Here is a 113,354-nt window from a genome sequence, read left to right on the forward strand (position 1 = left end):
GTCCGGGGGGCAGGGGCGACCGGCGGGGGACTATACGGACGCCGTGAACGCCGCCCATGCGGCTTCGCCGAATATGAGGGCGCCGCCCTCCGGGCATTTGGAGTCACGGACGGGGATGTGGGCGGGGAAGTCGTCGGAGACCTCGACGCAGGCGCCGCCGTCCCCGTTGCTGTAATTGCTCTTGCGCCACGTGCAACTGGTCAGGTCGATGGATCGCACGGCACTTCCTCCAGGATCTGCCGGATGTATTTCTGCGACTCGGCGGGAGACAACGCCAGGTCGCGCATCGAATCGTACCCGCGCTGCAATCGCTCAACTGAAGCGTGGTCTTCGACCAGTTGACCACGGTGGGCGTTCTCCGTGTAGGCCACGGTCCGTCCCTCGACCAACCGTAGAAACATGATGTCCGTGCTGACCAATGCATGCAGCCCCGCGTCCTGCGGAAGCACTTGGAGCGTGATGTTCGGACGCGCCATCGTCCCCTCCAGGACTGTGAGCTGCTCCCGCCAGGCTGCCTTGTCTCTGAGTTCCGTGCGCAGCACCGACTCGGCGATGATGATTCGGAAGTGTGGGGATTCCTCCTCCATCAGCAGTTCGCGGCGGCTGAGTCGCGCTTGGATCTGCTGCTCCAGTTCCTCTCCCTTGAGACCGTTCGCGACCATCAGCTCGCGCGCATAGACATCCGTCTGCAACAGTCCATGCACGACGCTCACGGAGAACTGCCACAGACTCACAGCTACCGACTCGTACTGCATGTACGTGCGGTACTGCTCCTTGAACTGCGTCTTGTCTTCGAGCGCCAGCTCCCACAGCGTCACCAGCAGTGGCGCCGTCCCATAGTGCTGATCCAGCGCCTCCACCACTTCCGGGCCGCCCAGCGTGTGCCCGTTCTCCATCTTGCCGAAGAGCGTCGAATCCCAGCCGAGTACCTCTTCCAGTTGCCGGAGGGTCTCGCCGCTCCGGGCCCGCTGTGCCTTTAACTCCTCCGCGAACCGTTGCCTCGGCTCTCGGCTGAGACCGGTGATGACTCGCCTCGCGGGCATCGCGCCTCCTTGCGGAATTTGCGGAATTTGCGATTCACGCAGCGAAGACCGCCCTCACCTGGGGTTTTTCGCAGCGCAAACGCGAGATGCTCAGCAGCATCCCGGCAACGCAAAGTAGCGCAACGATCGCGATGCGTACGGGAGAACGATCCAAGACCATCCATTCGAGGAGCCCAGCCATGCCCACCCCCCTGTCCGCTCCCAGGCCCACCCCCCATCGCCCCCAACTCCCCTGGCGCACCCGGCATTACCGTGCCGAGCGTTGGACGCCGCCCGGTGGCTGGGCTCGGCCCACCCCTGCTGTGCTGCGGGCTATCGAGGCCGCGCTGCTCGGGCGGCTCGGGTGACCCTCGTCCCGCCGGTTCCCGTGGACGGCTGCACGCTCTGTACCGAGCTGGCCGCCCGGCAGCGCAGGGCCCGTGCGGCGGGCAATCAGAGCGCGCTGGTCGACGTCAATGTCCTGCTGCGGCGGCACCTCCGGCGGGGGCACCCGGCGTGAGGCCGCGCGTGCCGCACGACGACGCCTTCTGGAGCAGCGTTCTGACGGTGTGCAGCCTCATCGCCCTGATGCTGGCGATCTGGCGTCACGGATGACGGCGGCCTCGGAGTGCGGTGCCGTGTCCGGCGTGAACCATGGCGGCCTCGTCGAGGGGGCGGGCGCCAGCCGGGTCCACGCCGGGCGCGGCAGCCGCAGCGCGTGACGACCAGCGGGCCCGCTCCACCACCGCCATGCCCGGCACGGTGGTCATCACGGCTCCCTGTTCTGACGGTTCATCAGATGGGCCGTCAAGGTACGGCCGATGCCGTGCGGAGGGAAGAGAGACCTCGTGGTGAGTTGGGGGGCGTGGGGGGCTACGCCGGGGCGCTCAGTTCTGCCCAGACCGTTTTGCCCGCCACGCCCGGTGTCCGGACGACCCCCCAGTCCAGGCAGAGGCGCTGGACGATGAACATGCCGTGCCCTCCGGGGCGGCCCGCGCGGTGCGGGGTGCGCGGGGACGGCTGGCCCGCGCCCCGGTCGGAGACCTCGATCCGGATCACCTTGCGGTCGCAGGTGAGCCACATCTCGTCCGGGCCCTCGGCGTGCAGACAGGCGTTGGTGACCAGTTCGGAGACGACGAGCAGGACATCCTCGGCGGCGGCCCGGCGGTCGGCGGTGTCGGCGGGCAGCCAGCCCCAGGCGTGCAGCGCCTGCCGGGCGAAGTCGCGGGCCATCGGGACTATGCCGACCTGGCCCTCGAAGGTCAGGCGACGCATCTGACGTCCGGGGGCGGCGGAGACACCGGGGGCACTGGGGGCGCTGGGGCTACTGGACGCGCCGGGGACACCGGGGGTACCGGGGGCACCGGACGCGCCGGGGGCGGACATTCCGGACACCCCAGAGGCTCCGGAGACGTCCGGGGCTCCGGGCACCCCGGGTGCGCCGGAAGCGCCGGTGGGCTCAGGGGAGCCCGGCGGGTAGGGCCGGGTGGTGCTCATCAGCGCTTCACCTCACCGATTCACCAGTTCATGATTCAAGCGTCATTGTCGGTGGTACCGGCGGTTTTCTCATCGTGTCGAACATCCCACCGGTGCCACGATCTCTTCTGCCCGACGATTCGGGAGGAACACCCCTCAGGTGGACTCGTCGGCGAGAGCCGCTTCCACCGAGTCGTGCAGGGTGAAGACCGCCTCCACACCCGTGATCTCGAACACCCTCGCGACCACCGGTTGCATCGCCGCCAGATGGACCCCGCCCCCGGCGGCCTCGGCCTTCAGCCGGGCGCCGAGCAGCACATTGAGGCCCGTCGAGTCGCAGAAGTCCAGCCGGGCGCAGTCGACGACCAGCCGGGCCAGTCCCTGGGCGAGGCACTCCTCCAGCGGCTCGCGCAGCAGATCGGCCGTGTGGTGATCCAGCTCACCCGCCGGAGTCACCACGGCGCTCACCCCCTGCTGCCGCACTTCCACCAGAAGCCGGCCCGACTGTGCGCTGCCGAGCATCCCGTGGTCCATGCCGTCTCTCTCCAGGGTGTTGATGGCCGCCGACCCGTCCGCCCGCCTGTCGGCGGACCCTGTGCACGCCGCGCCGAAAACGGCGGACGACGCCCTCGAACCCTACGCCCTCACTCCCCTCCGCGACACCCGAACAACCTCACATACTTGGACATTTGCCACACAAAGCCACTTGCAGTGGGCACGGACGAGCGGGTAGGGCTAGTAGGGACACGTACCCGACACGGACGGCCTCGGAGGCGCCGCACACCGCACCGCACGTACCGGCTTCGGCGGCCCCGCGCCGCCGACGGATGCCGAGAACGATGGAGGACACCCATGTCACCCCGGCTCGACGGATCGCAGCCCCTGACGGCGACGTCGACGCATGACACCGACACCTGCACCAGCACCAGCACCAGCACCAGCACTGGTACTCGCACCGGCACCGGCACCGGCACCGGCACCGACGCTTCGAGTGGCGTCTCTGCGGGCGACCCCCTGGCCGGGATCCCGGAGATCCCCCCTTTCGCGGAGATCGGGCCGGTCGACGCGCGGGCCCTGTCCAGGACCCTCTTCGAGCGGCTGGCCTCCCTTGAGGAAGGCACCCACGCCCACGCCTACGTCCGCAACACGCTGGTCGAACTGAACCTCGCCCTGGTCAAGTTCGCCGCCTCCCGCTTCCGCTCCCGCAGCGAGCCGATGGAGGACATCGTCCAGGTCGGCACCATCGGCCTGATCAAGGCGATCGACCGGTTCGAGCTGTCCCGGGGCGTGGAGTTCCCCACCTTCGCGATGCCGACCATCATCGGCGAGATCAAGCGCTTCTTCCGCGACACCTCCTGGTCGGTGCGGGTACCGCGACGGCTCCAGGAACTCCGGCTCGACCTGGCCAGGGCCGGTGACGAACTGGCCCAGCGGCTGGACCGCGCGCCCACCGCCGGTGAACTCGCCGAGCATCTCGGCATCTCCACCGACGAGGTGGTGGAGGGCATGGCCGCCGCCAACGCCTACACCGCCTCCTCGCTGGACGCCCAGCCGGAGGACGACGACCCCGAGGGCGCGCTCGCCGACCGGATCGGCTACGAGGACCACGGCATCGAGGGCATCGAGTACGTGGAGTCGCTGAAGCCGCTCATCGCCGCACTGCCCGCCAGGGACCGGCAGATCCTCGCCCTGCGGTTCGTGGCCAATATGACCCAGTCCGAGATCGGCGACGAACTCGGCATCTCCCAGATGCATGTCTCACGGCTGCTGTCCCGCACCCTGCGGCGACTGCGGCGGGGGCTCACGGTGGAGGACTGACCACCCCCCCTCCAGCCGTAGGAACCCCACAAAGACTTCGCACCCGGCGCCCGGCGGCGCCGGGTGCGGCATGTGCGCGGCGCGCCACTCCCGGGACCGGGCATGGGAGCGGGCCCATGGGGCCTTGACCTATTACCGCCGGTAGCCCCTTTTCCCGCAGGCCCCGCTGGACCACTATGGTCACCCTCCAAACTGGCCGGTACGTCAGCAGCGCGGCTCGACGCGCCACCCGCCCCGGCCGTGCTCCAGCGGGGGAACGCGAGGAGGCTGGTGAATGGCTCGGCCCGAGGGGACCGGCGACGACGGCTCGACGCATCCGGAAGGGGTGTACTCCGGCGCGTCCGACGTCCGGCTGACCGAACTGCTGCGCGGCCCCACCGCCGTCGCCTACCCGGCGCTCCAGGAACTGCGCGCCCGCCACCGCGAGTCGGTCCTCGGCTACGCCCGGCTGTGCACGACCGGCGACTCGGCGGCCCGTCAGCTCGCCGCCCAGGCGTTCACCCTGGCCGCCCGCGAGTCCGCCCGGGGCAGCGACCCCGCCGCCCCCTGGCGCCATCAACTCCTGCTGCTGGCCGGGCGGGTGGCCCGCGACTGGGCCGACGGCGACCGCTCCGCCGCGCTGGACGCGGGTCTGCTGCTGGTGCTGAACACCGGCGCCCGGGACGGTCCCGTACCGCCCCTGCTCGCCGCGTACCGGACGCTTCCGGACCGGACCCGGGGGCTGATCTGGTACGGGCCGGTGGAGGGCGAGAGCCCGGAGCGGACCGCCCGACTCCTCGGCATCAGCCGCGCGGACGTGGCCTACGGCACCGAACCGGCGCTCACCGCCCTCGGCCGCGCCCTGCTCCGCGCCCGGCTCACCGCCTCCGACGACCCCGACTGCCAGGACTTCCGGCGGCTGATCGAGGAGTCCGTACGGCCGGACTCGCCCCGGCACAGCCCGGATCTGGTCGCCCATATGACCCACTGCCCCTTCTGCTCCGGCGCCTACGAGGAACTGACCGCGCTGCGCGACACCCCGCGCACCGCGCTGGCGGAGGGGCTGCTGCCCTGGGCGGGCGCCGCGTACGCCGCCCGGCCGCGGGGCGGTGAGCCGGGGGGTGCGGGGGCGGAGGAGGAGGAGGGGAGGCGGCGGGGCTGGTTCTTCTCGTCGTGGTCGTCGTGGTCGTCGGGGTCGTCGGAGTTGTCGCGGGCGTCGGGGGCGTCGGGGCCATTGGGGTCATCGGGGGCGTCGGGGGCGTCGGGGGCGTCGCGATCCTCCCGGTCTTCCGGGGCTTTCCGGTCCTCGCGGTCTTCCCGGTCCTCGCGGCGGGTCGCGGGTGTCTCGGCGGGGCTGGTGGTGGGGCTGATCGCGCTGCTGTCCATGCTGTCGCCGGACGATCCGGTGCCGCCCGCGCAGGCCGCCAACCCGGTGACGGTGGCACCTCCGCCACCGCCCCCGGTGACCGTGACGGCCACCACCACCATCACGGCCACCGCCGCGGAGTCGGCGGCCTCCACGCCGACACCCACACCGACGTTGACCTCCGCACCCCGGCGGCCCTCGTCCTCGTCCTCGTCCTCGCCCTCGTCCTCACCCTCGTCCACTCCCGTGTCCCCGCCGGGCGCCTCGTACGCGCAGGTGGTGAACGAGGCGTCGGGGCGGTGTCTGGAGGTGCGGGACGGGCGGTTCGAGAAGGGGGTGGACGTGGTGACCGCGCCCTGTTCGTCGGCGGCGGTCCAGCGGTGGCGGGTGGACGCCGGGCGCGGGGTGGTGCAGTCGGCGGCCGATCCGGAGTACTGCCTCGACAGCCGGGGCGAGCCGGGGCGCGGGGTCGGCATCTGGACCTGCTCGTCGGTGGCGGGGTCCAACGGGCTGAATCTGCGGTTCACGGTCGACGGGTCGGGGCTGATCCGGCCCGCCATCGCCCCGGACACGGCGGTGACGGCGGAGGGCGGGGAGGGGGTCGTCCTCCGGTCGGTGGCGGGGGCGGACGGGGACGCGGGGCAGCGGTGGCGGGCGGGGCGGGATTGAGCGGGGAGGGGTGGGGGCGGGTCAGTTGGGGGTGACGGGGGTGCCTCGGCGCCAGACCCGGGAGACCAGGGGGACGCCGGGGCGGTAGGCGAGATGGACATGGCTGGGGGCGTCCAGGAGGGCGAGGTCAGCGTACGCGCCCGGGGTCAGCCGGCCGATGTCGGTGCGGCGCAGGGCCGCGGCGCCGCCCGCGGTGGCCGACCAGAGGGCCTCGTCCGGGGTCATCCGCATGTCCCGTACGGCGAGGGCGATGCAGAACGGGACGGAGGAGGTGAAGGAGGAGCCGGGGTTGCAGTCGGTGGACAGGGCGACGGTGGCGCCCGCGTCCAGGAGGCGGCGGGCGTCCGGCCACGCGGCGCGGGTGGAGAACTCGGCGCCGGGGAGCAGGGTGGCGACCGTGTCGCCCTGGGCGAGGGCGTCGATGTCGGCGTCGGTGAGGTGGGTGCAGTGGTCGGCGCTGGCGGCGCCGAGTTCCACGGCGAGCTGGACGCCGGGGCCGTGGGAGAGCTGGTTGGCGTGGACCCGGGGGGTCAGGCCCTTCGCCTTGCCCGCGGTGAGGATCGCGCGGGCTTGGTCGCCGTCGAAGGCGCCCCGCTCGCAGAAGACATCGACCCAGCGGGCGTACGGGGCGCAGGCGTCCAGCATCTCGCCGGTGACCAGGGCGACATAGGCGGCCGGGTCGTCGGCGTGGTCCGGGGGGACGATGTGGGCGCCGAGGTAGGTGACCTCGTCGGTGTGGGCGGCGGCGATGCGCAGGGCGCGGGCCTCGTCCTCGACCGTCAGGCCGTAGCCGGACTTGGTCTCGAAGGTGGTGGTGCCCTGGCGGAGGGCTTCGGACAGGTATCGGGTGAGGTTGCGCTCCAGTTCCCCGTCGGTCGCGGCCCGGGTCGCGGCGACCGTGGTGCGGATGCCCCCGGCGGTGTAGGGGCGGCCGGACATCCGGGCGTTGAACTCCTGGGTGCGGTCGCCCGCGAAGAGGAGGTGGGAGTGGGAGTCGACGAAGCCGGGGATCACGGCCCGGCCTGCGGCGTCGAGGTGATTGTCAGTGGCGGGTGCTTTGCTTGATTCACCGGTCCAGACGATCCGGTCGCCCTCGATGGCGACGGCCGCGTCCTGGATCAGACCGAGCGGGGAGTTGTCGCCGAGGGAGGGGTCGTTGGTGACCAGCGTGGCGATGTTGGTGATGACGGTGCTGCTGCTCATCGTGTTCTGGGCTCCTCTGTGTGCCCCGGGGTCACTGGGTTTCCGGTATTCCCTGGGGTCCCCGGGCTCTCGTGAGGGTCGCGGAGGGCTGCCACGGCTCGGGTCAGCGCGGCGGCGGGGTCGGGGATCCGGGTGTGCGCCCCGTCGCGCACGAGGTGGCGTCCGGCCACGATCGTGTGCCGTACGTCCGCCGCGGTCGCCGCGAAGACGGCCGTCTCGGCGCCGAGTCCGGGCGGTGGCCCCGCTGTTCTGACGGTGTCGAGGGCGAGGGTGGTGAGGTCGGCGGGCGCGCCGGGCGCGATGGTCCCGGCCCGGTCCCAGCCGAGCGCGGCATGGCCGTCGGCGGTGGCGGCGCGCAGCAGCGCGGCGGCGGTCCAGTGGCCCCGGGTGCGGGTGCGCAGCCGCTCGTTCAGCTCCATCGCGCGGGCCTCTTCGAGCAGATCGATGACGGCGTGGCTGTCGGAGCCGAGGGAGAGCGGTGAACCGGCGCGCTGGAGGGCGGCGGCGGGGCCGATGCCGTCGGCGAGGTCGCGTTCGGTGGTGGGGCACATACAGGTGCCGGTCCGCGAGTCGCCGATCAGCCGGATGTCGGCGTCGGTGAGGTGGGTGTGGTGGACGCCGGTGGTGCGGGGGCCGAGGACACCGTGGTCGGCGAGGAGCCGGGCGGGGGTGCGGCCGTGGGCGGCGAGACAGGCGTCGTTCTCGGCGGTCTGCTCGGACAGATGCACATGCAGCGGGGCCCGCCGCCGCTCCGCCCAGTCGGCGACGGTGCGCAGGTGCTCTGCGGGCACGGCCCGCACCGAGTGCACGGCGGCCCCGATCCGTACGTGATCCCGTTCCTTGAGAAGTGAAGAGCGTTCGGCCCAGGCGTCGGCGGTGCCGTCGGAGAAGCGGAGCTGATGGGCGGTGGGCGGCTCGCCGAAACCGGCAGCGAGATAGCAGGTGTCGAGGAGGGTGATCCGGATCCCGGCGTCGGCGGCGGCCTCGATCAGGGCCTCGCCCATGGCGTTGGGGTCGCTGTAGCGGGCACCACCGGGGGCGTGGTGGACGTAGTGGAACTCGCCGACCGCGGTGATCCCGGCGAGCGCCATCTCGGCGTACACCGCGCGGGCGAGGGCGTGATAGGTGTCCGGGGTCAGCCGGTCGGCGACCGCGTACATCACCTCGCGCCAGGTCCAGAAGGTGCCGGAGCCGACCTGGACGGTGGCGCGCAGGGCGCGGTGGAAGGCGTGCGAGTGGGCGTTGGCGAGGCCGGGGAGGGTGAGGCCGCGCAGCACCTCGGCGCCGGGGGGCGGGGCGGTGACGCCGGGGGTGACGGTGCGGAGGGTGCCGTCGGCGGGGGTGACGGTGACGAGGACGCCGGGCTCGACCCGGGTGCCGAGCCAGGCGTGCTCCAGCCAGTAGGCGGGGCCGGGGACGGGGGTTGGGCCAGCGTCGGTTCCGTCGGTGCCGGCGTCGCTGCCGGTGTCGCTGCTCACGGGTGGATCAGCCCTTCCAGGACATCGGCGAGGGCGAGGACGCCGGTCACGCAGTCGTCCTCGGTGGCGTACTCGGCCGGGGAGTGGGAGACGCCGGTCGGATTGCGCACGAACAGCATGGCGGTGGGCAGGACGGCGGAGAGGATCCCGGCGTCGTGTCCGGCGCCGGTGCCGAGGACGGGGACGGTGAGGCCGGTGTCCCCGGTGTGCCCGGTGTGCCCGGTGTCCCGGCCCAGGATCCGCCCGATCCGGTCCCGCAGGGCGTGGTCGAACTCCACGACGGGCGTGAAGGACTCCCGTACGACGTCGAGGTCCACTCCATGGGCGTCGGCGTGGGCGCGGGCGGCCTTCTCGACGGCGGCGACGACGGCGTCCAGGTCCCGCTGGTCGGGGGCGCGGGAGTCCAGCCAGCCACGGACCAGGGAGGGGATGGCGTTGACGCCGTTGGGTTCGACGGCGACCTTGCCGAAGGTGGCGACGGCTCGGGCGGATCCGGCCTCGCGGCGGGCGGCGAGGACGGTCTCCGCGTAGGGCAGCATCGGGTCGCGGCGGTCGGTGAGCCGGGTGGTCCCGGCGTGGTTGGCCTCGCCCCGGAAGTCGAACCGCCAGCGTCCGTGCGGCCAGATGGCACCGGCGACACCGACCGCGTCCCCGCTGAGGTCCAGCGCGCGGCCCTGCTCGACGTGGAGTTCGACGAACGCGCCGATCCGGGCGAGCCGGTCGGGGTCGGCGCCGATCGCGTCCGGGTCGTATCCGGCGGCCTCCATCGCGCGGGGCAGGGTGATGCCGTCGCCGTCGGTGAGGCGGTGCGCCCGGTCGCGGGTGAGCTGTCCGGAGCTGAGCCGGGAGCCGACGCAGGCGAGCCCGAAGCGGGCGCCCTCCTCGTCGCCGAAGTTGACGATGCCGAGGGGGCGGGTGAAGGCGGTGCCCCGGCGCCGGAGTTCGTCCAGCGCGGCGAAGGCGGAGACGACACCGAGGGGGCCGTCGAAGGCGCCGCCGTCGGGTACGGAGTCGAGGTGGGAGCCGGTGACGACGGCGTCCCCTCGGGCGGGGTCGCCGAGCCAGGCCCACTGGTTGCCGTTCCGGTCGATCTCGTGGGTGAGCCCGCGGGTCTCGGCCTGGGCGGTGAACCAGGCCCGGCACTCGGCGTCGGCCGGGGTCCAGGCGTAGCGGCGGTAGCCGCGGGTGGTGGGGTGGCGGCCGAGGGGGTGGAGGTCGTTCCACATCTGGTGGAAGGAGGGGGGTGGGGGTGGGGGTGTCGCCGGGGGTGAGTGTGGGGGCGGGGTGTCGCGGGGGGCGGGGTGGTGCTGGGTCACTGGGACTCGCCTTCGCTGCGGGACTCGCCTTGGGCCTCTTGGGCCCCCCGTGCCCCCTGGGTCTCTTGGGCCTCGCCCTCGCGCATGGGGACCCGTACCCCCCGCTCGCCCGCCACCGACTCCGCGATGTCGTAGCCCGCGTCGACATGGCGGATCACGCCCATGCCGGGGTCGTTGGTGAGGACGCGGCGGATCTTCTCGCCGGCCAGGGGGGTGCCGTCGGCGACGGTGACCTGCCCGGCGTGGATCGAGCGGCCCATGCCGACGCCGCCGCCGTGGTGGAGGGAGACCCAGGAGGCGCCGGAGGCGACGTTCACCATGGCGTTGAGCAGGGGCCAGTCGGCGATCGCGTCGGAGCCGTCGAGCATGGCCTCGGTCTCCCGGTAGGGGGAGGCGACCGAGCCGCAGTCGAGATGGTCGCGGCCGATGACCAGCGGGGCGGCGAGTTCGCCGCTGGCGACCATGTCGTTGAAGCGCTCCCCGGCGCGGTCGCGTTCGCCGTAGCCGAGCCAGCAGATACGGGCGGGCAGGCCCTGGAAGTGGACGCGTTCCCCGGCGAGCCGGATCCAGCGGGCGAGGGACTCGTTCTCGGGGAACAGTTCCAGGATCGCCTTGTCGGTCTTGGCGATGTCGGACGCCTCGCCCGAGAGGGCGGCCCAGCGGAAGGGGCCCTTGCCCTCGCAGAACAGGGGGCGGATGTAGGCGGGGACGAAGCCGGGGAAGGCGAACGCCCGTGCGTACCCGGCGAGTTGGGCCTCGCCGCGGATGGAGTTGCCGTAGTCGAAGACCTCGGCGCCGGCGTCCTGGAAGCCGACCATGGCCTCGACGTGCCGGGCCATGGACTCCCTGGCCCGGGTGGTGAACCCGGCCGGGTCCTTCGCCGCGGCGGCGGCCATCTCCTCGAAGGGGAGGCCGAGGGGGAGGTAGGCGAGGGGGTCGTGGGCGGAGGTCTGGTCGGTGACGATGTCGATGGGGGCGCCCAGGGCGAGCAGCTCGGGGACCAGTTCCGCGGCGTTGCCGAGGACGCCGATGGAGAGCGGGCGGCGGGCGTCGCGGGCCTCGACGGCGAGCCGGAGGGCGTGGTCGAGGTCGTCGGCGCGGACGTCCAGGTAGCGGTGTTCGATACGGCGCTCGATGGCGCGGGGGTCGCAGTCGATACAGAGGGCGACGCCGTCGTTCATGGTGACGGCGAGGGGCTGGGCGCCGCCCATGCCGCCGAGTCCGGCGGTGAGGGTGATGGTCCCGGCGAGGGTGGAGCCGAAGCGCTTGGCGGCGACGGCGGCGAAGGTCTCGTAGGTGCCCTGGAGGATGCCCTGGGTGCCGATGTAGATCCAGGAACCGGCGGTCATCTGGCCGTACATGGTGAGGCCGAGGGCCTCCAGGCGGCGGAACTCCTCCCAGGTGGCCCAGTCGCCGACGAGGTTGGAGTTGGCGAGCAGGACGCGCGGGGCCCACTCGTGGGTCTGCATCACGCCGACGGGGCGGCCGGACTGGACCAGCATGGTCTCGTCCTGCTTGAGGGTGCGCAGGGTGCGGACCATGGCGTCGAAGGAGCGCCAGTCGCGGGCGGCCTTGCCGGTGCCGCCGTAGACGACCAGTTTGTCGGGGTGCTCGGCGACCTCGGGGTCGAGGTTGTTCTGGAGCATCCGCAGGGCGGCCTCCTGCTGCCAGCCCAGGGCGCTCAGTTCCGTAGCGCGGGGGGCTCGGACGGGCCGGGGTCCTGACATGGTCTGCCTCCTGGCTGGTCGGGTCTGGCTGATCGGTCCGGCTGGTCGAACTGGCTGATCGGTCCCGGGACCGGGGTGGCGCGTCCATCCGGGTCGGCGTCTGTCGGGGCCGCCGTCCGACGCCTCCCCTTGCTGCGATTATTCACATCCTGAGGTGATGAATAGGGCTAGTCAAGGGTGGGGGCCCGGCGGGGCCGGGCGGCGGGCGTGTTTGGCTGGACGTATGGGTTCGTACAGCGAACGAAACAGGGCGGACGGAGCGAGGGCCGGGATGACGGATGGGACGGGGGCCGAGATGGTGGACGGGACGACCGGCGGTGTGGCGGACGGGATGGCGGGCGCCGGGGGCAGGGCGGTGCGGCGGGACGCGGCCGTGCGGGCGGCCGTGGAGCAGGGGCTGCTGGGTCCCGGCGCGCCCCTCGTCGGACTCCTTGACGTGGCCGGTATCCGGGAGTCGGCGGCGGCGCTGCGGGCGGCGTTCGCCGAGGTGACGGCGCCGGGCACGCCGGTGCTGCACGCCTTCGCGGTGAAGGCGGCCCCACTGGTCCCGGTGCTGCGGCTGCTGCACGCGGAGGGCATCGGGGCGGAGGTGGCGAGCCCGGGTGAGCTGGCGCTCGCGCGGGCGGCGGGCCTGCCGCCGGAGCACACGGTGCTGGACTCCCCGGCGAAGACCCCGGCCGAACTGCGCGAGGCGCTCGCGCTGGGCATCGCGGTGAACGCCGACAATCCGCAGGAGCTGGACCGGATCGACGCCCTGATGCGGTCGGCACCGAGCCGCTCACCGCTCGGCATCCGGGTGAACCCGCAGATCGGCGGCGGGTCGATCGGTTCGACCTCGACGGCGACGGCGACCTCGAAGTTCGGGGTGGCGCTGCGCGACGAGGGGGCTCGGGAGTGGGTGGTGCGGGCGTACGCGGAGCGGCCGTGGCTGTCCCGGCTGCACGCGCACACCGGGTCGCAGGGCATCCCGCTGGAGCTGCTGGCGCGCGGGGTGGCGGAGACGTACGCGCTGGCCGAGGAGATCAACGGGCGGCTCGGGCGGCGGCAGATCGACACCCTCGACATCGGCGGCGGGCTGCCGGTGAACTTCGGCTCGGACGAGGAGAGCCCGACCTACGCGGAGTACGCCCGGCTGCTGGCGCGGACGGTGCCGGGGCTGTTCGACGGGCGGTACGGGCTGGTGACGGAGTTCGGCCGGTCGCTGCTGGCCAAGCACGGCACGGTGGTGGCGCGAGTGGAGTACGCCAAGAGCGCGGGCGGGCGGCCGGTGGCGGTGACGCACGCGGGGGTGCAGGTGGCGACGCGGACGGTGTACGCGCCGGGGTCGTGGCCGCTGCGGATCGCCGCGTACGACGGGAAGGGGCGGCCGAAGTCCGGGCCCGGAGTGGTGCAGGACGTGGCGGGACCGGCCTGTTTCGCGGGCGACCTGCTCGCCGAGGGGCGGGAGCTGCCGCTGCTGGAGCAGGGCGACTACGCGGCGGCCCTGGACACGGGCGCGTACTACTTCGCCCACCACTACGGCTACAACTCGCTGGCCCGGCCGGGGGTGTACGGCTTCCTGACGGCGGACGGGATCGGCCTCCCGGGCTCCGGCGTCACCTTCGCGACGGTCCGCGCACCGCAGCGACTGGAGGAGATCGTCGCCGAGTCGGGCGGGGCGCACACGGAGGCACTGACCGCCCTGCGCCCGCCGGACGCCCCCTGACCTGCCACCGGGGAGGCCAACCGGCGTGAAACACACGTCAGTTGGTCGACACTAGTACCCCGGACGCATGTTCCACCGGAAAATGCCGGAACCCCCACTCCCCTTCCGCACTGTGCGTAGTTTCTACGTCACTCAGGCGCACATCAGGCGGGAGGGGAGACGGGCGTGCCCGGAATCGACGAGTGTCTGCTGGAGACGATGCGGTTGCCCGGGGCCCGGGGCGCCGCGCTGGTGGACTGGACGAGCGGGCTGGCGCTCGGGGTCGTCGGGGAGTTCCCGGGCGGTGACGCGGAGGCAGCGGCGGCCGAGACGGCCGAACTGGCCCGCCCGGCGGCCGAGCTGAAGGTCTTCGCGCCCCAGGACGACGCCTCCGGCGGGGGTGGTGTGGGCGGGGGTGGTATGGGCGCGCCCGGCGGGCCCGGTCAGGCCGCGTCGCCCGGCCAGGCCGGTTCGCCCAGGTCGCCCGGTTCGCCCGGTCCTCCCGTGGAGGATCTGATCGTCACCAGCCGGGACGGCTACCACGTCCTGCGGTTCCTGCCGACGTCGTTCGAGAGCACGGTCGTGCTGCATGTGTGGCTGAGCCGCGCGGACGGCAATCTCGCCCTGGCCCGGATCAGACTGGGCGAGATATCCGGACGGCTGGTGCTGGGATGACCATGGTCGACACCCCGCTCCCACCATCGCCCCAGCCCCGGCCCCAACCCCCGTCGTCGCCCCCGCTGCCGGTCCGCCACCGCCCCCGGCACCGCCGCCCGGACACCGCCCCCGCCGCCGGGCCCCTGTCCCCGATGCTGACCCGGCTCGCCGCCGAGCGGGCCACCGGCACCCTGCACCGCGAGCGCGGCTCGCTGCGGCTGGCCGCCGGACAGGTCGTGCACGCCGAGAGCCCCTCCGCCCCGGGCGTCGAGGCACTCCTCCCCGCCGACGCCCCCGGCCCGGCCGCGGCCCACCTCCCGCCGGGCGCCCTGGAACTGCGCCGGCTCGAAGCGCTCTACGACGCCGCGTACTTCGCCCTGGCGCCGAGCGGCACGCCGGGCCGGTTCCGGTACGGGGGTGGGGCGGGCGGCGCGGGGGCGGGACCGGTGCCGGTGGCCGTGCTGGAGCGGACGGTGCTGCGGCGGCGGGCACTGCTGGACCGGATCTGGCCCGACGCGCGGGCCGACACCGCGCCACTGGTCCGCGCCGGGGACGGGCCCGCCCGCTCGGTCACCGCGCGCCAACGGGCAGTACTGGACCGGGTGGACGGCGTCCACACCGCACCGGACATCGCCCGGGAGCTGCGGAGGCAGGGGTTCCACACCCTGGTGGACGTACGGCGGCTGGTGGCGGCGGGACTGATCCGCCCGGCACCCCCGGAACCCACGCCCACACCCACGCCCTCTCCCCCTCCCCCTCTCGACCCCGACATCACCCTGCTGAAGAGGCTCAGGGATGCGCTGGAGGCCCTTTGAACGCCGACGCCCGGACACCGACACAGCCGGTGACGCCGCCCCCGGCCCCACGGGTGACCTCATGACCGTCCCCCCGCCCTCCGGACCCCCCGGACCCGCCGTCCTGGACGAACTGCACCGCCTGCGCGCCCTGCTGCCCCAGCTCACCGGCGCCCTGGCCGCCGGGGTCGACGGCCTGGTCGTCGCCCATGACACCCCCGGCGTCGAACCGGAGGGCCTCGCCGCGCTGACCGCCGCCGCGCTCGGCGTCGCCATGCGCAGCACCGACGCCACCGGCAAGGGGGAGCTGCGCGAACTGCTGCTGCGCGGCACCCGGGGCTATGTGGCGACCTACGCGGCGGGCCGTACCGCCGTGCTGACCCTGCTCACCGAGGACCGGGTGAACGTCGGGCGGCTGCATCTGGAGGGCCGTCGCGCGGCGGCCCGGATCGGCGAGCTGGTCGACGCGGCGGCCCCACCGCGCACCCCGTCCACCGAACCCACCCCGGCACCCGCCCCCCGCCACACCCCCGGACCGCCCCACCGCACCCCGAGGCCACCCCCCGCACCCCCCGCACCCCCCACGCACCCCCCGAACCACCCACCCACCGGCTACCGAACAACCACCCACACCCCACCCGGCAACACCACCTGAGAGGACCCCCGTCATGGCCAACACCGAGACCGCCCTGAAGGAAGCACTCGCCTCGATCGAGGGCGCCACCGGAGCCGCCCTCGTCGACTACACCAGCGGCATGGCCCTGGGCACCCTGGGCGGCAGCAAGAGCTTCGATCTGAACGTGGCCGCCGCGGGCAACACGGACGTGGTGCGCGCCAAGATGCGCACGATGGAGCACCTGGGGCTGAAGAGCGAGATAGAGGACATCCTGATCACCCTCTCCGACCAGTACCACCTGATCCGGCTGCTCAAGGGCCGGGGCGGCAACGGCCTGTTCCTCTATCTGGCGCTGGACGCGAACCGGGCCAACCTGGCGATGGCGCGGCACCAGTTGAAGAAGATCGAGGAGAGCCTGGAGGTCTGACGCCCCGGCGGGCCCCGGACCGAAACCGGAACCGACACCGGAACCCGGAAACCGAATCCGCGACCTGGACCGGAACCGACACCGGAACCCGGACCGGAACCCGCCCCCTCAGACCAACTCGGCGGTCCGGCGGCGCCGGGCCCCGCCCGGGGCGGCGTCGCCGGCCGCGATGCCGGTGCTGCGATACCCCTTGACCCCCTTGCCCGCCGGGCGTCCGGCGTGCCTCCCGAGCCAGTCGACCCGCACCCACAGCAGGGCCTCCTCGGCGCGCTCCCGGCGCCCGAGCCAGGCGGCCTTCAGCCGCAGCCCCGCCCCGCACCCGGCGAGCAGCATCCCGCCGGCCGCGGGGACGGCGAACGCGCTGCCCAGCGCGGCGGCGAAGGCCAGCACCAGCCACCAGCGGTGGCCGCGCCGCCAGGTGCGGGTGGTCACCGCCCGGTCCTGGAGCACATCGTGCTTGCCCGCCCGGGAGGCGCCCCGGGCCAGCCCGTCGTACCGCTTGCGCCCGCGCAGGGCGACGACGGCGAGGGCGACGATGAACAGCGCGGCCCCCGCCATCACCCCGATCCGCCGCCCGGTGATCCCCGGCACCAGCACGCCGATCCCGGCGGCGAACACCCCGAGCCACCACATCGGCGCCGCCCCGGCCCGTACGACGACGGCCACCCGGGCCAGCCCCTGAGCCCTGCCCTGCCCTCTGCCACCCGCCTGCGCCATGTCCCTGCCGCCTCCTCGCGTACCGTCCCCGGGCGGCGGAGACTAGCGCCACAAACTGAGACCAGCCTGAGAACCCCCGATCCCCGGCCAGGATCGGCTCACTCACCCACTCACCCACTCACCCACTCACCCACTCACTCACTCACTCACTCCACGAACAACCCCCGCGCCGCCGCACGGGTGTCGAACTCCTCCAGCCGGGCCTGCGCGTCCGGCAGGTCGTCGCACATCGCCTCCAGCAGCACCCGCCCCAGCAGCATCGGCGCGCAGGCGGTGTCGAAGGCGAGGCCGGTGCCGACGGCGGCGGGCAGCAGCAGATCGGAGACCTTGGCGACCGGCGCGAACGCGGAGTCGGCGACGGTGACGACGGTGAGCCCGGACTCCTTGGCGTAGACGAGGGTGTCGAGGACCTCGCGCGGATGCCGGGGGAGGGCGAAGCAGAGCAGCGCGGAGGCCCCGGCGTGGACGGCGGCGGCGATGCGGTCCTGGAGCATGGTGCCGCCCTCGTCCAGCAGCCGTACGTCCGGATGGACCTTGGCGGCGAAGTAGGCGAAGCCGTACGCCTGGGCGGCGGCGGCGCGCAGGCCGAGGACGGGGAGGGGGCGGGAGGCGGCGAGGAGCCGTCCGGCCCGCTGGACGGGGCCCGGGTCGGCGAGGGCCTCGGCGAGCTGGCGGAGGTTCTCGATCTCGGCCTCCACGGCCTGCTGGTACTCGTTGTACGCGGCGCTGTCCTGGGCGGGTTCGGTGGCGGGGGCGGTGTCGCGCAGATGGCGGCGCAGCGCCGGATAGCCGTCGAAGCCGAGGGCGACGGCGAAGCGGGTGACGGAGGGCTGGCTGACCCCGGCGAGTTCGGCGAGTTCGACGCTGGAGAGGAACGGGACGTCGGCGGCGCGACGGACCATGCTGTGGGCGATGCGGCGCTGGGTGGGGGTGAGGCGGTGGCCCTCGAAGAGGGCTTGCAGGCGCGCGGCCGGGGTCTCGGCGGGACGGGCCGGGCGGCTCTCGGCGGCGTTCATACGGGGGTACTGCCCTTCCGGACGTGGGGGGAGTGGGTCAGAGGTCGGTGAAGCGGTCCAGGAGTGCGGCGGCGGCGGTGACGTCGTCGGTGAGGGGCCGGTCGGCGAGGTCGGCGTCGAGCACGGATTCGGCGAGTTCGAGGGCGTACCCGGCGGGCAGGCCGGGGTCGGGGCGCAGAGCGCGCATCCGCAGGGCGCGGACGGCGGCGACGAGTTCGCAGCCGACGACGAGGCGGAAGGCATCGCAGGCGCGCACGGTCTGCCGGGCGGCGAGGGAGGCGAAGCTGGCCTGTTCCTCGACGCCCCGGGAGAGCACGGCGTGGCCGAGGGAGGCGGGCGCGGAGAAGGCGCGCAGATCACCGAGGGCGGCGCCGGCCGCGTACTCCAGGATCATCACGCCGGAGGAGGCGGGTTCGTGGTCGGCGAGGAAGGGCTTGAGGCGGGTGTAGGCGGGCTCGTTGAGGGTGGAGAGGCGGGAGGTGGAGAGCCGGGCGACCTGGGTGAGGGCGAGCCGGAAGTGGTCGAGGGCGAGGGCGAGCTGGGCCTGGTAGAAGCCGCCGTGGTGGTAGGCGGCGAGGTCCTCGGCGGAGATCAGCGGGTTCTCGGCGGCGGAGTTGACCTCGACGGCGAGGACGTCGTCCAGCGCGTCGGCGGCGTCGTGCGCGGGCCCGTGTATCTGGGGCAGGCAGCGGAAGCCGTACGGGTCCTGGATGCGGCCGAGGGGCGGGGTGGGCCGGTCGGCGGCGCCGATCAGCTCGCGCATCCGCCGGGCGACCGCGAGGGACCCCTTGTGCGGGCGGGCGGCGTGCACGGGGGCGGCGTACGCCTCGTGCGACCCGTCGACGGCGATCAGCGAGAGCGCGGCGACGACCTGGGTGGCGGCGACGAGGCCGCGCAGTTCGTGCAGGGCGAGGGCGGCCTGGCCGAGGGTGAGGGCGTTGGAGCTGATGAGGGCGAGGGCGTCGTTGTTGTCGAGGGCCTGCGGGGCGGGGGCGCCCGGTCCGGCCCAGGGATGCTCCCCGGCGAGCGCCAGCCCGAGCTGGGCGAGCGCGGCGAGATCACCGGTCCCGACCGACCCGAACTCATGGACGACGGGCTGAGCCCCGTGCTGCAACGCCTCGCACAGCGCCTCCACCACACTCGGCCGCAGCCCGGCCCCGCCCGCGAGCAGTTGGTTGGCCCGTACGGCGAGCATGGCGCGGACCTGCCGGGCGGGCACCTCGGCGCCGATCGCCCCGGCGTGGCTGCGCAGCAGCCGGAGGCCGTGCCCGGCGGCGGAGTCGGTGGGCAGGTCCTCGGTGCGGTTGGCGCCGACGCCGGTGGAGCGGCCGTAGACCCGCCCGGTGGCGGCGATGCGCCGGGCGGCGTCCCAGGACTCCTCGACCCGCTTCATGGCATCGCTGCCGGGTACGGGCCGGGCGCCCCCGTCCGCGAGCCGCACGACATCCTCGACCCGCAGCCCGATCCCGTCCAGGACGACGATCCCGCCCACGGACCCGCCCACGGACCCACCCGACGAAAACGACGATGACCACGGCATCACGGCAGCGCTCCCCTCGGCCCCCTGGCCCCTGTCCGGCATCCACCAGCCATTCACACGAGCAGAACTCTGCATGAATCTATACAGCCGGGCAAGAGGGAGGAGGGGGGCAGGGGACGGGGGACGGGGGACGGGGGACGTCAGCGGAGCCGCTCCCCATACACCCGTTCCACCGCAATGGTGATCAGCACCCGCCGCTCGGCGACCATCACCGCCCGGTACTCCTCCCAGTCCTCGTGCTCCCCGGCGGCGAGCCGGTAGTAGGCGACCAGCGCCTCGACCTCCGGCCCGTACGGGTCGGTGCCGGGCCCGGTGAGGGTGGCGGTGCCCTCGGCGGTGGCCCAGGACATCCCGTCGTCGCTGGTCACCTCCAGTGCGGCCCGGGGGTCGCGGCGCAGATTGGCGTACTTGGCGGTGCGCTGCCCGGTGGAGATGTGGAGCAGGTCCGTCGCCGGGTCGTAGTGCGGCATGACGGGCGAGAGCTGGGGCCGTCCATCGGCCTTGAGGGTGGCGAGCACCCCGAGCTTGCGGACGGCGAGCAGGGCACGGGGATCGAACGATGCGGCTGACGTCATAGGCCCATCATCCGCCCGACACCGAGGCCGACGCCGAGGCAGACGCCGACACAGACACAGACACAGACACTCACGCAACGGGGGGGGATCCCTGCCGGGAAACCCGGAGGAAAACCCTGCCGGGCCTCCCGGAGGTAAACCCGGGGGCTAACCCCAGTGCACCTCCCCCTCCCCCTCCCTACCGTGGGGACCATGAGCGGAATGGACGCGCGGGACGCAGACCTGAAGAAAGAGCTGAACGCCACCCTGCACGCCCGCAGGGATCTGGGCGAGGAGTACGAGTCGGCACTGGTCGACTCGTTCCTGGAGAAGATCGACCAGCGGATCGACGGCGAGGTCGAGCGGCGGGTGCGCCGCCAGTTCGCCGAGCAGCGGATGACGGCGGCCCGTGACAGCCGCTCCCCCGCGGCCACGGACTCCTGGGGCGAGCGGTTCGGCTTCGGGATCGTCTCCCTGGTGCTGGCGATCCCGCTGTCCGCGATCGGCGGCGGGGTGGCGGATCTGCCGGGGCTGCTGGTGGCGTGGGCGGGCATCGTAGGGGTGAATGTGTTCCAGGCGGCGCGGGTGAACCCGAATCTGTTCGGAGGCCGCCGCCGTCCGGGGAAGACCTCGGACGACGACGCCTGGGAGGACTGACCGCCGTCGCCGGTCGATCGTCCGTGCTCCCGAAAATATGCGCGGGGACCGCCGCACCCCCGTCACCGGGGGGCGGGACGACGGCGGTCCCCGCGAGGGACGCGGGCCGGGTCAGGGCCGGGCCTGCGCGTCCGGGCGTCCATGGAGGTCCGGGAGCCGCTCCGGAGGTCCTTGGACGTTCGGTGTCGGCCGGGACGGGGAGCCGCTCCCGCCCTGCCGACAACGACCAATCTGCCGGACGCGTGTTAAGTCGGTGCTGCGGGTACGTGACACGCTCGTACCACTTCCGCGAAGGACAGCCTCTGCGGCGGACACGGGAAATCCGCCGGGGACACCGACTGTTCACCGCAGATTCGCCGCGATGCCCCGTCCCCGACCGGGAGGGCGGATGCGCTCCGCGCGACGCCCCGGTGACCGGCTCCGCCCCCTGCCATGCGCCGAGGCGCGCTTCCTCACCTTCGGCGGGGCCGAGAGCCGGGCAGCCCAGTCGACTACCCGCATCCGGCGGCGTCCGAGGATGACGTTGCCCGCTCACTGTCCCGACCCGATGACCACGGACAGCACATAGGCGAGGACGCAGACCCAGACGATGACCGTGGGCAACCCCCTCCGAAGGGAGGGGTCCTTCCCCTTCACCGGTCGGTCAGCCACGCCCGAGACCCCGGGGCGGGGCGGACACGAGGGCCGACGACGGTGGGTGGGTGCGGCGGTCCAGGTCAAGGCGTGCCATACGCGCCCGGATCAGCCGGTCCCGCTCCGGGCGCCGGATGTCGTCCGGGTCCGCCGCCCACGGCTCGCCGGGCCCCAGCGGGCGGAGCAGATACCCGACGACCTCGCCCATGCCGTCGGTGGCGGTGTCGAGGACGGTTTCGCCGGTGAGGGGGCGGTGGGGCCGGTCGGCGAGGATGCCGGGCGGGTTGCGCGGGTCGAGGGCGGCCCGGATCGCCCGGTTGAGCCGGAGCACGTCCGTGACGCCGAGCCGACCGACGAGGATGGGTGCCTCGGGGTCGTCGGTGGCCCAGTCGACCCGGGCGTGGCAGGCATGTGGGGGGCTCCTGATCGTCAGCCGTAAGTGCCTTCCGACATCAGGAAACTGCGGCAGAACAAGATCAGTTGACACAGAACATGCACAACGCACCAAGGATGCAATGCAACTGACGGCACGTATGTCGGCGGGCGTGCCAGAGTGAGACACATGGAGAAGACTCCCGCCCCCGGTGAGAACATCGCCGTCCTCCGCAAAGCCCGCGGCATGGGTCGGGCCAGGCTCGCTCGGCTGGGCGGCATCTCCGTGTCCCTCCTCACCAGGATCGAAGAAGGCACACGCCCCGCGACCCCGCACATCGTCGCCGCCCTCGCAAAAGCCATGCGAGTCACCCCCGCCAGAATCCACGGCCAGCCCTTCTCGGACGAGACCAGGCAGGCGGAACTCCTGGACGACCTCCGCGCGGCGGTCCGGCGCTACACCCTCCCCCGCGAGGACGTACCCCCGCCCGAGGCGCTGGCCGCCGGTGTGCAGAGGGCCATGGCGCTGCGCGCCGAGACCAGGTACCTGGAACTGCTGGACCTGCTCCCCCGGCTTCTCGGGCAGGTGACGGCGACTGCGCTCTCCACCCCCGGCGAATCCGGAGTCTGGTCACAACTGGTCGACGTGTACGGGTGTGCCTACGCCGCCGCGCACCGGCTCGCGCAACCGGATCTCGCCGACATGATCGTGTCCCGGCAGGCATGGGCGGCGCAGCAGACCTGGAATCCGGAGGCCGAGGTCGCGACGGCCTGGAACGAAGCCGGCACCTACCAGAGCGCGGGCCAGTACGGCGACGGTCTCGCGATCGTCGAGCGGGCCATCGCGAAGTACGAGCGGGCGGGCGGCGGGGAGAGTTCACCCGCAGCAGCCATGAGCCTGGGCTCGCTGCACCTTCGCGGAGTCGTCCTCGCCTCCCGGCACAAGGACAAGGGAGCCACGGCCGATCATCTGCGCCGCGCCCACCACCACGCCCGCCTCGTCCCCGCCGATGTCCTCCGGCACAACCTCACCTTCGGACCGGCCAACACCGCCCTGTACGAGCTGGCCGCACATATCGAACTCGGCAAACCGGGCATGGCCGTGGAGATGAGCGATCCCTTGCTGCGGAATCCGCCCCCGTCCCTCACCCCGAGCCGCCTCGGACGCATGTACATCGACATCAGCCGGGCACGCCTGGACGTCAGGAACTACTCCGGGGCCGAAGAAGCCCTGGACAGAGCCTTCGCCGTGGCGCCCGAGATGGCCGAGGCGCACCCCATGGCCCGCGAGGTCGTCCGGGTCCTCTTCGTGCTCCACCAACGGGCCCGGCCCACCCTCATGGGCATGGCCGAGCGGACCGGCCTCGCCACCTGATCACCCCGCCGGCAAGGGCCCCGGCCCCACCCCGGCCGGGACCCCCACCCTCAAACCCCCACACCCCTCACTTCGTCTGATTCGCCAGGAACGCCAGCAGGTCCTGCCGCCCGATCACCCCCACCGGCTTCCCCTCCACCAGCACGATCGCCGCGTCCGCCCCGCCCAGCACCTGCATCAGGTCGGACACCGGCTCCCCGGAGCCGACCTGGGGCAGCGGTGCCGACATGTGCTTCTCCAGCGGGTCGGCCAGGGACGCGCGCCGGCTGAAGAGCGCGTCCAGCAGTTCCCGTTCCACCACCGAACCGACGACCTCCGCCGCCATCACATCCGGGTGACCGGCCCCCGGCTTGACCACCGGCATCTGGGACACCCCGTACTCGCGCAGCACCTCGATGGCCTGGCCCACCGTCTCCTCGGGGTGCATGTGCACCAGGGACGGGATCGCGCCGTGCTCCTTGTCGTCCAGGACATCGGCGACCCGGGCACTGGGACCGGTGTCCTCCAGGAAGCCGTAGTCCGCCATCCACTCGTCGTTGAAGATCTTGCTGAGGTAGCCGCGGCCACTGTCCGGGAGGAGGACGACCACCACGTCGTCCGGTCCCAGCCGCTCCGCCACCTCCAGCGCCGCGACCACCGCCATTCCGCAGGACCCGCCCACCAGCAGGCCCTCCTCCTTGGCCAGGCGCCGGGTCATCTGGAAGGAGTCCTTGTCGGACACGGCGACGATCTCGTCCGCGACCGTCCGGTCGTACGCCGTCGGCCAGAAGTCCTCACCGACACCCTCGACGAGGTACGGGCGCCCGGAGCCGCCGGAGTAGACGGAGCCCTCCGGGTCCGCGCCGATCACCTGGACGCGGCCCTCGCTCGCCTCCTTGAGGTAGCGCCCGGTGCCGGAGATCGTGCCGCCGGTGCCGACGCCCGCCACGAAGTGGGTGATCCGCCCCTCCGTCTGCTCCCACAGCTCCGGGCCGGTGGAGTGGTAGTGGGAGAGGGGGTTGTTCGGGTTGGAGTACTGGTCCGGCTTCCACGCGCCCGGCGTCTCCCGGACCAGCCGGTCGGAGACGTTGTAGTACGAGTCGGGGTGCTCGGGATCCACGGCCGTCGGGCAGACGACGACCTCCGCCCCGTACGCCCGCAGGACGTTGATCTTGTCGGTGCTCACCTTGTCGGGGCACACGAAGATGCACTTGTACCCCTTCTGCTGGGCCACGATGGCCAGGCCGACACCCGTGTTGCCACTGGTCGGCTCGACGATCGTGCCGCCGGGCAGCAGCGCCCCGCTGCGCTCCGCCGCCTCGATCATGCGCAGGGCGATGCGGTCCTTCACGGAACCGCCCGGGTTGAAGTACTCCACCTTGGCCAGGACGGTCGCCCGGATGCCCTTGGTCACGCTGTTGAGCCTCACCAGCGGGGTGTTGCCGACGAGGCTGATCATCGAGTCGTGGAATTGCACCGTTGTCTCCGGTTGCTGCAAAAGGGGTGGTCGTGAGGGTTCGCCCAGCAGCCTACGGCCCCGCCCCCGCGTTCACTCCCCGTTGAGATTGGGCGACGGGCGGTACGGGGCAAGGAGTGGTTGTACGGCACGTAAGGAGGTGGCGGCGATCCATGACGAGCATGTCAAGGGCGCGAGTGGCCCGGCGTATCGCGGCAGGCGCGGCGTTCGGCGGGGGCGGTATCGGGCTGATGGGGGCGGCGGCGATCGGACTGCTCCTCGCGGAGGCCCGGCTCGCCCGGCGGCAGGTGGGCATCGGGATGGCGTCGTCCCGCGTCCCCCACGCGGACGGGCTCTACGGGCAGCTCTACGCCACCCCGGGCGAACCGCCCCTCGCGCTGACCCTCCTGGGTGACTCCACGGCCGCCGGACAGGGCGTCCACCGCGCCCAGCAGACCCCGGGCGCCCTGCTGGCCTCCGGACTGTCGGCGGTCGCGGAGCGTCCGGTACGGCTGCGGAACGTGGCCCTGCCCGGTGCCCGGTCGGACGACCTCGACCGCCAGGTGTCGCTGGTCCTGGAGGACACCTCCCTGGTCCCCGACATCTGCGTCATCATCATCGGCGCGAACGACGTCACCCACCGGATGCCCGCCACCCAGTCCGTCCGCCGGCTCTCGGCGGCGGTACGGCGGCTGCGCACCGCCGGGGCGGAGGTGGTCGTCGGCACCTGTCCCGACCTGGGCACCATCGAACCGGTCCAGCAGCCGCTGCGCTGGCTCGCCCGCCGGGCCTCCCGGCAACTGGCGGCGGCCCAGACGATCGGGGTGGTGGAGCAGGGCGGGCGGACGGTGTCGCTGGGCGATCTGCTCGGCCCCGAGTTCGCGGCGAACCCGCGCGAGCTGTTCGGGCCCGACCACTACCACCCGTCCGTCGAGGGATACGCCACCGCCGCGATGGCCGTCCTGCCGACGGTCTGCGCGGCGCTGGGCCTCTGGCCCGCCGACGAGGACCGTCCGGACGTCTCCCGCCGCGAGGGGTTCCTCCCGGTCGCCAAGGCGGCGGCGGAGGCGGCGGCGGAGGCCGGTACGGAGGTCGCGGCGGCGATGCCGAGCGGTCCCCGGGGGCCGTGGGCGCTGCTGAAGCGGCGGAGGCGGCGGCGGGTGCGGGTGGAGGAGACGGCACCGGTCGTCCCGTAGGCGTCTCCGTGTCTCCGGCTGTTCCGTGGGCGTCCCCGGCCGTTCCGTGGGCGTCCCCCGCGGAACGGCCGGGGAGCGGGCAGCGCCGGGGCACGCTCCAAGCAAGCGCTTGGAAAGTGCGGCCTGTGTCACACACCGACATCGGTGACCGATGACGTACGTACGGGTAACTTCCCAACAACCCCCGCACCGCACCCGTACCCGCACCCGTACCCCCCATCAGCACCCGCACCCGCACACCCGCACCCCGCCCCTGGAGCCGGAAATGCCCGAAGCCGTCATCGTCTCGACCGCCCGCTCCCCCATCGGCCGCGCCTTCAAGGGCTCGCTCAAGGAACTGCGCCCCGACGACCTCACCGCCACGATCATCCAGGCCGCCCTGGCGAAGGTCCCCGGGCTGGACCCGGCGGACATCGACGACCTGATGCTCGGCTGCGGCCTGCCCGGCGGTGAGCAGGGCTTCAACCTGGGCCGGATCGTCGCCGTGCAGATGGGCATGGACCATCTCCCGGGCTGCACGATCACCCGTTACTGTTCGTCGTCCCTCCAGACCTCCCGGATGGCGCTGCACGCCATCAAGGCCGGTGAGGGGGATGTCTTCATCTCGGCCGGTGTCGAGATGGTGTCGCGCTTCGCCAAGGGCTCCTCCGACTCCCTCCCCGACACCCGCAACCCCCTCTTCGCCGACGCCGAGGCCCGTACCGCCGCGACCGCCGCGTCCACCGGCTCCACCTGGCACGACCCCCGCGAGGACGGTCTCGTCCCGGACCCCTATATCGCGATGGGCCAGACCGCCGAGAACCTCGCCCGCGCCAAGGGGATCAGCCGCGAGGAGATGGACGAGTTCGGCGTCCGCTCGCAGAACCTCGCCGAGCAGGCCATCAAGGACGGCTTCTGGGAGCGCGAGATCACCCCGGTCACGCTCCCGGACGGCACGGTCGTCGCCAAGGACGACGGCCCCCGCCCCGGTGTCACCCTGGAGGGCGTCCAGGGCCTGAAGCCGGTCTTCCGCGCCGATGGACGCGTCACCGCCGGCAACTGCTGCCCGCTCAACGACGGCGCCGCCGCCGTGATCATCATGTCCGACACCAAGGCGCGGGAGCTGGGCCTGACCCCGCTCGCCCGGATCGTGTCCACCGGTGTCTCCGGGCTCTCCCCCGAGATCATGGGCCTCGGCCCGGTCGAGGCGTCCCGCCAGGCCCTGCGCCGCGCCGGGCTCACCATCGGCGACATCGACCTGGTCGAGATCAACGAGGCGTTCGCCGCCCAGGTCATCCCCTCCTACCAGGACCTCGGCATCCCCCTGGAGAAGCTGAACGTCAACGGCGGCGCCATCGCCGTCGGCCACCCCTTCGGCATGACCGGCGCCCGCATCACCGGCACCCTGATCAACTCCCTCCAGTGGCACGACAAGCAGTTCGGCCTGGAGAGCATGTGCGTCGGCGGCGGCCAGGGCATGGCGATGGTCATCGAGCGCCTGAGCTGACCCCGACGACCCTCCCCCGCCCATATACACGTCTTTCCGTAATCACAAAGCCACTTAACGTCACTCATTGGCCCAGAACCCGGCAATCTCCGGAGTTCTGGGCCGATTTGTGATCCAATCTCCCTCAGGATGTGACCTATCTCCCCCGCCTTGGGAATCACCGCAGGTCAGCGCCGCGAACAGCGACACCGCGGGTCCAAAGTCCTGTCCGTTTCGTGACGTTACGCACTGACAGCGGGTTAGTTCACCCATCAAGCTGATGTAGGAAGTCGGGGGTCGACTTTAAACCGGGAGTACGTCAGTGAGCGCCATGCCGATCGCATTGCTGGTCACCACGGCCGCCACCGGCGCCGTGGGCGTCGCCGTCCTGCGCACCCTCATTCAGTTGCGCCGCCAGGTCGCGGCCCTGCACCAGGATCTCGCCGGCGGCGGGGCCGCCCGCGGCCTGGTGCCCGCGGCCCGCCCCGCCGCCGACACCGATCAGATACGGACGGCGGTGGCCGAGGCCCTCGCCGAGGAGCGGGAGCGGGAACTCGCCGAGGCGCGGGCCTTCTGGGCCGCCCAGGAGGCCCGCGACGCCGCCGACGCGCCGTCGCTGCTGGGCCTCGGGGACAACGAGCCGTTCCTGCCCCGCCCCACCGACTTCGCGGGCCTGGAGGCGCTGGAGCCGCTGGAGCCGGTCACCGAGCCGGGCCCGGAGAGCGACGACCACTACCGCGACCACCCGGCCGACTCGCCCGAACTGGCCGCGGCCCGCCGCCGCCACCCCTCCCACCCGGACTTCACCCCCATCCCCTCACCGGTCGTGGGCGACCACGAGCGCACGGTGAGCACACTGGAGGAGCTGGCCGCCGACCGGGTCGAGCTGACCGACGTCCGCCCCGGCCCGCTGGGCACCCTGGATGTGTACGTCTTCGCCGACGGCACCACGCTCTGTATGACCCCGGGCCACCGCGAGACCGCGGAACGCCTCGCCGCCGCCCTGCGCTCCGGCGAGATCCCCCACCTCCTGGGCGGCTCGGGCATCTCCGGCGCGTACACCCTCACCTTCCAGTGCGGCGAGGAAACGGTCTACATCCTGGCGGACCGAGTCATAGCGTCCCTGTAAATCACGGGACCTCTGATACCGGGGGCACGGAGAAGGCTTTTAGGGGCGCGGGGAACTGCGCGCCCAGCCACAACGCACCCGCACCCACCCACTTCCCGGGAACACCCCACCCCCTCACACCCCAGCCCTCCCCTGCGCAGCCACCACCACCCCCACAGCCTCCTCCACCTCCCCCTCCGTGCGGAGCACCACCGCCAGGTCCCGCCCCGCCACCGTCACCTGGTCCGCGACCGCGAACATCCCCGCGTCCGGCATCTCCCGCGGCTCCGCGCCGGGCCGCTCCACCCGTTGCGCCCACCGCGCCAGCTCCCTCGCCAACCCCAGCGCCTCCGCGGCAGCGCCCCGCTGGAGACGGCTCTGCGGAGCCGCCCTCAGCCGGTCGGCGAAGTGATCCACTGCTCGGGTCAACGGCGTCGTATCCACCACGCGGCGAGCGTACGCGCCGTACCCGGACTGTTGCCAACGGGCCAACGCTCAGGCACGGTGACCTGAAGGACCGGCTTACACCCGATTGCGTCCGGAGGCGCCGATGTCCCAAGTCTTCTCCGCGGAGACCCATCGCAACCTGCTCGCCCGCATCCCCCATTGCACCGGTCGTGAAGTCGCCGACTGGTTGCGCGCCGTCGAGGACGGCCCTGCTCTCATCCGCTTCGAGGAGAAGGTGAGCTGGCTGCGCCACGAGCACAATCTGGCGTACGGCCACGCCAAGGCGATCATCCACGAGTACGACCTGAGGAGGGCGGCGCGCAGGTTCTTCTGAGACCCCTGCCTCCTTGTACCGAGCGCGCGAAAGGGCCCCGGGAAACCCGGGGCCCTTCTCATCGGTCGATCGCCGGAGGTCCGTCGCCGGAGATCAGGCGTCGGAGGTCAGCCGTCGGAGATCAGTCGTCGCCGCTGAAGATCGCGACCAGCCGCAGCATCTCGATGTAGATCCACACCAGGGTCATGGTCAGACCGAACGCGGCCAGCCAGGCTTCCTTGCGCGGGGCGCCGTACGCGATGCCGTCCTCGATCTGCTTGAAGTCGAGGGTGAGGAAGAACGCGCCGAGGACGATCGCGAAGATACCGACGATCGCGCCCAGCGGGCCCATGCTGCGCAGTCCGCCGTCATCGGCGACGCCGAACGCGACCAGCAGCAGGTTCACCGCCATGACCAGCACGAACGCGATGGCGATGGCCATGCCGATCCGGGCGTAGCGGGCCGTGACCCGGATCCAGCCGGCCTTGTAGATCAGCAGGGTGGCGCCGGAGACGGCCATCGTGCCGAGCACGGCCTGGAAGGGTGCGCCGGACCAGCGGGAGTTGAACATCTCGCTGAAGACGCCGAGGAAGACACCCTCGAACGCGGCGTAGGTCAGGATCAGCGCGGGCGACGCGTTGCGCTTGAAGGACTGGACCATCGCCAGGACGAAGGCGATCAGCGCGGCACCGATGGCCAGGCCGTAGCTGCTGGACGAGACCGGCAGCAGGGCCCACGCCAGGACGGCGCCGACGACGACCGTGCCCAGCGTCATCGCCGTGCGCATGACGACGTCGTCCATCGTCATACGGTCGGTGGTGGCCGGGGCCTGGGGCGGCGCGCCCTGTACACCCTGCTGGGCGTAAGGGTTGGTCGCGTACGGGTTGGTGCCGGCGCCAGGCTGGGCGTAGGGGTTGCCCTGCGTGCCCACTGCTGCGCCCCCGGCCTGCGGCGCGGTGTTGAAGCCCGCGGAGCCGTTGTCGCGGCTGAACCCCCGTCGCGAGAAGACCGGGTTGCTGCTCCTCATTTCACTCCTCCATGGCCACCGTGCGTGGCCTTGGCTCAAGAGTAATGGAAAGGCAAAGGAATGACCCTAGTGCCTGGGGAGGATCTTTCCCTCGCCTGTGGTGAGGAACACGCTACGCGTGTGGGTGATTCCCACCAGTGGTGGGGGGTCGACCATGACCGTTCTGGTACAGAACCGTTCTGCTACAGAGAGGTGCCCGGAACCGGACTTGAACCGGTACGCCCGCGAGGGGCAGCGAGGTTTAAGCTCGCCGTGTCTGCATTCCACCATCCGGGCAGGCCGTGGGCTCCGCATCGAGGCTCCGAGCCTATCGGGGTGCGTCCCCCGAACAGCGGACGGGACGACCGATGTTGTCTTATTTTATTGACGTCTGAGGGAGCATCAGACCGCAAAATAGGCCATCAGCACTTGCCACCAGCCTGTCGCGCGATCACGGACCGCGCATGCGGAATGACGGAATTTCACCGTGCGCGTGGATGCGTTCCAGGCCGTCGCCGTGAGCGCTCCCGGCACCGCGGGTGCCCCCGTGCCCCGCGCGGACGGCGCGCGCTCCCCGTCCCGGTGATCACAGCGCGCCCCGCGCGGACGGCGCGCGCCTCCCCCGCGGGAGGCTCCGGCGCCCCGCTCCGGGTCGGGGGCGCCCCTCATCCCGAGGTATGACACGGCGGGCCGCGGTGCGACCCGAGTCGGGCCACGGAACGAGAGCAGCGGCTGACTCCAGGCCCCTTTGTCCTCGGGACGATGGACGTGTCCTCGAACAGCGTCCCGACCTCCCGACAGGAGCACCCTCCGTGACCACGACCCCCATCGCCCGGCCCACGACCGCGGCGGCCCGCGCCACGGAGCTGTCGAAGATCTACGGACAGGGCGAGACCCAGGTGGTCGCCCTGGACCGGGTCTCCGTCGAGTTCCGGCAGGCCGAGTACACCGCGATCATGGGCCCCTCCGGCTCCGGCAAGTCGACCCTGATGCACTGCGTCGCCGGGCTGGACACCTTCTCGTCCGGGTCCGTGCGGATCGGCGAGACCGAGCTGGGCTCGCTCAAGGACAAGCAGCTCACCAAGTTGCGCCGGGACAAGATCGGCTTCATCTTCCAGGCGTTCAACCTGCTGCCGACGCTGACCGCGCTGGAGAACATCACGCTGCCGATGGACATCGCCGGCCGCAAGCCCGACAAGCAGTGGCTGGACCGGGTGATCCAGATGATCGGGCTGTCCGGGCGGCTCGGCCACCGTCCCTCCCAGCTCTCCGGCGGCCAGCAGCAGCGCGTCGCCGTGGCCCGCGCCCTGGCCTCCCGCCCCGAGATCATCTTCGGCGACGAGCCCACCGGAAACCTGGACTCCCGCTCCGGCGCCGAGGTGCTGGGCTTTCTGCGCAACTCGGTGCGCGAGCTGGGCCAGACCGTGGTGATGGTGACCCACGACCCGGTGGCCGCGGCCTACGCGGACCGGGTGATCTTCCTCGCCGACGGCCGGATCGTGGACGAACTGTACGGGCCGACGGCGGACCTGGTGCTGGACCGCATGAAGCAGTTCGACGCCAAGGGCCGCACGAGCTGACCCCCGGGGCGGCGCCGCTCCGGCGGCCGGGAGGGCGACGATCCGCCCCCGCTGTCCACCCCTCACCCCCATCGGACCGTACCGACCGTACCCACTGGACTGAGACAGCCATGTTCCGCACCGCCCTGCGCAATGTGACCGCGCACAAGGCCCGGCTCCTGATGACCGTCCTCGCCGTGATGCTCGGCGTGGCCTTCGTCTCGGGGACCCTGGTCTTCACCAACACCCTCTCCGACGCCCTCCAGAACAGCTCCTCCAAGGGCTTCGACCAGGTCGACGTCGCCGTGACCCCCGACAGCCGGGAGGCCGAGGGCGACCGGGTCGGTTCCACGCCCGAGCTGACCGAGGCCCTCCTCAAGGACAGCGAGCAGGTGCCCGGCGCCGCCTCCGTGACCGGTGTCGTCACCGGCTTCACCGCCCTCGCCGACAAGGACGGCAAGCTGATCGGCGGCGGCTTCCAGTCGCAGGGCGGGAACTACTGGGGCACCGACGACCCCCGCTATCCGCTGGTCAGCGGCAGCGTCCCGAGCGGGCCCGACGAGATACTCATCGACTCCGAGACCGCCGAGCGCGGCGGCTACCAGGTCGGCGACACCATCCGGATGTCCATCGACGGCCCGGTCCTGGAGCCGGCCATCACCGGCATCTTCACCACCGACGACGGCAATGTCGCCGCCGGCGGCAGCCTCGCCCTCTTCGACACCGCCACCGCCCAGTCGCTGTTCGGGAAGAAGGGGACGTACGACGAGATCGACGTCACCGCCGAGCCGGGGGTCAGCCAGGCCGCGCTGAAGAGCGCGCTGGACAAGGCGCTGCCCGGGGACGTGGTGGAGACCAAGACCGGTCAGCAGCTCGCGGACCAGCAGGCCAAGGACATCGAGACCTCGATGAGCGGTCTCCAGCAGGGCATGCTGGCGTTCGCCGGGATCGCGCTGTTCGTCGGCACCTTCATCATCGCCAACACCTTCACCATGCTGGTCGCCCAGCGCACCAAGGAACTGGCGCTGATGCGCGCGGTCGGTGCCTCGCGCCGCCAGGTCACCCGCTCGGTGCTGATCGAGGCGTTCGTGGTCGGCACGGTCGCCGGGGTCGCCGGACTGGTCGCGGGCATCGGGATCGGCGCCGGACTGCGCGCCCTGATGGGCTCGCTGGACGTCACCGTCCCGGACGGCCCGCTGGTGGTCTCGCCCGGCACGGTCCTGGTCGCCCTCGGCGTCGGCGTCGTGATCACCATGCTGGCCGCCTGGCTGCCCGGCCGCCGCGCCGCGAAGATCCCGCCGGTCGCCGCGATGAGCAGCGTCCACGCCCAGGCGACCACCAAGTCCCTGGTGGTGCGGAACACGATCGGCGCGCTGTTCGCCGGTGCCGGAGTGGCCGTCATCCTGGCCGCGACCGGGATGGAGGGCTCGGACGGGCAGCTCCCGATGGGGCTGGGCGCCGCCCTGCTGATCATCGGGGTGTTCATCCTGACCCCGCTGCTGTCCCGGCCGCTGATCGCGGCGGCGGCCCCGCTGCTGCGGGTCTTCGGGGTGGCGGGCAAGCTGGCCCGGCAGAACTCGGTGCGCAACCCGCGCCGCACCGCGGCCACCGCCTCCGCCCTGATGATCGGCCTCACCCTCATCACCGGTATGACGGTGATGGCGGGCAGCCTCCAGAAGTCCATCGACAAGATGGCGGGCGAGGCGATCCGCGCCGACTACGTGGTCTCCATGGCCAACGGCAACGCGCTCTCCCCCGATGTCGAGCGGACCCTGCGCGACACCGAGGGCGTCACCGCCACCAGCCCGATGCGCAACGCCCCCTCACGCGTCGACGGCGAGACCGAGTACCTCACCGGTGTCGACGGCCGCACCTTCGGCGAGCTGACCGACTTCCCGCTGGACAGCGGCACCTTCACCATCGGCGGCACGGACGCCGTCGTCGACACCGACGCCGCCGAGCGGTACGGCTGGCAGCCCGGCTCGACGTTCACCGCCCACTTCGAGGACGGCGAGAGCGAGCGGCTCACCGTCACCGGGGTGTACGAGGCGAACGAGATGTTCAGCGGCATCATGCTCGACGCCGGGACCCTCGCCCCGCACCAGAGCGAGCCGACCGACATGCTGGTCATGGTCGGTACGGACGGCGGGGTCTCGGACGCCACCAAGGACCGGCTGGAGGAGGCCCTCGGCGCCAACCCGGCCATCCAGGTCCAGGACAAGCAGGATCTGTCCAACGAGATCGCCAGCATGTTCACCCTGATGCTCAACATGCTGTACGCGCTGCTCGCCATGGCGGTGATCGTGGCCGTCCTCGGGGTGATCAACACCCTGGCCATGTCGGTCTTCGAGCGCTCGCAGGAGATCGGCATGCTCCGGGCGATCGGCCTGGACCGCCGGGGCATCAAGCGGATGGTGCGGCTGGAGTCCCTGGTGATCTCCCTGTTCGGCGGGGTCCTCGGGATCGGTCTCGGCGTCTTCTTCGGCTGGGCGGCCGGGCAGTTGGTCGGCTCCCGGATGTCGACCTACGAGCTGGTCCTGCCGTGGGACCGGATGGCGCTGTTCCTGCTGCTGGCGGCCCTGGTCGGCGTACTGGCCGCACTGTGGCCGGCCCGCCGGGCGGCGAAGCTGAACATGCTGTCCGCCATCAAGGCGGAGTAGCACGGAGGACGGCGGAGCAGAGGGCCCCGTCCCCCCGGTGACCTTGACCGGGGGGACGGGGCCTTTCTGTCGTCCGCCGTGCGGGGTCAGCCGTGCCAGGTGCGGGGGCGCAGGGGCAGGCCCGCGGTGCCGGGGGCCCGGGGCTTCACGGCGAGGATCTGGTTGACGCCGATCCGGTTGCGTTCGAAGGACAGCGCCGAGGCGGCCATGTAGAGGCGCCAGACCCGGGCCCGTCCCGGGCTGGTGAGGCCGACCGCGCGGTCCCAGCCCGCCTCCAGATTGGCGACCCAGCGGCGCAGGGTGAGCGCGTAGTGCTCGCGCAGCGACTCCACGTCCCGCACCTCGAACCCGGCCCGCTCCAACTGGGTCACGGTGGTGCCGACGGGGGCCAGCTCGCCGTCCGGGAAGACATAGGCGTCGATGAAGTCGTCCACCTCGTAGGCGGACTCGTCGCGCTGCGGGCGGCGGGCGATCTGGTGGTTGAGGAGCCGTCCGCCGGGGCGCAGCAGGGCGTACAGATCGGCGGCGTACTCCCGGTAGCGTTCGGCGCCGACGTGCTCGGCCATGCCGATGGAGGAGATGGCGTCGTAGGGGCCGTCCTGGACGTCGCGGTAGTCCTGGACGCGGATCTCGACCCGGTCGGTGAGTCCCTCGTCGGCGATGCGCTTGCGGGCGTAGGCGGCCTGCTCCTGGGAGAGGGTGACGCCGACGGCGCGGACCCCGTGCTCGCGGGCGGCGTGCAGCACCAGTGAGCCCCAGCCGCAGCCCACGTCCAGCAGCCGCTGTCCGGGGGTGAGGGCGAGCTTCTGGCAGATGAGTTCGAGCTTGTCGCGCTGGGCGTCCTCCAGGGTGCCGCCGTCCTCCCAGTAGGCGCAGGAGTAGACCATCGACGGGCCGAGGACGATCTCGTAGAAGTCGTTGCCGACGTCGTAGTGGTGGCTGATGGCGCGGCGGTCGGTGCGTCTGGTGTGCAGATGGCGGGGTCTGCGGATCTCCTCGGGGGGCGGCGGGGGCGGCAGCGCGGGTCCGGCGAGGCGGAGCAGTCCGCGCACCGCCGACCGCACCTCGGGGTCGCGCAGTGCCTGGCCGAGCGTACGGTCGTCCTCGCCCCGTTCCCAGAGCTGTCCGGCCAGCAGTTCCAGGGCCCGGTACAGATCGCCCTCGACGGTCAGATCGCCGGCGACCCAGGCGCGGGCCAGGCCCAGTTCCCCCGGCTTCCACAGCAGCCTGCGCAGCGCCCGGCGGTCGCGGACGACCAGTACCGGCGCGCCCGGCGGGCCGTCCTCCGAGCCGTCCCAGGCGCGGATCCGCACCGGGAGCGGTGCAGCGAGCACCTGTTCGAGCAGTCCCCTCAGCCGCGGCGCGGCGTGAGCCATGGCGCACCTCCGTGACAAGTGATCCCGGATGACTTCTCCCACGTAAACACCTGGCGGGCGCCCGCGCAGTCCCCAACGCGCGTTACGAGTGGGCAAAACACCTGTACTCCGCACCTTTTGCCTGCTGATCCGTCAGATCGGTCCCCGCGGCCGGGCACGCCGAAGGGGCCGTCCGCACCACGGATGGCGGACGGCCCCTTCGGGAGGCGGGACGGATGGGACGGGCGGGTCGGACGGGGCGGTCAGGACGCCTTGGCCGACTCCCCGGTCAGGACGCCTTGGCCGGCTCCTCGGTCTTGGCGACCGGGGCGGGGGCGGGCTTGGCGGCCTCGTAGAACTCCTCGCGGGGGTTCTCCATGGCGCCGAGGGAGACCACCTCGCGCTTGAGGAACATCCCGAGGGTCCAGTCGGCGAAGACCCGGATCTTCCGGTTCCAGGTCGGCATGGCCATGCCGTGGTAGCCCCGGTGCATGTACCAGGCGAGCCGGCCCTTGACCTTGATCTTCATCTTGCCGACGACGATCATCGCGACGCCCTTGTGCAGCCCGAGGCCCGCGACCGCGCCCTTGTTGGCGTGGCTGTACTCCTTCTGCGGGAAGCCCCGCATACCGGAGATCACGTTGTCGCCGAGGACCTTGGCCTGGCGCAGCGCGTGCTGGGCGTTGGGCGGGGTCCAGGCGTTCGGGTTGCCGGCCTTGCGGGCGGCGAGGTCCGGAACCTGGGCGTTGTCACCGGCGGCCCAGATGTAGTCGGTGCCCTGCACCTGGAGGGTGGGGGCGGTGTCGACATGGCCGCGCGGGCCGAGCGGCAGACCGTAGCGGGCGAGCGCCGGGTTGGGCTTGACGCCGGCCGTCCACACGATGGTGTTGGAGTCGACTTCGAGGCCGTTCTTGAGCACCACATGGCCGTCGACGCAGGAGTCCAGGGAGGTGGAGAGGTAGATCTCGACGCCCCGGCTCTCCAGGTGCTCCTTGCCGTACTGGCCGAGCTTGGGGCCGACCTCGGGCAGGATCTTGTCGGCGGCGTCGACGAGGATGAAGCGCATGTCCTCGCGGGAGACGCTGGTGTAGTACTTGGCCGCGTCGCGGGCCATGTCCTCGACCTCACCGATGGTCTCCGCGCCCGCGAAGCCGCCGCCGACGAAGACGAAGGTGAGCGCCTTGCGGCGGATCTCCTCGTCGGTGGTGGAGTCGGCCTTGTCCAACTGCTCCAGGACGTGGTTGCGCAGGCCGATGGCCTCCTCGATGCCCTTCATACCGATGCCCTGCTCGGCGAGGCCGGGGATCGGGAAGGTACGGGAGACCGCGCCGAGCGCGATCACGAGGTAGTCGAAGGGAAGCTCGTACGACTCGCCGACCAGGGGGGCGATCGTGGCGACCTTGCGGTCCTGGTCGATGGTGGTGACCCGGCCGGTGAGCACCTCCGCCTTGGGCAGCACACGTCGCAGCGGGACGACGACATGGCGCGGGGAGATGTTTCCGGCGGCGGTTTCCGGGAGGAAGGGCTGGTAGGTCATGTACGACCGGGGGTCGACGACCGTGACGGTCGCCTCGCCGTAGCGCATCTTCTTCAGGATGCGCCGAGCCGCGTACAGGCCGACGTACCCACCGCCTACTACGAGGATCCTGGGACGCTCCGTGGTGCTCATGCCATTGAGTATCCACCTGGGTCGGGGGGGTACCTCGTGCGCCCCTTCACAAGCTTCGGTGCACCCTCTGCTACACTGCGCGGCCCGCGTGATCCACATCATGGCGCGGAAAGGGAACCGGGGCCCCCTCCGACCCGTTGTCAATGCCGCGTGAGCTGCCGCTCCGCCCCTGCGGAATCCGTTGGACCACCCGCTTCCGACGGGCCCCGGAACCCACCGGTCACCCTCCCCCGGGCACCCCCGCACCCCCACCGGACCCCCGGACGGGCGCAGGGGGGCCGGTTGGTCCCCCGACAGGGCCGAATTCCTTGTGAAGAACTTCACGAACTTTTCCGCCGGGGGGTCCCGAAGGCCCCCGGAAGGGGCCCGGAACTGCGCTCATACGGCTGGTGAAGGCGCTCAGGCGAGGGACCAGGCGATGCCGTCCAGGATGTCGTGCTCGCTCACCACGACCTCCTCCGCGCCGGTCCGGTCCATGATCGAGAGCAGCACCAGCGCCCCCGCGCCGATCACATCGACCCGCCCCGGGTGCATGGAGGGGACGGCGGCCCGCTCGGCGTGCGTGGAGCGCAGCAGCCACTCGGTGATCTCGCGGACCCTGGCCCGGGAGACCCGGGAGTGGTGGATGGCGGCGGAGTCGTAGGCGGGCAGGTCCAGGGCGATGGCGGAGACCGTCGTCACCGAACCGGCCAGGCCGACCAGGGTGCGGGCCTCGCGCAGCGGGACGGTGCGCTCCGCGAGGTCGAGGGCGGCCTCGATGTCGGCCTTCATCGCGGCGATCTGCGGGGCGGTGGGCGGGTCGGTGACCGCTCCGTCCACGACCAGGTGCCGCTCGGTCATCCGGACGCAGCCGACGTCCACCGAGCGGGCGGCGCGGACGCGGTCCCCGCCGACGACGAACTCCGTGGAGCCGCCGCCGATGTCGACCACCAGGAAGGGGTGGGTGGGGGTGGGGGTGTGAGCGGGGGGCGGGTCCTCGGTGGCGCCGGTGGTCAGTTCCTTGGGGGCGCCGGTGGTCGGGTGCTCGGCGGTCAGTTCCTTGGTGGCGCCGGTGAAGGACAGTTCGGCCTCCTGGTCGCCGGAGATCACCTCGGGCTCGACGCCCAGGATGTCCCGCACCCCGCGCACGAAGTCGTCCCGGTTCTCGGCGTCGCGGGAGGCGGAGGTGGCGACGAAGCGGAGGCGCTCGGCGCCGTGCTCCTCGATCAGGGCGGCGTACTCGCGGCAGGCCGCGAAGGTCCGCTCCAGCGCCTGAGGCGCCAGCCGCCCGGTGCGGTCGACACCCTGCCCGAGCCGCACGATCGTCATACGGCGGTCCAGGTCGGTGAGTTCACCGGTGGCGGGGTCGGCGTCGGCGACGAGGAGGCGGATGGAGTTCGTACCGCAGTCGATGGCGGCGACGCGGGTCATGCGGTGGGTCCTTCGGGGGCGGTGGGGCCCTGGGGGGCGGCTTCGGGGGCGGGGGCGGCTTCGGGGGCCGGGGTGCCTTCGGCGGCCGGGGTGCCGTCGGGGGCCGGGGTGCCATCGGCGGCCAGGGTGCCATCGGGGGCCGGGGTGCCGTCGGGGTCGAGGACGACGCACGCCCCCTTGCGCCACCACTCCGGGAGCATCTCCAGCGCCTCGTCGCCGAGCGGGTTCACGCCCGGCCCGGCGGCCAGGCTGTGGGCCACCAGGACGTGCAGGCACTTCACCCGGTCCGGCATCCCGCCCGCGCTGGGGAAGCCGGTCAGCTCCTCGATCTCGTCCCGCCGCCGGATGTAGTCCTCGTGCGCGGCGCGGTACGCGGCGGCCAGCTCCGGGTCGCTCTCCAGGCGGGCCGTCATGTCCTTCATGACCCCGTTGGCCTCCAGGGTGCCGATGGCGGAGGCGGCCTTGGGGCAGGTCAGGTAGTACAGCGTCGGGAAGGGCGTGCCGTCGGGGAGCCGGGGCGCGGTCTCCACGACATCGGGCTGCCCGCACGGGCACCGGTGCGCGATGGCGCGCAGTCCGCGCGGGGGACGGCCGAGCTGCTGCCGGAAGGCGGCCACATCGGCGTCGGTGGGCTCGGTGCGCGGGGTGGGCGGCGGGGGCGTCTGCATGATGTCTTTCTGTCGGTCAGGTCGGTCAGCCCGGTCGTAGGGGCGGGAGGGCTGGGTCTTTCGGGAGGGGGCTGCGGGCCCTCTTTCGGGGTGGGGCCGGGGCGGTCAGCCCTCTGCGGCGTCGGACTTGTCGACGCCGTCCCAGACGTTCGCGTACCAGGGCCGGTCCGCGGCGCCCGTGTCGGCGCGGGACGGGCGGGCGGCGTCCGGGTCGATCACGATGTAGCCGGTCTCGCCCGGCATCACATAGTGCAGCCGCTCACGGATCTGCTGCTCGGCATAGGCGTCGTCCTGCCAACGTGCCTTCTCGTCGCGGAGTTCCTCGACCCGCTCCTGGGCCTGCTGCCGCTCCCGCTCCAGATCGGCGATCTCGGCGCGCTGGGCGACGTACTGCCTTATCGGGTAGGCGAGGGCGACGATCAGGGAGCAGAGCACCAGGGCCAGCAGGGCGGCCCGGCCGGTGAGCCGGGAGCGGCGGGCCTGGCGGCGGGTCTGCGAGCGGTAGACCCGCTCGGCGGTCTGCTCGCCGAGCAGCCGCAGCCTGGTGGCCGTGGAGAACCGGTCCCGTTCCTTCAGGGCCATGCCCCCGCCTCCCGTTCACACGCGCGTACGTCCCCGCACACGGTACGGGACCGGGTGCGGGGACGTACGGACGACGCTTGCTCTCGGGCCCGGGTTCAGCCCTTGAAGCGGGGGAAGGCGCTGCGGCCGGCGTACACCGCGGCGTCGTCCAGGATCTCCTCGATGCGCAGGAGCTGGTTGTACTTGGCGACGCGCTCGGAGCGGGCCGGGGCGCCGGTCTTGATCTGGCCGCAGTTGGTCGCGACGGCGAGGTCGGCGATGGTGACGTCCTCGGTCTCGCCGGAGCGGTGGGACATCATGCACTTGAAGCCGTTGCGCTGGGCCAGCTCGACGGCGTCCAGGGTCTCGGTGAGCGAGCCGATCTGGTTGACCTTGACGAGCAGCGCGTTGGCGGCGCCCTCCTCGATGCCCCGGGCGAGGCGCTCCGGGTTGGTGACGAAGAGGTCGTCGCCGACGATCTGGACCTTGTCGCCGAGGCGCTCGGTCAGCACCTGCCAGCCCGCCCAGTCGTCCTCGAACAGCGGGTCCTCGATGGAGACCAGCGGGTAGGCGGCGGCCAGTTCCTCGTAGTACTCCGTCATCTCGGCGGCGGAGCGCTCCTTGCCCTCGAAGAGGTACTTGCCGTCCTTGTAGAACTCGGAGGCGGCCACGTCGAGCGCGAGGGCGATCTGCTCACCGGGGACGTACCCGGCCTGCTTGACCGCTTCGAGGATGAGGTCGAGGGCCTCGCGGTTGGAGCCGAGGTTCGGGGCGAAGCCGCCCTCGTCGCCGAGGCCGGTGGACAGGCCCTTGGTCTTCAGCACCTTCTTGAGGGTGTGGTAGACCTCGGTGCCCCAGCGCAGCGCCTCGGAGAAGGACTCCGCGCCGATCGGGGCGATCATGAACTCCTGGATGTCCACGTTCGAGTCGGCGTGCGACCCGCCGTTCAGGATGTTCATCATCGGCACCGGCAGCAGGTGCGCGTTCGGACCGCCCAGGTAGCGGAAGAGGGGCAGGTCGGACGCCTCGGAGGCGGCGTGGGCGACGGCCAGGGAGACGCCGAGGATGGCGTTGGCGCCGAGCGAGCCCTTGTTGTCGGTGGCGTCCAGGTCGAACATCGCCTGGTCGATCAGGCGCTGCTCGGTGGCGTCGTAGCCGACCAGCTCGGGGCCGATCTGCTCGATGACCGCGAGGACGGCCTTCTCTACGCCCTTGCCCTGGTAGCGGTTGGGGTCGCCGTCGCGCAGCTCGATGGCTTCGAAGGCGCCGGTGGAGGCGCCGGAGGGCACGGCGGCACGACCCGTGCTGCCGTCGTCGAGGCCGACCTCGACCTCGACCGTGGGGTTGCCTCGGGAGTCCAGGATTTCCCGGGCTACGACGACGTCGATGGACGGCACGAGCATCTCCTTCGTGGATGTGACGCGGGTGGCGCAGACGCCGGACGCGACCGTGCGGGACCGCGGTGGCTCTGCGAGACGAGCCTAACCGTCCCGGGGGGATCGGCCAGCCGGTCTCCCACCCCTCGGACGGAACCGGTCGTAAAATGTTTCTGAATGGAACAAATACGGGGGTTCGGGGGGCGGGTTTTGGGGGCTTGGGGTTTCGGTGGTCCGGGGGCCCCGGGGTTCGGGGGTGCGGGGCCCGGGGGTGCGGGGCCCGGGGGTGCGGGGCCCGGGGGTGCGGGGGTGCGGGGGTGCGGGGGTGCGGGGGTGCGGGGGCGCGGGGGCCGGGGGTCCGGCGGCCCGGTGTCCGGCGGCCCGGGCGTCGGCGTCGGTCTGGCCGTCGGCGTGGAAAGGCCCCGCCCCGGTGCGTACGGGGGATTCACGCACCGGGGCGGGGCGGGCCGTGGGGACGGGGGCCCCACGGGGTCTCGCCGGGTTTCACCGGGCACCGCCGGGTCTCACCGGGCTCACTGGGGCTCATTGGGCCCTATGGCGAGGGTGGGGGATGGGGCTGTGGGGGGAGCGTGGGCCGGCTGTGGGTGGGCCGTGAGGTGGGGCGGCCCGACCCGGCTTAGCCGTGGCCGTGGCTGCGGCTGCGGCTGCGGCTGCGGCTGCGGCTGCGGCTGCGGCTGCGCGGGGCTACTCCCCCGGGGGCTACTTCAGGTGGAGCTGCTGGCCCGGGAAGATCAGGTCGGCGTCGTCGACGATGTCCTTGTTCCGCTCGAAGAGCTGCTGCCAGCCGCCCGCGACATCGTGCTCGGCAGCGATGGAGCTGAGGGTGTCGCCGGAGACGACCTCGTACTCGCCGTCGCCCTTCTCGACGGTTCCGCCGGTCGGGGTGGTGACGGTCTCGCCGGACGCGGCCGGGCGCTCCTGCGAGCGGGAGGTACTGGGCTGCTCGGTGCGCTCGGGCTGGGCGGGGGCGGGCTCGGGGGTGGTCTCCGGAGCCGGCTCGGGGGTGGTCGCGCCGCCGCCGTAGGGGGTGTTGGACAGGCCCACGCCGCAGGACGGCCAGGCGCCCTTGCCCTGGCCCGCGAGGACCTTCTCGGCGATCTCGATCTGCTGCGCCTTGGTGGCGCGGTCGGCGGTGGCGGCATACTGGGTGCCACCGAACGCGGCCCAGGTGGAGGCCGAGAACTGGAGGCCGCCGAAGTAGCCGTTGCCGGTGTTGATGGCCCAGTTGCCGCCCGACTCGCACTGGGCGACGGCGTCCCACTCGGACGCGGTGGCGGCGGAGGCGTTGCTCGCCGCGACGAGCGGGGCGGCGACGGCGGCGCCGGTGACACCGGCGAGCGCGATGACACGGGTGGCCTTGGACGGACGGCGGTGCTTGCCCTTGCCGGAGAACAGCATGTGGAGATCCCCTCACCGACGCCTACGAGGTGAGCTGTCGGGTTCGGGCCGGTTGAGTTGCCCGGCCATGTCCCGTACGGGGGTTTTCATCCCGTACGTCATGGCTTCACCCCAAGCCGGATCCGTCCGGTCGAGTCGCCTCAACCTCCGTCACCGGCACTTACCTTGGGTCCCCCGCTCCTGCCTACGGCGCTTGGCGCGACGACTGTTCCCGTACGGCCACCGGCAGGATTCGGCGTGGCGACCTCGGGGCCCGCTGCTTGCGAGCGGTCCTGACCGTAGACACGCGATTCCCGGAATTTCAAAGACGATCAGGGCTTCTGAGACTCATCCCACACTTTCGCCAAACTCGGACATTCGGTGCGAAGCATGACGTGAACTCCCGTCACTTCCGGCCCACTTCCCACCCTGGAGCGGGCATGGAAGTCACCCGGTCCGGGAACTACTGGCCGCCGACGGTGAGCGTCTGACCGGGGACGATGTGGTTCGGGTCGCCGTCGAGCACCGCTTCGTTCAGCCGGTAGACCTGGCGCCATCCGCCGTCGACCTCAAGCGAGTCGGCGATGGAGCTGAGCGTGTCCCCGGAGCGGACGGTGTAGCTCCGGTCGAGCGCGTCCCGGTCGCCGCCTGCGTCACGTGAGGCCCGCGGGTCGGAATTCCCCGCCCTTACTTCGCCCAATTCCCCCAGTTCATCCGATTCCTCCACCGCGTCCGCCTCGTCCGGCTCCGGCGTCTGCTGCGAGCCTTCGCCGGTCGCGGAGCCGCTGGATGATTCGGGCGATTCGGTTGAATCAGTTGAATTGGTTGAATCAGTTGAATTGCCCGAGAGGGTGTTCGGAGTCTCGGTGGCGCCCTTGGCGCCCTTCTCCGGGGCGCTCGCGTCCAGTCCGCTCTCGTCGGCGCTGCCGCCGCGGTGCTTGCCGGTGCCGGGGGTCGGGTCGACCTCGGGCAGGTCGCTGGTGTCGACCAGGAACGAAGAGCCGAGACCCTGCCCGAGGTTGCCCGTTTCCTCACCGTTCGACCCGGAGGGGGACTCGGTGGGCGGTTCGACCGGAGAGGCCGAGGTGGAGGAGTCGACGGAGGGGGCGTCCGGCGAGCCGGAGGGGTCGGAGGAGGGGGAGGTAGGGCTGCCGGAGGGCGAGGACTCCGGCGTACCGGTTCCATCGCCCTCGGTGGTGCCGGAGGGGCCCGAGCCCCAGGACGAGTCACTGGTGCCGTTCTCCGGCCCGGAGGTCTCCGTCTGCGGCCCGGACGCTCCGGAGGACCTGGAGGAGTCGGTCAGGCCGCCCGTGAGTCCGGGGGAACCGTCGCCGCCGTCCGTGGCCTCCGGCGTGGGATCACCGGCCACCCCCGTGTCGACCCCGGCCGGCTCCTTGTCCTCCGCGAGCCCGTGCAGCGGCCCGCAGGAGGGCCAGACCCCGACACCCTGGTCGGCGAGGATCCGCTCGGCCACCGCGATCTGCTGCGAGCGGCTCGCCTGGTCCGGGCTCGACGCGTAGTCCAGCCCGCCGTACGCCTCCCAGTCGTCCTGGGTCAACTGGAGGCCGCCGTAGCGTCCGTTGCCCGTGTCCGCGCTCCAGGCGCCGCCGCTCTCGCACCCGGCGACCTTGTCCCAGGTGGTGCCGCTCGCGGCGCTCGCGCCTCCGGCGCCGAGCAGCGGAAGGGCGATGGCAGAACCGGTCACTCCGGCAGCGACCAGGATGGCCGGGGCCTGACGGGGGCGACGGTGACGACCGTTCCCGGAGAGCATGCGGGGACCTTTCCCGAGACAGCGGTGACCCGCGCGTCGCGTGATGCTCGCGCGTCGCGCTGAGGGGTGAACGTAGCCGCAATCGTTGACTTGTCACAAGTTAATGCCGCGTAGATCACGTGAAGATCACAAAGATGAGGGAGTGTCAACTTTTGAGTGACCGTCTGTGGGTCTGAGGGGGCTGTGGGGTGACTGTCTGTCAGGCGGGCCGTCGGGTGTCTGTTGGATGGGTGGGGTCTGGTCGGTTGCCGAGCGGGTGGGGTCTGGTCTGATGTCCGGCGGGTGGGGTCTGGCCTGATGTCCGGCGGGTGGGGGCCTGTCAGAACTCCACCGGCAGGGTCCGCAGCCCCCGCATGATGAGGCCGCCGCGCCAGCGCAGTTCGGCCGGGTCGACCGCGAGACGCAGGTCCGGGAGGCGGGTGAACAGCGCCGCCAGCGCCGTCTGCCCCTCCAGCCGGGCCAGCGGGGCGCCCAGGCAGTAGTGGATGCCGTGCCCGTACCCGAGGTGCGGGTTGTCCCGGCGGCCCAGGTCGAGGGTGTCCGGGTCGGCGAACCGCGCCGGGTCCCGGTCCGCCGCCGCCAGCACCACGAGCACCGGATCGCCCGCCGCGATGCGCTCACCGCCGAGGCTCAGCGGCTCGGTGGCGAACCGCCAGGTGGCCAGCTCGACCGGCCCGTCATACCGCAGCAGTTCCTCGACCCCGGTTTCGAGGAGCCCGGTGTCCCCCTCCGCCAGGGCGCGCCGGAACCGGGTGCGCTGCTCGTCATGGGTGAGCAGGGCGTAGGTGCCGTTGCCGATGAGATTGACGGTCGTCTCGAAACCGGCGAACAGCAGGATGAACGCCATCGCCGCCGCCTCGTTCTCCGTGAGGTGCTCCCCGTGGTCCGAGGCGCGAATCAGGCCGGAGATGAGGTCCTCGCCGGGTGCGGGGGTGTCGGGGAGCGCCGCGCGCTTGCGGTGGATCAGCTCGGCGAGGTAGCCGCGCATCTTCTTCACCGAGCGCGCGACCCCGCCCCTGGGGCCGCCGCCGTGCCGGATCATCATCCCGGCCCAGTCCCGGAAGTCGTCCTGGTCCTCGCGCGGGACGCCGAGCAGGTCGCAGATCGCGTAGATGGGCAGGGGGAAGGCGAAGTCATGGATCAGGTCCGCGGTTCCCTTCTCCGCGAAGCGGTCGATCAGGTCGTCGGTCAGCTCACGCACCCGGGGTGCGAACTCGGCCACCCGGCGCGGGGTGAACGCCTTGGACACCAGCCGCCGCAGCCGGGTGTGGTCCGGCGGGTCGATGTTGAGCAGATGGGTCATGAGGTTGGCGCTGCGCTCGCCCGGGATGCCCGTTCTGTTCTTGCCTTCGGCGCCCTCGGCGTGATGGCCCGGATTCTTCGACAGTCTCGGGTCGGCCAGCGCCCGGCGGGCGTCGCCGTACCGGGTGACCAGCCAGGCGCTCACGCCGCTCGGCAGCTCGGTGCGGTGCACAGGGGAGTGCTCCCGCAGCCAGGCGTAGGCGGGGTAGGGGTCGGTGGCGAAGGGCCAGGAGAAGAGGGGTGGGGTGGGGCCGGGGAGGGGGGTGCTCTGGTCGGGCCGGTTGCGCGGGTCGTCCTGGTCGCCTTTGTGGTGCCGGTCGCTTTTGTAGTGCCGGTCGCCCTGCTCGTGCCGGTCGCCCTGGTCGTGCTGGTCGGTCACTGTTCGACCGTATCCCTGTGCTCCCCGCTCTCCCTGCTCTCTCCTCTCTCGTTCTCCCTGCTCTCCTTCTCCTCGCTCTCCCTCTGTCTGATCGCGTCCCGGTAGGCCCGTGCCGCCGCTCTGAGGGCTGATTCCGGGTCCTCGCCCCGGGCCTCCGCGCGGGCGGCGAGGGCCAGCAGGTCGTAGCCGATGCCGTCGCCCTGGGGCAGGGGGACGTCGAGCCCGGCCGTGCGGGCGCGGGAGGCCAGCTTCGCGGCCAGGGCCAGGCCCGGCTGGTGGACCGGGATGCCCTCCGTCACCGAGGTGCGCCGCTTCTCCTGGGCCTTGGTGCGCAGCCAGTGCGCCTTGACCTCCTCGGGGGTCGTCGCGGTGGCGTCGCCGAAGACATGGGGGTGGCGGTGGATGAGCTTGGCGACGATGCCGGCGGCCACGTCGTCGATGGAGAAGGGGGCGTCGGTGCCGGGGCCGTCCTCCCCGCCGTCCTCGTCGTCGTCCGGCTCCGGCGGGGCGCCCTCCTCGGCGATCCGGGCGTGGAAGACCACCTGGAGCAGGACATCGCCCAGTTCCTCGCGCAGTTCGGCGCGGTCGCCGGTCTCGATCGCCTCGACCAGTTCGTACGCCTCCTCCAGGCCGTACTTGGCGAGTCCCTCGTGGGTCTGGCGGGAGGACCAGGGGCACTCGCGGCGGATGCGGTCCATCACCTGGACCAGGTCGAGCAGCCGGGCGCCGGGGAGGTCGTAGGAGGCGGGGAGCAGCTCCAGCTCGGGCATCCGGGTGCGGCCGGATCCGGCGAGCCGGGCCAGCCCGTCCGTGAGCGCGGGCTCGCCCTCGGCGGTGGCGACCACCACCACCGTGCGCCCCCCGGCGCAGGCGGCGGTCAGCTCCTCGGCGGTGGGGGCGGTCTCCTCGACGGCTATGCCCGCGTCCCTCAGATACGGGAGCTGCGGGTGCGCCCCGTCCGCGCAGAGCACCGCGTCGGCGGCGTGCAGCGCCTGCCAGGCGGGCCAGGACAGCAGGCCGGGGGCCACCCGGTGGCTGGTGGTGAGCAGGACGATACGGCCGGGGTCGGGGATGCCTTCGGGGCTGATTGCGTTCACGATCCGAACGTAACGCACCCCGCGGACGGGACCGGAAAGTTGTCCACAGCCGCGGGGCTATCTTCGGATTATCGGTGTGCGAAGGGTCAGGCGGGCTGCTGTTCGGCCGCCGCCGTGACCTCCCGTACCCAGGGGGTCTGGGCGTCGACCCGGCCGACCTTCTCGGCGTCCCAGGCGCCGTAGCGCGGGTTGAGGTCGACGCCGAGTTCCTTGGACGCGTCGGACAGGGCCGCCCAGAAGGCGGGCTGGCTGGTGTCGGTGCCGAGCTTGGTGGCGAGTTTCTGGGCCTCGATCTGGACCCGGAGGTTGGCGTCGAGCCGCTCGGGGGCGACCCCGTACTGCTGGAGCCAGGCCGCTTCCAGGGCCTGCGCGCCGCCCGCCTGTGCCTCCAGCTCGCCGCGGAACGCCTGGACCTCCTTGCGGCTGACGGTGACGCCCGCGTCCTTGGCGGCACGATTCAGCACCTGGTCGAGGACCATGCCGTGCAGGGTGTCCCGGGTGAGGGTGCCGGTCTGGGCGATGGCCTCGGCGTACTGCGCCTCGTCGGTCACCGCCGCCCGCTGCGCCTCGCGGACCTCGTCCACCCGGTTCTCCAACTGCGACACGGTGATCCGCTGATCGCCCACGACGGCCGCCGCACCCGGGTGCGCGTCGCTTCCGCACGCGGTCAGGAGCGGGGCCGCGGCGGCGATCACGGCGGACAGGGCGAGCACGGTGCGACGACGGCGGTGCAAGGGAACCTCCCGAGGAGATTGTGCGGCGGTGCACAAAGTCTTGCGGTGATCGATGGTAGGCAGCGGGCAAGCTCTGGCCAACCCATTCGACCAACGATTCACCAGGACTTCGGGCACCGGCACGCGTCTCGGCCATCCGGGACCGGGGGCACCGGCCCGTTCGGCGCGGCGCCGGAGGTTGATGAGCGGGGCGCCGGAGGGCGTTGAGCGGGTCGGGTCCTCAGCCCCGTACCTGGCCCAGCCACTGCAAGGTGCGCCGGACCTCCAGGGCCAGGGGGTGGGCCGGGCCGCCCATGCGCTCCACGTCGTGCAGCAGGCGGATCAGGGTCTCGTGGGCCGCCGCCCGGTCGCCCAGGGCGAGCAGCAGATGGCCGATCCTGCGCCGGACCTCGTGGGCGAGCCCGGGATCGCCGGCGACGTACTGGTTCTCGTAGTAGGGCAGCAGGGCCCGGTAGGCGGCGAGGGCCGCCGCCGGCTCGCCGAGCTGTTCCAGGCACTGGGCGGCGTCGTAGCGGAACCGCAGGGCCTGGGGGTCGGCGTGGCCGGCCTCGGCGGCGCGTTCGTCGGCGAGGCGGCGCAGCTCGGGCAGCGCGCGCCGGTACTGGCCGTCGTCCATGAGGGTGGCCGCGTACTGCTTGCGCAGGCTGCGGACGACCGGGGAGTGCTCACCGTGCTGCTCGGCGGCGGCGGGCAGGATCGAGCCGAGGATGTCGACGGCCTGGGTGATCCGGCCCTCGCCGAGCAGCCGCTTGACCTCGTCGACGGCCTTGGCGACATCCGGCTTCTCGGCGGGCGCCGGGCTCACCGGGGCGGGCTGGGGGGCCGGGGTGCGCGCGCGGTCCGGCCAGGGGGCGTGCGGGCGCAGGAAGGGGCGGGTGGGGTCGAGCGGGGCCCCGGTGGGCGTCCCGCGCGGGGGGAGGAGCTGGGCGAGGTCCTCGTAGACGTCCTGGGCGGAGCCGGGCCGGTGCTGCGGGTCCTTGGAGAGGAGGCGCAGCACGAGGGTCTCCAGGGCCTCGGGGACCTCGGGGCGGATCCGGCGCACGGGCAGCGGCGGCTCGTAGAGGTGCCGGTGCAGCACCCCGAGCGCGGTGGAGCCCGCGAACGGTACGTCACCGCTGAGCAGTTCGTGCATCAGCACCCCGAGCGCGTACAGGTCGGTGTACGGGCCGACCGCGCCGCCCATGGCCTGTTCGGGGGCCATGTAGGCGGGCGAGCCTATGGGTGAGCCGGTGTGGGTGAGGCGGGTGGTGTCGGTGTCCATGACGGACGCCACGCCGAGGTCGAGGACGGTCACCGTGCCGTCCTGCTTGACCATCACATTGCGGGGCTTCAGGTCCCGGTGGACGATCGGCACCGCGTGCACGGCGCTCAGGACGGCGCACAGTTGCGCGGCGACCGCGACGGCCCACTGCCACGGGTACGGGTCGTGCTCGGCAAGGTGGTCGGAGAGGTCGGCGCCGTCCACGTACTGCATGACGAGGAAGAGTTCCTCGCCCTCGCTGCCCGCGTCGTGGACGGTGACCAGGCCCGGGTGGTCGACCTGGGCGGTGACCCGGCACTCGCGTACGAAGCGGCGGCGCAGTTCGTCCGCCTCCTGCCCGGCGACCTTGTCGGGGCGCAGCAGCTTCACCGCGACCCGCCGGTCCAGGCGGCGGTCGTAGGCCGTCCAGACCTGGCCCATGCCGCCCTGTCCGATCAGCGTGGCCAGTTCGTAGCGGGTGGCGACGACGCGTCCGGCCGCCACGGTCACCTGCCGCCCTCGGGACGGCCGTCCTGGTTGCGCAGATAGTCACTCAGCTCGTCCAGCTCCGCGCGGACCTGGTCGATGCGCGCGGGCGGCTGCTGGGGCGGCTGCGCGGGCCCCGCGGGACCGGGCCCCGCGGGACCGGGCACCCGGGGCGGGGCCGGGGGCGGGGTGTGCGGGCCGCCGCTGGGGGGCACGGGCGTGTGCGGGCCCCTCGGGGGTACGGGGGTGTGCGGGCCGCCGGTCTGCGGGGCGGGCCGGTGCGGGCCCGGGACGGGCGGCAGGTGGGAGACCGTGGTGGCCGTGTAGGGCGGCTGGGGCTGCGGCTGGGGGTAGCCGTACGCGGGCGCGGGGCCGGTGCCGGGCGGGGGCGCGTACGGGTAACGCAGTTGGTGGTAGTGGCGGGTCTCGGCGGCCAGGTAGTACGCCATGGCGGCCACCAGGGTGCCCACCAGCAGGCCCATGCCGGTCCAGCCGCCGACCGTGTTGACCTCGTCGCCGGGCTCGGTGGAGATCAGTACCACGGCGAGGATGTCGGCGGCGACGACGGCCACGAACAGGCCCCAGTCCAGGCTCTTGCGCGTGACGATCGCCAGGCGCAGCAGCATCGTCCAGGCCAGCATGCCGATGCTGCACACCGAGATCACGACGAACAGCACACGCAGGAAGACCAGCACCCCTGTGGAGGGCGGCCGGTTCACCGGCTGCGTGTAGCCGTGGCCATGCATGGCTGCTCCTGAAACCTGAGACGGGCGTGCGCGAACCGGCCCTGTGCGCCGCCGGTCGTGCGATGGTCACTTCGAGCGTATAGGCCGACACGGACAACGTGTCCCGCGTTGTACCGAACCGTTGTCGACCTGATCGCCGCAGGAGGGCTCAGTATCTCCGCAGGAGGGCCCAGCATCAGCGCGGGAGGGCTCAGTCGGGGGCGACCGTGCCGTCGGTGAGGCCGTCGTACATGCCGCGCACGAGTTGTTCGCCGACGCGGTTCGCCTGCCGCAGGGCCCGTTCGAACTCGTCGAGGGCGCGGAAGCGGGCGCCGTAGCGCCGCTGTTCGGCGAGCGGGAGCCGGGGCAACTGGAGGCGGCGCACATCGAGCCGGGTGGCGGTGGAGGCGTAGCTGCTGGCCTGGCGGTTGTTGGCGGTGCCGCGCAGGAATCCGGCCAGGAACCACGGGTCGAGGGCCGCGGGGTCGGGGCGCAGCAGCACCAGGTTGCGGCCGAGGGCGGCCCCGCCGGTCGTGCCGTCGATCACCCGCGCCATGGCGCCGCCGCCGAGGACCGGCACGACGACATCGCCGGGTTCGGTCAGCACCGTGTCGTCCTCGCCCTCGGGGAGCACGCCGGTGGGGGCGGTGCCGGACAGGACGTCGTGGTCGGTGAGCACGGGCACGCGCGCGTGGGCGGGGTTTCCGTCGCCCCCCGTGTGCCCGGTACCGGGGTAGTTCCCGGCGTGTCCCGCGCTCGGGGTGTTCGCGCCGGTGCGGGTCACCAGGGCGCCGCCCCGGGCGAGTTCGCCGATGGTGGTCACGGGCCAGCGGGTGGGGGGCGCGGGGGCGGGCGGCGGGGGCGTGAGGTCGCCGGTGAGGCGCAGGGTCTCGCCGAGGCGCTCCCGGACGGCGGTGAGCGCCTCGGCGCCGTCGGCCGCCGCGGGGGGCGGGAGATGGCGGGCGGGGGCGAGGTCGACATCGTCGTCGAGGAGTTCGATGACCGGCAGGGCGCGGGCCAGGCCCGGCCGCTCGGTGAGGGTGCCCGCGCGGTCGAACGCTCCCCACGCCTCCTCCACCGTCTCCCGGACCGCCCGCCAGTCCGGCCCGCCGCGGCCCTCACCGGCGAACTGCCCGGTGTCCATGAGCAGCACCTCCGGCACGGCGGGCGGGTTCCCGGGGCGGCGCAGCACCCACAGGTGCAGCGGGATGCTGTGCGGCGGGGCGGCGCCGAGCGGGAGGGCGATCACGGCCCGCAGCGCGCCGCGCCGCAGCAGGTCGGCCCGGATCCGGCGCCCGGAGCGGCGGGAGGCGGCGGCGGGCGGCATCAGCAGGACGGCGATGCCGCCCTCCTTGAGCCGGGCCAGCGCGTGCTGCACCCAGGCCAGCTCGGACTCGGTGCGCGCCGGGAAGCCGTACTCCCAGCGGGGGTCGTAGGCCAGTTCGTCATGGCCCCAGTTGCGCTCGTTGAACGGCGGATGGCACAGGACGGCGTCGGCGCGCAGCCCGGGATGAGCGTCCGCGCGCAGGGTGTCCCCGACGGCGGCGCGCACGGCGGCCCGCGAGTGCAGCGCGAGCCGCAGCGCGGTGAACGCGGCCAGTTCGGGCGCGCTGTCCTGGACGTGGAACTCCTGCTCCGGCCGGGCGTCCACGGCCCTCGGCAGCGCGCCGGTGCCGCAGGCGGGGTCCAGCACGGTACGGGCGGGTCCCGCGAGCCGGGCCATGAGGTCGGCGAGGTCGGCGGGGGTGAGGGTGTACTGGCGCGGGTTGGCGTCGAGATGGCGGCCGAGGAGGAACTCGTAGGTCTGCCGCGCGCCCAGCTCGGCGGCGAGTTCGGCGGCGCCGCGCAGGAGGGGGACGGAGGGAAGGAGTTCGGGGCCGGTGGGGGTGGGGATCGCGGTGGGGGTGGGACCGAGGGTGGGGGTGGGGGTGGGGCTGGGACTGGGGGTGGGGGGTGAGGTGGGCGCGGGGGGGTGGGGGGCGTGAACGGCGTGCGGCGCGTGAACCGACCGGTGAGTGTTCACAGCGGCAGACGGGTTCACGGCCGCCGACGGGTTCACGACGGCGGACGGGTTCACCCCGGCAGACGGGTTCACCACGGACCGGGTGCCGCCGGAAGCCCTCCCGCCCGCAGCCCCGAAGCGCGCCACGAGCACCCGCTCCAGCGAGGCCGGCAGCAGCGCGGCGAGACGCGCGTCGGACCCGGCGGACATGTCCAGCCACATCGTCGGACGGTCATGGATCAGCAGCAGCAGGCACCCGGCGTGGACCAGCGCGGTCGCCGGGCCCTCGGGGTGTCCGGCGAGGTGCTGCCAGACCCGCTCCCGCAGCGGGACCTCGGCGAGTTTGCCCTGGCGGCGCAGCCATCCCTCGACCTCGGTGAGGGCGAAGGAGGGGCTGGTCTCGGTGCCGCCGACGGGCTTGGGGAAGTCGGCGTGGCGGCGGCGCCAGTTGCTGACGGCGGCGCGCCCCACCCCGGCGAGCCGGGCGATTCCGGCCGCGGTCACCTCTGTCGCGTTGTCCTGCACTCGCCCCGCTCCCCTCGTCCCCTCGCCCCGTGCGTGACCTTGAGCATACCGATGCAGGAACGATCCCCCGATTCACGGACGGTACGCAAGATCTCTGCGTTCACGGCCGTGCACTGACTTGATTATGGGAACCGTGTTGACTCGATTCACAGGCAATGCTCTTATTGACCCAGCGAACGAGCGGCTGCCCGACCGAGGCAGTCAACGCTTTGGGGAGGGAACAGTCATGGGCATGAAGAGCAAGGTCGCGCTGGGCGCCGTCGTGGGGATCGTGGTCATCGGGGCGGTCTCGATGAGCGGCGGCGGGGACGACTCCGGCAGCGACAAGAACTCTTCGGCGTCCTCGCAGGACGGGTCCGGCGGCGACCAGGGCTCCGGCGGCGAGGGGGAGGCCGCGGAGGAGAAGAAGGAAGAGAAGGAAGAGAAGAAGGAGTCGGCGTTCGGCGGGGACGGGGAGTACGAGGTCGGCTCCGACATCAAGCCCGGCACCTACCGGACCAGCGGGAACACCGACGCCATGTGTTACTGGGAGCGCGCCAAGGACGCCAAGGGCGAGGTGGAGTCGATCCTCGCGAACGACAACGTCACCGGCACCAGCTATGTCACCATCACGACGGCCGACAAGATCTTCAAGTCGAGCGGCTGCTCGGACTGGGAGGCCGTCGACACCAAGGCCGCGGGCGGTACGCCGGCCACCGAGATGGCGGGCGACGGCGGCATGTTCCAGGTCGGCGTCGACATCGCCCCCGGCACCTACAAGTCCTCCGGCAACACCGATGACATGTGCTACTGGGAGCGCGACAAGGACGCCGAGCACGCCCTGGAGTCGATCATCGCCAACAACAACGTCAACGGCTCCGCGGTCGTGACGATCTCCGAGTCGGACGGCTACTTCAAGACCTCCGGCTGCCAGGACTGGAAGAAGTCCGGCTGAGGCGGCCGATGCGGCCGATGCGGCTGGAGCGGCTGAGGCGGCTGAGGCGGCTGCCGCTGGAGCGGCCGATGTGGCACAGCCGCCGCGTACGACCTCCGGCCTCACCCCGTACGACCCCGGCCCCGCCGCGTACGACCTCCGGCCCCACCACCACCCCGCACGACCCCCGGCCCCACCCCGCACAACCTCCGGCATCCTCCGCTACGACCCCCAAACCCCACCCCCGTAATACCTCCGCCACCGCCGGGAGGCCGTCCCGCTCGGTCAGTCGGCCGTGAAGCGGGGCGGTGCGGCGGTCGGGTTGCCGCTGGTGGGGAGGGGTTCGTCGGGGCAGCCGGACAGGACCCGGGTCATCGCGTCCCGCTCGGCGGCGGTGACCCACAGCCCGTACTTCCGCTTCACCGCGACCTGACCGGCGACATACGCGCACCGGTACCCCTTGTCGGGGGGCAGCCAGGTCGCGGTGTCGCCGTCGCCCTTGGCGCGATTGGTGCCCGCGTCGACGGCCAGCAGATTGAGCGGGTCGTTGGCGAAGGCGATCCGCTTGCCGGGATCCCACTGCCGGGCGCCCTTCTGCCAGGCGTCGGAGAGGGCGACGAGGTGGTCGATGTCGACCTGACTGCGACCGCGTTCGAAGGGGATGTCCCGGCCGGTGTAGGGGTCGGGGGCGAGGGTGCCGGAGACCACCTCGCAGTGGCCGTCGCCGAACTCCACGTCCGTCAGATCCCGTTCGAGGATGTCGTCGCGGGTGCCGCAGCGGTTGGAGTCGGTGTCGGCCCACGGGGTGCCGAACCGGTCGCGGTCGTAGCCGGTCCTGGGCGCGCGGCCCTTGACGGTCAGTTCCCGGACGGCGGCCAGCGCCGCGCCCTCGCCGCCCCCGCCATCTCCGCCATCTCCACCATCTCCAGCGGCTCCCCCGCTCCCGCCCGTCCCCGCCGTACACCCGGTCACGGCCAGCAGCAGCCCCGCCGCGATCACGGCCCCGCCCCGCAGACGCGTCACGGCCCCGCCCCTCCCCTTGTCCGGCTGTCCCGCTGTCCCGCCGGTCCCGCACGTGCCGGACACGGTAGCGGGCGGCCGGTTCGCACCCCGCCGGACCAAGGCGCGCATACTCCGCACGTCGGGCGTATGGTCGAAAGTGAGTCACCTGCGGAAGGAGTTGCCGGATGGGCATCTTCGACAGGTTCAAAGGCCACCATGGTCAGGACAAGGCCAAGGACATGTCCGACACGGCGGAACGGAAAGCGAACGAGAAGACGGGCAACAAGTACGAGAGCCAGGTCGACGACGCGCAGCAGAAGGCGGAAGGCGCGCTCGGCATGGACCGCGAAAGGCCCGATCAGCCGTAGGCCCCGGCAACGGAGGACACGGCCGCCCGGCCGCCCAGCCGTACCGCACGGGACGGCCCGGAACACGCCGGGACCGGCCTAATCGCCGAGGCGATGTCCGACACCCCTCAACATCCCTCAACACCCGTCGACACCCGTCGACACCCTTCGACCGAAGCCGTCCGCGGCACCTCACCTCCCGCGGACGGCTTCACCTCGTCTCCGGGCGCACGCCCCGACCCGAGGTCGGGCTACGACCCCGGCACGTCGGGCTACGACCCCAACACCGACGCCAGGAACTCCCCCACCCACCCCAGCAGCTCCCGCCCCACCAGCGGCTTCCCGCCGACCTTCGCGGTCTTCGGGCGCGGTACGAGCACCTGGTGCGCGGCCGGTTTGACGACGCTGCCGGGGTACAGCCGCTTCAGGCGCAGCTCCTGCGACTCGCGCAGTTCGACCGGCGCGAAGCGGATGTTGGTGCCCTGGAGCACCACCTCCCCGACCCCGCAGGCCCGCGCGAGCATCCGCAGCCCGGCGACCAGCAGCAGGTTCTCCACGGGTTCGGGCAGCTTGCCGTAGCGGTCGGTCAGCTCCTCGCGGACCGCCTTGATGTCGTCCTCGCTGTTGGCGGAGGCGATGGCGCGGTACGCCTGGAGGCGCAGCCGCTCGCCGGGCGCGTAGTCGTGCGGGACGTGCGCGTCGACCGGCAGCTCGATCTTCACCTCCAGCGGCGGTTCCTCCTCGATCCCGCCGGTTTCGAGCTGGCGCCGGTAGTCCGCGACGGCCTCGCCGACCATCCGGACGTACAGATCGAAGCCGACGCCCGCGATATGGCCGGACTGCTCGCCGCCGAGGAGGTTGCCCGCGCCGCGGATCTCCAGGTCCTTCATGGCGACGTACATGCCCGCGCCCATCTCGGTGTGCTGGGCGATGGTGGCGAGGCGCTCGTGGGCGGTCTCGGTCAGGGGCTTCTCCGGCGGGTAGAGGAAGTACGCGTACCCGCGCTCCCGGCCGCGCCCGACGCGCCCGCGGAGCTGGTGGAGCTGGGAGAGGCCGAAGGTGTCGCCGCGCTCCACGATCAGGGTGTTGGCGTTGGAGATGTCGATGCCGGACTCCACGATCGTGGTCGACACCAGGACGTCGTACTTCTTCTCCCAGAAGTCGACGACGACCTGTTCCAGGGCGGATTCGGACATCTGGCCGTGGGCGGTGGCGATCCGGGCCTCGGGGACGATCTCGCGCAGCCGGGCCGCCGCGCGGTCGATGGACTCGACCCGGTTGTGGATGTAGAAGACCTGGCCCTCGCGCAGCAGTTCACGGCGGACGGCGGCGCCGATCTGCTTCTCCTCGTACGGCCCGACGAAGGTGAGCACCGGGTGGCGCTCCTCGGGCGGGGTGGTGATGGTCGACATCTCGCGGATGCCGGTGACGGCCATCTCCAGGGTGCGCGGGATGGGCGTCGCGGACATCGTCAGGACGTCGACATTGGCGCGGAGCTTCTTGAGCTGCTCCTTGTGCTCGACGCCGAAGCGCTGCTCCTCGTCCACGATAACCAGGCCGAGGTCCTTGAAGCGGGTCTCCGTGGAGAACAGCCGGTGGGTGCCGATGACGACGTCCACGGCACCTTCCCGCAGCCCCTCCAGGGTGGCCCTGGCCTCGGTGTCGCTCTGGAACCGGGACAGCGCCCGCACATTCACCGGGAACTGCGCGTACCGCTCGCTGAACGTCCCGAAGTGCTGCTGCACCAGCAGCGTCGTGGGGACGAGGACGGCGACCTGCTTGCCGTCCTGTACGGCCTTGAACGCGGCCCGCACCGCGATCTCCGTCTTGCCGTACCCGACATCGCCGCAGATCAGGCGGTCCATGGGGACGGACTTCTCCATGTCCTCCTTGACCTCGGCGATGGTGGTGAGCTGGTCGGGCGTCTCCGCGTAGGGGAAGGCGTCCTCCAGCTCGCGCTGCCAGGGGGTGTCGGCGCCGAAGACATGCCCGGGGGCGGCCATCCGGGCGCTGTAGAGCTTGATCAGATCGGCGGCGATCTCCTTGACGGCCTTCTTGGCGCGCGCCTTGGTCTTGGTCCAGTCGGCGCCGCCGAGGCGGTGCAGGGTGGGGGCCTCGCCGCCGACGTACTTGGTGATCTGCTCAAGCTGATCGGTGGGGATGTACAGGCGGTCGCCGGGCTGGCCGCGCTTGGCGGGCGCGTACTCCACGACCAGGTACTCGCGGGTGGCGCCCTGGACCGTGCGCTGCACCATCTCGATGTAGCGGCCCACGCCGTGCTGCTCGTGGACGATGTAGTCGCCCGCCTCCAGGGTGAGCGGGTCGATGGTCTTGCGGCGCCGGGCGGGCATCCGGGCGCCGTCCCGGCCCGCCGCCTTCTGCCCGGAGAGGTCGGTCTCGGTGAGGACGGCGAGGCGGAGCGCCGGGTCGACGAAGCCGTAGTCGATCGAGCCGCACGCCACATGCACCAGGGACGGGCTCAGCGCCCCGAGATCCGGGTCCAGCCGGGCGGCGATGCCCTCGCCGCCGAGCACCTCCGCCGTGCGGGCGGCCGGGCCGTGGGCCTCGGTGACGAACACCGTGCGCCAGCCGTCGGCCAGCCAGCCCTTGGTATCGGCGAGCGCCCGCGCGGTGTCGCCCCGGTAGGTCTCCGGGGCGTGCATGCCGAGCTTGAGGGTGTCCGCGTCCGGCTCCTCGTCGGCGGCGAACGGCGACACCGTCCACCACATCATCGACCGCTCGCGGGCCCGCTCCCGGACGTCCGCGAGCGACCACAGGGACGCCGCGCCCACATCGATCGGCGCCTCGCCGCCGCCCGCGGTCGCCGCCCAGGACGCCTGGAGGAACTCCTGGCTGGTCGCCACCAGGTCCGACGCCCGGGTCCGCACCCGCTCCGGATCGCAGACGACGGCCATGGCGCCGGCGGGCAGCACGTCCAGCAGCAGCTCCATGTCGTCCACCAGGACCGGGGCGAGGGACTCCATGCCCTCGACCGCGATGCCCTCGGCGATCTTCCCGAGGAGTTCGCCCAGCTCGGGGTGGCGTTCGGCGAGGGCGCGGGCGCGGTCCCTGACCTCCTCGGTGAGCAGCAGCTCACGGCAGGGCGCGGCCCACAGTCCGTGCTCGGCGACCTCCAGGGAGCGCTGGTCGGCGACCTTGAAGTAGCGGATCTCCTCGACGTCGTCGCCCCAGAACTCGATCCGCAGGGGGTGCTCCTCGGTGGGCGGGAACACATCCAGGATCCCGCCGCGCACCGCGAACTCGCCGCGCTTCTCGACCAGCTCCACGCGCGCGTAGGCGGCGGCCCCGAGGGCGTCCACGACCGCGTTGAGATCGGCGGTCTGCCCGGTGCGCAGCGCCACCGGCTCCAGGTCGCCCAGGCCCTTGACCTGCGGCTGGAGCACGGACCGCACCGGGGCGACGACCACCGAGACCGGGCCGGTCTCCGGGTCGTCGGGACGCGGGTGGGCGAGGCGCCGCAGCACGGCGAGCCGACGCCCCACGGTGTCGCTGCGCGGGCTGAGCCGCTCGTGCGGCAGCGTCTCCCAGGACGGGTACTCGGCGACCGTGTCGGGCGGCAGCAGGGAGCGCAGGGCGGCGGCCAGGTCCTCGGCCTCGCGGCCGGTGGCCGTGACGGCGAGCACGGGGCGGGCGGACTCGCGCGCCAGCGCCGCCACCGCGAAGGGGCGGGCGGCGGGCGGGCCGACCAGGTCGACATGCATGCGGTTGCCGTCGGCAGCCGCCTTGATCGCTTCCGCGAGGGCGGCGTCCTTGACGACGGCGTCGAGCAGACCGTGCAGGCTCATGGAGGGGCTTTCCGTCCGGGGAGGGGAGATTCTCGGGGTGGTCGGGCAACGGGGGGCGGGCAACACGAAGGGCCCGGCACGCGTCACGGGCCGGGGGTGTCCAGCGTACGACGCGGCGCCGACAGTCGCCGGGGCGGCGGTAGAGCGCCCGGCGCGCACGCCGGGGCCCGGCGCTCCGGCGCGCACCCCGGCCCGCCGTACGCCCCCCGGTCCCCGGTCCCCGACCCCCGACCCCCGGAAACGCCTCCGGCCCCGGCGGACGCTGGACGCGTGCGCCGGGGCCGTCCCCCGCAACCCCCGTATGCGGTGGTCATGGCTCCCGCCCCTCCGATCGGCCGGAGGGGCGGGAGAGATCGTGCAGATCCCGATCGGTCAATCCATGGCGATCAACCCGTGACGATCGACCCGTGCGGTCAACCCGTGGCGGTCAATCCATGGCGATCAGCCAGTCAATGGCGGTTGATCCATGGCGATCAATCCGTGGCGATCGCGTTCAGGACGTTCATCCGGCCCGCCCGGAAAGCGGGGATCAGGGCCGCGAAGAGTCCGACGAAGGCCGATCCGATGAAGACACCGGCGATCGTGGGCCAGGGGATCTCCAGGACGTTCAGTCCCTCCAGGGCGAGCAGCCTCTGCGCCGTGGCGCCCCAGCCCATCCCCAGTCCGAGCCCGAGCAGGGCGCCGAAGAGGGCGATGACGACCGACTCCAGGCGGATCATGCGCCGGAGCTGCCTGCGGGAGAGACCGATGGCCCGCATGAGACCGATCTCCCGGGTGCGCTCCACCACCGACAGGGCGAGGGTGTTCACGACGCCGAGGACCGCGACGATGATCGCGAGGGCCAGCAGGCCGTAGATCATGTTGAGGAGCTGGCCGACCTGGTCCTGGAGGGCCTCCTTGTAGTCGGTCTGGTCCCGGACGGTGTACTGCGGGTAGTCGTCCAGGGAGGTTTGCAGCGCGGCGTAGACGGCCGCTTCCTGACCGTCCTCGGCCGAGGCGAAGAGGATCTGGTCCAGGGGCATCTTGTCGGCCGGGACATGCTGGGCGAGGGTGTCGATGCTGGTGTACATCGCGCCCGCGTCGATGACGGCCTCGCTGCTGGTGATGGCGCGGACGGTCAGCTCGGCCGCCGTGCCGTCCTTGAAGTCGACGCCGATCTTCGAGCCGAGGCTGATGCCGTGGTCGTTCGCGAAGTCCTCGTGCACGGACATCGAGCCGGGGAGGTAGGCGTCGGACAGCTCGCCCTGGACGGTCTCGACCCGGAGGTCGGTGGCGTAGGTCGGGTCGGCGGCGGTGATGGCCGTCTTCTCCACCGTCTGCCCGTCGGGGGTGCGGAAGTCGGCCTCGGTCCACTTGTACTCGGTGACATGGCCGACGCCCTCGGTGTCCCGGACCGCCTGGACGGCCTGCGGGGTGATGAGCTGGCCGGTGTCGCTCTGGATGATGAAGTCCGTGCCGACGCTCTTGTCGAGTTCCTCGGTGGCCGAGGCGACCATGGAGGAGCCGACCACCGACAGACAGGCGACCAGGGCGAGGCCGATCATCAGGGCCGCGCCGGTGGCGCCGGTGCGGCGCGGGTTGCGCAGGGCGTTGCGCTCGGCGAGCCGCCCGACGGGGCCGAAGGCCCGCAGCAGGATCGCGCTGAGCACCCTCACCACCCCTCCGGCGAGCAGGGGACCGATGGCGACGAACCCGATGAGGGACAGCACCACTCCCCCGCCCAGCCACATGGCGCCCTCGCTCGCCTTGTCGGCGCCGGCCGCGAGGAGGAGAAGGGCGATGCCGCCGCCGGTGAGGAGGGTGCCGATGATGCCGCGGATCACTCCGGCGCGGGCGTCCGGCGGGGCCCCGGCGTCGCGCAGGGCGGCCATGGGCGAGACCTTGCCCGCGCGGCGGGCCGGGAGGTAGGCGGCGAGGACGGTGACGACGACGCCGAGGACCAGGCCGACCGCGGGGGTGGTCGCGGCGATGGTGAGATCGTCGGTGGAGAGGTTCATGCCCGCGGCGCCCATGAGCTTCATCAGGCCGACGGCGAGTCCGACGCCGCCCGCGACGCCGAGCACGGAGCCGACCAGGCCCAGCAGCAGCGCCTCCAGCAGCACGGAGCGGTTGACCTGCTTGCGGGAGGAGCCGATGGCCCGCATCAGACCGATCTCGCGGGTGCGCTGGGCGACCAGCATGGAGAAGGTGTTGATGATCAGGAAGACGCCGACGAGGAAGGCGATCCCGGCGAAGCCCAGCATGGCGTACTTGATGACGCCCATGAACTCCTGGACTTCCTCGGCGTTGGCGTCGGCGACCTCCTTGGCGGTCTGCACCTTGTAGCCGCCGTCGAGGGCCGCGGTGACGTTCTTCTTCACCTGGGCGTCCGTGAAGCCCGCCGCGGCGGTGACATTGACGTTGGTGAAGACGTCGCTCTCGCCGGTCAGGATCCGCTGGGCGGTCGGGGTGTCGAGGTAGAAGATCGCCGCGCCGGGGTTGGTGACGGTGAAGTCGGCGATGCCGGAGACCTTCGCCCGGTGGGTGCCGACGGCGCTGATCACGGAGACCTCGTCGCCGAGCGCCAGATCGTGCTTGTCGGCGGTGTCGCCGTCGACCATGATCTGGTCGGCGCCGCGCGGGGCGGCCCCGGAGACGATCTCCATCGTCCGGGCGTCGTTGCCGTTCCAGTTGCCGACGATGGTCGGGGCGCCGCCGGACGCGGACAGATTGTCCTTCTCCGCGTCGATGACGGTCACCGAGGTGGAGAAGACGGTCCCCTCGGCCGACTTCACCCCCTCGGCGCCCTTCACGTCGTCGACCACGGAGGCCGGAAGCGCGGGCGGTCTGCCGTTCTCGGAGACGGTCTGCCCGGTGTCGGAGCTGTCCTTGGTGCTGACGGTGACATCGGCGGCGGTGGCCTGGAAGAGCTTGTCGAACGTCGTGTTCATGGTGTCGGTGAACACCAGGGTGCCGCAGACGAAGGCGACGGAGAGGAGCACCGCCACCGCCGAGAGGGCCATCCGGCCCTTGTGGGCCAGGAAGTTGCGCCGGGAGGTCTTCCACACGGTCATGACGTGCGCCCCCGCGCGTCGAAGTCCTTCATCCGGTCCAGCACCTGATCGGCGGTCGGGTTGTACATCTCATCGACGATCCGCCCGTCGGCGAGGTAGAGCACCCGGTCCGAGTAGGAGGCGGCGACGGGGTCGTGGGTGACGATCACGATCGTCTGGCCCAGCTCATCCACGGACTGCCGCAGAAAGCCGAGCACTTCGGCCCCCGCCCGGGAGTCCAGGTTTCCGGTGGGCTCGTCGCCGAAGATGATCTCGGGCCGGGCGGCGAGCGCACGGGCCACGGCGACGCGCTGCTGCTGCCCACCGGAGAGCTGGGTCGGCCGGTGCTTGAGCCTCCCGGCGAGCCCCACCGTCTCCACCACCCGGTCCAGCCAGGGCTTGTCCGCCTTGCGCCCCGCTATGTCCATCGGCAGGGTGATGTTCTCTATCGCGTTCAGCGTCGGCAGCAGATTGAACGCCTGGAAGATGAACCCGATGCGGTCGCGCCTGAGCTGGGTGAGCTTCTTGTCCTTCAGCCCGGTGATCTCGGTGTCGTCGAGGTAGATCTGCCCGCTGGTGACGGTGTCCAGCCCGGCCAGGCAGTGCATCAGGGTCGACTTGCCCGACCCCGAGGGCCCCATGATCGCGGTGAACTGGCCGCGGGCGATGTCCACGTCGACATGGTCGAGGGCGACGACGCGGGTCTCCCCGGCCCCGTACGCCTTGACGACCTGCCGCGCTCGCGCGGCGACGGCCGTACGCCCTCCAGTGCCCCCGTGCCTGGGAATGGTTACAGCCGATGTCACGGTATATCTCCTAAGTCGGTCAGCGGTCGGGCGTCCGGCGACCAGGTCGCGGACATCCTGAGGTGGTGCCGGTGCGGTGGCCGAGCGGTCGGCCGCCGTGGTGATGAGTCTTCCGTCCGGGAGGGCTCCGCGCCCTGGTGCACAGCGCAGTCTTCTCCTGGGGAAAACCCCACCCCCGAAGCTGCGGTGAACCGCCCGGCGGCGCCCCCCATCGACGTAAAGCCAGGTTAAGGAGGACGGACGGCCCCTCTCGTCCTCCGCCGGTACGAGCCCTCCCCCACACCTGATACGGAGATACCCCTAGGGGCTGTCCACCGCCGGATGGAGCCCGCCTCAGGGTCACCTCCACCTTCCGGTGCAGCGAGCGTCCACCCTCCGGTTGGGTGAGGGTCAAGGGGGGCGCTGCGGCGGGCGCCGCCTGGGCGTAGTGAGACCCACCCCGACGGTCAGCGCAGGGCGGGCATCACACCGTTCCGCCAGTCGTCCACGCGCTTCCGGATGCTGCCGACCATAGGGAGAGCATCGACCTCCGACGGCGGGAACCACCCCACCTCCGTGGACTCCTCGGAGACCCTCACCTGCCCGCCGGTCGGCCGGGCGAGGAAGCAGATGGAGAACTCCTGGCGCACTTCACCGTCGTCGTAGGAGAAGACATGCCGGGGATTCGTGTACGTCCCCACGATGCCGAGGATCTCGACCTCGAAACCGGTCTCCTCAAAGGTCTCCCGGATCGCGCAGTCCGGCAGCGACTCGCCGATCCTCATCACACCACCCGGAAGGGCCCACATCCCGTTGTCGACCCGCCGCTGCAACAGCACGCGGCCCCGCTCGTCCACAACGACGGCCGAGGCGGCCGGAACCAGGCTGTTCGCCTCCGGGGCATCCGGGTCGTCCTCGTAATCACGCCTGCCCATCAGGATGCTCGCTCCCTCCACACCGACCGCCTGCCTCCGCGCCCATCCGACGGCCCCACCCCCACCAGGGTCGGTCACCATGCCCCGTCATGCGGCGCGAGTACATTGCGAAGTCTCAGCATCGCAAGGGGAGTCAGCATGCCCGACACCTTCCCCGGCACCCCGGAGCACATCGGGGCCCGCATCCAGGAACTCCGCAAGATCCGCGACTACTCGCTCACCGAACTCGGCCGACGCGCCCATGTCTCACCGAGCCTCATCTCCCGCATCGAGAACGGCGAACGCTCGGCGAGCGAATCCGTCCTGGCGTCCGTGGCCCGCGCCCTCTCCGTCGGCGTCTCGGTGCTGCGCGGGCAGCCGTACATCCAGGCACTCCAACAGGAACGGATAGACGCTCTCCTCACCCCGATCAGCACCGCGTTCGACGACTGGGACCTGCCACCGGAGGATGCCCCGGCACCGCGCACCATCGAGACCCTGGAGCAGGAGGTAGGGGACTTGCACGCGCGGCGCGTCGCCGCCGAGTTCACCGAGATCGCCGGGGTGCTGCCCGGCCTCATCTCCGAACTCTCCCTACTCACGCAGATGCACGACCGTCCCGGCCGCGAGCGCGAGCGCGCCCACGCGGCGCAGGCGGAGGTGGCCCGTACGGCGGCCGTCGTCGCGTACCGCCTCGGCTACATGGACCTCGCCCGGCTCGCGCTGGCCCGCATGGCCGTGGCCGCTCCGCGGTCCGGCGATCCGCGCCAAGTGGCCATCGAACGCTACGAACGGGCGCAGATGGCGGCCGACAGCTCCCGACTCGACCGGGGCGTGTCCCTCATGCGGCACGCGCTGCGGGAACTGGACGACGACGGGACGCGCACGACCCGTGCGGTGCGCGGCACGCTCCAGCTCCGGGCGGCGACCCTCTCGGCCCGCGGCAACGACCGGAGCGGTGCAGCCGAGTGGATGGGTCAGGCCGCCGAACTGGCCGAGCGGACCGGCGAGACCCGCGACTACGCGCTCGCGTTCGGCCCGGTCAACGTCCGGCTCCACGAGATCTCCGCCGCGAGCGATCAGAACGACCACGACGAGGCGCTGTCCGTCGCCTCCGCAGTGCGGTTGCCGGACGACTATCCGCCCACCCGCGCGGCCCACTTCTGGATCGACAGGGCCCGCGCCGAGACCTGGACGGCGCGGCGCGACGAGGCCCTGACCTCGCTGCAAGCGGCACGTACCGCGTCCCCCCAGCTCACCCGCTACCACCACTCGGTGCACGAGACGGTCGCCACACTGCTGCGTGCCCGCCAACGCGCCGACGAAGAGCTGCGCGACTACGCACTGTGGTGCGGCGTATAGCGAATCACTCAACTCCCGTCAAGACCCCTGGCGTTGACACTTCTGTCAACGCCAGGGGTCTTTCCCGTCGGCACTCTGAAACCAGCGCAGCAGAAACCCCCGCGACCGTGCGACCGGTCCGGGGGCGTGGCCACCAGCCTCAGAGGAGCTGATGACAGTGAGCATTATCCATACGATCGCGGGACGGGTGCTGGGCGTCTTACTGCCGGGCAAGGGGAAGCGCCGGGCGGGTGCCCGTCCAGTCTCTGCTGCTTCCGCGCGATGCTCGTACGCGCCCCGTTCCTGCGCCGCCGCGTGGGTCGGCGCGCCCAGCTCGCGGTACGGGCTCTGCGGCCTACTGGACGGGTCCCGCCCGTACGCGCTCGCTGCCGAGGCTGGGGGCGGGGCGCGGTGAACGTCGGCACCCGCCCCGAGTCGGGCGAATCACGCATGACCATCGAGACGTACCGGGTCGGCCCGGACGGCAGGCGCAAAGGCCCCGTCGTGCGGCGCGTGTTCCAGGGCGTCCCCGGGCCGCTGATGCTGGTCCCGGACCGCTGGCCGCCGTGCCGCTGCCCGCGCTGCCGGGCCGAGCACAGCGCGCTTCCGGACGCTCCCGTGTTCGCCTGAGGGCTGGACGACGCGCGCCACGCGCCGCTGGCGCGCGTCAGTGCTCGTTGCCATGCTCCGGGGCATAGCCCTCTAGCCGCAGGGAGCCACAAGGTGCACGTGATCGAAGTCAAGAACGCTGAGCTGCTGGAGACGATTACTCAGCGCGCCAAGGAACTGGGCATCGTGAATGGCGCGATCGTCTCTCTCATCGGTGCGGCGGACGCGTTCACCGTCTCGACCATGCCCGCGTCCGACGCGACAGCCGATGTGATCACCGACTACGACCTGCCAGCCGAAATGCACGGCACCGGTGAGATCACGAACGGCAAGGTCCACCTGCACGCAACGCTGGCTGTGGAGGGCAACCGAGCGGTATCCGGCCACGTGCACAGTGCGCACATCGGTACGTGGTTCGCGAGGGCCTACGTACTGCCCGTCTGACGCGAGGGCACGGTCCCCACGTCACCGGGGACCCGTCCGCCCCCCGCACCGCTCACTCCACCGCAGCCCGACCCCCCGTAAGCGCCGCAAGGCTCCCCCGGACCTGATCCATCTGCGCCCGCAGCTCGTCCCACCGCTCCCCGTGCTCGCACAGCACCCGTTCTGTCTCGCGGGCCGTACGGTCCTCGTGGAGGCGGGCCTCGGCGAGGAGTTGGGCGGCGCGGGCCCCGGCCTCCTCCTCCACCCGGCGTGCGGACTCCTCCGCCACCGCGAACCCCTGCTTCGCGGCCGACAGCGCCGCCTCCGCGCAGGCCACCCGTTCCGCCAGGTGCGCCTCCGTGACCGCCGCGGACGCGACCGCCTCCCGCTCGGCCGCCGCCCAGCGCTCGGCGTGCTCCTCCTGCTGCCCGGTCAGCAGCCCGGCCGTCCGCTGCCGTACCTCGCGCAGCGCCGAAAGGGCCTCACCCCGGCCCTCCTTGACCGCCCGCCGGGCGCCGATCCGCACCTCGTCGGCCTCCGCGCGGGCGACGGCCAGCCGCTGCCGGGCCCGCTCCTCGGCCTCGGCGATCAGTGCGTCCGCGTCCTCGCGCGCCGTCCCGGACACCGCCTGGGCGTACGACTCCGCCCGTGCGACCTCTTCCCGGCCCTCTCGCCGGGCGCGCTCGCGCAGGTCCGCCGCCTCCTCCGCCGCGACCCGGAAGAGGTGCCGGGCACCCTCCCCGAGCGTCTCGTACGTCTGCGGGGGCAGCTCGGCCACCGTCTCGCGCAGGCGGTGCGCCTCCGCCTCCATGTCCCTGAGCAGCACGGTCAGCCGCGCCGCCCGCTCCCAGGCGGCGTCGCGCTCCTGCGAGAGTGCCTCGGTGAACGCGTCCACCCGCTCGGGGCGGTAGCCACGCCCCCGGACGGTCGCGAAGCCCTGCCGCGACACCGATGCGCTGTTCATCCCGAACCCCTCTCCGCCGGACCGCACAGGCCGTGCGCGCACACAGGTCGATGTGCGGCACAGCCTGATGGATCACAGAGAAAGGTTCATAACGCGACACTCCGCTTATACGTTACGAAGGTCGTCCGTATGACATCTATACCCCCATACGGACGATATCCCTCGGCCTCAGAGCAGCCCGTCCCACATCTGCTCCAGCAGCACCGACCACCAGCTCTCCGGCGAGCCCAGCGCCGCCGGATCGAGGGCGGCGAGCTGCGCCTGGAAGTCGACGGTCCAGCGCCCCGCCTGCTCCTGGTTCAGCCCGAACCGCAGCCGCCACATCCGCCCCAGCAGCGCCAGACAGCGCACGAACTCCGGCAGCCCGGTGTTCACGAACTGCGGCGGCACCGGCGCCCCGCCCGGCCCCGGCTCCACCGGCACCGCCACGATGTTCGCCGTGCCGTACTGCACGCACAGCGCCTTGCCGAAGTCGCTGCCCATGACCAAGTACGACCCGGCATCCGCCGCCGGCTGCACCCCGCGCTCGGCCGCCAGCTCCGCCAGCGTCGGCACCGGCCGCCCCGGCTGGGCCTGCGCCCAGAAGAACGGACCCATGTCCACCGGCAGCCCGGCCACCACCAGCGTGTGCGCCACGACCGGCGGCACCCCCTGCCGGGACACCGCCGCCTGCTCGAACCGGAACACCCCCGGCCCGAACGCCCCCGCCAGCTCCTGCGCCACGCCCTCCGGCGGAATCGGCGGCGCGGGCGGCACGGGCGGCAGGGGCGCCCGTACGGGTCCCGGGCGCGCCGGGCCGTCGGCCACCTGGTGCAACTCGCCCTGGTGCGCCAGGAGTTGCCGCATCCCCTGCTGCCGTCCGGCGTGATCGGCACCGTAGGGCGCGATGCTGGTGATCCGCGCCTGCGGCCACTGCTCCCGGATCATCCGCGCGCAGTAGGCGCCGGGCAGTTCGCAGGACTCCAGCTCGGTGTGGAGTTCCAGGACCTGGTCCGGCGGCACGTTCATCCCGCGCAGTTCGTGGAAGATCTGCCACTCAGGGTGCGGGGTACCGGGCGCGGAGCGCCGGATCACCTGCTGCTCGGACCCGTCCTGCGCGCGGTAGCGCAGCACGGCCTGATAGCCGGGCCCGACCGTCGGCTGGCCCTGCGGCGGATACCCGTACGCGGGCGGCTGCCCCGGCACCGGACGCGGGCCGCCCGGCGGCATCCCGGGCGCCTGCGGCGGCGGGGGCACCTGGGCCCCACCCCTGACCGGAGGCCCGGACAACACGGTCTCCTCATGATGGACGGCACCCCGCGCACCCCCGGCGGACCCGCCCGGCACGCCCGGCACGCCCGGCACGCCCCCTCCGGTCCCGCCCGCCAGCATCGTCGGCGCGTGATGCACACCCCCGGGCGGCGTCCCGCCCGGCGCCCCCGGACCCCCCGGCCCGACCGGCGGCACCAACTGCGTCGGCACATAGGCACCGGACCCACCACCGGTCCCGCCACCGGACGCACCACCAGGCACTCCACCGGGCACCCCCGGCGGCGGAGGCGGAGGCGGCGACGCGGACCCGGGACGTCCTCCCGGCACACCCGGCGCCCCCGGCGGAGGCGGCGGCGTCGCGCCCCGGCCCCCACCCCGGCGCGGCGGCGGAGCCGCCTTGCTGGTGGCGGCATCGGCGATGTCCCCGGCCTGCGGCCCGCCCGCCGACGGCGGTGGTGGTGGTGGCGGTGTACCGGGCGGCTGCGGATACCCGTAGGTGGGCGCGGGGGGTGGTGGCGGCGTACTGCCGGGGGGCACGGGACCCGGGGGTACGGGCCCCGGAGGTACCGACCCCAGGGGTACCGACCCCGGAGGTACGGGCCCCGGCGGCGGAACGGCCCCGGAAGGCACGGCTGCTCCAGGCACCCCAGCTCCCGACACCCCCGTTCCCGGCGGCACAGCCCCCGGCGGCACAGCCCCGCCCCCGTACGACCCCGTCGCCCCCGGCCCGCCGGGCGCCACCCCGGGCGCACCCTGCACCCCGGGCACCCCCGACCCCTCCGCATCGCCGTCGTCCAACGCCGGTGCCGTCACCGTCCGCGGCAACTGGCTGCCGCCGGACATCAGCGCGGTCTGCGCCTCCGGCGCCACCTGAGGCAGGGCGTCCTCGTCGTCCGCACCGCTCAGCGGCGGCGCGAACACCGTCTGGGGCAGCGGTACGGAACCGTCCTCGCCGCCACCGGCGTTGGTGTCGGTCCCGGCCCAGGGCGTCGCCCCGGCGGGCGCGCCCGGCGCCACCCCGGCCTGCGTCTCCGCCAGCCCGCCCCCGAACGACCCGCCACCCCCGAACGACCCACCACTCCCGGAAGAAACCCCACCGGAAGCCGCCCCCACACCGGAGGAGCCCCCGGAAACCCCGGAGCCCCCCGAAACCCCGGCCGCCGAAGACCCCCCGACCCCGGCCCCGGCAGAACCCACCGCACCGGACGCAGCAGATGCCCCGGACACACCGGACGCCCCCGCCCCCTCGGAACCCCCTCCCGCACCCTCTCCGGAGGAGCCCCCCCTCCGGTCCGGGATCCCCAGCTTGTCCGCCGCCTCCTGCAACCACTCCGGCGGAGTCAGCAGGAACGACGTCTGGTTGAGGTCCATCCGGGCCGCGGCCGGTCCCGGCGCCGGGACCGCGTCGGCGACACCCCCGTACTCCTCCTCGTACCGGCGGATGACCTCGCCGATCGGGAGGGACGGCCAGAGCGTGGCCTCGCCGCTGTCCCGGGCGAGGACGAGCCGCTGCATCCCCCCGTCGGACCGGGGACCGTCCGCGCGGTCCTCCGCCCACACCACGAACCCCAGGTCGAACTCCCGCACCCGCACCTCACGGTGCTGGTACGCCGGCACATCGCCGTTGACCCACTCCTCGGCGCGCTCCTGCGCCTGCGCGAACGTCACCATCGTCAGCTCACTCCCCCGCCCCGGACGCGACCGGCACGGTCTGCGCGAAGCCGCCGTCCACCATCAGATTCGCCACGGTCTCCAACTCCGGCGGAGAGCCCGCCAGCCGGGACAGGAACGCGTCGAAGTCGTCGCCGCAGGGCAGCAGCAGCCGCGCCACCCGCTCGGCGGGCGGTACGGACGGGTCGGTGTCGCGGGCGTCGTCGTAGGCGCAGAACCACACCGAGCCGATCCGGTCGCCCTTCACCTTCACCGCGAGCAGCCCGCCCTGGACGAAACCCACCCCGAGGTAGTCCTTGGTGAGGTGGTCGCGCAGGCATTTGTTGACATAGACCAGGTCGTTGACGGCGGCCTCGTCGCGGACCGTGAAGAACGGCTGGTCGACCAGGAGTCCCAGCTCCGCGTCCAGCGCCGTGCCGACCGGGGCGCAGCCGCCCGCCGCCTTCAGGAAGGTGCGGTACGCGCCGGGCAGGCGGTAGCCGAGGTCCTCCTCGACGCCGAGGACCTGCTCCTCGGTCACCGCGACCCCGGACCTGGGCAGCCCGAAGTGGGCGGGCCGGGTCTCCTGGAGGGGGCGGGTGCCGCGCTTGGTCTGGTCGACGGCGGACGTGGCGATCCCGCCGTGGTGCCGCAGCAGCGCCTTCACCTCGACCGGGACCAGTTCCAGGCGCCGGGTGCCCACCACGTGGTGCCAGGTCCAGCCGTGCGGGGTGGCGACGGGCGGCAGGGTGTCCCACAGGTCGTGCCCGGCGGCGGACTGCGCCGCGTTGGCCGACACGTAGTCCGTCAGACGCAGTTCGTCGACGCCGAAGCCCTCCGGCGGTTCCGCGATCTGCGCGGCGGCGCGGGCGTAGGGCGAGAAGTCGGGGTAGCCGTGCTCGTCCACCCGTACCCCCCGGGGATGACGGGCGGCCCGGACCGGGTCCGGGAAATGCACGACCTGCCCGGCATAGGCCGCGTTCGGCGGTGCGGCCTGTCCCCCGGCCTGACGGCCGGGAGGTGCCCCCAGCCCGAGCCGACCTGCTGTCATGGCGGTTGCCCCCTGCGGCGCTCTGTACGGACGGCGGCGACCGCCTCCGGTCCGCCGCCCCCCGTATCCGACTGTCACTCGCTGACCGTTGTCCGGGTCTGCGGGTCTGCGTGCGCGTACGTCTGCGTACGTCTGTGCGGGTGTGTCTGTCTGTGTGTGTCTACGTGTCTGTCTGCATGTCTGTCTGCGTGTCTGTTCGTGCCGGCCGGCGATCGGCGTTGACCGGTCGGCCGCGTCGACCGACCGCCGTCCGCTCATCGCCGACCGCGCGTCGCGTGCCGACAGCCTATGCGGAACGCGAACACCGGTCACCGGCGCCGGTCGCGGCGCCCGTCACACCGCGCGCACACCCCCGCACCCCCCGCCCGACCCCCGTGACCACCCGTCACGCCCTGGTCACAGCCTGCCCGGCCACGGGCGTGTCGCACCGCCCCAGCTTCCGCACCAGCCACGGCATTTGGCACTCTGGATCGGCCGGGGGGATGCACGGAGGGGAATAACGATCATGAACGCGACGCACACGGGGGCGCACCAGGCCCCGTCCGGCGGCGACCCACGCGTGGGCTGGAGCAGCGCCGAGCGGGCACCCGTCCCGGCCCTGCGCCACCGCCGGGACGGCATACTCCCCACCGTCGCCGCGGCGCTCTCCGTGCGCGGTGCCACGCTCACCGGCACCGCCGCCCGGGGCGACCAGCCACCCGCGCTCCACCCGCTGGTGCAGGACTTCCTGGACTCGCTGCCGAGCGCCCAGCGGGACCGCTTCACCGGCCGCTGCGCGGAGACGATCCTGATTTCCCGGCACATCGCCACCGCCGACTCCGGCCGCAGCAAGCGCGCCGCGCGCAAGCCCATGACCAACGGCGAGGCCCGCAAGGCGCTCAAGCACGCCAAGCTCACCGCCCGCCGGATCCGGGAGGACGGCGACCCGCTGCACGGCAGCTTCGCCGGCCCCTGCCGGGCCTGCGCCGCCCTCACCGCCCACTTCGGCGTCCGGGTGGTCGACCCGACGGACCAGGACTCCTGAGCCGACACCCGCCGAACCTCCACCGGGCCTCCGCCAGGCCCCCGGGCCTCCCCCGGGCGTCCGCCGGGCGCCCTGAGGCACCATGCCCCCGCCGACCGAGATCAAGGGCCAGATGCACCCCGACCGCACCTCCACCACCCGCTTCCCGGTCCCCGTCGACGCCGCGCTGCGCGCCGCCGGCTGGGTGCCGGGCCGCTGGGACATCAAGCAGGCCGAGATCTGGGCCGACACCCTGCGCGAGCACACCTCGCCCGCGGGCCACACCCACGCCGTCTTCCCGGCGGCGGTCGAGGTCTGGGCGGAGTTCGGCGGGCTGCGGATCGCGCCGACCGGGCCGGGGCGCCGGATCGCCCCCGTCGGCCTCCATGTCGACCCGCTGCACGGACTGCATCTGGCCCGCACCCTCGCCGACCTGGGCCGGGCGCTGGACACCGAGGTCAGCCCGCTGGGCGCCGAGCCGCACTCCCAGGCGCTGCTGGCCATCGACACGCAGGGCCGGGTCTACGCCCTCGACCACACCGGCGACTGGTACCTCGGCCAGGACATGGACCACGCCCTGACCACCCTGGTCTCCGGCACGGAACCCCACCGCCTGACCCCGCCGGGTCCCCCGGACCCCGCCCCCGCCCCACAGCCCCGCTGAGCCCCCGGGAGCAGTGCGGCCGGCGACCGGAGCAGCCCCAACACCGGTGACCTGACGACAGCGGCCCGAAAGATGAGCCGGGACGGCAACGCACCGGGCCCACCGGGTCAGCCCGAACCCCGGCAACCGGGCCGCTGCCGACGACCGAGAGGCCCGGTCGGGCCGCGGGAGCCGCGAACCCGGCGCGGGGGACACCCCGCCCCGCCACGGCCCAGCCCTCATCCCCCGCACCGAAACACCCCGCCCCCCGCACACCCCACCCCCGCGGAGCGCCCCTCACCCCGCCGGAATCACCGCCGAGACCCGGAACCCCCCGGCATCCGTGGGCCCCGACACGAACACCCCGCCCAGCCCCACGACCCGTTCCTTCATCCCCACCAGCCCGTTGCCGCCCGACGGCAGCCGTACCAGGGACACCGCGGGCAGCTCGGGCGGCGGTTCGTTCTCCACCTGCATGGCGATCTCGGCCGACCGGTGCGCGAGCCGTACATGGGTCTTCGCCCCGGCCGCGTGCTTGTGGACGTTGGTCAGCGCCTCCTGCACCACCCGGTACGCGGTCTGCTCGATCTCCCGGGCGTACAGCCGCACCTCGCCCTCGATGGAGAGCGCCACGACCATCCCGGCCGCCGCCGACTGCCCGACCAGCTCGTCCAGCGCGGCCAGCGCGGGCCCCTCCAGGGCGCCCTCGGCCGCGGCCCGGGTCGCGGCGGCGGCAGCGGCGGCCCCGACGGCCGCGAGCGGCGGCACCGAGGCCCCCGTACGACCCGCGGCGGAGCCCCCCGTACCGCCTGCGGCGGAACCCCCCTCGCCGCTGCGCAGCACGCCCAGCATCTCGCGCAGCTCGGTCAGCGCCTGGCGGCCCATGTCGCCGACCAGCGCCGCGTTCTTCACGGCCTTCTCGGGGTCCTTGCGGGCCACCGCCTGGAGGGCCGCCGCGTGCACCACCATCAGGCTCACCCGGTGGGCCACCACGTCGTGCATCTCGCGGGCGATCCGGGTGCGTTCCTCGCCGCGCGCCCACTCGGCGCGCTCCTCGGCCCGCTCGGCGAGGAGCTGGAGCTCCCGCTCCAGGCTGTCCGCGCGCTCCCGCAGGCTCTCCATCAGCCGCCGCCGGGCGCCGACGTACAGCCCGAGCAGCACGGGCGGCAGGGTCAGCCCGACCGCGGTGGCGATGGACGCGAAGGGCACGAACCAGTCCCCGAGGTCCACGGTGCCGCTGCGCGCGTCCTGGCGGACCTTCACGAAGGTGACGATCGCGGTGCCCATCAGGGACATGCACGCCAGGGAGCCGATGATCCGGCGCGGCAGCTCGGACGCGGCGAGGGTGTAGAGGCCGACCAGGCCCAGCAGGAAGCCCATCTGGGCCGGGGTGATCGCGATGGCGACCAGGACGACGGCGATCGGCCAGCGCCGCCGCACCAGCAGCGTCGCCCCGGCCGCCAGACCGAAGACGACCCCCGCCGCCACCGGGATCCCGGCGTCCCGCGCGAAGGGGATGCCCTCCGCCGCGCACTCCAGCGCCGAGACGACGGCGAGCGCGCCGTCGAACACCGCGCCGCGCCGCCGGGCCCACCACCACAGCCCCCCGGCCGCCCCCGCGGCCCCGGCAGCCCCGGCCGAGGCCCTGGCGTGGACCTCCCCGGCCTCCCCGGTGTCTTCCCCCGTCGTGGTCATGCCTCCAGCCTACGGGCGCACCCGCCCCGTTTTCCGATGAGTTTCGATGAGTTTCGACGACCGCCTCACAGCACCCTGTGTGATCGTCCGGCGACCGAACCGTCCTGACTTGTACCGTCGCACCGGAGGCTTCCGGTACGGCATAGTGGTGTCCGTGCGCGAAGCCGATCAACGACTCGTCCCGATGTCGTCGGCCGCGGCGCGCATGCCGTCCCGGATCGTCTAAGGGCAGGACAAACGGTTTTGGTCCGTTGAATGAGGGTTCGAATCCTTCTCCGGGAGCCGACAGAGCGTCACCGAGGTGGCCGCCTCGCGTCCGGGCCCTGACCGCAACAGCACCGTCAGGGCCCACTCTCATGTCCGGGCCGGGTGACCCCGGTATTCTGCGGATGTCCACACCCTTTTCCACAGCCGAAGGGCATCCCGTGAGCGCCATTCGCCCGGCAGCCGTCGTCGTCCTCGCAGCGGGTGAGGGCACCCGTATGAAGTCGGCCACACCCAAGGTCCTGCACGAGATCTGCGGTCGCAGTCTGGTCGGCCATGTGCTGGCCGCGGCGGACGAGTTGGCGCCGGAGCGCCTGGTGGTGGTCGTGGGCCATGCGCGGGAGCAGGTCACCGGGCACCTCGGGCGGATCGCCCCGCAGGTGCGGACGGCGGTGCAGGCGGAGCAGAACGGCACCGGGCACGCGGTGCGGATGGGCCTGGAGGAACTGGGCGGGGTCGTGCAGGGCACGGTCGTCGTGGTGTGCGGGGACACCCCGCTGCTGACCGGCGCCACCCTGGAGACCCTGGCCCGCACCCACGCCGAGGACGGCAACGCGGTCACGGTCCTGACCGCCGAGGTGCCGGACGCCACCGGGTACGGCCGGATCGTGCGGGACGCGGCCTCCGGCGCGGTGACCGCGATCGTGGAGCACAAGGACGCCTCCGACTCCCAGCGGGCCATCCGGGAGATCAACTCGGGTGTCTTCGCCTTCGACGGGCCGCTGCTCGCGGACGCGCTCGGCAAGGTCCGCACCGACAACAGCCAGGGTGAGGAGTACCTCACCGATGTGCTGGGGATCCTGCGCGAGGCCGGGCACCGGGTGGGGGCGTCGGTGGCCGGGGACCACCGGGAGATCGCCGGGATCAACAACCGGGTGCAGTTGGCCGAGGCGCGCCGGATCCTCAACGAGCGGGTGCTGACCGCCGCCATGCTCGCCGGGGTGACGGTGGTCGACCCGGCGTCCACCTGGGTCGATGTGACGGTGACTTTCGGCCAGGATGCCCTCGTCCACCCCAACACCCTGCTGCACGGGACGACGCATATCGGCCAGGGCGCCGAGGTCGGCCCCAACAGCCGGCTGACCGACACCCGGGTCGGCGCGGGGGCCCGCGTCGACAACACCGTCGCCGACGGCGCCGAGGTCGGGGAGGCCGCGAGCGTGGGCCCGTACGCCTATCTGCGGCCGGGGACGCGGCTGGGCGCGAAGGCCAAGATCGGCACGTATGTCGAGACCAAGAACGCGTCGGTCGGGGAGGGGACCAAGGTCCCGCACCTGTCCTATGTCGGGGACGCGACGATCGGCGAGTACAGCAACATCGGCGCCGCCAGCGTGTTCGTGAACTACGACGGCGAGCACAAGCACCACACCACCGTCGGCTCACACTGCAAGACGGGTTCGGACAACATGTTTGTGGCGCCTGTCACGGTCGGGGACGGCGCCTACACCGCCGCCGGGTCCGTGATCACCAGGGATGTGCCGCCCGGTTCGCTGGCCGTGGCCCGTGGTCAGCAGCGGAATATCGAGGGCTGGGTGGCCCGTAAGCGTCCGGGCAGCGCGTCGGCGAAGGCGGCCGAGGCGGCGTCCCGGGAGCCGGGCGGCGAAGGCTGACCGGAAACCGATGCTCCAAACACGGCGTACCGTGATAAGTGCCCACCCGCACCCCATCAGTCCGAGACGACGTCTCACGCCCATCTGAGACGCATGTCCACGTCTAGCTGAGACACCTCTGAGGAGACAGTGCTGTGACCGGGATCAAGACGACCGGCGAGAAGAAACTGATGTTCTTCTCCGGCCGCGCCCACCCCGAGCTTGCCGAGGAGGTCGCCCAACAGTTGGGTGTCGGGGTCGTCCCGACCAAGGCGTTCGACTTCGCCAACGGTGAGATCTACGTGCGGTACCAGGAGTCGGCGCGCGGCGCGGACTGCTTTCTGATCCAGAGCCACACCGCCCCGATCAACAAGTGGGTCATGGAGCAGCTCATCATGATCGACGCGCTCAAGCGCGCGTCGGCCCGCTCCATCACGGTCATCGTGCCGTTCTACGGCTACGCCCGCCAGGACAAGAAGCACCGCGGCCGGGAGCCCATCTCGGCCCGGCTGATCGCCGATCTGATGAAGACGGCGGGCGCGGACCGGATCCTCGCCATCGATCTGCACACCGACCAGATCCAGGGCTTCTTCGACGGCCCGGTCGACCACCTCTTCGCCCTCCCCCTCCTCGCGGACTACGTCGGCGCCAAGGTGGACCGCGAGAAGCTGACGGTGGTCTCCCCGGACGCCGGCCGGGTCCGGGTCGCCGACCGCTGGTGCGACCGGCTCGGCGCCCCGCTGGCCATCGTCCACAAGCGCCGCGACAAGGATGTCGCCAACCAGGTCACCGTCCACGAGGTGGTCGGCGAGGTCCGCGGCCGGGTCTGCGTCCTGGTGGACGACATGATCGACACCGGCGGCACCATCTGCGCCGCCGCCGACGCCCTGTACGCGCACGGGGCGGAGGACGTCATCGTGACCGCCACCCACGGGGTGCTCTCCGGTCCCGCCGCGGACCGCCTCAAGAACTCCAAGGTGAGCGAGTTCGTCTTCACCAACACCCTGCCGACCCCGGGTGAGCTGGACATCGACAAGATCACGGTGCTGTCGATCGCGCCGACCATCGCCAGCGCGGTCCGCGAGGTCTTCGAGGACGGCTCGGTGACGAGCCTGTTCGACGAGCAGTGACCCCTGGGGTCCCGTCCTCCGCTTGATCGATTTTTCTGCGGCCTCCCCCGCCGAGTACGCTGTCCCCGTTGCTCGGCGAGGGAGGCCGTGCCGCTTCCGCTGGAGGCGGTGGGCTGTCCGTTATCGACGCGCTCTTCGTAGCAGGCCGTTCGTGGCCGGGTGACCACGTCCGTACCTATCTCTACGAGGAGTGATCCCCATGGCCGAGGTCAAGCTCGCCGCCGAGACCCGCACCGAGTTCGGCAAGGGCGCCGCCCGCCGTATCCGCCGTGACAACAAGGTCCCCGTCGTCCTGTACGGGCACGGCACCGACCCCGTGCACCTGACCCTCCCGGGCCACGAGCTGCTCCTCGCCCTGCGCACCCCGAACGTCCTGATCGCTCTGGACGTCGACGGCAAGGGCACCGAGCTGGCCATCCCGAAGGCCGTGCAGCGCGACGCCATCAAGGGCCACCTGGAGCACGTCGACCTGCTGCTGGTCAAGCGCGGCGAGAAGGTCACCGTGGACGTCCCGGTCCAGGCCGAGGGCGAGCTGGCCCCGGGCGGCAACCTGCTGGAGCACGTGCTGAACGCGCTGCCGGTCGAGGCCGAGGCCACCCACATCCCCGAGAACGTCACCGTCTCCGTCGAGGGCCTGGAGGCCGGCGCCTCCGTGCTCGCCAAGGACATCGCCCTGCCCAAGGGCGTCACCCTGGCCGTCGAGGAGGACGCGGTGGTCCTCCAGGTGCTGGCCGCGCAGGCCGAGGAGGCGCCGGAGGGCGACTCCGCCGAGGGCGAGGCCGTCGCCGAGGCGTGATCGCGCCCGGCCGGTAACGGTACCTTTCCAGCCGCCGCTCCCCTTCCCGGGAACGGCGGCTGGATCTCGTTGGAGGGATGTCCGAGGGATGTCCGAGGGATGGGAGACATGGACGTGACGAGCGGCGGCGACGCCCCCTGGCTGGTCGTGGGGCTGGGCAACCCCGGGCCCGAGTACGCGATGAACCGGCACAACGTGGGCTTCATGGTGGCCGATCTCCTCGCCGGGCGGATCGGCGGGAAGTTCAAGCGGGCCGGGAAGGCGCAGGCGCAGATCGTGGAGGGCCGGATCGGCCCGCCCGGCCCCGCGAGCCGCCGGGTGATCCTGGCCAAGCCGATGTCGTACATGAACCTCTCCGGCGGCCCGGTGAACGCGCTGCGGGACTTCTACAAGGTCCCCCTGGACCATGTCGTCGCCGTCCATGACGAACTGGACATCGACTACGGCGTCCTCCGGCTGAAGCTGGGCGGCGGCGACAACGGGCACAACGGCCTGAAGTCGATGACGAAGGCGATGGGGCCGGACTACCACCGGGTCCGCTTCGGGATCGGCCGCCCGCCGGGGCGGATGCAGGTCGCGGACTTCGTCCTCAAGGACTTCTCGTCCGCCGAGCGCAAGGAACTGGACTACTTCGTGGACCGGGCGGCGGATTCCGTGGAGGCACTGCTCGCGGAGGGGCTGGAGCGGGCGCAGAGTACGTACAACTCCTGACATGCGCCCGGCGCGAGTTGACCGGGCGTGGGGTCATGGCCAAGGATCGCCGCCATGCCTTCTGCCGTCGTCTCCAGTCAGGGTGCGGGCGCCGCGCTGCGGTTCGGGCGGTTCGCGGCGATGGGTACGGTCGCCGCGCTGATCCTGATCGCCGGGGTGTGGGCGTCCTGGGGTTCCGCGCAGTACGTGATGCTCACCAAGGGGCGGGAGAGCGGCACCGTCGAGATCGCGCGCTGTGCCGACGGGGTGTGTACGGGGGCGTACGCGCCGCTGTCGTCGGGGTCGCGGGCGCGGGCGAGTGTGGCACTGGAGGACACCGTGGCGGTCGTGGAGGGGCGGACGTACACGGTGGTGATGAAGCCGGGCGGGGCCGAGGCGGTGCGGTCGGGGCCCGGTGGGGTGCTGTACGCGTGGGTGCCGCTGGGCGGCGGGATGCTGCTGGCGTCGGTGGTGGTGGCCGGGGGGCTGCGGCGGACGCGGGCGGCGGCGGTGCTGGCCGGGACCGGCGCGGTGCTGCTGACGGCGGCGTTCTTCGCCGTCTGACCGCGCCGGTCCCTCTCGCCGCTGTCGTCGGGGTCAGCCCGTGTTGCGCAGGCCCGCCGCGACGCCGTTCACCGTGAGGAGCAGGGCGCGGGCGAGGAGCGGATCGGGGTCGGTGCCGTTCGCCGCCGCGTCGCGCTGGCGCTTGAGCAGGGCCACCTGGAGGTAGGAGATCGGGTCCAGATAGGCGTCCCGGATGGTGAACGTCTGCTTCAGGACGGGCTGCGCGTCCAGCAGATCGTTCTCACCGGTGATCTTCAGGATCTCCGCGACGGTGAGTTCGTGCTCGGCGCGGATGGTGGCGAAGACATGCTTCAGACCGTCGGGGACGAGGGTGTCGACATAGTGCCCGGCGATCCGCAGATCCGTCTTGGCCAGGGTCATCTCGACGTTGGAGACGAAGTTCCGGAAGAAGTGCCACTGGCCGTACATCTCGTCCAGGACGGTGTCCAGACCGGCTTCGCGCAGGGCGCGCAGACCGGAGCCGACGCCGAACCAGCCCGGCACGATCTGCCGGGACTGGGTCCAGCCGAACACCCAGGGGATCGCCCGCAGCCCGTCCAGACCGGCGCCGGAGTCGGGGCGGCGGGAGGGGCGGGAGCCGAGGTGGAGGTCGGCGAGCTGGTCGACGGGGGTGGAGGCGAAGAAGTAGGCCGGGAGGTCGGGGTCGTCCACCAGGCGGCGGTAGGTGGCCTCGGCGGCGTCGCTGACCACGTCCATCGCCGCGTCCCAGCGGGCCAGCGCCTCCACCGACTGGCGGGGGGCGGTGTGCAGGGCGGACGCCTGGAGCGTGGCGGCGACGGTCAGCTCCAGGTTCTCCCTGGCCAGGGAGGGGATGAGGTACTTGTCGGAGATGACCTCGCCCTGCTCGGTGACCTTGATCTCGCCCTCCAGGGTGCCCCAGGGCTGGGCGAGGATCGCGTCATGGGTGGGGCCGCCGCCCCGGCCGACGGTGCCGCCCCGGCCGTGGAAGAGGCGCAGCCGCACCCCGTAGCGGTGGGCGACGTCGCGCAGCCGGCGCTGGGCGCGGTGGATCTCCCACTGGCTGGTGGTGATGCCGCCGAACTTGGAGGAGTCGGAGTAGCCGAGCATGACCTCCTGGACATCGCCGCGCAGGGCGACCAGCCGCCGGTAGGAGGGGTCGGCGAGCATGTCCTCCAGGATGGCGTCGGCGGCCTTCAGCTCGTCGGTGGTCTCCAGGAGCGGGACGATCCCGACCTTCGCCCACCCGGCGTGCAGATCGACCAGCCCCGCCTCCCGGGCGAGCACGGCCGCGGCGAAGACGTCGTCCGCGCCCTGGCACATCGAGATGATGTACGACTCCACCACCTCGGGCCCGAACACCTCCAGGGCCCGCTTGACGGTCTGGAAGACGCCGAGGGTCTTGGCCCCGGCCGCGTCCACCGGCGCCGGGCTGGGCGCCAGCGGGCGGCGCGAGCGCAACTCCTTGGCCAGCAGCTTCGTCCGGTACTCGCGGGGCATGTCGGTGTAGCGCCAGGACTCCTCGCCGAGCCGGTCGAACAACTGGCCGAGGGCGTGGTGGTGGGCGTCGGCGTGCTCGCGGACGTCCATGGTGGCGAGCTGGAGGCCGAAGGCGGCCAGGGTGCGAAGGGTGCGGTTCATCCGGCCGTCGGCGAACAGGGCGCCCCGGTGCTCGCGCAGGGAGGTCTGGATCAGGGTCAGGTCGTGCAGGAGTTCGGTGGTGCCGAGGTAGTCGCGGCCCGGTTCGTGCGGGGTGCCGGTGGCCAGGCGCTGCTTGGTGTTGACCAGCTTCTGGCGGACGCAGGTGGCCTTGAGCCGGTAGGGCTCCTCGGCGTTGAGCCGCTTGTAGCGGGGGCTGATCTCGGGCAGCCGCTCCAGATCGGCCTGGAGGGAGGCGAGGAGTTCCTCGGTGGCGCCGGTGTAGCGGATGGAGTTGGAGAGGAAGCCGCGCAGCTCGTCGATGATCTCCAGGGCGTCGTTGATGCCGTGCTCGTGCTGGAGGATCAGGACGTCCCAGGTGACCTGGGGGGTGACATTGGGGTTGCCGTCGCGGTCGCCGCCGATCCAGGTGCCGAAGGTGAGCGGGCGGACATCGGCGGGCAGGTCCACCCCGACCCGCTCCAGCTCGGCGGTGAGGTCCTCCAGGACGTCCCCCACGGCGTTCGCGTGGAGTTCGTCCAGGTAGTAGATCGCGTTGCGGGCCTCGTCGGCGGGCTCGGGCCGGACGACCCGCAGCTCGTCGGTCTGCCAGACCAGGTCGATGTTCTCGGCGAGCCGGATGTCGTGGCGGCGCCGGTCGGACTCGATGACCGGGGTGTCCAGCAGGGCCGCGATCCGGCGGAGCTTGTTGAGGACGGAGCGGCGGGCGGCCTCGGTGGGGTGGGCGGTGAAGACCGGGCGGACGCTCAGATGGCGGACGGTCTGGCGCAGGTGCTCGGGGTCGGCGTCCTTCAGCCGGTCGGCCGTACGGGCGAGAAGTCCGCCCTCGGCGGCGCGCCTGGCGCGCAGTTCCCGGCCCCGGTGCACCTGTTCGGTGACATTGGCCAGGTGGAAGTAGGTGGAGAACGCGCGGACGAGCTTGGCGGCGGTCTCCAGCTCGGTTCCGCGCAGCAGCTCGGCGGCGGCCTCGCCGTCCTCGCGGGTGAGACGGCGGACCTTCTCGACGAGTTCCAGCAGTTCGGGGCCCTCCTGGCGGACCAGGGTCTCGCCCAGGAGATCACCCAGGCGGCGGATGTCGGCGCGCAGTTCACTGCCGGTCGTCGTCGTGGTGGTCTGGTCGTCGGCACTGCTCACAGGTGCGGCTCCTTGCAGTGTGGAGGCTCGGCTGATGAGTTCGGGGCTCGTGTCGGGAGGAGGCCGTGGTCCGTGGCGCGGCGGGACCGCTGTACGGGCCGGGCTTCCGGGCAGAAGAGAGAGCGGACCGCGCTGTCCGACCACGTCCAAGGATAGGTGTCGGGCGGGACGCGCAGGCTGTCGGGCTCTTGCCGCCGGGCTACGCGCTGACATACTTACGACGCCGTAGGTTACGGAACCGTAGGGAAGCCTCTGTCCAGGTGTTTCCCCCGTTCCGGTATCCCGGTACCCGTACCCCCCAACCCACGACCCCCCAGGGGACGCGCCATGACCACGAGCTCCGATGTGATCGACCAGACCACGCAACCGTCCGCCGAGGCGACCGGGGAGCCACCGCAGTCCGCCACGCTGGGCGGCGACCGCAAGGGTTCCCTTGAGCAGTTCGCCCTGCTGCTGTTCATCGTCGTCCCCTTCCTCGCACTGATCGCGGCGGTGCCGCTGGTGTGGGGCTGGGGGGTGAGCTGGCTGGACCTCGGTCTGATGGTCTTCTTCTACTACCTGGGCTGCCACGGCATCACCATCGGTTTCCACCGCCACTTCACCCACAGCTCCTTCAAGGCCAACCGCCCGCTGAAGATCGCGCTGGCCATCGCCGGGTCGATGGCGGTCGAGGGGCCGCTGGTGCGCTGGGTGGCCGACCACCGCAAGCACCACCGGTTCTCCGACGCCGAGGGCGACCCCCACTCGCCGTGGCGCTACGGGGAGACCGTGCCCGCCCTGATGAAGGGCCTGTGGTGGGCCCACATCGGATGGATGTTCGACGAGGAGCGCACCCCGCAGGAGAAGTACGCCCCCGACCTGATCAAGGACCCCGTCCTGCGGGCGATCTCCCGCCAGTTCATCATCTGGACCGGCGTCTCCCTCGCCCTCCCCGCGCTGATCGGCGGCCTGGTGACGATGTCCTGGTGGGGCGCCTTCACCGGCTTCTTCTGGGGGTCCCTCGTGCGGGTGGCCCTCCTCCACCATGTCACCTGGTCGATCAACTCGATCTGCCACGCGGTGGGCAAGCGGCCGTTCAAGTCGCGGGACCGCTCGGGCAATGTGTGGTGGCTGGCGGTGCTGTCGTGCGGCGAGTCCTGGCACAACCTGCACCACGCCGACCCGACCTCCGCGCGGCACGGTGTGGAGCGCGGCCAGATCGACTCCTCCGCCCGGCTGATCCGCTGGTTCGAGCTGGCGGGCTGGGCGTACGACGTGCGCTGGCCGTCACGCTCGCGTATCGATTCCCGCCGCAACCAGGCCCTGGACGGCTCCCGGCAGCGGAAAGACCCCGCCGAGGCGGCATGATTGACAGCGTGGCGACCGACTCCAGTACCCCCAGCAACGACAAGCCGCGGCGCGTCCGCCGCACCCGGATGACCGGTGCGGAGCGCCGCCAGCAACTGCTGGAGATCGGTCGCACGCTCTTCGCCGCGAAGGGCTTCGAGGGCACGTCGGTGGAGGAGATCGCCGCGAAGGCCGGGGTCTCGAAACCGGTGGTGTACGAACACTTCGGCGGCAAGGAGGGGCTGTACGCGGTGGTCGTCGACCGCGAGATGCGCCGGCTGCTGGAGGGCGTGACCGGCTCCCTGACCGCCGGGCACCCGCGTGAGCTGCTGGAAGAGGCCGCGTTCGCGCTCCTCGACTACATCGAGGAGTACACGGACGGCTTCCGCATCCTGGTCCGGGACTCCCCCATCCCCCAGTCGACGGGGTCCTTCGCCTCCCTCATCTCCGACATCGCCACCCAGGTCGAGGACATCCTCGGCAAGGAGTTCAAGAGCCGCGGCTTCGACCCCAAGCTCGCCCCCCTCTACGCCCAGGCCCTGGTCGGCATGGTCGCCCTGACCGGCCAGTGGTGGCTGGAGGTCCGCAAGCCGAAGAAGGCGGAGGTGGCGGCCCACCTGGTGAACCTGGCCTGGCACGGCCTGGACGGCCTGGAGCCGAAACCCCGGCTGATAGGCCACCGGAAGAACTGACCGGGCACGGTTCTCCCACTCAACCATCCAAACGTAAACAACCTTCACCTTGTGCAATCATGTGCGCATGACTGAGATCACGATCAGCGCGGCCCGTGCCCAGCTCGGCGATCTGGTGCGGCGCGCGGCGCACAGCCGGGAGACCATCGCGATCACCGACCACGGCCACGTGGCGGCGCTGCTCGTCTCTCCACAGGTGATAGAGGATCTTGAGGACGCCTTGGCGGTGGCGGACTATCAGCGGCGCAAGGCGGAGGGGACGCTCGGGCCGGGCATTCCCATGGCCGAGGTACGCAAGCGCCTGGGACTCGACCGCCCATGATGTACGAGATCATCTTCGAACCCCACGCTCTCAATGCCGCAGCCCGATTCCTTGAAGAGGACCCAAAAGGCCTGGCTGTGACACTGGATGCGATCGACGAGCTGGCACATGACCCGCGACCCGCCAACTCCGTCGCCTACGGCGTGGACATCCGCCGCCTCCGCGTCGGCGACTACCGCGTCCTCTACGTCATCGACGACGACGTCATCCACATCCTCATCACCCACCTGGGCCGCACCGCCTGAACCTCACCCGTGGCGCCCCTCACCCCCGCACCGTCGCCACCACGAAGATCCGCCGGAACGGGAACGCCGTGCCCTGCGCGGTGGCCGGGTATGCCTCGCGGAGCTGGTCGCGGTAGGCGGTGAGGAAGGTGTCCCGGGCCTCCGGGTCGCCGGACAGGGCCGTCAGCACCGGGCGCAAGGCGGTTCCCTTCACCCAGTCCAGCACCGCGTCCTCCCCCTTCAGGAGATGGAGGTACGTGGTCTCCCAGACGTCCGCCTCGCAGCCGAGGGACGTGAGGGCCTCGTGGTACTCGGCGGGGGTGCGGACCGCGTCCTGGTGGCGCAGGGTGCCGGCGAGCCGGGGATCGGCCCCGGCCAGTTCGCGCAGGACGCGGTGGCTCGGGGCGTCGTAGTTGCCGGGGACCTGGAAGGCGAAGGTGCCGCCGGGGGCCAGCGCCGCGATCCAGTCGGAGAACCGGTCCGGATGCCCCGGTACCCATTGCAGCGTGGCGTTGCTGATGATCAGGTCGTGGGTCTCGTCCGGGGTCCAGGTGCGGGCGTCGGCCGCCGCGAAGTCGAGGGTTCCGCCGCCCGGCGTCGGCCCGGCGTACGCCTCGGCCCCGGCCAGCATCTCCGGCGCGTTGTCGTACCCGGTGATGTGCGCGGTGGGCCAGCGGTCGGCGAGGGCGACGGTGACCGTGCCGGGGCCGCAGCCCAGGTCGGCGATCCGGGGCCGCTCGGCGGGGAGGTCCGGCACATGGGCCAGCAGATCGGCGAAGGGGCGGGCGCGGAGCCCGGCGTGCCGCAGGTACTGGACGGGGTCCCACACGGGGCTGGTCATGGTGGGGTCTCCTCGGGCGGGCGCGGGGGCTGGGGGGGCGTGAGGCTTGGGGGGCGGGGAGCGTGAGGGGCGTGGGGGGGGCTTTCCGCTTCCCCAAGGGACGATTCCCACAGTGGACCCGAAAGTATCTTGATGTCAAGAGACTTCATGTCGACACAACCACTACACTGATCGTCATGGAGGACGAGGTCGATCGGCTGGTCGCAGCGTGGCGCCGGGAGCGTCCGGACCTCGATGTGGAGCCGCTGGAAGTGCTCAGCCGGGTGAGCAGGCTCGCCCGGCATCTGGACCGCGCGCGCCGGCTGGCCTTCGCCGAGCACAGCCTGGAGCCCTGGGAGTTCGACGTGCTCACCGCGCTGCGCCGCGCGGGCACCCCGTACCAGCTCTCCCCCGGTCAGCTCCTCACCCAGACGCTGGTCACCTCCGGGACGATGACCAACCGGATCGACCGGCTCGCCAAGAAGGGCCTGGTCGAACGGCTGCCCGACCCCAGCGACCGCCGGGGCGTCCTGGTCCGGCTCACCGACGAGGGGCGCGACCGCGCCGACCAGGCCCTCGCCGGACTGCTCGACCAGGAGCGGGCGATCCTCGCGGAGCTGTCCCGCGCCCAGCGCGGCGAACTCGCGGCGCTGCTACGCCAGTTGACCGCCCCGTTCGACAACATCCCCGGTTAGGTCCACCGGCCCCACCCCGGCCCGCCGGGCGAGGGCCACCGCCGCCAGCGTCGAGTGGACCCCCAGCTTGCCCAGCACGTTCTGCATATGGGTGCGGACCGTGTGCGGCGAGAGGAACAGCCGCTCCGCCACCGCCTTGCGGCCCAGCCCCGCCACCATGCAGCGCAGCACCTCCCGCTCACGCGGAGTGAGCGATTCCACCAGGCGTTCACTCTCCGTACGGTGCTTGCGGGCCGCCGTCAGCTCCCGCAGCACCCCGGTCAGCAGCGCGGGCGGCAGATGCGTCTCGTCGCGCAGCACCCCCCGGATCACCGTCAGCAGCCGGGACAGCGAGCAGTCCTTCGCCACCCAGCCGGACGCCCCGGCTTGGAGCGCGAGCGCCGCCCGCCGCGGATCGTCCTTCTCGGCGAGAACCACGATCCGGACGCCGGGCTGCGCCGAACGGACCCCCGCGACCAGCGAGATCCCGTCGACCAGCCCGTCCTCGCCGACCTCCTGCACCGCCGGGCGTATCCCGGGCGGGGCGACGCCGAGATCGGCGTCCACCAGCAGCACGTCGTACCGGCGGCCCTCGGCCACCGCGCGCTCCAGGCTGCGCAGCGCCGCCGGGCCGCTCCCGGCCGCGGAGACATCCACGTCGGGCTCGGCCGCGAGCGCCGCGGCGAGCGACTCGGCGAAGATTCGATGGTCGTCGACGACCAGTACTCGGATGCGAACCACTGACAACCCCCACTGGTCCGGAGTACGACGACCGACGCGGGTACGACGCCCGGAGAGATGTCAGAGCCGCATGGCCGCCGCCGTGCAGAGACTGCTACCCCCCGATCGGGCGTCGTACCCGACTTTGGTCTCGCCCCCTGATCCGCGCCGGCCCCCACCGGCACTGTTCTCCAGGGTACGGGCGGGCGCGGGCCGCGGAAGGCTCTTTGCGGAAGCGGACGCCGATTTGCGGAAACGGACGCGTGTTCGCGCGACAGCGGACGTCCGTTCGCGGCAACGGACGTCCGTTCGTGGCGGACGACGACTGTGCGCGGCAGCCGACGGCTGTGCGCCGCAGCCGACGGCTGTGCGCGGCGGACGACGAGTGCGCGCAGCAGACGACTATTCGCAGCGGCCCGCGCGGGTGCGCGCCTATCGTGTGGCGCATGTTTCGTCTTGTTGCGGAAGTCGACCCGGCCCGGCGGGCCCAGCTCGGGGCGGGGCTGCGCGCCGCCAACACCGCGGCCTCGCCCGCGCTGCGCGCCCTGCGCGCCACCGGCCGGGACCGGGAGGCTCCGCTCCAGGTGTGGGCGCTGGACGACACAGGCGCCCTCGCGGGCGGGCTGGCCGGGCACACCTGGGCGGGCTGGCTGCATGTGTCGACGCTGTGGGTGGACGAGCGGGTGCGCGGCGCGGGGCTCGGCGGGGCGCTGCTGGCGGAGGCCGAGCGGATCGCGCGCGCGGAACGGGGGTGCCGGGCGGTGCGGCTGGAGACCTGGGACTTCCAGGCGCCGGAGTTCTATCGGAAGCGGGGGTACGAGGTGGTGTGCGTGATCCCCGACTATCCGGCGGGGGTCACGGAGTACACGCTGACGAAGAGGTTGTAGGGGTGGTACGGGTGGAGGTCGGGGGCGCTACCGGGTGACCCTTCGCGCCCCCTCCCCCGGGACCGCCTCGAACGTTCTCGGGGCCGTGAAGCCCGCCGCCGCGAAGGCCGCCTCCACCGCCTTGGTGACGAGGTCGGTGTCGGTCGCCTCGGCCAGGACGATCGCCGAGCCGCCGAAGCCGCCGCCGGTCATCCGGGCGCCGAGGGCACCGGCCGCCACGGCGGTGTCCACCACCGTGTCCAGTTCGGGGCAGGAGACGCGGAAGTCGTCACGGAGGGAGGCGTGGCCCTCGGTGAGGACGGGGCCGATCTCGCGGGTGCGGCCCGCTTCGAGCAGGGCGACCACGCGTTCGACGCGCTGGTCCTCGGTGACGACGTGCCGTACCAGCCGGCGTACCTCCGCCTCGTCGCCGAGCGTGGCGAGGGCCTCGTCCAGGCCGTCGTACGGGATGTCCCGGAGGGCGTCGACGCCCAGCAGGGCGGCGCCCTTCTCGCAGCCCGCGCGGCGCTTGCCGTACTCGCCGTCGCTGTGGGTGTGCCGGACGCGGGTGTCGACGACCAGCAGGCGCAGGCCCTCGGCGGCGAGGTCGAGGGGGATCTGCCGGGTGGAGAGATCGCGGGTGTCGAGGAACAGGGCGTGTCCGGCCTCGCAGCAGGCGGACGCGGTCTGGTCCATGATCCCGGTGGGGGCGCCGACATAGACGTTCTCGGCGCGCTGGCACAGCCGGGCCAGCTTCCAGCGCGGGATGCCGAGGGCGTGGAGGTCGCTGAGGGCGAGGGCGACGACGACTTCGAGGGCCGCCGAAGAGGAGAGCCCGGCGCCGGTGGGGACCGTCGAGGCGAGATGGATGTCGGCGCCGGTCACCGGGTGCCCGGCCTCGCGCAGCGCCCAGACGACCCCGGCGGGGTACGCGGTCCAGTCGCGGTCGGTGCCGGGGGCGAGGGTGTCGAGGTCCAACTCGGTGACGCCCGCGTCGAGGTCGGCGGAGTGCAGCCGGAGCCGGCCGTCGGTGCGGCGGGCGACGGCGGCGACGGTGCTGTGCGGCAGCGCGAAGGGCATCACGAAGCCGTCGTTGTAGTCGGTGTGCTCGCCGATGAGGTTGACGCGGCCGGGGGCGGCCCAGACGCCGTCCGGTTCGGTGCCGTAGAGGGCGCGGAAGTCGTCGGCGACCTGTGCGGTGGGCGCTGTGGACACGTCAGCGCTCCCCGGCGATCTGCTGGGCGAACCGCCAGGCGTCGGTGACGATGTCGGCGAGGCCGGGGCGGGAGGGGTGCCAGCCGAGCCGTTCGCGGGCGGTGGCGGCGGAGGCGACCAGGACGGCCGGGTCGCCGCCGCGGCGCGGGGCCGCGGTCTCCGGGATCGGGTGGCCGGTGACCTGCCGGACGGTCTCGATCACCTCGCGGACGGAGAAGCCCGCGCCGTTGCCGAGGTTGCAGATGAGGTGCTCGCCGGGGCGGGCGGCGGTGAGGGCGAGGAGATGGGCCTCGGCCAGGTCGGCGACATGGATGTAGTCGCGGACGCAGGTGCCGTCGGGGGTGGGGTAGTCGTCGCCGTAGACGGAGACGGAGGGGCGGCGGCCCTGGGCGACCTGGAGGACGAGGGGGATGAGGTGCGACTCGGGGTCGTGGCGCTCGCCGTGGCTGCCGTACGCGCCCGCGACATTGAAGTAGCGCAGGGAGACCGCCGCCAGGCCGTGGGCGGTGGCCTCGCCGGTGATCATGTGGTCGACGGCGAGCTTGGTGGCGCCGTAGGGGTTGGTGGGGCGGGTGGGGGCGGACTCGGGGATGGGGATCTGCTCGGGTTCGCCGTAGGTGGCGGCGGTGGAGGAGAAGACGAGGGTGGAGACGCCGCTGTCGCGCATGGCGGCGAGCAGGGCCATGGTGCCGCCGACGTTGTTGTCCCAGTACTTCTCGGGCCGGGCGACGGACTCGCCGACCTGGGAGAACGCGGCGAAGTGCAGCACGGCCGAGTAGGTGTGATCGATCCACTTGGCGGCGTCGCGCAGGTCCCCCTCGATGAAGGCGGCGCCCGCGGGGACGCCCTCGCGGAAGCCGGTGGAGAGGTTGTCGAGGACGGTGACCTCGTGCCCGGCCTCCAGCAGATGCTGGGCGACCACGCTCCCGACGTACCCCGCCCCGCCCGTCACCAGGTACTTCAGGTGCTTCATGAACTCGCTACCTCTCGCAGTCGCTGGGCCGCGCGCTCCGGCGGCACATCGTTGATGAACACGCTCATACCGGATTCGGAGCCCGCGAGGTACTTCAGCTTGCCGGACGTCCGGCGGATGGTGAAAAGTTCCAGATGCAGCGCGAAGTCGTCACGGCTGACGCCCTCGACGTCCGCCGGCGGCCCGAACGGGGCCTGGTGCCAGGCCGCGATGTAGGGCGTCGGCGGCTCGCCGTCCCCGAAGATCCGGTCGAACCGCCGCAAGAGTTCCAGATAGAGCTGGGGGAACTCTGTGCGCGCGGCCTCGTCCAGGGCGAGCAGATCGGGCACCCGGCGGCGCGGGTACAGGTGGACCTCGTACGGCCAGTGGGCGGCGTACGGGACGAAGGCCACCCAGTGTTCACCCGTGAGGACTACCCGCTCGGCGGCGAGTTCACGGGCGAGGACGGCGTCGAAGAGGTTCTCGCCGCCGCTCGCCCGGCGGTGCGCGGCGGCCTGACGCAGCATCGAGCCGGTGCGGGGGGTGACAAAGGGGTAGGCGTAGATCTGGCCGTGCGGGTGCTGGAGGGTGACGCCGATCTCGGCGCCGCGGTTCTCGAAGCAGAACACCTGCCGGACGGAGGGGAGCTGGGACAGCTCGGCGGTGCGGTCGGTCCACGCCTCCAGGACCAGCCTGGCCTGCTCCCCGCTCAGCGCGGCGAAGGAACTGTCGTGCGCGGAGGTGAAGCAGACCACCTCGCAGCGCCCGGAGTCCCCGGCGAGCGAGGGGAACCGGTTCTGGAAGACGGCCACGTCGTACGACGCGTCCGGGATCTCGGTGAGCCGGTCGCCCCGGGTGGGGCAGAGGGGGCACTGGTCGGGGGGCGGGTGGTAGGTACGGCCCTGGCGGTGCGAGGCGATGGCGACGGCGTCGCCGAGGAGGGGGTCGCGGCGGACCTCGGAGGAGGTGACCGTCGGTTCCAGGGGGCGCCGGTCGGGGGCGTCGCGCACGGTGGCGTCGCCGAGGTCGTAGTAGATCAGCTCACGACCGTCGGCCAGCCGGGTCGAGGTCTTCTTCACGGACGGGCTCCCCTTGCGCTCCTCGGCCAGCCGACGGGCGGGGCCCTGGGACGCCCTGCCCGCCGACTGCTTCCACCGAGGTCACTTCACCACAATCAAACAAAGAACACCATGAGGTGTGTTGATTTTGTTGGGGAAGAGGTTCGCTGGGTGGGGCGGGGCTCAGCCGCGCAGTTTGTCCGCCTGGGCGGTGATGAGGGCGGTGGGGAAGGGGGCGTCCTTGCCGGAGTCGACCGCGGCGGCGTTGACCAGGGTGTAGTGGGCGAGGGTGGCTCCGTCGCGGAAGACGAGGCCCTTCCAGGGGGCGTCGACGCCCTCGACCGGGCTGATGACGGTGAACGCGACGGCCTCGTCACCGGCGTCGGGGGCGGTGTCCGCGGTGACCCCGGTGGCGGTCAGCGTCTCTCCGCCGACGGTCCACTCGAAGCCGTCCGTGCAGGCGGTGACGGCGTCGCCGAGCGTCTTCAGCGCGGCTGCGGCGTCGGCGGCGGAGGGGTAGGAGGCGAGGGTGACCATGCCGGTGTTGATGTTCAGATAGTCGGAGGCATCGGCGGCGCCTCCGGTGAACCGGCGGTGGGTGGTGGCGTCCGCCGTGCCGAGGGTGGCTCCGGCGATGGTGCGGCCGACGGGGGCGCAGTCCTCGCCGGTGACCTTCGCGGCCTCGGCGGCGGAGACGTCCGACTCCGGTGCCTCAGCGACCGTGTAGTTGTCGAGGTCGGCCTCGGTGAGGGAGGCCGTCTCCAACTGGGCGGGGGTGAGGGGGGTTGCCTCTTCGACGGCGGCGGGCTTGGCGGTGGCGGTGGCGGTGGCCGTGCCGTCCCCGCTCTTCTCCTCGGCATCACCGGAACCGGAGCCGCCGCAGGCGGTGAGGAGGGTGAGGGAGAGGAGGGCGGTGGCGGCGAGGGTGGTGCGGGGGTGGCGGTGGCGTATGCCGGGTCTGTGCATGGGGTGCGGTGTTCGCTTTCTCTGTGGTGCGGGGGTGGCTGACGTGGCGTCAGCCGGGATTTTACTGGGCCGGCTTGGCGAGTTGGGCGGCGATGAGGGTAGGGGGGACGGCGAAATCCAACCTCCCCTACGAGGCGCTACCGATCCCAGCGCGCCCGGAATACAATTCCGTCCTTGATTTCTTCCAGATTTGGTGACTCCTGCATCAGAGGACTCGGCTCGACAGCCGAAATGAAGACCTCGGCCCAGAATACGTAACCTGCAATGACATAATCCTCGGGGTGTTGCGCAGAGATCCTGAAGAGTTTCGCCTCCAACCATTGCCCACCAACTCTCCGTTCCTCGGATCGCAACGCTTCGGGTCCTGCGCCTGAAATCACCAGACCCGAATAGCGGTCAGCCAGCGAAATCCTGGAGACATCCTGAAACAGGACGTCAAAAACCCGCGGGTTCTCTCCGTCGTCACCCCCCAGGAATCCACGGAGGAGGACCTGGCTGTGTCCCACCGCTATGGCCCACGGCCTGAAGTCTCCCTCCAGCTCGAGGGGCAGATCGCCGGTCACCAATTGATACGCCATGAACACTTCTCCTACTCGACGGCCGTGCCGCTGCCGGCCAGGGGGCTCTTCGGCAGCGGGCTCCTCGTTCTTCGCGCCGCCACCGCGTCACCGGATCCTGAGCCGCACCGACGGTGACGACGAGGGCGGTGCGCTGGGCTACCAGGTGTCGAGTTCCTTCTACGGACCCCGCTCCACCCCGTTCTCCGAAGCCCGCCCAGCCGTCGGGTGGAACGGGCCCGCGTGGTCCAGCAGGCCGGTGCGGGCGGCCAGGGCGGCGGCCTCCAGGCGGGAGCCGACGCCGAGTTTCATCAGGACGCGCTGGACATGGGTGCGGGCGGTCGACGGGGCGATGCCCATGCCGGCCGCGATCAGCCGGGTGTCCTCGCCGTCGGCGACCCGGACCAGGACCTCGACCTCGCGCGGGGTGAGCATCCGCAGCAGGCGGCGGCCCTCGTCGTCGGGCTGGGCGGCGGGGTTCAGCAGTTCGCTGAACGCCCCCTGGAGCAGTTGCGGGGCCACCGCCGCCTCCCCGGCGCGGGCCTTCATGATGGCGCGCTCCACGCCCTCTATCCGTTCGTCGTGCCGTACATAGCCGGAGGCGCCAGCCGCGAAGGCCGCCGCGATGCCGCGCGGGCTCGGCACCGGTCCGAGGACCAGCACCGCCACCTGCGGACGCTCCCGCTTGATCTTCGCCACCGGGTCGAAGGTGCCCGGCTCGGCCGGTGTCGCCGTCCCCAGCAGGCACACCTCCGGCGCCCGCGCGATCACCAGTTCCGCCGCGCCCGCGGCGGGTGCCGCCGCGGCGAGCACCCGGTGCCCGCGCAACTTCAGTGCCGAGGCCAGTGCCTCGGCCAGCAGGCGGTGGTCGTCGACCACCATCAGCCGCACTCCCATCGAGAACCCCCCAGTCCCCCCAGTCCCCCCATGGATGCCCACTACGGGTCGTCATCGCTCCCCATGATCGGAGCCCGTGACACCGGGCCCGGGACACCCCTGCTCCTCATGCCCCCGGAAGCTACACGCTTGTTCGACATTGCGCTTCCCCTACCGGAGAGATGTGCCCCGGATCGCTGAAAATCCTCGCATTCGAGGGGGTTGGGCGATACGTGCAGCGGGCCGCCCCTGAGCTGGGGCGGCGTGGAGGGAGGGGTGGGGGGAGGAGTGGAGGGAGGGCGGGCGGGGGCAGGGGGAGGTGAGCGGGGGTGGGTGGGGGCGCGGGTGTGGCGCGCGGTGGGGAGTTCGCGCCGATGCCGGGGGTTCGGCGTCCACCCGGCGACTCCGCCCGGTCCGCCCCCGGCGGGGCCCGGCCCGCCCGCGTCCCCGGCGGGGCCCGGCTACTTCGCGCCGAACCCCAACGCCGTGAAGACCTCCTCGTCCGCCGAGTACGGCCTGCTGATCAGCTTCTTGCCGAGGAACAGGCGTCCGTCGGTGTAGCGCAGTTCCGCCGACGCCGGGACCATCCGGCTGATCGCGTCCCGTACCGACTGGCTGTCCGGGGTCTCCAGGAGGGTGGTCTGCTTCAGCGTGCCGCCGTTCACCGAGACGATCTGGTCGCCCCCGTCGTACGGCCCCTCCTTGTAGGCGAGGAGGTCGCCGCCGTCCATGCGCACCGGGAAGATCGTGTACTCGTCCCCGGCGTCGATACGGTCGCCGGTCGTCTTGCCGGTCTCCAGGGAGAACGCCACGATCTCGTTGGTCCGGCCGTAGTCGCCGCCGGTGTCGTGCTCCTCGGTCGGCACCCACAGTCTGCCGTTGCCGACCACGATCCCGTCGCAGCCGTCGGTGCGGCTGATCTCGCAGCGGTGGCTGTACTCCCCGTCCTTCAGGGCGATCTTGTAGAGCAGTTTGCCGGTGTCGTCGAGGGAGAAGACGTCGGAGGCGCCGGAGGCGGTGATGTCGGCCGAGTCCACGCCGAACACCACCGGCTTGGTGGAGATCACCTTGATGTTCTCCAGCCCGGCCGGGACCTGGTAGCCCCAGGTGACCGCACCCGTCTTCGGGTCGATCACCTGGACCTCGAACTTCTCGCTGCCGTACTCGCCGCACTTGTGGACCGCGACCAACTGCTCCCCGCCCGCGTAGCCGACGTCCGCGCAGTTGCTGACCTTCGGCTGCCACAGCACCTTGCCGCTGGTGAGGTCGAAGGCCGCGCCGCCCGTGAAGCCGCCGCCGACCGCGACCGTGGAGCCGCTGATGCTGGCCTCCGCGAACTCCACCTCGGCGTCATTGATGGTGACGCTCTTGCTCCACAGCTTCTTGCCGCTGCCGACATTGAACGCGGTGATCTGCGTGCACGACTCGTGGTCGCCCTCGCTGTTGCGCTTACGGGTCTCCGAGAGCACCACGCTCGTCCCGTCCCCGGCAACCTGCCGGGCGAACCCGCAGGTCTGGCCGGTGAGCGGCAGGGTCCAGCGCTCGTCGCCGGTGTCCGGGTCGTACCCGACGACCTCGTTCACCCCGCTCTTGGCGTACACCGAGTCCGTCAGCCAGGAACCGGCCACGCTGTCGATCTGGTCGCCCTTCACGGCCGGGGCGGGGATCTGGAAGAGCAGTTCGGCGGCCGGGTCTGAGGGCACGGGCTCGGAGCCCTTCGGGATGCCCCCGCCCTCGTCGCCCTTGTCGCTCTTGTCGCCCTTGTCTTTCTTGCCGCCGTTCGCTCCGCCGGAGGCGGCCGTGTCGTTCCCGCCGTCGCCGCTGGACTGGGAATACCAGACCCCGCCGCCGATGATCAGGGCGATCGCGACGACCGCCGAGACGATGATCGCGACCTGGGCGTTGATCTTCCGGCCGCCACCGGGGCCCTGGCCCGGCGGCGCCGGGTGGAGCGGCACGGTCGTCGGCTGCGGGTAGCCGTACCCGGGGGGCGGCGGCTGGGAGCCGTACGGGTTCGGGGTCGGGTTCGGGTTCGGGGTGGTGTTCGGGGGTGGCTGGTGGCCGGGGTAGCCGTAGCCGGGGTAGCCGTAGCCCGGTTGCTGGGGCGGGGGTGACGGGTAGCCGTAGCCGGGCTGGGGGGGCTGGGGTGGGCCGAAGCCTCCGCCGGGCTGGGGCGGCGGCTCGTTGGGGGGCTGCTGCGGCGGGGGCGGTGGTGGCTGGGTCATCGCGGAGTACCTCGGAACTGGGGAGCGAGCGGAAGGAGAGGCGGGCGGGGACGGGAAGGGCCATACGGTCCGTACGGCCGTACCGCGGCGGCTACTCGCCGTACGCCAGCATCAGCTTCTCCTTGGCGTCGTCGCTGCCGGTCAGCCTGGTCGCGGAGAGGTAGAAGCGGCCGTCCGCCCAGGCCATGTCCCGGGAGAAGAAGCCCGCCTCGACCTCGGCGGCACCGCTCGGGTTCTGGAGCAGCGTGACCGGTTCGCGGTCGTTCCCGGCGATCGGGATGGACACCACCCGGCCGCCCCCGTCGTAGGACGCCCCGACATAGGCGATCAGCTCGCCGTCCTCGATCCGCAGCGGCTGCATCGACCGGTCCGTCGGGGACTCGACCCGCCACTTCTCCTTGCCGTCGGCGAGGCCGATGGCGACGATCTCATTGGCGCCGGTCACGGCCTCGGTCGGCAGATAGAGGGTGTCGGCGTCGGCGGCGACGCCCTGGCAGCCGGTCAGATTGCGCTGGAGGATGGCCCAGTCGCACTCGGGGGCGAAGGTCTCGTCCAGGAGGACCTGGGAGGTGACGGCTCCGTCCGCGCCGAGGACCGAGATGTTCCACTGGTCCTTCTCGTCATGGGTGCTGTAGACCACCAGCGGGTCCACGGAGTAGGTGCGGGCCACCTGCCAGCCGTTGTCGAACCTCTGGGTCCACTTGGCCTTGCCGGTGCGCGGGTCCAGCTCCCGCATCTCGTCGTGCTCGTTCTCGGTCCCGGCGCCGCAGGAGGCGACCTGGAGGAGCCGTCCGCCGCTGCCCGCGAACCCGGAGGGGAAGCAGGTCTCGTCGTAGCGCTTGGCGTCGAAGAGCTTCTTGCCGGTGGTGATGTCGAACGCCGTCCCGGACTGGGAGCGGCCCACCATCAGGGTGTCGCCCGCCACCGAGAGTTCCACACTGAGCGTGGAGTCGAACAGGGCGCCGTCCGGGATCTCGCCCTTCCAGCCCTTCGCGCCGGTGGCCAGGTCGATCTCCTGGAGCTGGTTGCACTTGGCGCGGTCGGTGGAGCCGCTCATATAGGCGACGACGATGGTGTCGTCGGCCGTTTTCTCCGGGGTGACCGCGCAGATCGGCTGCGGGAAGGCGATCGGGTCCCAGGCGGGGGTGCCGTCACCCACGGCGTAGGCGAAGACCTGCTTGTACGCCGCCTTCACCGCCGCCGTGTCGGTGATCCACATCCCGGGGGCGTCGGCGCCGTCACCGGGCGCGTCCGGGGCCTCCTTGTACCAGAGGACCCGGGCGTCACCGTCCTCGCGGCCCTCGTTGAGGTTGTCCGGGTCGGGGCCCGCCTCGCCGTCACCGTCGCCGTCACCCGGGTTGACCGGGTCGTCGGAGGCGGTCGGGCCGGTGTCCCCGCTCTTCTCGGCGACGGGCTCCTTGCCGCCGTCGTCACCCCGGGTGACCGCGAAGACGGTCCCGCCGACCACCAGCAGGACGGCCACGGCCGCGCCGATGATCATCGCGGGCTTGCCCCGGAAGGGGCCTCGGGGGCCGGGGGGTCCGGGGGGCGGTGGGGTGGGCATGCCGGGGGCTCCGCCGGGGGTGCCGGGGTGGGCGCCGGGGGCTCCGGGGTGGGCGCCGGGAGGGCCGGCCGGGTAGCCGTAGCCGGGCTGCGGGTAGCCGTAGCCGGGGGTGGTGTAGGGGCCGGGGGGCGCGTAGGGGCCCGGGGTGGCGTAGGGGCCGGAGGGGCCGGGGGTGGTGCCGGAGGGGTGTGGGGGCTGCGGGGGCTGCTGGGGGTAGCCGTAGCCGGGTGGGGGCTGGGGCGGGGTCTGCGGGGGCTGCCGAGGTGGCGGTGGGGTCTGCGGGGCGGGCTGCGGGGGGCCGAAAACGCCCCCGGGGGGCGGCGGCTGCTGTGGCGGCTGGTCCTGCGGTGCTCCGAAACCGCCCTGCGGCGGCGGCTGATTGGGCGGCTGAGCCATCAGCGTGTTCCCCCTGTTATTGCTGACCTTTTTGGCCACGCCCCGAGGCTCACGAGGGGCCCGGACGTGCGCTCATACAGTTCTCAGACCGGCCCTTTCTATCACCCGGGACGGACATCACAACGGCCCGGCGTCCCCCCTGTTCCCAAGGGAGCACCGGGCCGTGATGGGCCCGTTACGCGTCTTCACGCCCCCTTCACGAGGTGGGTGCCGCGCTCCGGATTCCGCCGGACTCCGCCGGATATCGCTACGCGTCCTCCGCGAGTTCCAGCCATCGCAGCTCCAGTTCGTCGCGCTCGCCGCTCAACGCGCGCAGCTCGGCGTCGAGTTCGGCGACCTTCGCGAAGTCCGTGGCGTGGGCGGCGATCCGGTCGTGCAGGGTGGTCTCCTGCTGGGAGATCCGGTCCAGCCTGCGTTCGATCTTCTGGAGTTCCTTCTTGGCGGCCCGCTGGTCGGCGGCGCTCTTCTCGACGGGGGCGTTCTTCCCGGCGGGGGCCTTGCTGTCGGCGGCGGTGGTGGTGGCGGGCCGGGTGGTGGCGGCGGCCGTCTCCTCCATCCGGCGCCTGCGCTCCAGATACTCGTCGATCCCGCGCGGCAGCATCCGCAGGGCGCGGTCGCCGAGGAGGGCGTAGACGTTGTCGGTGGTGCGCTCCACGAAGAACCGGTCGTGGGAGATGACGATCATCGAGCCGGGCCAGCCGTCGAGGACGTCCTCCAACTGGGTGAGGGTCTCGATGTCGAGGTCGTTGGTGGGCTCGTCGAGGAAGAGGACGTTGGGCTCGTCCATCAGGAGGCGCAGGAGCTGGAGGCGGCGGCGCTCACCGCCGCTGAGGTCGCCGACCGGCGTCCACTGCTTCTCCTTGCTGAAGCCGAAGGTCTCGCAGAGCTGTCCGGCGGTCAGCTCCCGGCCCTTGCCGAGGTCGACCCGCTCGCGCACCTGCTGGACGGCCTCCAGGACCCGCAGGGCGGGGTCGAGTTCGGCGACCTCCTGGGAGAGATAGGCCAGCTTGACGGTCTTGCCGACGGCGATCCGCCCGGCGGCGGGCTGCGTCTCGCCGGCGCTGCGGGCGGCGTCCGCGAGGGCGCGCAGCAGCGAGGTCTTCCCGGCGCCGTTCACCCCGACCAGGCCGATCCGGTCACCCGGGCCGAGCTGCCAGGTGACGTGCTCGATCAGCACCTTGGGCCCGGCCTGGACGCTGATGTCCTCCAGGTCGAACACCGTCTTGCCGAGCCGCGAGGACGCGAACCTCATCAGCTCGCTGCTGTCCCGGGGCGGCGGGACGTCCTTGATCAGCTCATTGGCGGCCTCGACGCGGAAGCGGGGCTTGGAGGTGCGGGCGGGGGCGCCGCGGCGCAGCCAGGCCAGTTCCTTGCGGACCAGATTCTGCCGCTTGACCTCCTCGGTGGCGGCGATGCGCTCGCGCTCGGCGCGGGCGAAGACATAGTCGGAGTAGCCGCCCTCGTACTCGTGGACCGTGCCGCGCTGGACGTCCCACATGCGGGTGCAGACCTGGTCCAGGAACCAGCGGTCGTGGGTGACGCAGACCAGGGCGGCGCGGCGCTCGCGCAGATGGCGGGCGAGCCAGGAGATGCCCTCGACGTCGAGATGGTTGGTCGGCTCGTCGAGGACGATCAGGTCCTGTTCCTCGATGAGCAGCTTGGCGAGCGCGATGCGGCGCCGCTCACCGCCGGAGAGGGGGGCGATGACGGTGTCCAGGCCCTTGGGGAAGCCGGGCAGGTCGAGACCGCCGAAGAGGCCGGTGAGGACGTCCCGCACCTTGGCGTTGCCCGCCCACTCGTGGTCGGCCATGTCGCCGATGACCTCGTGGCGGACGGTGGCGGCGGGGTCGAGGGAGTCGTGCTGGGTGAGGACGCCGAGGCGCAGCCCGCCGGAGTGGGTGACCCTGCCGGTGTCGGCCTCCTCCAGCTTGGCCAGCATCCGGATCAGCGTCGTCTTGCCGTCGCCGTTGCGGCCCACCACGCCGATGCGGTCGCCCTCGGAGACGCCGAGGGAGACTCCGTCCAGCAGGGCACGGGTGCCGTACACCTTGCTGACGTTCTCGACATTGACCAGATTGACGGCCATTTCTCTCCTGCTGCGCGGGGATCGGTCAGCCTTCAAGCGTAGGGCCTGGGTGGGGAGGCGCGGCGCGCGAGGGGGTGATCACTCTTTGTGATGATGAGATCGGGGTTTCGGCGGATACCGTGGAGGGGAGGCAGCAGGCTCTCGTCCATGGGAGGAACCATGACCGCCGAACCCGTACAGCACCGGGAACCTGCCGCGAAGTGGCCGGTACCGCCGCAGGACGGCTACACCGTGGACGACCTGTTCACCTTGAAGGATCTCCCGCCGCATACCGAGTTGATCGACGGGAGCTTGGTCTTCGTGAGTCCGCAGCGCTTTTTCCACTTCCTTGTGATCGAGTTGCTCATGAAGGGACTGGGGCTGAGCCTGCCACCGGATCTGATGCTCGTACGGGAGATGGCCGTACGCCTCAATGACCGCAACGCCCCGGAGCCGGACATCGCGGTGGTCGACAGAGCGGCGCTGACCAGTCTCGACCAGAGTCGCTTCGAGGCGCGGGATGTGCTGCTGGCCGTCGAGGTGGTCTCGCCGGAGTCCGAGTCGCGGGACAGCACGACCAAGCCGCTGAAGTACGCCACCGCCGGAATCCCGCATTACTGGCGCGTCGAGCGGGACCCCGTCACGGACCAGCCGATCGCCCATGTCTACCAGCTCGACACGCTGTCCCGGTCGTATGTGCACATGGGTCTCCAGCGTGACCGCATCAAGGTCGCGGAACCCTATGACATCGACCTGGATCTGACGATCACCAAGCCCTGACGCCCTGAGCGCGTTCCCCGCTCACAGCACCGTCGCCCCCGGCGCCGGTGCTGTTGTCGTCCGTACCGTCCGGCAGACCCCCGTCAGTGCCTCGGCGATGCCCGCCGCCGTGGCGGCGTCGCGGGCGAGGAAGGCCGTGGTGGGGCCGGAGCCGGAGACCAGGGCGGTGAGGGCGCCCGCGGCGCGGCCCGTGGCGAGGGTGTCGGCGAGGGCCGGGAAGAGGGAGAGCGCGGCACGCTGGAGATCGTTGGAGACGGTCGCGGCGAGGGCCTCGGGGTCGCCCTTGGCGAGGGCGGTGAGCAGGGCGGGCGAGGCCACCGGCTCGGGGATGCGGCGGCCCTCGGTCGCGGCGAGGCGGTCGAACTCGCGGAACACCGCCGGGGTGGACAGACCCCGGTCGGCCATGGCGAAGACCCAGTGGAAGGTGCCGCCGACCTCCAGGGGGGTGAGCAGTTCGCCCCGCCCGGTGCCCAGGGCCGCCCCGCCGACCAGGCTGAACGGGACGTCGCTGCCCAGTTCGGCGCAGATGTCGAGGAGTTCGGCGCGGGAGGCGCCCGTGCCCCACAGGGCGTCGCAGGCCAGCAGGGCGCCCGCCCCGTCCGCGCTGCCGCCCGCCATGCCCCCGGCGACGGGGATGTCCTTGGCGATGTGGAGATGGACGGCGGGGACGCGGCCGTACCGCTCGGCGAGGGTGATCGCGGCGCGGGCGGCGAGGTTGGTGCGGTCCAGGGGGACCTGGTCGGCGTCGGGGCCCGCACAGGTGACCCGGAGGTCGTCGGCCTCGGTGACCGTGACCTCGTCGTAGAGGCCGACCGCCAGGAAGACGTTGGCGAGGTCGTGGAAGCCGTCGGGGCGGGCCGCGCCCACCGCGAGCTGCACATTGACCTTGGCGGGGACGCGGACCGTCACGCTGGCGCTCACTCTGGCGCTCACTTACCGGGATTCCTTCTGCTCGGCGGCACGGTGCTGCTCGGCGGTCCCGTGCTCGGCGGTCCGGTGCTCGGCGGTCCCGTGCTCGGCGGCACGGTGCTCGGCGGTTCGGTGCTCGGCGATCCGGGCGAACTCCTCGACCGTCAGGGACTCGCCCCGGGCCTGCGGGGAGACCCCGGCCGCGACGAGGGCCGCCTCCGCCGCCGCCGCGGAACCGGCCCAGCCGGACAGCGCGGCCCGCAGCGTCTTGCGGCGCTGGGCGAACGCGGCGTCCACCACCGCGAACACCTCTGTCCGGGTCGCCGATGTCTTCACCGGTTCGGTCCGCCGGGTCAGGGCCACCAGCCCGCTGTCGACGTTCGGCGCGGGCCAGAAGACCGTGCGGCCGATGGCCCCGGCGCGCTTGACGTCCGCGTACCAGTTGGCCTTCACCGAGGGGACGCCGTACACCTTGGAGCCGGGCGGGGCGGCCAGCCGGTCGGCGACCTCGGACTGGACCATGACCAGGGTGCGTTCGAGGCTGGGGAAGGTGTCGAGCATGTGCAGCAGCACCGGGACGGCCACGTTGTAGGGGAGGTTGGCGACCAGGGCGGTGGGGGCGGGGCCCGGCAGGGCGGTGACCCGCATCGCGTCCGAGTGGACGAGGGAGAAGCGGTCGGCCCGCTCCGGCATCCGCGCGGCGATCGTGGCGGGCAGCGCGGCGGCGAGGACGTCGTCGATCTCGACGGCCGTGACCCGGTCGGCGACCTCCAGCAGCGCCAGGGTCAGCGACCCGAGCCCCGGTCCGACCTCCACCACCACGTCCTCGGGCCGCACCTCGGCGGTGCGGACGATACGGCGGACCGTGTTGGCGTCGATGACGAAGTTCTGGCCGCGCTGCTTGGTGGGCCGGACGCCGAGCGCCGCCGCGAGTTCACGGACGTCGGCGGGGCCCAGCAGGGCGTCGGGGGTGGGGGTGGTGCTCACCGCACCAGGGTACGGGGGTTCCGAGGGGGCGGGATGAGGGCGGGGGTGGGGGGTGGTTGTGTGGCGGGTGTGTGGGTGGGTGAGGGCTGGTTGTGAGGCGGGTGCGGGTGGGTGAGGGCTGGTCGCGACCACGCGGCGGAGCCGCGGATCGAGGGAGCCCCGCGCCCCTGGAAAGCCCCCCGCGGCTCAGCCGCCCAACTGGGTGCCGCAGTGGGGCCATGGGCTTGCGCCCCGCTGGATGTACAGCTTCTTCGCGCGCAGGGTCTGTTCCGCGGCGGGGGCGTCCTGGGGGCGGCCGGTGCCGCCGAGACCCTGCCAGGTCTGGGTGTCGAACTGGTACAGCCCGCCGTACGTCCCGGACGGGTCGACCGCGCCGGGACGGCCGCCGGACTCGCAGACGGCGAGCGCCCGCCAGTCGAGGTGGTCGGCGCCCCGGACCGACACCGGCATCGGCCTGGTCCCCACCCGCACCACCCGCTCGCGCGGCGCGCGCACCACCTCGGAGCCGGTAAGGCGCGGCTTCTGCCGCACCCCGTTGACGGTCCGCACGGCGTAGACGACCCGGCGCAGGCCCGGCTGCCCGGCCTGCTCGATCACCTCCTGGCCCCGGAACAGCGCCGGGTCCGCGGTCCGCCGGACCGCGAACGGGATCTCCTCCTCGGCCACCTCCCGCGACCCGGTGATCCGCAGCACGGTGACACTCTGCCCGTCGCGCGGGAAGCTGCCCGGGGCCACCGAGAGGGCGTCCTCGCCGCGCAGGGTGATCCCGGCGGCGGCCACCGCCTCGCCGACGGTCGCCGCGTTGGTGCGGACGGTCCGGGCGCGGCCGTCGGCCATGACGGTGACCGCGCGTTCGGTGCGGATGTCCAGCGCGAGTCCGGCGCGGGGGATGGCCCGGGAGCGCGCGGCGGAGAGATACGCGCCCTCCGCGCGGATCCCGAGCTGCCCCAGGGCCTCGCCGACCGTGCGCCCGGTCGTCCACACCTCGTGGCGGCGGCCGTCGAGGGTGAGCCGGATCGGGCGGCCGTGGCGGACGGCGATCTCGTCGCCGCTGGTCAGATGGGTGCCGGGGGCCGGGGTCACCCGGTCGTGGGGGCCGATCTCGACGCCCTGGTCGGCGAGGAGTTCGGTGACGTCGGCGGCGAAGGTGTGCAGCTCGCGGGGGTGTCCGTCGACGGTCAGCTCGACCGCCTTGTCCTGGGCGACGAACGCGGTGGTGCCCCCGGCGAGGAAGGCCATGACCAGCGCGCGGGGCAGCAGTCGCCGGACGGTGCCCTCGGCGGTGCCGGGACCGCCGGTGCTTTCAGCGCCGGTCCGTGTCCGGCGGCGGTGGGCCGCCGATCGCCGGGGACCCGCCGTCCCCGGCTGCTGCGGGAAGGGCGGGACCGAGGGGGCGGCGGCGTGGCCGTCCGGCTCGGCGTCCCCGTAGGGGTGGGGGTGGGGGTACGGGTCGGTGTACGGGTTCGCGTACTCGTACTGCTGGCTGCTCACGCCGACACGCTCCTGGGGCCTGGGCGTTCCTGCCCTCGGGGCCGGACGGGTCCGGCTCGGGCCCCCAGAACGTAGCGGAGCGACCGTCACTCTCCAAAGCGGCGCGGCTACGCCCCGTGTCCTCAGTAGGCGAAGGCGCGGGCGGTGTTGGCGGCGAGGGCGGTCGCCAGCTCGTCCTCCCCGACGCCCCGCACGGCGGCCATCGCGCGGACCGTGACCGGAATGAGATAGGGGGCGTTGGGCCGTCCGCGGTACGGGGCCGGGGTCAGGAAGGGGGCGTCGGTCTCCACCAGCAGCAGCTCCGGCGGGGCGACGGCGACCGCGTCGCGCAGGTTCTGGGCGTTCTTGAAGGTGACGGTCCCGGCGAAGGACATGAAGTAGCCCGCGCGGGCGCAGATCTCGGCCATCGCGGCGTCGCCGGAGTAGCAGTGGAAGACGGTCCGCTCGGGGGCGCCCTCCTCCTTGAGGATGCGCAGGACGTCGGCGTGGGCGTCGCGGTCGTGGATGACGAGGGCCTTGCCGTGGCGCTTGGCGATCTCGATGTGGGCGCGGAACGAGCGCTCCTGGGCCTCCTTGCCCTCCGGCCCGGTGCGGAAGTGGTCGAGGCCGGTCTCGCCGACCGCCTTGACCGCGTCCAGCGCGGCGAGCCGGTCGATCTCGGTGAGCGCGTCGTCGAGGGCGGTGTCGCCGCCGGGGGTGCGGGCGCCCTGCCGGGACCAGCCGTCGGGGTCGCCGTGCACGATCCGGGGTGCCTCGTTGGGGTGGAGGGCGACGGCGGCGTGGATGTCGTCGTACGCCGCGGCGGTCTCGGCGGCCCAGCGGGAGCCCTTGAGGTCGCAGCCGACCTGGACGAGCGTCGTGACGCCGACCGACGCGGCGGCGGCGAGGGCCTCCTCGACCGTGCCCGACTGCATGTCGAGGTGGGTGTGCGAGTCGGCGACCGGGACGCGCAGCGGCTGCGGGGGCGGCGGGGCGGCGTCCTCACCGGGAGCGCGGGAGGCGCGCGGGGCACGGGAGGTACGCGATGCGCGGGAGGTGCGGGATCCGCGGGATGAGGCTCCGGAGGCGTTCGAAGACATGTCCCGATCCTACGAAAGCGCCGGGCCGGGCCGGGACGAGTGGGGACCGGTGGGGATGGGTCGGGGATGGGCGCGGGCAGCCGTCGGGCCCGGCGGGGGAGGCCGTCCGCCGGGCCCGAACGAGGGAGGGCCGGGGCTAGCTGGCCCGGCGGTGGAAGGGGTGCAGGAGGTCGGAGAGGTGCCAGTGGTGGTGGTCGCGGCGCGGGGTGCCGGGTACGTCGTCGGTCCCGTCCGCCGGGGCGGGCGGGGCCGGGCGGGCGGTGCCGCGTCGCGCCGCCTCCCGTACGCCCGAGACCCGGCCGGCCGCCATGATCCGCAGCACATGGCCGTCGCAGTTGGCGCAGGTCGGCCGGTTCAGCGGGGACGGCACGACCTGGCCGTCCGCCACGTACAGCACGAAGGCGCGGCCGTCGGCGTCCGTGTGGTGCTCTATCGCGTACGACTGCTCCCAGCCGTGCCCGCACCTCATGCAGGCGAAGGAGTAGGACTCGTGGACGACGGTGTCCGCCGCGCTGCGGAGGCCGGTGTGCCCTGCGATCTCGCTCATGCCAGCTCCTGTGGTGTCCGCTGGTCCGTCGGGGACGGGTACGTCCTCCAGACCAGAGAACGCCTCCCCGGGCCCCGATGCACCCACCCTGCCGAGAGTTGGCCACGGCTTGGCCGTTCCTTGCCGAAACCCCCGGAGGAGGTCCCTCCACTTTGCCGAAGCGTGGACCGGGGCGGCGTCAGGGATGCGTCAAGACGGGTGTGAGCGGCGGGCGGCCCTTCGTGTCGGCCCCCTCAGGGCGTCCCCTGCTTCGCCGCCACCACCGCGTCGAAGACGACCCGCTTCGGCACCCCCGCCTCCACGGCCACCGCCGCGATGGCCTCCTTGCGCCGCTCCCCCGCCTCCTCCCGCACCCGCACCCGCCGCACCAGTTCCTCCGGGCCGACCTCCGCCCCGGACCGCTCCGGCACCCCCTCCACCACCACGGTGATCTCCCCGCGCACCCCCTGCGCCGCCCACTCCGCCAGCTCGGCCAGCGGGCCGCGCCGCACCTCCTCGTAGGTCTTGGTCAGCTCCCGGCAGACCGCGGCCCGCCGCTCGCCGCCGAAGACCTCGGCCATCGCGGCGAGGGTGTCGTCGAGGCGGTGCGGGGCCTCGAAGTAGACGAGGGTGCGGCGCTCGGCGGCGGACTCCCGCAGCCGGGACAGCCGCTCCCCGGCCTTGCGCGGCAGGAACCCCTCGAAGCAGAACCGGTCCACCGGCAGCCCGGACAGCGCGAGCGCGGTGAGCACGGCGGACGGCCCCGGCACCGCGGTGACCCGGACGTCCCGCTCGACGGCCGCCGCGACCAGCCGGTACCCGGGGTCGGACACCGACGGCATCCCGGCGTCCGTCACCAGCAGCACCCGCGCCCCGCCGGTCAGCTCCTCCACCAGTTCCGGGGTGCGGGCGGCCTCGTTGCCCTCGAAGTAGGACACCACCCGGCCCCGGGGGGTCACCCCGAGGGCCTGGGTCAGCCGGCGCAGCCGCCGGGTGTCCTCGGCGGCGATCACATCGGCGCCCGCCAGTTCCTCGGCCAGCCGGGGCGGGGCGTCCGCGGTGTCGCCGATGGGGGTGCCCGCCAAAACAAGGGTTCCAGTCACGCCCCCCATCCTCCCAGCCCGCCCAGCCCTCCCGGGCGCCCTCCCGCGCACCGCAGCGACCACCGGGAACGGGGAGCGGCGACCACCGGGAACGGGAAGCATTCCCGCCCATATCCCCCCATCCCACCCATGCGCGGGACTCCCACAGCCCCGTTCCCTACGATGGCGCGGTGACCAGTACCGCGTCCTCCGCGTCCTCCGCGCCCTCGACGGACACCCGGCATGACGAGGCCCCGCCCGACCAGCGGCCCGCGTGGCCGCAGCGGCTGCGCCGTTTCGGCTACACGGGGCGGAGTGACGACGGCGATCCGGGGGACGTCCGGGAGCGGCTGGTGCCGCCGTACGCGGAGCCCGGACCGCGGCTGTGGGCGGCGCTCGGGATTCCCCACGAGCGCGCCACCCGGCTGGTCCGCTGGGCCGGCTGGGGCGGTCCGCTGCTGGTCACGCTGTTCGCGGGGGTGCTGCGGTTCTGGAACCTGGGCAACCCGAAGGCGGTGATATTCGACGAGACGTACTACGCGAAGGACGCGTGGGCGCTCGTCCACCGCGGGTTCGAGGTCAACTGGGACAAGAACGTCAACGACCTGATCCTGAACTCCGGCGGCAACGTCCCGATCCCCACCGACGCGGCCTATGTGGTGCATCCGCCGGTCGGGAAGTATGTCATCGGGCTGGGCGAGCTGATGTTCGGGTTCGATCCGTTCGGCTGGCGGTTCATGACGGCGGTGCTGGGCACCCTGTCGGTGCTGCTGATCTGCCGGATCGGGCGTCGGCTGCTGCGCTCGACCTTCCTCGGCTGTGTGGCGGGGGCGCTGCTGGCGGTGGACGGGCTGCACTTCGTGATGAGCCGGACGGCGCTGCTGGACGGTGTGCTGATGTTCTTCGTGGTCGCCGCCTTCGGCTGTCTGGTGGTGGACCGGGACAAGGCGCGCGCCCGGCTGGCCGCCGCGCTGCCGGTCGACGCGGACGGGCGGGTCCGGCCGGACGCGTACATCGCCGACACCGCCCGGCTGGGGCTGCGTCCGTGGCGGTGGGCGGCCGGGCTGATGCTGGGCCTGGCGGTCGGCACCAAGTGGAACGGCCTCTATGTGCTGGTCGCGTTCGCGGTGCTGACGGTGCTGTGGGACGTCGGCGCCCGCAAGGTGGCGGGGGCCCGGCACCCGTATCGGGCGGTCGTCAAGTACGACCTGGGCCTGGCGTTCGTCGCCCTGGTGCCGGTGATGGTGGTGACGTACCTCGCGTCCTGGATCGGCTGGATCCTCTCGCCGACGGACGGCACGGGCGGCTACTACCGCAACTGGGCGGCCACCGACGGCCGCGACAGCTCCTGGTCCTGGCTGTTCCCGGACTGGCTGCGCAGCCTGTGGCACTACGAGACGCAGGTCTACCAGTTCCATGTCGACCTGGACTCCCCCCACACCTACCAGTCCAACCCGTGGAGCTGGCTGGTCCTGGGCCGCCCGGTCTCCTACTTCTACGAGTCCCCCGCCCCCGGCGCCGACGGCTGCCCGGCGGACGCGGGAGAGAAGTGCGCCCGCGAGGTACTGGCGCTGGGCACGCCGATGCTGTGGTGGGTGGGGATCTTCGCGCTCGCCTATGTCCTGTGGCGCTGGTTCTTCCGCCGCGACTGGCGCGCGGGCGCCATCGCCTGCGCCATCGCCGCCGGGTACGCCCCCTGGTTCCTGTACCAGGAGCGCACGATCTTCCTCTTCTACGCGGTCGTCTTCATCCCGTTCCTGTGCCTGGCCGTGGCGATGCTCCTCGGCGCGCTGATCGGCCCACCCCGCTCCACGGACACCCGCAGAGTCGCGGGCGCGACCGGCGCGGGCGTCCTGGTCCTGCTCATCGCCTGGAACTTCATCTACTTCTGGCCGATCTACACCGGGCAGTCGATCCCGATCGACGACTGGCGGTCACGGATGTGGCTGGACACCTGGGTGTAGTCGCGGGTGCGGCCGTAGGTGTGGCTGTAGATGTGGCCGTAGGTGCGGCTGTAGATGTGGCCGTAGCTGTGGTCGGCCGTATGGACGGCGTTCAACCGCGCCCGGTACCAAGGGAGTCGGAGACCATGCGACTCAGGGGGATGCCATGCGGGGTGCCGGAGGGCGGCGGGCGGTTGTGGGGGCCGGGACGGCGATCGCGGGGGTGCTGCTGCTCGCCGGGTGCGCCGATCGCAGCGAGGTGGTCACCTGGACCGATGAGCACGGGCGGGCCTGTACCGGCGTCGCGGTGGTCGACGCCGACGGGGACCGGGAGATCAGCAGCATCGACTGCGAGTATCCGCCCGCGGGCCGCACGCCGGGCCCCTCGACCTGGAAGCCGCTGCCGAACTCGGACTAGCCGCTGAGGCATTCGGCACACCCGACGCCCTCCCGGCACAGGCCCGACGCCCTCCCAGCACGGGCCCGCCGCGCACCCGGCACGGGCCCGGCACAGACCCGGTACGCACCCGGGCACGGGCCCGGCGCAGACCCGGTACGCACCCGGGCACGGGCCCCGCACCGGCCCGATAGGTGCCCTATGCACCAGCTTCATGTCTCTGTTCTGCCACCGTCCGGCAACAGGCGTCACAATTCGCCCTCCCGGCACCTACAGTTCGACACGCCCGGCCGTCTGAACGCGTTCAGAATGTCCGCGTGCCGCCGCCGGGGCAGAGCAGCAGGGGAACCGAACGGGGAAACGGGGAGGGCCGCGTCATGCGCAAGGGGGTCAAGGGAGCCGTCGTGGGGACGGTGTTCGCCGGGATGGTGGGCGCCGCCGGATACGGGGCGTACAACGTCGTCTCGGCGATGGGCGGCGACGGCTCGGGCGGGTCCGAGGTGAGAACCGGCCCCCCGAGCGCCGACGAGATCGAGGAGACCAGCGCCGACTTCTTCGCGGCCTGGGAGAAGGGCGACGGCACGGCCGCCGCCGCGCTCACCAACAACGCCTCCGTCGCCGCCCCGGTCCTCAACGCCTTCGGGCAGGAGGCCCGTATCACGGACGTGGCGATCACCCCCGGCACCGCCACCGGCGCCACCGTCCCGTACACGGTGAAGGCAACGGTGTCATACGACGGCACGAGCAAGCCGCTCGCCTACGACAGCACCCTCACCGTCGTCCGCGGCAAGACCACCGGCAAGGCGCTCGTCGACTGGGAGCCGTCGGTGGTGCATCCGGACCTCAAGGACGGCGACACCCTGATGACCGGGCCCTCGGCGCAGCCCCCGATCGAGGCGGTGGACCGCGACGGCGAGGTCCTCACCGCGAAGGAGTACCCCTCGCTCGGCCCGATCCTGGACGAGCTGCGCGCCAAGTACGGCGACCGGTCCGGCGGCACCCCGGGCGTCGAGCTGGCGATCCGGCACACCGCGACCGGCGCCGCCGACACCCCGCTGCTCACCGTCGCCGAGGGCGAGCCGGGCCGGCTGACCACCACCCTCAGCGCGAGCGCGCAGGCCGCGGCCGAGAAGGCGGTCGGCGCGTACGACGAGTCGTCGGTGGTCGCCGTCCGGCCCAGCACCGGCGAGGTGCTGGCCGTCGCCAACAACCGGGCCGACGGCTGGAACGCGGCGTTCCTGGGCGAGGTCGCGCCCGGCTCCACCATGAAGATCATCACCGCCGCCACGCTCATCGACTCCGGGCTGACCACCGAGCAGGGCCCCGCGCCCTGCCCGGACACGGCGATGTGGGAGGGCCAGACCTTCAACAACCTGGAGACCCTGGAGCCCGATGAGGGCGCGACCCTGGCGGACACGTTCGCCCGCTCCTGCAACACCGGTTTCATCAAGTACACCGACGACCTGGACGCCGACTCGGTGACCCGGGAGGCGGAGGAGCGGTTCGGGCTCGGGAAGGACAACTGGAAGACCGGCATCCCGTCCTTCGACGGTTCGGTCCCGGCGGTCGAGGGGCCGGACAAGGCGGCGAACCTCATCGGCCAGGGGCAGGTGCAGATGAGCCCGCTGAACATGGCGTCCGTGACGGCGACGGCGAGCACCGGGACGTTCCGGCAGCCGGTGATCGTGCCGCGGTCCCTGGACGACCGTGAACTCGCCACCGCGAAGGGGCTGTCGGCCGGGACGGTCGCCCAGCTCCGCTCGATGATGAACCGCACGGCGGTCAGCGGGTCGGGCGCGGCGGCGATGGCGGGGCTGGGCGGGGACATCGGGGCGAAGACGGGGTCGGCGGAGGTGGACGGCGCCGAGAAGGCGAACAGTTGGTTCACCGGGTACCGCGGGGACATCGCGGCGGCGGCGATGGCGGAGGGCGGCGGCCGGGGCGGCGACGCGGCGGGCCCGATCGTGGCATCGGTACTCCGGGCGGGTTAGAGGGGTCGGGGGATTCCCTCTTGGTTCCGGCGGGCGCAGCGGCTTTTCAGGGGCGCTGGGGGTACCCCCTCTGGGGGTGGAACTGCGCGACCAGCCCCCACCCACCCGCACCGGACGAACAACCGACGCCCCGTCACATCCCGCCCCCCGACGGAGTCGTACCGCACAGGTCGGGACTCTAGGGTGGTGCACTCGTTGGCAACAACGACACGGCAACAACGACACGGCATCGCCGCCACTGCGTCGCCGCCACGGCAGAAGCACGCAGCGCAAGCACACCGCGGAACGAAGAATGAGGTCGGAACCAGCGTGGGCAACAGAAGGCACGTCGCCGAGCGACGAAGGACGACCCGCCCCTCCCTCATCGGCGGCATGGTCGCCGTGGTCGTCGGCGGAGCCGGTCTCGGTGTCTACGCCCTCTACGGCGGTGCCGCCGCCGAGGACACCCTCGTGTCCGGCGCGGGCGAGCGCGCCGAGCCGGAGCGGACCGGCCCCCTCTCCGCCACCGAGATCACCACCGCCGCCGAGACCTTCCTCACCGCCTGGCAGCGGGGCGATGTCATCGCCGCGGCCTCCGCCACCAACGACGGCCCCGCCGCCAAGGCGCTCCTCACCGGCTACGCCGGGGAGGCCGGGATCGGCGATCTCACCCTCACCCCGGGCACCCGCCGGGGCGACGAGGTCCCGTTCACGGTGAAGGGCACGGTCACCTCGCCCAAGACCGAGACCCGCCCCGAGGTCAGCAAGCCCCTCTCCTACTCCAGCACCCTCACCGTCATCCGCCGCGCGGGCGACGGCACCCCCCTGGTCGACTGGAGTTCCGCGGTCCTGCACCCCGAACTCCAGGACGGCGACACCCTCGTCACCGGGGCGGCCGGCACCCCGCCGGTCAAGGCGCTGGACCGGGACGGCGGTGAGCTGACGGTCGAGAAGTACCCGTCGCTGGGCCCGGTCCTGGACGGACTGCGGGAGAAGTACGGCAAGACGGCCGGCGGCACCGCGGGTATCGAACTGCGGGTGGTGCGCGGCAAGGAGTCGAAGAAGAAGGACGCTTCGGACAAGACCCTGCTGGAGCTGAGCGAGGGCACACCGGGCACGGTGGAGACCACGCTCAGCCCGGAGTTGCAGGCCGCGGCGGAGGAGCAGGTGGCGAAGAGGGCCAAGTCGTCGGTGGCGGTGATCAAGCCGTCGACCGGTGAGATCCTGGCCGCCGCCAACGCCAACCCGAACTTCAACACCGCCTTCCAGGGCTCGCTGGCGCCGGGCTCCACGATGAAGGTGATCACCGCCTCGCTGCTGATCGACAAGGGGCTCGCGTCGATGGACAAGGAGCACCCCTGCCCGAAGTACTTCACCTACGGCAACTGGAAGTTCCAGAACCTGGACGAGTTCGAGATCAAGGACGGCACGTTCCGGACGAGTTTCGCGCGGTCCTGCAACACCGCCTTCATCAGCCAGGCGCCGAAGCTGAAGGACGACGATCTGACCAAGCAGGCCCAGCAGGTGTTCGGCCTGGGGCTGAACGACTGGGCGATCGGGGTGCCGTCCTTCGACGGCTCGGTGCCGGTGCAGTCGGACGCGCAGATGGGCGCCTCGCTGATCGGCCAGGGCGGGGTGCGGATGAACCCGCTGAACATGGCGTCGGTGTCGGCGACCGTCAAGGAGGGCGCCTTCCGCCAGCCGTATCTGGTCGACCCGTCGGTGGACGGCCGCACCCTGGCGACCGCCTCGCGCACGATGTCCGCCGGTACGGCGGGCCAGTTGCGCGAGCTGATGGGCTACACCGCGTCCTCCGGCACGGCGGCCGAGGCGATGGCCGGGGTGACCGGTGACGTCGGCGCGAAGACCGGGTCGGCGGAGGTCGACGGCCAGAAGAAGCCCAACGGCTGGTTCACGGCGTACCGGGGTGATCTGGCGGCGGCCGGGGTGGTCCAGCAGGGCGGGCACGGCGGCTCGACGGCGGGCCCGATGGTGGCGGCGCTGCTCAAGCTGGGCGGCTGATCCGCGTCACCGCGGCGGGTGCCGGTGCCGGTGCCGGTGCCCCCGCCAGATAGGTCCGCCGCAGGAACCGCATCAGCGTCTTGGCGTCGAACTGCACCACCGACACGCCCTGCGCGGAGTGGAACTCGACCACGGCCTGGACCCGGCCGCACGGCCAGACCCTGACCTCGCCCGCCTCGGCGGGTTCCCGCAGCCCCTGTTCCAGCAGGGTGCGGTCGAAGGTCCACTCGTGCGGTCCGGGCGGGCCCGGCAGCCCGATCCGGACCGACAGCGGGTCGGCCTCGGGGTCGTAGCGCAGCACGACGGGAACGGCGTCGGGCTCATCGGGGATGTCGGTGTCGGTGACGATATGGGCTCGCGCGTACTGCTCGACTGCGGACATCGGACGGCCCCTTTACCCAGCGTGACCTGTGTGAAAGCTGTGCAATCCCGC

At 72.4% G+C, this 113,354-nt stretch carries 99 protein-coding genes, 2 tRNA genes and 1 riboswitch; of the genes, 40 read left to right on the top strand and 61 right to left on the bottom strand.

The window, feature by feature from the left end; genetic code table 11:
* Positions 1 to 30 precede the first annotated feature (30 nt).
* Complete coding sequence (locus AB0O01_RS06195; protein ID WP_365311310.1) at positions 31 to 219, bottom strand: DUF397 domain-containing protein; 189 nt, start codon at positions 217 to 219, stop codon at positions 31 to 33.
* Positions 201 to 1,043, bottom strand: a complete 843-nt coding sequence (locus AB0O01_RS06200; RefSeq protein WP_365311311.1) for a helix-turn-helix transcriptional regulator — start codon at positions 1,041 to 1,043, stop codon at positions 201 to 203. Before AB0O01_RS06200 ends, AB0O01_RS06195 begins: the two co-directional genes overlap by 19 nt.
* A gap of 343 nt (positions 1,044 to 1,386) precedes the next feature.
* On the opposite strand from AB0O01_RS06200, the gene AB0O01_RS06205 reads away from it, so the two are divergent.
* On the top strand, positions 1,387 to 1,542 hold the full coding sequence (locus AB0O01_RS06205) for a hypothetical protein (RefSeq protein ID WP_365311312.1): 156 nt from the start codon (positions 1,387 to 1,389) through the stop codon (positions 1,540 to 1,542).
* An 85-nt stretch (positions 1,543 to 1,627) separates the two neighbouring features.
* On the opposite strand, the gene AB0O01_RS06210 is transcribed toward AB0O01_RS06205, so the two are convergent.
* From AB0O01_RS06210 to AB0O01_RS06220, 3 genes are all read right to left on the bottom strand, one after another.
* Complete coding sequence (locus AB0O01_RS06210) at positions 1,628 to 1,792, bottom strand: hypothetical protein (RefSeq protein WP_365311313.1); 165 nt, start codon at positions 1,790 to 1,792, stop codon at positions 1,628 to 1,630.
* Between the two features lie 103 nt (positions 1,793 to 1,895).
* Positions 1,896 to 2,519, bottom strand: a complete 624-nt coding sequence (locus tag AB0O01_RS06215; RefSeq protein WP_365311314.1) for an ATP-binding protein — start codon at positions 2,517 to 2,519, stop codon at positions 1,896 to 1,898.
* A gap of 135 nt (positions 2,520 to 2,654) precedes the next feature.
* Positions 2,655 to 3,032, bottom strand: coding sequence for an STAS domain-containing protein (locus tag AB0O01_RS06220; protein ID WP_365311315.1), 378 nt, complete (start codon positions 3,030 to 3,032; stop codon positions 2,655 to 2,657).
* Positions 3,033 to 3,350: 318 nt separating this feature from the next.
* Here AB0O01_RS06220 and AB0O01_RS06225 point away from each other — a divergent pair, with 318 nt between their 5' ends.
* The gene (locus AB0O01_RS06225) at positions 3,351 to 4,316 is read left to right on the top strand and encodes an RNA polymerase sigma factor SigF (protein WP_365311316.1); all 966 of its coding nucleotides are present in this window, start codon (positions 3,351 to 3,353) and stop codon (positions 4,314 to 4,316) included.
* A gap of 274 nt (positions 4,317 to 4,590) precedes the next feature.
* Positions 4,591 to 6,330, top strand: a complete 1,740-nt coding sequence (locus AB0O01_RS06230; RefSeq protein WP_365311317.1) for an RICIN domain-containing protein — start codon at positions 4,591 to 4,593, stop codon at positions 6,328 to 6,330.
* A 21-nt stretch (positions 6,331 to 6,351) separates the two neighbouring features.
* Here the strand turns inward: AB0O01_RS06230 and hutI are convergent, their stop codons facing one another.
* The 4 genes from hutI to hutU all read right to left on the bottom strand — a co-directional run bounded on the left by hutI (position 6,352) and on the right by hutU (position 12,054).
* Positions 6,352 to 7,533 (bottom strand): imidazolonepropionase, encoded by a 1,182-nt coding sequence (gene hutI / locus AB0O01_RS06235; protein WP_365311318.1) that lies wholly within the window; start codon positions 7,531 to 7,533, stop codon positions 6,352 to 6,354.
* A complete protein-coding gene (locus AB0O01_RS06240; RefSeq protein ID WP_365311763.1) occupies positions 7,530 to 8,930 on the bottom strand; it encodes a formimidoylglutamate deiminase in 1,401 nt (466 codons plus the stop codon). The genes hutI and AB0O01_RS06240 overlap by 4 nt, the downstream gene beginning before the upstream one ends.
* Positions 8,931 to 9,007: 77 nt before the next feature.
* Complete coding sequence (locus tag AB0O01_RS06245) at positions 9,008 to 10,237, bottom strand: allantoate amidohydrolase (RefSeq protein WP_365311764.1); 1,230 nt, start codon at positions 10,235 to 10,237, stop codon at positions 9,008 to 9,010.
* An 86-nt stretch (positions 10,238 to 10,323) separates the two neighbouring features.
* Entirely contained in the window at positions 10,324 to 12,054 is a 1,731-nt protein-coding gene (hutU, locus tag AB0O01_RS06250) for a urocanate hydratase (RefSeq protein ID WP_365311319.1), read from the bottom strand.
* Positions 12,055 to 12,385: 331 nt separating this feature from the next.
* On the opposite strand from hutU, the gene AB0O01_RS06255 reads away from it, so the two are divergent.
* The 5 genes from AB0O01_RS06255 (at position 12,386) to AB0O01_RS06275 (ending at position 16,232) form a co-directional block, all read left to right on the top strand.
* Complete coding sequence (locus AB0O01_RS06255; protein WP_365311765.1) at positions 12,386 to 13,759, top strand: diaminopimelate decarboxylase; 1,374 nt, start codon at positions 12,386 to 12,388, stop codon at positions 13,757 to 13,759.
* A gap of 165 nt (positions 13,760 to 13,924) precedes the next feature.
* Positions 13,925 to 14,413 carry a hypothetical protein gene (locus AB0O01_RS06260; RefSeq protein WP_365311320.1) on the top strand — a complete coding sequence of 163 codons (489 nt, stop codon included), beginning with the start codon at positions 13,925 to 13,927 and terminating at the stop codon, positions 14,411 to 14,413.
* A complete protein-coding gene (locus AB0O01_RS06265; RefSeq protein WP_365311321.1) occupies positions 14,410 to 15,210 on the top strand; it encodes a transcriptional regulator in 801 nt (266 codons plus the stop codon). The genes AB0O01_RS06260 and AB0O01_RS06265 overlap by 4 nt, the downstream gene beginning before the upstream one ends.
* Positions 15,211 to 15,271: 61 nt before the next feature.
* Positions 15,272 to 15,844, top strand: a complete 573-nt coding sequence (locus AB0O01_RS06270; RefSeq protein WP_365311322.1) for a roadblock/LC7 domain-containing protein — start codon at positions 15,272 to 15,274, stop codon at positions 15,842 to 15,844.
* Positions 15,845 to 15,857: 13 nt separating this feature from the next.
* Complete coding sequence (locus AB0O01_RS06275) at positions 15,858 to 16,232, top strand: hypothetical protein (protein ID WP_355739454.1); 375 nt, start codon at positions 15,858 to 15,860, stop codon at positions 16,230 to 16,232.
* A 108-nt stretch (positions 16,233 to 16,340) separates the two neighbouring features.
* Here AB0O01_RS06275 and AB0O01_RS06280 read toward each other — a convergent pair whose 3' ends face one another.
* From AB0O01_RS06280 to AB0O01_RS06295, 4 genes are all read right to left on the bottom strand, one after another.
* Positions 16,341 to 16,949, bottom strand: a complete 609-nt coding sequence (locus AB0O01_RS06280; RefSeq protein WP_365311323.1) for a hypothetical protein — start codon at positions 16,947 to 16,949, stop codon at positions 16,341 to 16,343.
* A 146-nt stretch (positions 16,950 to 17,095) separates the two neighbouring features.
* Entirely contained in the window at positions 17,096 to 17,965 is an 870-nt protein-coding gene (locus AB0O01_RS06285) for a MurR/RpiR family transcriptional regulator (RefSeq protein ID WP_365311324.1), read from the bottom strand.
* 37 nt (positions 17,966 to 18,002) lie between these two features.
* The gene (locus AB0O01_RS06290) at positions 18,003 to 19,469 is read right to left on the bottom strand and encodes an aromatic amino acid ammonia-lyase (protein ID WP_365311325.1); all 1,467 of its coding nucleotides are present in this window, start codon (positions 19,467 to 19,469) and stop codon (positions 18,003 to 18,005) included.
* A gap of 176 nt (positions 19,470 to 19,645) precedes the next feature.
* Entirely contained in the window at positions 19,646 to 20,080 is a 435-nt protein-coding gene (locus AB0O01_RS06295; protein ID WP_365311326.1) for a PPOX class F420-dependent oxidoreductase, read from the bottom strand.
* A 201-nt stretch (positions 20,081 to 20,281) separates the two neighbouring features.
* Between AB0O01_RS06295 and AB0O01_RS06300 the strand changes: the two genes are divergently transcribed.
* Positions 20,282 to 20,716: a hypothetical protein gene (locus AB0O01_RS06300; protein WP_365311766.1), complete on the top strand. Its 435-nt coding sequence runs from the start codon at positions 20,282 to 20,284 to the stop codon at positions 20,714 to 20,716.
* Positions 20,717 to 21,359: 643 nt separating this feature from the next.
* On the opposite strand, the gene AB0O01_RS06305 is transcribed toward AB0O01_RS06300, so the two are convergent.
* A complete protein-coding gene (locus AB0O01_RS06305; protein ID WP_365311327.1) occupies positions 21,360 to 21,680 on the bottom strand; it encodes a hypothetical protein in 321 nt (106 codons plus the stop codon).
* Positions 21,681 to 21,911: 231 nt separating this feature from the next.
* Between AB0O01_RS06305 and AB0O01_RS06310 the strand changes: the two genes are divergently transcribed.
* A complete protein-coding gene (locus tag AB0O01_RS06310; RefSeq protein WP_365311328.1) occupies positions 21,912 to 23,096 on the top strand; it encodes a helix-turn-helix transcriptional regulator in 1,185 nt (394 codons plus the stop codon).
* 67 nt (positions 23,097 to 23,163) lie between these two features.
* Here AB0O01_RS06310 and AB0O01_RS06315 read toward each other — a convergent pair whose 3' ends face one another.
* Positions 23,164 to 24,552, bottom strand: coding sequence for a cystathionine beta-synthase (locus AB0O01_RS06315; protein WP_365311329.1), 1,389 nt, complete (start codon positions 24,550 to 24,552; stop codon positions 23,164 to 23,166).
* Positions 24,553 to 24,704: 152 nt separating this feature from the next.
* On the opposite strand from AB0O01_RS06315, the gene AB0O01_RS06320 reads away from it, so the two are divergent.
* The 3 genes from AB0O01_RS06320 (at position 24,705) to AB0O01_RS06330 (ending at position 28,321) form a co-directional block, all read left to right on the top strand.
* Positions 24,705 to 25,727 (top strand): SGNH/GDSL hydrolase family protein, encoded by a 1,023-nt coding sequence (locus tag AB0O01_RS06320; protein WP_365311330.1) that lies wholly within the window; start codon positions 24,705 to 24,707, stop codon positions 25,725 to 25,727.
* A 265-nt stretch (positions 25,728 to 25,992) separates the two neighbouring features.
* Entirely contained in the window at positions 25,993 to 27,213 is a 1,221-nt protein-coding gene (locus AB0O01_RS06325; protein ID WP_365311331.1) for an acetyl-CoA C-acetyltransferase, read from the top strand.
* Between the two features lie 301 nt (positions 27,214 to 27,514).
* The gene (locus AB0O01_RS06330; RefSeq protein WP_365311332.1) at positions 27,515 to 28,321 is read left to right on the top strand and encodes a hypothetical protein; all 807 of its coding nucleotides are present in this window, start codon (positions 27,515 to 27,517) and stop codon (positions 28,319 to 28,321) included.
* A gap of 114 nt (positions 28,322 to 28,435) precedes the next feature.
* Here AB0O01_RS06330 and AB0O01_RS06335 read toward each other — a convergent pair whose 3' ends face one another.
* Complete coding sequence (locus tag AB0O01_RS06335; protein WP_365311333.1) at positions 28,436 to 28,747, bottom strand: hypothetical protein; 312 nt, start codon at positions 28,745 to 28,747, stop codon at positions 28,436 to 28,438.
* Positions 28,748 to 28,850: 103 nt separating this feature from the next.
* Between AB0O01_RS06335 and AB0O01_RS06340 the strand changes: the two genes are divergently transcribed.
* Positions 28,851 to 29,081, top strand: coding sequence for a DUF4287 domain-containing protein (locus AB0O01_RS06340; RefSeq protein ID WP_355739490.1), 231 nt, complete (start codon positions 28,851 to 28,853; stop codon positions 29,079 to 29,081).
* Positions 29,082 to 29,202: 121 nt separating this feature from the next.
* Here the strand turns inward: AB0O01_RS06340 and AB0O01_RS06345 are convergent, their stop codons facing one another.
* Both AB0O01_RS06345 and AB0O01_RS06350 read right to left on the bottom strand, forming a co-directional pair.
* A complete protein-coding gene (locus AB0O01_RS06345) occupies positions 29,203 to 30,087 on the bottom strand; it encodes a Bax inhibitor-1/YccA family protein (RefSeq protein WP_365311334.1) in 885 nt (294 codons plus the stop codon).
* 193 nt (positions 30,088 to 30,280) lie between these two features.
* Positions 30,281 to 30,363: transfer RNA gene (locus AB0O01_RS06350), tRNA-Leu, on the bottom strand.
* A 515-nt stretch (positions 30,364 to 30,878) separates the two neighbouring features.
* Between AB0O01_RS06350 and AB0O01_RS06355 the strand changes: the two genes are divergently transcribed.
* Positions 30,879 to 31,646 (top strand): ABC transporter ATP-binding protein, encoded by a 768-nt coding sequence (locus AB0O01_RS06355; protein ID WP_365311335.1) that lies wholly within the window; start codon positions 30,879 to 30,881, stop codon positions 31,644 to 31,646.
* A 110-nt stretch (positions 31,647 to 31,756) separates the two neighbouring features.
* Positions 31,757 to 34,285: an ABC transporter permease gene (locus AB0O01_RS06360; protein ID WP_365311336.1), complete on the top strand. Its 2,529-nt coding sequence runs from the start codon at positions 31,757 to 31,759 to the stop codon at positions 34,283 to 34,285.
* An 86-nt stretch (positions 34,286 to 34,371) separates the two neighbouring features.
* Here the strand turns inward: AB0O01_RS06360 and AB0O01_RS06365 are convergent, their stop codons facing one another.
* The 14 genes from AB0O01_RS06365 to AB0O01_RS06430 all read right to left on the bottom strand — a co-directional run bounded on the left by AB0O01_RS06365 (position 34,372) and on the right by AB0O01_RS06430 (position 52,983).
* Positions 34,372 to 35,661: a cyclopropane-fatty-acyl-phospholipid synthase family protein gene (locus AB0O01_RS06365; RefSeq protein ID WP_365311337.1), complete on the bottom strand. Its 1,290-nt coding sequence runs from the start codon at positions 35,659 to 35,661 to the stop codon at positions 34,372 to 34,374.
* A 268-nt stretch (positions 35,662 to 35,929) separates the two neighbouring features.
* Positions 35,930 to 37,309, bottom strand: a complete 1,380-nt coding sequence (locus tag AB0O01_RS06370) for an NAD(P)/FAD-dependent oxidoreductase (protein ID WP_365311338.1) — start codon at positions 37,307 to 37,309, stop codon at positions 35,930 to 35,932.
* A gap of 399 nt (positions 37,310 to 37,708) precedes the next feature.
* The gene (locus tag AB0O01_RS06375) at positions 37,709 to 38,719 is read right to left on the bottom strand and encodes a Ppx/GppA phosphatase family protein (RefSeq protein WP_365311339.1); all 1,011 of its coding nucleotides are present in this window, start codon (positions 38,717 to 38,719) and stop codon (positions 37,709 to 37,711) included.
* Entirely contained in the window at positions 38,716 to 39,387 is a 672-nt protein-coding gene (locus tag AB0O01_RS06380; protein ID WP_365311340.1) for a DUF501 domain-containing protein, read from the bottom strand. The genes AB0O01_RS06375 and AB0O01_RS06380 overlap by 4 nt, the downstream gene beginning before the upstream one ends.
* A gap of 105 nt (positions 39,388 to 39,492) precedes the next feature.
* Positions 39,493 to 39,969: a septum formation initiator family protein gene (locus tag AB0O01_RS06385; RefSeq protein ID WP_365311341.1), complete on the bottom strand. Its 477-nt coding sequence runs from the start codon at positions 39,967 to 39,969 to the stop codon at positions 39,493 to 39,495.
* A gap of 95 nt (positions 39,970 to 40,064) precedes the next feature.
* Positions 40,065 to 41,351 carry a phosphopyruvate hydratase gene (eno, locus tag AB0O01_RS06390; RefSeq protein WP_355739515.1) on the bottom strand — a complete coding sequence of 429 codons (1,287 nt, stop codon included), beginning with the start codon at positions 41,349 to 41,351 and terminating at the stop codon, positions 40,065 to 40,067.
* Positions 41,352 to 42,044: 693 nt separating this feature from the next.
* Positions 42,045 to 42,743, bottom strand: coding sequence for a transglycosylase family protein (locus AB0O01_RS06395; RefSeq protein WP_365311342.1), 699 nt, complete (start codon positions 42,741 to 42,743; stop codon positions 42,045 to 42,047).
* Positions 42,744 to 42,747: 4 nt separating this feature from the next.
* Positions 42,748 to 42,952: riboswitch (cyclic di-AMP (ydaO/yuaA leader) on the bottom strand.
* A gap of 233 nt (positions 42,953 to 43,185) precedes the next feature.
* Positions 43,186 to 44,427, bottom strand: a complete 1,242-nt coding sequence (locus AB0O01_RS06400) for a transglycosylase family protein (RefSeq protein WP_365311343.1) — start codon at positions 44,425 to 44,427, stop codon at positions 43,186 to 43,188.
* 385 nt (positions 44,428 to 44,812) lie between these two features.
* A complete protein-coding gene (locus AB0O01_RS06405) occupies positions 44,813 to 46,174 on the bottom strand; it encodes a cytochrome P450 (protein ID WP_365311344.1) in 1,362 nt (453 codons plus the stop codon).
* A complete protein-coding gene (locus tag AB0O01_RS06410; RefSeq protein WP_365311345.1) occupies positions 46,171 to 47,271 on the bottom strand; it encodes a nucleoside triphosphate pyrophosphohydrolase in 1,101 nt (366 codons plus the stop codon). The genes AB0O01_RS06405 and AB0O01_RS06410 overlap by 4 nt, the downstream gene beginning before the upstream one ends.
* 86 nt (positions 47,272 to 47,357) lie before the next feature.
* Positions 47,358 to 48,005 (bottom strand): SurA N-terminal domain-containing protein, encoded by a 648-nt coding sequence (locus AB0O01_RS06415; protein ID WP_365311346.1) that lies wholly within the window; start codon positions 48,003 to 48,005, stop codon positions 47,358 to 47,360.
* Positions 48,006 to 48,225: 220 nt separating this feature from the next.
* On the bottom strand, positions 48,226 to 49,713 hold the full coding sequence (locus AB0O01_RS06420) for a protein kinase (protein ID WP_365311767.1): 1,488 nt from the start codon (positions 49,711 to 49,713) through the stop codon (positions 48,226 to 48,228).
* A gap of 38 nt (positions 49,714 to 49,751) precedes the next feature.
* Positions 49,752 to 50,477 (bottom strand): hypothetical protein, encoded by a 726-nt coding sequence (locus tag AB0O01_RS06425; protein ID WP_365311347.1) that lies wholly within the window; start codon positions 50,475 to 50,477, stop codon positions 49,752 to 49,754.
* A gap of 190 nt (positions 50,478 to 50,667) precedes the next feature.
* Positions 50,668 to 52,983 (bottom strand): N-6 DNA methylase, encoded by a 2,316-nt coding sequence (locus AB0O01_RS06430; protein ID WP_365311348.1) that lies wholly within the window; start codon positions 52,981 to 52,983, stop codon positions 50,668 to 50,670.
* Positions 52,984 to 53,215: 232 nt separating this feature from the next.
* On the opposite strand from AB0O01_RS06430, the gene AB0O01_RS06435 reads away from it, so the two are divergent.
* Positions 53,216 to 53,917 carry a hypothetical protein gene (locus AB0O01_RS06435; RefSeq protein ID WP_365311349.1) on the top strand — a complete coding sequence of 234 codons (702 nt, stop codon included), beginning with the start codon at positions 53,216 to 53,218 and terminating at the stop codon, positions 53,915 to 53,917.
* Between the two features lie 264 nt (positions 53,918 to 54,181).
* Here AB0O01_RS06435 and AB0O01_RS06440 read toward each other — a convergent pair whose 3' ends face one another.
* Positions 54,182 to 54,919: an HNH endonuclease family protein gene (locus AB0O01_RS06440; protein WP_365311350.1), complete on the bottom strand. Its 738-nt coding sequence runs from the start codon at positions 54,917 to 54,919 to the stop codon at positions 54,182 to 54,184.
* A 164-nt stretch (positions 54,920 to 55,083) separates the two neighbouring features.
* Here AB0O01_RS06440 and AB0O01_RS06445 point away from each other — a divergent pair, with 164 nt between their 5' ends.
* Positions 55,084 to 55,266: an antitoxin gene (locus tag AB0O01_RS06445; RefSeq protein ID WP_365311351.1), complete on the top strand. Its 183-nt coding sequence runs from the start codon at positions 55,084 to 55,086 to the stop codon at positions 55,264 to 55,266.
* 251 nt (positions 55,267 to 55,517) lie between these two features.
* Here the strand turns inward: AB0O01_RS06445 and mfd are convergent, their stop codons facing one another.
* From mfd to AB0O01_RS06465, 4 genes are all read right to left on the bottom strand, one after another.
* Entirely contained in the window at positions 55,518 to 59,051 is a 3,534-nt protein-coding gene (mfd, locus tag AB0O01_RS06450) for a transcription-repair coupling factor (RefSeq protein ID WP_365311352.1), read from the bottom strand.
* Between the two features lie 473 nt (positions 59,052 to 59,524).
* Positions 59,525 to 62,104, bottom strand: a complete 2,580-nt coding sequence (locus AB0O01_RS06455; RefSeq protein ID WP_365311353.1) for an ABC transporter permease — start codon at positions 62,102 to 62,104, stop codon at positions 59,525 to 59,527.
* On the bottom strand, positions 62,101 to 62,889 hold the full coding sequence (locus tag AB0O01_RS06460) for an ABC transporter ATP-binding protein (RefSeq protein ID WP_365311354.1): 789 nt from the start codon (positions 62,887 to 62,889) through the stop codon (positions 62,101 to 62,103). Before AB0O01_RS06460 ends, AB0O01_RS06455 begins: the two co-directional genes overlap by 4 nt.
* A gap of 446 nt (positions 62,890 to 63,335) precedes the next feature.
* Positions 63,336 to 63,803, bottom strand: coding sequence for an NUDIX domain-containing protein (locus tag AB0O01_RS06465; protein ID WP_365311355.1), 468 nt, complete (start codon positions 63,801 to 63,803; stop codon positions 63,336 to 63,338).
* Between the two features lie 138 nt (positions 63,804 to 63,941).
* On the opposite strand from AB0O01_RS06465, the gene AB0O01_RS06470 reads away from it, so the two are divergent.
* The 3 genes from AB0O01_RS06470 (at position 63,942) to AB0O01_RS06480 (ending at position 66,176) form a co-directional block, all read left to right on the top strand.
* Complete coding sequence (locus tag AB0O01_RS06470; RefSeq protein WP_365311356.1) at positions 63,942 to 65,144, top strand: helix-turn-helix transcriptional regulator; 1,203 nt, start codon at positions 63,942 to 63,944, stop codon at positions 65,142 to 65,144.
* Between the two features lie 429 nt (positions 65,145 to 65,573).
* Positions 65,574 to 65,753 (top strand): hypothetical protein, encoded by a 180-nt coding sequence (locus AB0O01_RS06475; RefSeq protein WP_365311357.1) that lies wholly within the window; start codon positions 65,574 to 65,576, stop codon positions 65,751 to 65,753.
* 93 nt (positions 65,754 to 65,846) lie between these two features.
* Positions 65,847 to 66,176 (top strand): DUF296 domain-containing protein, encoded by a 330-nt coding sequence (locus AB0O01_RS06480; RefSeq protein ID WP_365311358.1) that lies wholly within the window; start codon positions 65,847 to 65,849, stop codon positions 66,174 to 66,176.
* 52 nt (positions 66,177 to 66,228) lie between these two features.
* On the opposite strand, the gene AB0O01_RS06485 is transcribed toward AB0O01_RS06480, so the two are convergent.
* The 3 genes from AB0O01_RS06485 to AB0O01_RS06495 all read right to left on the bottom strand — a co-directional run bounded on the left by AB0O01_RS06485 (position 66,229) and on the right by AB0O01_RS06495 (position 71,071).
* The gene (locus AB0O01_RS06485) at positions 66,229 to 67,119 is read right to left on the bottom strand and encodes a cellulose-binding protein (protein ID WP_365311359.1); all 891 of its coding nucleotides are present in this window, start codon (positions 67,117 to 67,119) and stop codon (positions 66,229 to 66,231) included.
* A gap of 168 nt (positions 67,120 to 67,287) precedes the next feature.
* On the bottom strand, positions 67,288 to 70,041 hold the full coding sequence (locus tag AB0O01_RS06490) for an SUKH-4 family immunity protein (RefSeq protein ID WP_365311360.1): 2,754 nt from the start codon (positions 70,039 to 70,041) through the stop codon (positions 67,288 to 67,290).
* Between the two features lie 7 nt (positions 70,042 to 70,048).
* Positions 70,049 to 71,071, bottom strand: coding sequence for an SMI1/KNR4 family protein (locus AB0O01_RS06495; RefSeq protein ID WP_365311361.1), 1,023 nt, complete (start codon positions 71,069 to 71,071; stop codon positions 70,049 to 70,051).
* Between the two features lie 496 nt (positions 71,072 to 71,567).
* Here AB0O01_RS06495 and AB0O01_RS06500 point away from each other — a divergent pair, with 496 nt between their 5' ends.
* Together AB0O01_RS06500 and AB0O01_RS06505 are read left to right on the top strand one after the other, a co-directional pair.
* Positions 71,568 to 72,095 carry a YwqJ-related putative deaminase gene (locus AB0O01_RS06500; protein ID WP_365311768.1) on the top strand — a complete coding sequence of 176 codons (528 nt, stop codon included), beginning with the start codon at positions 71,568 to 71,570 and terminating at the stop codon, positions 72,093 to 72,095.
* Positions 72,096 to 72,207: 112 nt separating this feature from the next.
* Positions 72,208 to 72,738, top strand: coding sequence for an SUKH-3 domain-containing protein (locus AB0O01_RS06505; protein ID WP_365311769.1), 531 nt, complete (start codon positions 72,208 to 72,210; stop codon positions 72,736 to 72,738).
* Positions 72,739 to 73,014: 276 nt separating this feature from the next.
* Here the strand turns inward: AB0O01_RS06505 and AB0O01_RS06510 are convergent, their stop codons facing one another.
* Entirely contained in the window at positions 73,015 to 74,412 is a 1,398-nt protein-coding gene (locus AB0O01_RS06510; protein ID WP_365311362.1) for a histidine kinase, read from the bottom strand.
* A 211-nt stretch (positions 74,413 to 74,623) separates the two neighbouring features.
* On the opposite strand from AB0O01_RS06510, the gene AB0O01_RS06515 reads away from it, so the two are divergent.
* From AB0O01_RS06515 to AB0O01_RS06540, 6 genes are all read left to right on the top strand, one after another.
* Positions 74,624 to 74,694, top strand: a tRNA-Gln gene (locus tag AB0O01_RS06515).
* A gap of 143 nt (positions 74,695 to 74,837) precedes the next feature.
* Positions 74,838 to 76,286 carry a bifunctional UDP-N-acetylglucosamine diphosphorylase/glucosamine-1-phosphate N-acetyltransferase GlmU gene (gene glmU / locus AB0O01_RS06520; RefSeq protein ID WP_365311363.1) on the top strand — a complete coding sequence of 483 codons (1,449 nt, stop codon included), beginning with the start codon at positions 74,838 to 74,840 and terminating at the stop codon, positions 76,284 to 76,286.
* A 134-nt stretch (positions 76,287 to 76,420) separates the two neighbouring features.
* On the top strand, positions 76,421 to 77,395 hold the full coding sequence (locus AB0O01_RS06525; protein ID WP_365311364.1) for a ribose-phosphate diphosphokinase: 975 nt from the start codon (positions 76,421 to 76,423) through the stop codon (positions 77,393 to 77,395).
* A 199-nt stretch (positions 77,396 to 77,594) separates the two neighbouring features.
* Complete coding sequence (locus tag AB0O01_RS06530; protein WP_365311365.1) at positions 77,595 to 78,191, top strand: 50S ribosomal protein L25/general stress protein Ctc; 597 nt, start codon at positions 77,595 to 77,597, stop codon at positions 78,189 to 78,191.
* Positions 78,192 to 78,299: 108 nt separating this feature from the next.
* Entirely contained in the window at positions 78,300 to 78,902 is a 603-nt protein-coding gene (pth, locus tag AB0O01_RS06535) for an aminoacyl-tRNA hydrolase (RefSeq protein WP_365311366.1), read from the top strand.
* A gap of 54 nt (positions 78,903 to 78,956) precedes the next feature.
* Positions 78,957 to 79,445, top strand: a complete 489-nt coding sequence (locus AB0O01_RS06540) for a hypothetical protein (protein WP_365311367.1) — start codon at positions 78,957 to 78,959, stop codon at positions 79,443 to 79,445.
* 33 nt (positions 79,446 to 79,478) lie between these two features.
* Here the strand turns inward: AB0O01_RS06540 and ppc are convergent, their stop codons facing one another.
* The gene (gene ppc / locus AB0O01_RS06545; protein ID WP_365311368.1) at positions 79,479 to 82,217 is read right to left on the bottom strand and encodes a phosphoenolpyruvate carboxylase; all 2,739 of its coding nucleotides are present in this window, start codon (positions 82,215 to 82,217) and stop codon (positions 79,479 to 79,481) included.
* Positions 82,218 to 82,544: 327 nt separating this feature from the next.
* Between ppc and AB0O01_RS06550 the strand changes: the two genes are divergently transcribed.
* From AB0O01_RS06550 to AB0O01_RS06565, 4 genes are all read left to right on the top strand, one after another.
* Complete coding sequence (locus AB0O01_RS06550) at positions 82,545 to 83,564, top strand: fatty acid desaturase (protein WP_365311369.1); 1,020 nt, start codon at positions 82,545 to 82,547, stop codon at positions 83,562 to 83,564.
* Positions 83,561 to 84,235, top strand: coding sequence for a TetR/AcrR family transcriptional regulator (locus tag AB0O01_RS06555; protein WP_355739595.1), 675 nt, complete (start codon positions 83,561 to 83,563; stop codon positions 84,233 to 84,235). Before AB0O01_RS06550 ends, AB0O01_RS06555 begins: the two co-directional genes overlap by 4 nt.
* Before the next feature lie 67 nt (positions 84,236 to 84,302).
* A complete protein-coding gene (locus AB0O01_RS06560) occupies positions 84,303 to 84,557 on the top strand; it encodes a type II toxin-antitoxin system Phd/YefM family antitoxin (protein WP_365311370.1) in 255 nt (84 codons plus the stop codon).
* A gap of 77 nt (positions 84,558 to 84,634) precedes the next feature.
* Positions 84,635 to 84,802, top strand: coding sequence for a type II toxin-antitoxin system RelE/ParE family toxin (locus AB0O01_RS06565; protein ID WP_365311371.1), 168 nt, complete (start codon positions 84,635 to 84,637; stop codon positions 84,800 to 84,802).
* A 19-nt stretch (positions 84,803 to 84,821) separates the two neighbouring features.
* Here AB0O01_RS06565 and AB0O01_RS06570 read toward each other — a convergent pair whose 3' ends face one another.
* Entirely contained in the window at positions 84,822 to 85,622 is an 801-nt protein-coding gene (locus AB0O01_RS06570) for a trans-aconitate 2-methyltransferase (protein WP_365311372.1), read from the bottom strand.
* Between the two features lie 176 nt (positions 85,623 to 85,798).
* Between AB0O01_RS06570 and tamR the strand changes: the two genes are divergently transcribed.
* Entirely contained in the window at positions 85,799 to 86,296 is a 498-nt protein-coding gene (gene tamR, locus AB0O01_RS06575; RefSeq protein ID WP_355739605.1) for a MarR family transcriptional regulator TamR, read from the top strand.
* Here tamR and AB0O01_RS06580 read toward each other — a convergent pair.
* On the bottom strand, positions 86,255 to 87,016 hold the full coding sequence (locus AB0O01_RS06580; protein ID WP_355739607.1) for a response regulator transcription factor: 762 nt from the start codon (positions 87,014 to 87,016) through the stop codon (positions 86,255 to 86,257). The two genes, tamR and AB0O01_RS06580, sit on opposite strands and share 42 nt — an antisense overlap.
* A 413-nt stretch (positions 87,017 to 87,429) precedes the next feature.
* Between AB0O01_RS06580 and AB0O01_RS06585 the strand changes: the two genes are divergently transcribed.
* Positions 87,430 to 87,882: a GNAT family N-acetyltransferase gene (locus AB0O01_RS06585; RefSeq protein ID WP_365311770.1), complete on the top strand. Its 453-nt coding sequence runs from the start codon at positions 87,430 to 87,432 to the stop codon at positions 87,880 to 87,882.
* Between the two features lie 27 nt (positions 87,883 to 87,909).
* Here the strand turns inward: AB0O01_RS06585 and galK are convergent, their stop codons facing one another.
* From galK to AB0O01_RS06630, 9 genes are all read right to left on the bottom strand, one after another.
* Positions 87,910 to 89,076 carry a galactokinase gene (gene galK / locus AB0O01_RS06590; protein ID WP_365311373.1) on the bottom strand — a complete coding sequence of 389 codons (1,167 nt, stop codon included), beginning with the start codon at positions 89,074 to 89,076 and terminating at the stop codon, positions 87,910 to 87,912.
* A 1-nt stretch (position 89,077) separates the two neighbouring features.
* Positions 89,078 to 90,049, bottom strand: coding sequence for a UDP-glucose 4-epimerase GalE (gene galE / locus AB0O01_RS06595; RefSeq protein WP_365311374.1), 972 nt, complete (start codon positions 90,047 to 90,049; stop codon positions 89,078 to 89,080).
* Positions 90,046 to 91,107 carry a galactose-1-phosphate uridylyltransferase gene (galT, locus tag AB0O01_RS06600; protein ID WP_365311375.1) on the bottom strand — a complete coding sequence of 354 codons (1,062 nt, stop codon included), beginning with the start codon at positions 91,105 to 91,107 and terminating at the stop codon, positions 90,046 to 90,048. Before galT ends, galE begins: the two co-directional genes overlap by 4 nt.
* A gap of 162 nt (positions 91,108 to 91,269) precedes the next feature.
* Positions 91,270 to 92,052 carry a hypothetical protein gene (locus AB0O01_RS06605; protein WP_365311376.1) on the bottom strand — a complete coding sequence of 261 codons (783 nt, stop codon included), beginning with the start codon at positions 92,050 to 92,052 and terminating at the stop codon, positions 91,270 to 91,272.
* A gap of 137 nt (positions 92,053 to 92,189) precedes the next feature.
* Positions 92,190 to 92,630, bottom strand: a complete 441-nt coding sequence (locus tag AB0O01_RS06610; protein WP_365311377.1) for a hypothetical protein — start codon at positions 92,628 to 92,630, stop codon at positions 92,190 to 92,192.
* A 159-nt stretch (positions 92,631 to 92,789) separates the two neighbouring features.
* Positions 92,790 to 93,506 carry a response regulator transcription factor gene (locus AB0O01_RS06615; protein ID WP_365311378.1) on the bottom strand — a complete coding sequence of 239 codons (717 nt, stop codon included), beginning with the start codon at positions 93,504 to 93,506 and terminating at the stop codon, positions 92,790 to 92,792.
* Between the two features lie 440 nt (positions 93,507 to 93,946).
* Entirely contained in the window at positions 93,947 to 95,710 is a 1,764-nt protein-coding gene (locus tag AB0O01_RS06620; protein ID WP_365311379.1) for a PQQ-binding-like beta-propeller repeat protein, read from the bottom strand.
* Between the two features lie 91 nt (positions 95,711 to 95,801).
* Positions 95,802 to 97,670: a PQQ-binding-like beta-propeller repeat protein gene (locus tag AB0O01_RS06625; protein ID WP_365311380.1), complete on the bottom strand. Its 1,869-nt coding sequence runs from the start codon at positions 97,668 to 97,670 to the stop codon at positions 95,802 to 95,804.
* Between the two features lie 247 nt (positions 97,671 to 97,917).
* Positions 97,918 to 99,756 carry an ABC-F family ATP-binding cassette domain-containing protein gene (locus AB0O01_RS06630; protein WP_365311381.1) on the bottom strand — a complete coding sequence of 613 codons (1,839 nt, stop codon included), beginning with the start codon at positions 99,754 to 99,756 and terminating at the stop codon, positions 97,918 to 97,920.
* Between the two features lie 159 nt (positions 99,757 to 99,915).
* On the opposite strand from AB0O01_RS06630, the gene AB0O01_RS06635 reads away from it, so the two are divergent.
* The gene (locus AB0O01_RS06635; RefSeq protein WP_365311382.1) at positions 99,916 to 100,515 is read left to right on the top strand and encodes a Uma2 family endonuclease; all 600 of its coding nucleotides are present in this window, start codon (positions 99,916 to 99,918) and stop codon (positions 100,513 to 100,515) included.
* A gap of 21 nt (positions 100,516 to 100,536) precedes the next feature.
* Here the strand turns inward: AB0O01_RS06635 and AB0O01_RS06640 are convergent, their stop codons facing one another.
* The 6 genes from AB0O01_RS06640 to rsmI all read right to left on the bottom strand — a co-directional run bounded on the left by AB0O01_RS06640 (position 100,537) and on the right by rsmI (position 106,610).
* Entirely contained in the window at positions 100,537 to 101,448 is a 912-nt protein-coding gene (locus AB0O01_RS06640) for a 4-(cytidine 5'-diphospho)-2-C-methyl-D-erythritol kinase (protein ID WP_365311383.1), read from the bottom strand.
* Complete coding sequence (gene rsmA, locus AB0O01_RS06645; protein WP_365311384.1) at positions 101,449 to 102,411, bottom strand: 16S rRNA (adenine(1518)-N(6)/adenine(1519)-N(6))-dimethyltransferase RsmA; 963 nt, start codon at positions 102,409 to 102,411, stop codon at positions 101,449 to 101,451.
* A 186-nt stretch (positions 102,412 to 102,597) separates the two neighbouring features.
* On the bottom strand, positions 102,598 to 103,902 hold the full coding sequence (locus tag AB0O01_RS06650) for a ubiquitin-like domain-containing protein (protein WP_365311385.1): 1,305 nt from the start codon (positions 103,900 to 103,902) through the stop codon (positions 102,598 to 102,600).
* A 122-nt stretch (positions 103,903 to 104,024) separates the two neighbouring features.
* The gene (locus AB0O01_RS06655) at positions 104,025 to 104,981 is read right to left on the bottom strand and encodes a TatD family hydrolase (RefSeq protein WP_365311386.1); all 957 of its coding nucleotides are present in this window, start codon (positions 104,979 to 104,981) and stop codon (positions 104,025 to 104,027) included.
* Positions 104,982 to 105,117: 136 nt separating this feature from the next.
* The gene (locus AB0O01_RS06660; RefSeq protein WP_365311387.1) at positions 105,118 to 105,528 is read right to left on the bottom strand and encodes a hypothetical protein; all 411 of its coding nucleotides are present in this window, start codon (positions 105,526 to 105,528) and stop codon (positions 105,118 to 105,120) included.
* A 233-nt stretch (positions 105,529 to 105,761) separates the two neighbouring features.
* Positions 105,762 to 106,610: a 16S rRNA (cytidine(1402)-2'-O)-methyltransferase gene (gene rsmI / locus AB0O01_RS06665; protein WP_365311388.1), complete on the bottom strand. Its 849-nt coding sequence runs from the start codon at positions 106,608 to 106,610 to the stop codon at positions 105,762 to 105,764.
* Positions 106,611 to 106,780: 170 nt separating this feature from the next.
* Here rsmI and AB0O01_RS06670 point away from each other — a divergent pair, with 170 nt between their 5' ends.
* Entirely contained in the window at positions 106,781 to 108,553 is a 1,773-nt protein-coding gene (locus AB0O01_RS06670) for a phospholipid carrier-dependent glycosyltransferase (RefSeq protein WP_365311389.1), read from the top strand.
* Here AB0O01_RS06670 and AB0O01_RS06675 read toward each other — a convergent pair.
* Complete coding sequence (locus AB0O01_RS06675; protein ID WP_365311390.1) at positions 108,487 to 108,648, bottom strand: hypothetical protein; 162 nt, start codon at positions 108,646 to 108,648, stop codon at positions 108,487 to 108,489. The two genes, AB0O01_RS06670 and AB0O01_RS06675, sit on opposite strands and share 67 nt — an antisense overlap.
* Before the next feature lie 50 nt (positions 108,649 to 108,698).
* On the opposite strand from AB0O01_RS06675, the gene AB0O01_RS06680 reads away from it, so the two are divergent.
* The 3 genes from AB0O01_RS06680 to AB0O01_RS06690 all read left to right on the top strand — a co-directional run bounded on the left by AB0O01_RS06680 (position 108,699) and on the right by AB0O01_RS06690 (position 112,921).
* Entirely contained in the window at positions 108,699 to 108,950 is a 252-nt protein-coding gene (locus AB0O01_RS06680; protein ID WP_365311391.1) for a hypothetical protein, read from the top strand.
* A gap of 356 nt (positions 108,951 to 109,306) precedes the next feature.
* Positions 109,307 to 110,920, top strand: a complete 1,614-nt coding sequence (locus AB0O01_RS06685; protein ID WP_365311392.1) for a penicillin-binding transpeptidase domain-containing protein — start codon at positions 109,307 to 109,309, stop codon at positions 110,918 to 110,920.
* 309 nt (positions 110,921 to 111,229) lie between these two features.
* The gene (locus tag AB0O01_RS06690; protein WP_365311393.1) at positions 111,230 to 112,921 is read left to right on the top strand and encodes a penicillin-binding transpeptidase domain-containing protein; all 1,692 of its coding nucleotides are present in this window, start codon (positions 111,230 to 111,232) and stop codon (positions 112,919 to 112,921) included.
* On the opposite strand, the gene AB0O01_RS06695 is transcribed toward AB0O01_RS06690, so the two are convergent.
* Entirely contained in the window at positions 112,905 to 113,303 is a 399-nt protein-coding gene (locus tag AB0O01_RS06695) for an SsgA family sporulation/cell division regulator (RefSeq protein ID WP_365311394.1), read from the bottom strand. The two genes, AB0O01_RS06690 and AB0O01_RS06695, sit on opposite strands and share 17 nt — an antisense overlap.
* Between the last annotated feature and the right edge of the window lie 51 nt (positions 113,304 to 113,354).

Origin of the sequence: Streptomyces sp. NPDC093252 (assembly GCF_040683675.1) — a bacterium.
In the GTDB taxonomy this organism is placed as follows: Bacteria; Actinomycetota; Actinomycetes; order Streptomycetales; family Streptomycetaceae; genus Streptomyces.

Excerpts from the sequence above, each read along its gene's own strand:
- AB0O01_RS06370 (WP_365311338.1), bottom strand. The coding sequence starts at position 37,309 with ATGAGCACCACGGAGCGTCCCAGGATCCTCGTAGTAGGCGGTGGGTAC.
- AB0O01_RS06345 (WP_365311334.1), bottom strand. The coding sequence starts at position 30,087 with ATGAGGAGCAGCAACCCGGTCTTCTCGCGACGGGGGTTCAGCCGCGAC.
- AB0O01_RS06270 (WP_365311322.1), top strand. The coding sequence starts at position 15,272 with ATGACCGTCCCCCCGCCCTCCGGACCCCCCGGACCCGCCGTCCTGGAC.
- AB0O01_RS06275 (WP_355739454.1), top strand. The coding sequence starts at position 15,858 with ATGGCCAACACCGAGACCGCCCTGAAGGAAGCACTCGCCTCGATCGAG.
- AB0O01_RS06230 (WP_365311317.1), top strand. The coding sequence starts at position 4,591 with ATGGCTCGGCCCGAGGGGACCGGCGACGACGGCTCGACGCATCCGGAA.
- AB0O01_RS06395 (WP_365311342.1), bottom strand. The coding sequence starts at position 42,743 with ATGCTGTTCTCCGGCAAGGGCAAGCACCGCCGTCCGTCCAAGGCCACC.
- pth (WP_365311366.1), top strand. The coding sequence starts at position 78,300 with ATGGACGTGACGAGCGGCGGCGACGCCCCCTGGCTGGTCGTGGGGCTG.
- AB0O01_RS06245 (WP_365311764.1), bottom strand. The coding sequence starts at position 10,237 with ATGTGGAACGACCTCCACCCCCTCGGCCGCCACCCCACCACCCGCGGC.
- AB0O01_RS06555 (WP_355739595.1), top strand. The coding sequence starts at position 83,561 with ATGATTGACAGCGTGGCGACCGACTCCAGTACCCCCAGCAACGACAAG.
- hutU (WP_365311319.1), bottom strand. The coding sequence starts at position 12,054 with ATGTCAGGACCCCGGCCCGTCCGAGCCCCCCGCGCTACGGAACTGAGC.
- AB0O01_RS06570 (WP_365311372.1), bottom strand. The coding sequence starts at position 85,622 with ATGACCAGCCCCGTGTGGGACCCCGTCCAGTACCTGCGGCACGCCGGG.
- AB0O01_RS06375 (WP_365311339.1), bottom strand. The coding sequence starts at position 38,719 with ATGACCCGCGTCGCCGCCATCGACTGCGGTACGAACTCCATCCGCCTC.
- tamR (WP_355739605.1), top strand. The coding sequence starts at position 85,799 with ATGGAGGACGAGGTCGATCGGCTGGTCGCAGCGTGGCGCCGGGAGCGT.
- AB0O01_RS06360 (WP_365311336.1), top strand. The coding sequence starts at position 31,757 with ATGTTCCGCACCGCCCTGCGCAATGTGACCGCGCACAAGGCCCGGCTC.
- AB0O01_RS06475 (WP_365311357.1), top strand. The coding sequence starts at position 65,574 with ATGACCATCGAGACGTACCGGGTCGGCCCGGACGGCAGGCGCAAAGGC.
- galE (WP_365311374.1), bottom strand. The coding sequence starts at position 90,049 with ATGAAGCACCTGAAGTACCTGGTGACGGGCGGGGCGGGGTACGTCGGG.
- AB0O01_RS06485 (WP_365311359.1), bottom strand. The coding sequence starts at position 67,119 with ATGAACAGCGCATCGGTGTCGCGGCAGGGCTTCGCGACCGTCCGGGGG.
- AB0O01_RS06560 (WP_365311370.1), top strand. The coding sequence starts at position 84,303 with ATGACTGAGATCACGATCAGCGCGGCCCGTGCCCAGCTCGGCGATCTG.
- AB0O01_RS06625 (WP_365311380.1), bottom strand. The coding sequence starts at position 97,670 with ATGGCTCAGCCGCCCAATCAGCCGCCGCCGCAGGGCGGTTTCGGAGCA.
- AB0O01_RS06310 (WP_365311328.1), top strand. The coding sequence starts at position 21,912 with ATGGAGAAGACTCCCGCCCCCGGTGAGAACATCGCCGTCCTCCGCAAA.
- AB0O01_RS06685 (WP_365311392.1), top strand. The coding sequence starts at position 109,307 with ATGCGCAAGGGGGTCAAGGGAGCCGTCGTGGGGACGGTGTTCGCCGGG.
- AB0O01_RS06495 (WP_365311361.1), bottom strand. The coding sequence starts at position 71,071 with ATGACAGCAGGTCGGCTCGGGCTGGGGGCACCTCCCGGCCGTCAGGCC.
- AB0O01_RS06490 (WP_365311360.1), bottom strand. The coding sequence starts at position 70,041 with ATGGTGACGTTCGCGCAGGCGCAGGAGCGCGCCGAGGAGTGGGTCAAC.
- AB0O01_RS06220 (WP_365311315.1), bottom strand. The coding sequence starts at position 3,032 with ATGGACCACGGGATGCTCGGCAGCGCACAGTCGGGCCGGCTTCTGGTG.
- AB0O01_RS06320 (WP_365311330.1), top strand. The coding sequence starts at position 24,705 with ATGACGAGCATGTCAAGGGCGCGAGTGGCCCGGCGTATCGCGGCAGGC.
- AB0O01_RS06635 (WP_365311382.1), top strand. The coding sequence starts at position 99,916 with ATGACCGCCGAACCCGTACAGCACCGGGAACCTGCCGCGAAGTGGCCG.
- AB0O01_RS06325 (WP_365311331.1), top strand. The coding sequence starts at position 25,993 with ATGCCCGAAGCCGTCATCGTCTCGACCGCCCGCTCCCCCATCGGCCGC.
- AB0O01_RS06435 (WP_365311349.1), top strand. The coding sequence starts at position 53,216 with ATGAAGAGCAAGGTCGCGCTGGGCGCCGTCGTGGGGATCGTGGTCATC.
- AB0O01_RS06265 (WP_365311321.1), top strand. The coding sequence starts at position 14,410 with ATGACCATGGTCGACACCCCGCTCCCACCATCGCCCCAGCCCCGGCCC.
- AB0O01_RS06380 (WP_365311340.1), bottom strand. The coding sequence starts at position 39,387 with ATGCAGACGCCCCCGCCGCCCACCCCGCGCACCGAGCCCACCGACGCC.
- AB0O01_RS06455 (WP_365311353.1), bottom strand. The coding sequence starts at position 62,104 with ATGACCGTGTGGAAGACCTCCCGGCGCAACTTCCTGGCCCACAAGGGC.
- AB0O01_RS06295 (WP_365311326.1), bottom strand. The coding sequence starts at position 20,080 with ATGACGTCAGCCGCATCGTTCGATCCCCGTGCCCTGCTCGCCGTCCGC.
- AB0O01_RS06425 (WP_365311347.1), bottom strand. The coding sequence starts at position 50,477 with ATGCATGGCCACGGCTACACGCAGCCGGTGAACCGGCCGCCCTCCACA.
- AB0O01_RS06530 (WP_365311365.1), top strand. The coding sequence starts at position 77,595 with ATGGCCGAGGTCAAGCTCGCCGCCGAGACCCGCACCGAGTTCGGCAAG.
- AB0O01_RS06610 (WP_365311377.1), bottom strand. The coding sequence starts at position 92,630 with ATGGCGTATCAATTGGTGACCGGCGATCTGCCCCTCGAGCTGGAGGGA.
- hutI (WP_365311318.1), bottom strand. The coding sequence starts at position 7,533 with ATGAGCAGCAGCACCGTCATCACCAACATCGCCACGCTGGTCACCAAC.
- AB0O01_RS06385 (WP_365311341.1), bottom strand. The coding sequence starts at position 39,969 with ATGGCCCTGAAGGAACGGGACCGGTTCTCCACGGCCACCAGGCTGCGG.
- AB0O01_RS06695 (WP_365311394.1), bottom strand. The coding sequence starts at position 113,303 with ATGTCCGCAGTCGAGCAGTACGCGCGAGCCCATATCGTCACCGACACC.
- eno (WP_355739515.1), bottom strand. The coding sequence starts at position 41,351 with ATGCTCGTGCCGTCCATCGACGTCGTCGTAGCCCGGGAAATCCTGGAC.
- AB0O01_RS06365 (WP_365311337.1), bottom strand. The coding sequence starts at position 35,661 with ATGGCTCACGCCGCGCCGCGGCTGAGGGGACTGCTCGAACAGGTGCTC.
- AB0O01_RS06680 (WP_365311391.1), top strand. The coding sequence starts at position 108,699 with ATGCGGGGTGCCGGAGGGCGGCGGGCGGTTGTGGGGGCCGGGACGGCG.
- AB0O01_RS06510 (WP_365311362.1), bottom strand. The coding sequence starts at position 74,412 with ATGACCACGACGGGGGAAGACACCGGGGAGGCCGGGGAGGTCCACGCC.
- AB0O01_RS06340 (WP_355739490.1), top strand. The coding sequence starts at position 28,851 with ATGTCCCAAGTCTTCTCCGCGGAGACCCATCGCAACCTGCTCGCCCGC.
- AB0O01_RS06660 (WP_365311387.1), bottom strand. The coding sequence starts at position 105,528 with ATGAGCGAGATCGCAGGGCACACCGGCCTCCGCAGCGCGGCGGACACC.
- AB0O01_RS06550 (WP_365311369.1), top strand. The coding sequence starts at position 82,545 with ATGACCACGAGCTCCGATGTGATCGACCAGACCACGCAACCGTCCGCC.
- AB0O01_RS06210 (WP_365311313.1), bottom strand. The coding sequence starts at position 1,792 with ATGACCACCGTGCCGGGCATGGCGGTGGTGGAGCGGGCCCGCTGGTCG.
- AB0O01_RS06200 (WP_365311311.1), bottom strand. The coding sequence starts at position 1,043 with ATGCCCGCGAGGCGAGTCATCACCGGTCTCAGCCGAGAGCCGAGGCAA.
- AB0O01_RS06630 (WP_365311381.1), bottom strand. The coding sequence starts at position 99,756 with ATGGCCGTCAATCTGGTCAATGTCGAGAACGTCAGCAAGGTGTACGGC.
- AB0O01_RS06465 (WP_365311355.1), bottom strand. The coding sequence starts at position 63,803 with ATGGGCAGGCGTGATTACGAGGACGACCCGGATGCCCCGGAGGCGAAC.
- mfd (WP_365311352.1), bottom strand. The coding sequence starts at position 59,051 with ATGAGCCTGCACGGTCTGCTCGACGCCGTCGTCAAGGACGCCGCCCTC.
- AB0O01_RS06605 (WP_365311376.1), bottom strand. The coding sequence starts at position 92,052 with ATGCACAGACCCGGCATACGCCACCGCCACCCCCGCACCACCCTCGCC.
- AB0O01_RS06615 (WP_365311378.1), bottom strand. The coding sequence starts at position 93,506 with ATGGGAGTGCGGCTGATGGTGGTCGACGACCACCGCCTGCTGGCCGAG.
- AB0O01_RS06285 (WP_365311324.1), bottom strand. The coding sequence starts at position 17,965 with ATGAACGCCGCCGAGAGCCGCCCGGCCCGTCCCGCCGAGACCCCGGCC.
- AB0O01_RS06445 (WP_365311351.1), top strand. The coding sequence starts at position 55,084 with ATGGGCATCTTCGACAGGTTCAAAGGCCACCATGGTCAGGACAAGGCC.
- AB0O01_RS06505 (WP_365311769.1), top strand. The coding sequence starts at position 72,208 with ATGCACCCCGACCGCACCTCCACCACCCGCTTCCCGGTCCCCGTCGAC.
- AB0O01_RS06225 (WP_365311316.1), top strand. The coding sequence starts at position 3,351 with ATGTCACCCCGGCTCGACGGATCGCAGCCCCTGACGGCGACGTCGACG.
- AB0O01_RS06540 (WP_365311367.1), top strand. The coding sequence starts at position 78,957 with ATGCCTTCTGCCGTCGTCTCCAGTCAGGGTGCGGGCGCCGCGCTGCGG.
- AB0O01_RS06215 (WP_365311314.1), bottom strand. The coding sequence starts at position 2,519 with ATGAGCACCACCCGGCCCTACCCGCCGGGCTCCCCTGAGCCCACCGGC.
- AB0O01_RS06655 (WP_365311386.1), bottom strand. The coding sequence starts at position 104,981 with ATGTCTTCGAACGCCTCCGGAGCCTCATCCCGCGGATCCCGCACCTCC.
- AB0O01_RS06255 (WP_365311765.1), top strand. The coding sequence starts at position 12,386 with ATGGCGGGCGCCGGGGGCAGGGCGGTGCGGCGGGACGCGGCCGTGCGG.
- AB0O01_RS06280 (WP_365311323.1), bottom strand. The coding sequence starts at position 16,949 with ATGGCGCAGGCGGGTGGCAGAGGGCAGGGCAGGGCTCAGGGGCTGGCC.
- AB0O01_RS06620 (WP_365311379.1), bottom strand. The coding sequence starts at position 95,710 with ATGACCCAGCCACCACCGCCCCCGCCGCAGCAGCCCCCCAACGAGCCG.
- AB0O01_RS06470 (WP_365311356.1), top strand. The coding sequence starts at position 63,942 with ATGCCCGACACCTTCCCCGGCACCCCGGAGCACATCGGGGCCCGCATC.
- AB0O01_RS06300 (WP_365311766.1), top strand. The coding sequence starts at position 20,282 with ATGGACGCGCGGGACGCAGACCTGAAGAAAGAGCTGAACGCCACCCTG.